Raw genomic sequence first — 115,343 nt, forward strand, 5'->3', positions numbered from 1 at the left:
GCTCAAGGCCCAGTTCGAAGGTGTGGTGCGCAGTTTCGTGCCGATGCATTCGATTGTGCGCATCGATGAAGTCGAACGCATGGGCACGCCGAAGATCAGCGAAGCGCGCGGCAGCAGCAATGTGATGCCGTTCCCCATGCCGATGCCGGAAAAGTAAGCGTTGCAGGTGTGAATCGCGATTGCCCTGAAGGATTCCTGATCAGGGCAACGGAGAAAAAGGACTGCGACCTTCGGCGGTCTGCAGTTCAAGCAGGTATTTGCGGAAAATCTGCCCGAGTACCTGAGTGGCGACTTCGAGCTCGTCACGCTGCATCTTCGCCGAGACTTCGTCGGCAGCGTCCAGCGCGTCTTCCGAACCGTTGACCGCGGCCATCTTCAGCACGATGTAGGCCTGAATGTTGTTGGCCTGCACACCTTCACCACGGCTGAACATCAAGCCCAGTTGATACTGCGCCTTGGCATGGCCCTGCAGCGAAGCCTGCTCGAAATAATTCAGCGCCTGCGACAAATCGCGAGGTGCATTTCTGCCCTCGTAATAGAACTCACCCAACTCGTACTGCGCCTGCGCGTCCCCACCCTTGGCGGCCTGCTGGCAGGCTTCGAGCGCTGCAGGCAGGTTCTCTGGCTGGGTATTGAGGGTGCAACGACCCATCGCCGGGACTAACAACGAGTTGCCGCCGGCAGTTGCCAGCAGAGGATAGACAAGCAACAGGCAGCCCAATACAAGGGTGCGGCCGGTGCGGTTCATGGGAGTCGACTTACCTCTGAAAAAGGTGCGGGCATGCCCGACCAGCTAAACGTGCTGGCTGCGCATTATGAAATAAGCAGAGCCAACCTTACAAAGTCTTTACGGATTTTCTGCTGCACGGCCTGAAAACATCCTTTTTTACGGGCGGATTACCTGAAAGAGGGTTGTTGTCAGCGTGTCTGTGCAGCGTTCGCATTGCATTGTAGAAGCAAAATACGTACTTAACGTTCAGTTTCATTCGCAGTCATCACTCGCGCCGGTTCACTGACACCCTGCGCGAGTGATGCCTGACGAGCTTATTTCAGCGCAGCGAATGCCTTTTCTGCGGCATCCAGTGTCAGTTTCAGCTCGGCATCACCATGGGCGATGGAAGTGAAACCCGCTTCGAAAGCGCTCGGCGCGAGGTAAACACCGCCTTCCAGCATCAGGTGGAAGAAGCGCTTGAAGCGCTCGGAGTTACTGGTCATCACGTCTTCGAACGTCACGATTTGGTCGGCTTCGCTGAAATACAGGCCGAACATGCCGCCGGCCTGGGTCGTCACGAACGGGATACCTGCGGCATCGGCGCGCTGTTGCAGGCCTTCGAGCAGGCGGCGGGTGTAGTCGCTCAGTTCATCGTGAAAGCCCGGACGGCTGATCAGACGCAGGGTGGTCAGGCCGGCCGCCATCGCCAGCGGGTTGCCCGACAGGGTGCCGGCCTGATAGACCGGGCCGAGCGGTGCGATGTGCGACATGATTTCGCGTTTGCCGCCAAAGCAGCCGACCGGCATGCCGCCGCCGATGATTTTGCCAAAAGTGCTCAGGTCGGGCGTCACGCCGTAGTAAGCCTGTGCGCCACCGAGGGCAACGCGGAAACCGGTCATCACTTCATCGAAAATCAGCACCACGCCGTGCTCGTCGCACAGGTCGCGCAGCCCTTGCAGGTAGCCAGGCGCAGGCGGCACACAGTTCATGTTGCCAGCCACGGGTTCGACGATGATGCACGCCACTTCCTGACCCACTTCGGCCAGCAGGTCACGCACGGCGTCGAGGTTGTTGAAGGGCACGGTCAGGGTGTGTTTGGCGAAAGCGGCAGGTACGCCAGGCGAGCTGGGCACGCCGAGGGTCAGCGCACCGGAGCCGGCCTTGACCAGCAGGCTGTCGGAGTGACCGTGGTAGCAACCTTCGAACTTGAGGATGCTGTCGCGGCCGGTGAAGCCACGGGCCAGACGGATTGCACTCATGGTCGCTTCAGTGCCCGAACTGACCATGCGAACCATTTCCATGGATGGCACCAGTTCGCAGACCAGGTCGGCCATTTCGGTTTCCATGGCCGTCGGTGCGCCGTAGGACAGGCCGTGTTCCAGCTGGCTGCGCACGGCGTCGAGCACGTCGGGGTGGCTATGGCCAAGAATCATCGGGCCCCAGGAGCCGACGTAATCCACATAACGCTTGTCGTCTTCGTCAGTCACGTAGGCGCCCGCAGCGTGCTTGAAGAACAGTGGCGTGCCACCCACGCTCTTGAAGGCGCGAACCGGCGAATTGACGCCGCCGGGGATGTGTTTTTGGGCGTTGGCGAACAGTGTTTCGGAACGGGACATGATCGGGTCTCTGCTTTGAAACGGGGGAATTCGTGTCTACGCTGGGATCAGCCGAGGCGGGCAGCTTCAGGGTGGGCTGCTTTATTGGGTGGCATGAGCCAGAGAAGGCGCAGGAACACGCACTATATCAAATGAAGGAGGATCCACGTACTGGCTCGCGAAGGGGGCAGTGCAGGCCCCGAAAACAGAGCATTCTGAACCATCGCCTTCGCGAGAAAACGAAGCGTCGCCCGGTTCTGGCCCACGACCATTCCGCTCTACAACAACGCCGTGAAAGCTTTTGCCCGGCGCGTCACTTCCTGAGTGTTTTCAGCGCCGAACAAGCCGTGCACCACGGCGAGCAGGTCGGCCCCGTGTTCAACCAGTTGCGGTGCGTTCTCCAGGGTAATGCCGCCAATCACCGCGATCGGCAGGTGGACCCTGGCACGCACCTGAGCGATCAGGTCCAGCGGTACAGCGGGGGCGCCAGGCTTGGTCAGGGAATTGAAGAACCTGCCAAATGCCACGTACGTCGCGCCGTCAGCCTTGGCTTGCTCGGCCAGCTCCACGCGGCCATGACAGGTGGCACCGACAATCGCCTTGTGTCCGAGCAGGGCGCGGGCATCGGGCAGCGAGCCGTCGGACTGTCCCAGATGCACGCCCACCCCCAGCCGCGCAGCCAGCTCAGCGTCATCGTTGATGATCAGTCGGGTCTTGTAGCGCTCGCAGAGCTTGAGCAGTTCGGTCGCTTCACGCAGACGGCGGGACTCGTCACTGTTCTTGTCGCGGTATTGCAGCAGCGTCACGCCGCCGTCCAGCGCAGCTTCGACATACGACAGAAATTTTCCGGACAGCAACTGGCTGTCGGTAATGGCATACAGGCCACGCAGTTTCATGAATCGACCCTCATGGCGATGTGTTACGAGCAAAAATCCAGCGGCAGCCGACGTGGCACGAATTGCCCCCGGCCCAACTGTTCGGCATCCCTCAGGGTCCGCCAGGTGTAGTCGAGTGCCGACTTCACCGCGCTGACCAGCTCTTCACCCTGGGCGATGCGCCCGGCCAGTGCGCTGGCCAGGGTACAGCCAGAGCCGTGGTAGCTGCCGGGCAAACGCTCGCAGACGAAAGTGTGGGTCCGGCCATCATGCAGGTACAGACGGTTATGGATCTGCTGCTCATCACCATGTCCGCCTGTGATCAACAGATATTCACAAAACGGCAGTAGTCTGTCGGCGCACTCGTCCGCAGTCCCTTCGGGAAGCTCGGCAAGGATGCGGGCTTCCGGAAGGTTCGGGGTGGCGATGGTCGACAGGGGCAACAGGCGTTCACGCATGGCGTAGCCGACCTCGTCCTTGCCCAGTCTGCCGCCGCCGCCAGCGCGTAGTACCGGATCACAGACCATGGGCAAATTCGGGTGGGCCAGAAGCAGTTCGACTACCGTATCGACCATTTCCAGTGACCCCAGCATGCCCAGCTTGACGGCTGCTACGCTCGAATCGTTGAGGACTGCATTGGCTTGCGCCATCACCCATTCGCGATCCAGCACGCGGAAATCACTGACGTTCACCGTGTCTTGCACGGTGAGCGCGGTAATCACCGGAGCGGCATGGCAGCCTTGGGCGAGCAGGGCTTCTATATCGGCCTGCATACCGGCGCCGCCACTAGGGTCGTGACCGGACAGGCAAAGGACTACGGGGCGGGAGCTATAGATATTCATGGTGCGCGAGCTTATCACTAAACCTTTCGCGGGCCGCTCGGGGTGCCGGTTTTTTCTTGCGGATTGAGCCCGATCGGTGACAACGGCAGGCTCGACAAAACCTTAAAAAGTACTCATGTTTGCCTTGCGGTCACCGATATAGAGCTATTGCCTTGATTTTGATCGCGATACTGTCTTTAAGCTATTAGCGGCTATGCTTGAGTGGCAAGGCTGACAAGTGACGGTTCGGGTCTTTACTGATGTCTGCCGGTACATGTGCACGTTCAACGGTCTGTTTGAATCATTAGCCTGTTTCAAGGATAGAAATTTGCGGGACGTCGTAATCAATGGATGGATTGAACGCGACGACCTACCTTGGGGCTTCAATGCGCTATCTGTTGATCATTCTGGCTCTTTGGCTGCCGTTGCAGAGTCATGCAGTCGAGTTTGATGAAAACACTCGTTTTCTGCCGTTGGGCCGTGCCATTCAGGTATTCGAAGACCCGACCGGCGAGGCGACCATCGAAAGCGTCAGCGCCGCCGCTCACGCCGGTGCCTTTCAGCCCGTGCCTGCCGGGACCTTCAACGCCGGTTATTCGCGTTCCGCCTTCTGGCTGAAGGTCGAGCTGACCTATCGCCCGACGGACGCCAGCATCCATAACGACTGGTTGCTGGAGCTGGCCTATCCGCCAATGGACCACGTTGATTTCTATGTCCCGGATGCCGACGGTAATCCCGGGCGGGTCTGGCAGACCGGAGACATGCTGCCGTTCTCCAGCCGCCAGTTCGCCCAGAACAACTACCTCTTCCAGCTGGACCTGCCGCCGGGCCAGGCGCGAACCCTGTACATGCGTATTCGCAGCGAAGGCTCTGTTCAGGCACCGCTCAACCTCTGGTCTACCCACGCGTATCTGGACGCTCAGCCCACCAAGGTTTACGTCTTCGGTCTGATCTACGGCGTGCTCCTGGGCATGCTGGTCTACAACCTGTTCATCTACCTCAGCGTTCGTGAGGTGGATTACCTGTATTACCTGCTGTATGTCGCCTCGTTCGGGCTTTATCAGATGTCGATCAACGGCGTCGCCATCGAATACCTGTGGCCTGACAGCCCCTGGTGGGCGAATGCGTCGACCCCCTTCCTGATGTCGCTGGCGACGTTATTCGCATGCCAGTTTTCGCGCAGCTTTCTGGGCACCGCGCAGTTGAGCCGCTGGCTGGACCGGCTGCTGCTGGCGGTTATCGGCGCTGCCGTACTGGTCATGTTCATGGCCTTGTTCCTCAGCTACGGGCCGGCTCTGCGCGGTGCCACTCAGCTGGTCATGGCGGGCTCTCTGACGATCTACCTGGCGGGTATCGTTGCGGTCATCAAAGGCGAACGGGTCGGGCGCTACTTCGTACTTGCCTGGTCGGTATTCATGGTCAGCGGACTGATCTTCGGCTTGATGCTGCTTGGCTATCTGCCCAATACCTTCCTGACCATGTACGCCTCGCACATCGGCACGGTGCTGGAAATGGCCTTCCTGTCGATGGCGCTGGCCGACCGTATCAACCACGCCCGCAGGCAGCAGGCGCAAACCTTGCTGGCCGCCGGTCAGGATCTGGAGCGCCTCAACCAGCAACTGGCCAACAGCAACCGGCTGAAGGACGAGTTCCTTGCCACGCTCACCCATGAGCTGCGAACGCCGATGAACGGGGTGATCGGATCGCTGGAGGTCATGCAGACGCTGGACATGGACGACGAAGTCGAGATGTATCAGCAAACCGCCGCCAGTTCGGCACGCGACATGATGAGCATGATCAACGGTATCCTGACCCTCACCGAGCTGCAGGCCGGTGTGCTGTACGCCGACTGCGAGGCGTTTTCCCCCGAGGATCTGGCTGACAGGTTAGAGGAGCGTTTCAGCGGCGCGGCTCAGTCCAAGGGCCTGATATTGACGCTCGATCTGGACGATAAACTGCCGCCGAGCCTTCGTGGTGACGCGAGCAAGCTTTACCAGTGCATCGAGTGTCTGGTGGACAACGCGATCAAATTCACCCGGAAGGGCGCGGTGCAGGTGCGTTTCAGTGGCCATCCACAAGACCTGGAGCGCCTGTACCTGCGGGTCGAAGTGATGGACAGCGGTATCGGCTTCAGCCGCCTGGACGAAGCCCGGCTGTATCAGCATTTCTTTCAGGTCGATGGCTCCATGACCCGCGAATACGGCGGGCTGGGCATCGGACTGGCGATCTGCCGGAAACTGGTCGAGTTGCAGGGCGGCGAACTGAGTCATCGTTCCGAGCCCGGCAAGGGCAGCTGTTTCACGCTGAGCGTGCCGATGCTGATGGTCGTGCCGGGCGCGGTGCGCAGGGCGCCTGAACTCAAGGCTCAATGGGGTATATAAGCGGCCTTATAGCGTCATCAGCTGAAAGCGCCGACGGTTAGGCGGCTACGGCACTTTTGCGAGGGCCGGGTGCGTGATTCACTGTGTGCATGTTGTGTGTGTACTCAGGCAGGAGATGACTCATGAACCTGAATCAATTCGCCGAAACCCACGAAGTCACCAATCAACCGCCGCCGCTGGACGGGGCAAACCTTTACCGTATCGACGTGCCACTTCAGGAATGGAGCAGGCGATTCGGGGCGGGCTGGGCGCAGTCGCGTATCGATGCCTACGGTGCGCTGGCAGGTGGCCCGCTGATGGCGGCGGGCTTTCTGGCCAACCAGCACAAGCCTGAGTTTGCCAGCCATGACCGTTACGGGCACCGCATCGACCTGGTCGAGTTCCACCCGGCGTATCACCAGTTGATGAGCACGGCCATCGAGCATGGCATCCCGTCGTTGCCATGGACCGATCCGCAGCCCGGCGCTCACGTGGCGCGTGCGGCCATGAGTTATTTGCATACCCAGGCAGACCCTGGCAGCGGCTGTCCGCTGACCATGACCTTCGCCAGCGTTCCTGCGCTCAGGCTGCAACCGGATCTGGCTGAAATCTGGCTGCCCAAGGTGCAGTCGACTGAGTACGATCCACGCAACGTGGGCATTGCGCACAAGCGTGGCGCGACCATCGGCATGGCCATGACCGAGAAGCAGGGCGGCACCGACGTGCGCGCCAACACCACGCGTGCGTTCCCGGTGGGAGCAGGCGGCCCCGGCCAGGCCTACGAGCTGGTCGGGCACAAATGGTTCTGCTCGGCACCGATGTGCGATGCATTCCTGACCCTGGCGCAGACCGACAAGGGCCTCAGCTGTTTTCTGCTGCCGCGCCATAGGCCGGACGACACGCGTAACGAGTTTTACATTCAGCGCCTGAAAAACAAGCTCGGCAACTGGTCCAACGCCTCCAGCGAAGTCGAGTTTCGTGGCGCGCTGGCATGGATGATCGGCGAAGAAGGGCGCGGCGTCCCGACCATCATCGAAATGGTCGCCATGACCCGTTTCGACTGCATGATTGGCTCCAGTGCCCTGATGCGTCAGGCGCTGACTCAGGCGACTCACCATTGCGCGCACCGTACGGTCAGTGGCCGGTTGCTCGCCGAGCAGCCGTTGATGCAGAACGTGCTGGCTGATCTGGCACTGGAAAGCGAGGCCGCGCTGGCCCTGACCCTACGGATGGGGCGCGCGCTTGATCACCTGGATGATGACCACGAAAAGCGTTTTGTGCGTCTGGTCACGGCAGTGGGCAAATACTGGATCTGCAAGCGCGCCCCGGCCATGATCAACGAAGCCGCCGAGTGCCTGGGCGGCGCCGGTTATGTCGAGGACAGCATTCTGCCCCGCTTGTACCGCGAAGCGCCGGTCAACTCGACATGGGAAGGCTCCGGCAACGTGCAATGCCTGGACGTGCTGCGAACCCTGTCCAAGGAGCCCGGCGCACTCGATGCGCTGTTCGACGAACTGGGCGACGGACATGGCGACCGGCAGCTGGCGGCACATATCGGCAAGCTCAAGGCGGCGTTTCAGGACACTGGCGACATTCAGTACCGCGCCCGCCAACTGACCGAAGACATCGCCATCGCCTTGCAGGGCAAGTTGTTGCTGGAAGCGGGTAACGCGGCGGTCAGTGACGGCTTCATTGCCGGTCGACTGGTGTCTGGCGGGCGGGTGTATGGCGCTTTGCCCAAGGGTGTTGACGTAGAAACATTGCTGCAAAGGGCCTCGCCGCAGGTGGCATGAGCACGCGAACCCGTTACGATGCACGTCTGCAAGATCAGACAGGACATGAATCGTGACCCAAGCCTTTGTTGTTGTCGACACCGCCGAGCAGGCTGTAGAACGGCTCGCCGAGCTGCATGAACGCGCCACCAGTGCGCTGAGTCAGGCGCTCAAGCGCTACCTGAAAGACCGCATTGAACCCACTGCCGAAGAGCGAGCGCAATTCAGCTACCCGGAACTGCGTCTGGTCTACAAATGCCAGGGCGAAGTGCCGGTCACCACGCGCGCCTACGCCAAGGTGCAACTGCCGGGCACTTACAGCGTCACCGTCACGCAGCCCAAGGCCTTCAAAAAGTACCTGCTCGAACAACTTGTCCCGCTGATGAACGATTTCACCGTGACGGTCGAAGTGGGTATGAGCGAGCAGAGCATTCCTTATCCTTACGTGGTCGAGCAGGGCGATGAGCTGGCCGGCACGGGCGTCACCGCGGCGGCGCTGGCACGAGTGTTCCCGAGCACCGACCTGTCGGCTGCCACCGACGGCATTGCCGACGGCCTCTACGACTGGGCCAACGTCGATCCGCTGCCACTGGCGCTGTTCGACGCTGCGCGGGTGGATTTTTCGCTACGCCGTCTGGTGCATTACACCGGCAGCGACTGGCGCCATGTGCAGCCGTGGATTCTGCTGACCAACTACCATCGCTATGTCGACCAGTTCATTCTGCACGGCCTGGAAAAGCTCCGCGAAGACCCGCGTTTCGTGCGCATGGTCCTGCCGGGTAACGTGGTGGTCGACAAGAGCATGGGCCAGGAAGAAGCCCAGGCCATCGTCGCCAGCGTGGTCTGGCACCGCTATCAGATGCCGGCCTACCACCTGATCGCCGAAGACGGTCATGGCGTGACGCTGGTCAACATCGGCGTCGGCCCGTCCAACGCCAAGAACATCACCGATCACCTTGCGGTGCTGCGTCCGCATTGCTGGCTGATGATCGGTCACTGCGGCGGCCTGCGTCAGTCGCAGACCATCGGCGATTACGTGTTGGCTCACGCCTACATGCGTCGCGATGGGATTCTCGACCGCGTACTGCCGCCCCATATCCCGATTCCGGCGCTTGCCGAAGTGCAACTGGCCTTGCAGGAGTCGGCGGCGCAGATTACCGGCGAGCGCGGCGAAGAGCTCAAGAAGCGCCTGCGCACCGGCACGGTGTTGACCTATGACGACCGTAACTGGGAACTGCGCTGGGCTCAGGAACGTCCGCTGATCAACCTGTCGCGCGCAGTGGCGGTCGACATGGAAAGCGGCACCATTGCTGCTCAGGGATATCGCCTGCGTGTGCCTTACGGCACGTTGCTGTGTGTATCCGACAAGCCGCTGCACAGCGAAATCAAGCTGCCGGGTTCGGCGAATGCGTTCTATGAGCGTGCTGTCAGTCAGCACCTCAAAATCGGCATCGCTGCGCTGGACCTGCTGCGTACCGAGGTGAACTCGCTGCACTCACGCAAACTACGCAGCTTCGACGAGCCGCCATTCCGTTGATGGCTTGCCGTTAATAGATTGGTATTTGCACCAAGGGCCACTAAAGTGGCCCTTTCTGTTTTCCGATTGCCGAATTCTCATGTCCCGCACCCAACGCCCCGTTTCCCGCCGTCCTGCCTCCACACCGACAGGCACTGCCCGGCGTGTCGCCAAAGCGCCACCGGCCGAGCCCAGGCTGATCCTGTTCAACAAGCCTTTCGACGTGCTGACCCAGTTCAGCGATGAGGAGGGGCGCGCCACGCTCAAGGACTTTATCAAGATCCCCGGCATCTATCCGGCCGGGCGTCTGGATCGCGACAGCGAAGGTTTGCTGCTATTGACCAACGACGGCCAATTGCAGGCGCGCATTGCCGATCCCAAGCACAAGCTGGCCAAGACCTACTGGGTACAGGTCGAAGGCGAGCCGAGCGATGAGCAGTTGCAGCAGTTACGCGACGGTGTCCAGCTCAATGACGGGCCGACCTTGCCCGCCGAAGCGCGGCGGCTCGATGAACCGCAACTCTGGCCGCGCAACCCGCCCGTGCGCTTTCGCAAGAGTGTGCCGACAAGCTGGCTGGAGCTGGTGATCAAGGAAGGGCGCAATCGGCAGGTGCGGCGTATGACCGCTGCCGTCGGCTTGCCGACCCTGCGGCTGGTGCGGGTCAGGATTGGCGACTGGACGCTGGAGGGCCTGGATCAGGGCCAGTACAGGGAAGTCGCCGCAAAACTGTGATACCGGTGCTGGCTCAGTTGCGCAGGTGAGTCAGCGGCATTTCGGTGCTGGCCAGCACTTGATTGAGGACAAAACTCGACTTGACGCTGGTCACGCCTTCGATGCGGGTCAGATGGCCCAACAGCAGCTTCTGATAGTGATCCATGTCCGGCACCACCACCTTCAGTTGATAGTCCGCGTCCATGCCGGTCACCAGGCTGCATTCCAGTACCTGAGGCAGGTTGCGGATCTGCTGCTCGAAGTTCTCGAAGCGCTCGGGTGTGTGCCGGTCCATGCCGATCAGCACGTAGGCGGTCAGGTTCAGGCCCAGTTTCTTGCGGTCCAGCAGGGCAACCTGGCGCACGATGTAACCGTCGTCTTCCAGTTGCTTGACCCGGCGCGAGCAGGGCGACGGCGACAGACCAATGCGTTCGGCCAATTCCTGGTTGGATATCCGTGCGTCCCGTTGCAATTCAGCCAAAATGCTCAGGTCGTATCTGTCGAGCTTGCTCACGATGCACCCCATTATCAATTCAATTGCGCTGGATTATTCATCTGAAGTCAAAAATTGCGCAAGTAATGTTTCAATCCGCAATATTAGCAATCTTCTGCCTCAGCCTCAGGCCTATTCTTTTAAACAGAATCACTGCCCGGACACAGCGTCCAGCGCGACCCGCCGAATCAGGCCAGTCGCGGCCTCCCACCCAACAGGGTGTGTCAGGCCCCCGGGCTACATACTGTCCAGAAGACGGCATGAGGTGAGCCAGCGTCAAAAGCGCTGCGCCAGGACGAAGTATCTCAAGGGGGCCATTTGGTCCCCTTTTCTTTGTCTGCTGATAAAGTGCGCAGAACGGCGCTACGCTTAAACAGTCTTAATGACGTCAACCCGCGCTCTAGTGAGGAAAGCATGAAATCTGGCATCTGGCAGTTTGCGGGTGTAAGTCTGTTGTGTCTGAGCATCAGTGCTCACGCGCTGGCCGACGAACGTGATGAACCGCCGCGCAATCCGCTTTACGGCAGCCCTGGTGAAAACGCGCAGCAGCGTCAGCAGCAGCAACAGCGTGCTCAAGAGCAGAGCAATCAGCAGCGGCAGATCCAACAGCAGCAAAACCAGCAGCGCCAGCTCGAGCGTCAGCAGCAACAACTGATCAACCAGCAGCAGACCAATCAGCAACGCCAGATTCAGGAACAGCAGAACCAGCAGCGTCAGGTCGAGCGTCAGCAACAGCAGCAGATCCAGCAACAGCAGCTTCAGCAGCGCAACGTCGAGCGCCAGCAGCAACAGCAGATCGAGCAGCAACAGCGCGATCAGCAGCGCCAGATTCAGCAGCAGCAAAACCAGCAGCGTCAGCAGTTGCGCCAGGCTCAGGACAACCTGCCGATTCAGAGCGGTCCGAAAGAGGCGTGGCAAACCCAGCCGCCGCGTCAGGGCTATTACCAGGACATTCCACGCGGCAACAACCGCAACTGGCAGGCCGGTAACGGTCGCCCTAATGATCACTGGGAAGGACGCCCCGATGGGCGTGGCAACGGCTGGGGCCCCGGCCCGCAATACCGGCCTGGCTATGCGATAGATCGCGTACCGGGTGGCTACTCGCGTATTCCCTATCGTGGGCAGGACTATTACTACTCGGGTGGCTACTGGTATCGTCCGCAAGGCCCGCGTTATGTCGTGGTGACACCGCCCTACGGCGTGCGTGTCAGCAGACTACCGTCCTACTCTCAGGAAGTATGGATCGGCAGCAGCCTGCTGTTTCTGGCTGCCGGCACCTATTACGCCTACCAGCCGGACAGTCAGGACTATGTGGTGGTCAATCCGCCGCAGAACGAAGCCGTGTATCAGGCTCCGCCGGCCGAACAACAGGGCAATGGCTATGATCCGGTGGCCTACCCTGCCAACGGGCAGAGCCCGCAGCAGGTCGAGCTGGATAAATACCAGTGCTACCGCTGGGCTGCGGAGCAAAGCGGTTTCGACCCGGCCAATGTCACCGGTCAGCCATCGCCTGACATGGTCGATCTGTATCGTCGCTCGATGGGCGCGTGCCTGGCGGGGCGAGGTTACAGCGTCAACTGATGCCGGTCAGGCACTGGCCTGCTTGACGACTTCCTGAGGGTCGGCGTGCACCAGCACTTCGGCCTTCGGGAATTGCTTGTGAATGGCGTCGGCCACCTGATCACAAATGGCGTGGGCGACCGACAGCGTCAGGGTGCCCGGTAGCTCAAGGTGCAATTGCACAAACCAGTGATTACCGGAGATTCGTGTACGCAGATCATGCGCCCCGAGCACGCCCGGCACATCGCACGCCAGTGCCAGCATTTGAGTGCTGACATCGGCCGGCAACTCCGCATCCATCAACACCGATATCGTTTCGCGGGCGATTTGAAAGGCGCTCCACAAGATATACAGCGCGATGCCCAGCCCAAAATACGCGTCCAGCTGTTGCCAGCCGAAATACGCGAGCGTCAGCGCCACCAGAATGCTGGCGTTAAGCAGCAAGTCTGAACGGTAGTGCAGCGAGTCCGCGCGGATCGCTGCCGAGCCGGTCGCCTTGATCACCCGGTATTGCAGGGTGAGCAGTGCGATCGTCAGCGCGATGGAAACCACCATCACGACCATGCCCAGCAGCGGCGCGCCCAGCGGTTCGGGATTCTGAATGCGCTCGACCGCCTGAACGGCAATCAGCACACCACTGACAGTGATGAACAACGCCTGCGCCATGCCCGACAGCGCTTCCGCCTTGCCGTGGCCATAGCGATGATCGTCATCTGCAGGCCTAAGTGCGTAATGCACCGCCAGCAGGTTGAGGAACGAGGCGGCGCCATCGAGCAGCGAGTCGGTAAGACCGGCCAGCAGACTCACCGAACCGCTCAGCCACCAGGCAACGCCCTTGGCCAGGATCAGCGTCGTGGCAACTGCCAGCGAGGCCCGTGTCGCGAGACGCAGCAGTCGGGAATGTTCGGCAGTGGTGCTCATGACGCTTCCTTGAACGGAATTGATATCAGGCAGCCGGGACCAGACCCAGTGCTGCCAGTTGTTCGACACTGCCTTTGTGCTGGATCAGGCGTGGATCGTTCAACGGCAGGGGACGGCCCAGCTCGGTTTCAATGATGGCTTGCAGCTTGGTGTTGTCGACACTGCCGTCAGCCTTGAGCGCTTTTTGCAGCTTTTGCGGATCGATCTGCGCATGCTCGCCAGGCCCGTAATAGATCGCACCAGTGGCGAAGTCCACCGCAAACGCAATCACCCCTGGAATGATATAGAACAGCAGCGCGAAAGCATCCAGCGCCGCAATGGCCGGGTCAACCTTGCCATCGATCTGACCACGACGATCAGGATAGAAAATACTGCCGCAGGCCGAAATCTGAGTCAGCAACGTGGCGACCAGAGCGCCACCGATCAAGCGAGAAGGAATGCGCATGGAAAGCTCCTGAGATGAAGAGGGCAACTATACAAGGCAATGACTGCAAGGCTAAGACTATTGAGTGATGGGGTGGTTCTGCGGCCGTTAAGTTAAACCACATGGGATGCGGAGCCATCGCAGTGGTGGGAGTGAGCTTGCTCACGAAGGGGCCTGAGCAGGCGCTGAAGATTTGTCGAATATGAGATTGACCAGAGAAACAGCTCCCGCGCCGATGCCCCTTACCGACCACGATTAACATCTGGTTTACTGTGCCGCACGATAACTACAAAAACTCAGGAGTCATGTATGCAACCGATTCGTCTCGGTCTGGTGGGCTACGGCAAGATTGCGCAGGATCAACACGTCCCGGCGATCCACGCCAACCCCGCGTTTGAGCTGGTGGCCGTGGCCACGCAAGGCCAGCCGTGCGCCGGGGTAGAGAATTTCAAATCCCTGGGCGAACTGCTTGCGAGCGGGCTGCAGGTTGACGCGATTGCGTTCTGTACGCCCCCGCAAGGTCGCTTTGCCCTGGTGCAGGAAGCGTTGGCGGCCGGCAAACATGTGTTGGTCGAGAAACCGCCGTGCGCGACCCTGGGTGAGGCGATGGCGTTGGTGGCCCAGGTGCAAGAGCAGGGCGTCAGCGGTCTGTTTGCCTGGCATTCGCGTTACGCGCAGGGTATCGAAGCGGCGCGTGAGTGGTTGTCCACCCGCACCCTGCACAGCGTGCAGATCGACTGGAAAGAAGACGTGCGCAAATGGCACCCCGGTCAGGCGTGGATCTGGCAGCCCGGTGGCCTTGGCGTGTTCGATCCGGGCATCAATGCCCTGTCGATCGTGACCCACCTGCTGCCACTGCCATTGTTCGTCGAGTCTGCCGAACTGCGCGTGCCGAGCAATTGCCAGTCGCCTATCGCTGCGTCCATCAAAATGTCCGACACGCGCCATCTCGATATCCGCGCCGAGTTCGATTTCGATCATGGTCACGACGAGCTTTGGAGCATCGAGATTCGCTGCGCTGAGGGGACGTTGCGCCTGGACAACGGCGGTGCAGTGTTGAGTATCGATGGCGTGCGTCAGGCTGTTTCGGAAGAGGGCGAGTACGCAGCGGTGTATCGCTACTTCCAACAGTTGATCGGCGATAAAGCCAGTGACTTGGACCTGCAACCGTTGCGGCTGGTCGCGGACAGTTTTTTCGTGGGCGGTCGGGCATCCGTTGAACCGTTCTACGACTAAAAGCCTCTCAGGTACAGGTGGGGGCAAATCGCGTTGCGCGCCCCTGCATACGTCAGCCTGACAAGAGAGCAGAAAGTGGACACAAAACAGCCTTGGCCTTCCAGTGAGCAGGAATTGGTAGAAGTACGACGGTTTAATAAAACCCTCGCGCGGATGCCGCGTTTCCAGATTCGCAATCGCGTCACGCCCCGGCTGATTCAGGCGCTGTTGCGTGCAGCTCAGATCGGCAGCGCCCTGAAACCGGGAGGCCATGACCTGCGCATCGAGAAAAGAACGGTCAGTTCGGATAACGTACCGGTGCCCGTGCGCATCATCCGCCCCAAAGGTAAACCCAAGGGCGTGGTGTTCGACATCCACGGCGGCGGATGGGTGATCGGTAATGCCCAGATGAACGATGATCTCAACGTCGGCATGGTCAACGCCTGCGACGTGGCCATTGTTTCGGTTGATTACCGACTTGCTGTAACAACCCCCATCGAGGGCCTGATGGAGGATTGTTTTTCTGCCGCCTGCTGGCTGTTGGGCAAAGACTGCGAGGAGTTTGCCGGCCTGCCGGTTATCGTGGTCGGCGAATCCGCTGGCGGACATCTTGCCGCAGCCACGCTTCTGAAATTGAAAAGCCGACCTGATCTGCTCGAGCGGATAGTGGGGACGGTGCTGTACTACGGCGTTTACGACCTGACGGGCACCAAGAGCGTGCGTACCGCAGGGCCGGAGACGCTGGTGCTGGACGGTCCGGGGATGGTCGGCGCCATGCGCGCGCTTACCCCCGACCGAAGCGACGATAAACGCCGCGAGCCGCCACTGTCACCGCTGTATGGCGATTTGACCGGCCTTCCGCCCGCACTGATGTTCGTCGGAGAGATCGACCCGCTGCTGGATGACACACTGCAAATGGCCGAGCGCTGGGCCAACTCGGCAGAGGTCGAAATGCACCTCATGCCCGAGTCGCCGCACGGCTTCATCCATTTCCCGACCACGTTGGCGCGCAAGGCGCTGGCGCGCAGCCGTGAATGGATCAATGAGCGGATCGGTGCGCTGGGTTGAGCCCGCCGCTCAACCCAATTCTGCGACCCACTTCGACACGGGATCGCCACTGCTCAAGCCCGGCTGCACAAGACCGTCGATCATGAAGGTCGGCGAAACATGTATGCCGTTCTGGCGAGCGTATTTGGCGTGCCATTTCACGGCCTGTTCAAGCTCGGGATTGGCGAATGCCTCCGCCAGCGCCAGGCCGCTGTAACGCTCGATGCGCGCGATGATGTCATTGGGCGTCGCGTCCATGTTCGGGCCGGTGGCGTGGTGTTCGAACTCGAATTCTTCACGGTGCGACGCAACCGCCGTCATAACCGCCTTGGCGCTTTGCTTGCCGCCTTCAAGGGTCGCAGCCGCCAGAATGCAGCGCACGATGACACCCGAAAACATGTGCCAGGGCTGCGATTGCAGGCGGATTTTGACCGTGATCCTGTCTTCTCCGGCCTGAGCCAGCAGCTCATCGAGCTTGAAGAAAGCCTTCACTGAAAAAGGGCAGGTTGGCTCAAGAAAGACTTCGAACAGACGAGGTCCGTGGCCCCAGGAAAGTACGTCTGAATACATGGTCGTGTTGCTCCCGTCGATGGTTGTACAGAAAACGCGCCGGGCTGGTTGCCCGCGCCGGGCATGGTCACGAGAAGCATTCTCCCGGACACCTCTCGTTCCTCACGCAGAGCATTGGCGCGAGACAAACAGGCGCGCCGGGCTGATTGCCCTGCGCCGCGCATGGTCACGAGAAGTAATCTCCCGCACACCTCTCGTTCCTCACGCTCCGCGTGGGAATGCAGTTCGTGACGCTCCGCGTCACACATTGCAACTTTGACACCACCAGCTTGAGGCGCCATAAAAGCCTGAACTGCGGATCATGCGGGTTTGAGAGCAGGTTCGGGCATGAGTTCGATTTTCAGGCCAGCAATGCGCTAATCCAGCGAATCTGCTGCGCAACCTCCTGCCCTTTTTCTTCGCTCACGCATTTCTGTGCTCTTTCGAAGTTGTTCAGCGTTTTCTGTTTTTTGCCCAATAAACGCTGCCACTTGAGCAGAAACGCCGGGCTGCGCGCCTGCATCTGCAGCGGGCCGAAATACAGTTCCTCAGCCGTGTACTTAACGGGGCCTGTGCGTTCGGCGACGATGATTTCGTAGTCGAAACGGTTTTCCCGCAGCACCTCTTCGCTGACGATGCGGTAGTCATGCTCCATCAGCCAGACACGCAACGGTTGCTCGCCGCCGTTGGGTTGCAGGATCAAGCGTTCCTGACCGCTCAGGCGCGCCTTGCCCGCTTCAAGGATGTCGCGAATCGTCTCGCCGCCCATGCCGCAGAGACTGATCGCCGTGATCGCGTCCTGCGCTTCGATCGCCGCCAGACCATCGGCCAGGCGCACGCTGACCTGATCCTCCAGATCGTTCTCACGCACGGTGCGCTCGGCTGCGCAGAACGGCGTCAATGCCACCTCGCCAGCCACCGCCGCCGAGATGGCGCCACGGTTCAGCAGCGCGACCGGCAGATAACCGTGATCCGAGCCGATATCAGCCAGCCGTGCACCGGCGGGTACGTGCGTCGCCACACGCTCAAGGCGCATGGACAATCTCTGTTCGTTCAACGGCAACCCCTTTCACCCCAAACGTCCGACAGCATGGCCGGGTCCGGGCGCGATTCTGTAGAGCAACGCGGCGCATTTCAACTTTCCGCGACAAAGCCCACGGCTCGACCCCCACCTGTCGCTCGCGTAGGCTTGGCGTTTTCCATCCTTTGCAAAGCAGAGATCCCATGGCAAACACAGACATCACCTTCACCCCCGATCCAGATCCGGAGTCCATCTCGTCGGACGTCGCCGACTTCAACGGCGTGCTGGTCAGCACCCAGATCCCTACTCATCCCGACGGTAGCCTGGAACTGGGCGGCATCACCGAGCAAAGCGAATGCACCCTGCGTGCCCTGAAAGACGCCCTCGAACGCGCCGGCAGCTCGATGGACCGGGTCATGCACCTGACCATCTACCTGACCGACATGGCCGATCGCGCCGCCTTCAACGAAGTGTACAAACGCTTCTTCAAAAAACCGTGGCCCGTGCGCGCGGCAGTGGGTGTGGCTGCGTTGGCGGTTGAGGGCATGCGGGTTGAAGTGACGGCGATGGCGGCCAAAGCGGGCTGACCGTAACGCACACACCTGACTGATGCTCGCGTCAGTGTTCTGCGCCTGTGCAGAGTTGGACATCCCGTGGAACCGGATCTCGTTGCTTGCCACCAAGGCGGTATGAGTTTCCGGAGAAGCCGATGATCAACCTCACCAGCATTGCATCTTCGTTGGCGCGTGTAGCGCTCAGCGATTCGACAAAGCCAACGATAGACCGCGCGATGAACGTCGTTAGCCATATCGCTGGCAAAGTGGCGTTGCAGGTCAACAACTCATTGTTGGAGCAGACAGGTCGGCTCAACGAGCGTCAGCAGAAAGGCCTCGCGGTGATCCTCGACGCATTGCGCGGCAAGGAACCGGTGACCCATATCGAGACCCACGAAGGGGGAGGCCGATTCAATCTGGCGCGAGCTGCCTTCGACGTGGCCAGCGTTGTCTGGGAGCGCGACAAGTCGATGCGCAACGTGATGAGCTTTTTGGGCGTCAGCGATAGCAAGGGCAACCTGCTGTTCTCTCTGGGCAAGACGCTGGCCGAGGCGATGGTCAAGCCCGAACCTGAGTATGGCAAGCACAACAGTGAGGCGAACTATGCGTTCTTCTCCAGCAACCTGAAGCTGAACAAACTGATGAACGACATCGCTGATCAACTGATCAACGAGATTCGTCAGTCGAACACCGATCGCGTGCGACGACCCACGCCGGGCCCGTCCTGGAGACCTGAAAGCACTCAACAGCAAGCACGCCCACAAACGCCTCCACGCACTCGCCCCCAGGCTGCCAACAGCGCGCCGCCGCCACCGCCGAAAGCCGAGCCCCATGCAGGCGCTCAGCGGCCGTCAGCAGATCGGCCCCACGACACGCCCGCTGCTGGCGCGTCCGCGAAGGTGGACGATTCCGGCCCCGCCAAGCCACCCGTCAAGCCGCTGTACGCGCATCTGGGCCTCTCGGACATGACGGCGGACCTCTCCGCAGTCAAAACGGCCTACAAGAAAGCCTCGCTGAAGAATCACCCTGATAAGAACGTCGGTAACGAGGCTGAGGCGACTGAGCGTTTCAAAGTGATTTCAAATGCGTTCAAGATTTTGTCCGATCCAGAATTGCGCAAGAAATACGACAATGGCCTTATTGATGAGAAAGGTGACCAGGTCCAGGTCTGATTTTTCGACGCGAGGCATGCTTGCGGCAGTCTTTCTGGCGACTGCCGTTCAGCTAAAATACGCCGCCTGATTCCCCAACCCCACCCCGGTATGCTCCCTGCATCTCTCCGGGAGCCCCCATGATTTCGTTACCCATCGATGCCGTCCTGCCAGCCCTGCGCCAGGCCCTGACCACGCGCTTGCCGCTTGCGCTGCTTGAGGAAACCTGGCTGGCCGGGCAGACCATTCTGATGCTGGAGCCTCGGCGCCTGGCCGCGAGATCGGCTGCCGAGCGGTTGGCCAGTGAACTGGGCGAGAAGGTCGGCGAAACGGTGGGGTAGGCGCCTATGCGCTGAACCTTCTGTTGGTGAACGAACTCAATCAGTCTAGTTAGTCAGAGGATGATTCCGTTTGCTTCCGAAGCAGTTGTCCAAAAAGGTAAGGCTATGATCGCTCGATGGCGTTGGATGCTGGTGCAACTTACAAAGAAGCTTTGGCTCAGAGCTACCTTGTTTTCACTGCTGGGCGTAGCGACCGCCTTGATATCAATCTTGCTCAAGGACTCGATTCCATTTTCTCTGTCGGCCCGTATAGGTGCAGATGCCGTTGACAAGATTCTGAGCATCATTGCCTCCAGCATGCTTGCAGTGACCACCTTTTCGCTAAGCACTATGGTGACAGCGTACGGCGCGGCCAGCAGTGGCGTAACACCGCGTGCGACGACGTTGGTAATGGAGGACACGACAACACAAAACGCGCTCGCGACGTTCATCGGCTCATTTCTATTTAGCCTGGTAGGCATCATCGCCTTGAGCACTGGAGTCTATGGCGCCCAAGGACGCGTACTCCTGTTCGCAGCGACCATAGTGGTGGTCATCCTCATCGTTTACACGCTTCTGCGCTGGATTGATCACCTTTCAAAGTTGGGGCGAATGGGCGAGACGATTGATCTGGTGGAGAAAGCGGCCATTGATGCAATCGATCATAGAGTTCGGTGGCCATACCTGGGCGGAGTCGCTTTCCCAAAGGGGTGGACTGTGCCTATCGGCTCTCAGATCGTTACCAGTGAATCGACTGGATATGTACAGCATATCGATGTTCAGGCACTGAGCGAGGTAGCGGAGGCCGGAAACCTCAAAATATTCGTGGATATTCTCCCCGGTAGTTTCGTCCACCTGGGGAGGCCGCTGGCCTATCTCGTACCGCTGGCCAAAGAGTCTGTCGAGATCACTGGCGAGCCGTCGGAGAAGGTGCTCGCTACGCTGACAATAGGCACCCGGAGAACCTTCGAACACGATCCCCGCTTTGGACTTTCAGTGCTGTCGGAAATAGCATCCCGCGCGCTGTCTCCCGCAGTGAATGACCCCGGCACGGCCATTGACGTCATCGGGCGAGGCGTACGTAGCTTGACTACGTGGTGTAAGCCACAGCCAGTTGCCCCTGAGCATGAAAAAAGCTGCGGCCAGGTTTTTCTGCATGGTTTGAATGTGGACGACTTGTTCGATGACTTCTTTGCGCCGATAGCCAGAGATGGCGCAGCAATCATCGAAGTGGATCTGCGCCTGATGAAAGCCCTGATCAGCCTGGCTCAGATCGATCCCGCTTTGTTCAAAGCCGTTTGCGTGAGGCACGCGAATATCCTTTTGAGAAGATCAGACAGCGCCTTGGCTTTGAACGAGGAAAAGTGCCAACTAAGGGCACTGGCAGACAAGTTGCTGTTTAACTAGCCAGCCTCACTACTAAGGTACGAAAGCTGCATAGAGCGCTCAAAAGCCAATTTGATGACGCCCTCTATGAAGCCTTTTTACCTTACCTCCACCAGACTCGCGCCTTCCATGCTCACCAAAGCACTGCTTGGCTTCATTGCTCTAGTGTGTCTCTCGTTGATTTTGGCTACAGCCTGGCAGATGAATCAATCCAAGCGTGAGCGCGTAGCTACAGCCAAAATTGCGGTTTCAAACATCGTTCTTGCCGCCGAGCAGCAAGCTCGGGATACGGTGCGACAAGCTGATAATACGCTGCGTGATCTCGTGGAGCGCGTGGAGCGCGACGGTTTAGAGGGGGCTCAGCAAGCTCGACTGGCGAAACTGATGGCCCAGGATGTGGTGAATGTGGACGGCATCCAGGGGCTTTTCATCTACGATGCCCAAGGCAACTGGGTCGCCAACTCCTTTTCCCAAGGTATACAGGTGAAAAACAACAGCGACCGCGCGTACTTCGCGTATCACCGCGATAACGCCGATGAGTCCATCCACGTCGGTTCCATTGTCGAGAGTCGCATTACGGGGGAGATGGTTATCCCTATCAGTCGACGCATCAATGCTGCCGACGGTACGTTTGCAGGTGTGGCATTAGCGACTGTGCCCGTTGCCTATTTCCAATCATTCTTCAAGCGCATGGATGTGGACGACAAGGGCGTTATTTTTCTCGCGCTGAACAATGGCGACTTGCTGGCTCGGCGACCGACAATGACGGCACTTATGACAACCAATGTGGCCAAAGGGGATCTTTTCACCAGTTACCTGCCATACAGTGATAGCGGTACCGCTATGATCAAGTCTGTAGTGGATGGCGTGGAAAGGATTTATGCCTATCGGCGGGTTTCCGGGTTGCCCATCGTCGCTGCTGCTGGCGTTTCCTGCCAGCATGTATTCGCCCCCTGGTGGGCCTATGCGTATCGATCCATGGCTCTGGTGGCTATGATCACTTTATCTTTGGCTTCGCTAGGTCTCTTGTTGTACAGGCAAATTCAGCACTTGATCACTGCGGAAAGTGAGCTGAGCAGCGCCCGAACCGAGCTTGAGGTCATCGCTCAGACCGACAGTCTGACGCATTTGGCCAATCGACGTTGCTTCGACGCTACGTTGCAAAAAGAGTGGGGACGAGCGTCTCGAAATAACTCGGTCATCGCGATCATTTTGTTGGATATCGACTGGTTCAAACAATACAACGACTGCTACGGCCATCTGCGGGGGGACGACTGCCTGCGCCAGGTAGCCGGGATCATCGGAAGCTGCATCAACCGGGCTGGCGATCTAGCGGCACGGTATGGCGGTGAGGAGTTCGTGATCCTGCTAGCTGAAACAGATTTAGCGGGTGCTTTGAGCGTTGCCGAAAAAGTCAGGTTATCCATTGAAAACTCATTTATAGAGCACTCCGGCAGTCCAGTGGGGAATGTAACAATCAGTTCAGGTGTGGTGGCGATCAACGCACCGGAGAAGGAGGGCTATATAGCCGCCCTGAGGGAAGCAGATCTACTTCTTTACTCTGCTAAAACCAAAGGTCGCAACTGCGTCGAGGGACGAGCAATGGCCGACACCACCAGAAAGCAGTTCATATGCCAGCCCGTTCTAGGCACAGGCCAATACTGATTATGGCCGACTTGCTGCCCGTCTCGCCTTCTGAACCCCATTGCCATGCACCCCAATTGCGATGGGTGTAGGCCTTTGGTGCCGCTGGCCTGATCATTCAACCTGCTTCGTTGCCTTTGAATATGCATGCCAGGTTTTGACAGCCGTCCAGCAGCCACATCGCCTCTTGACGAAAAGCTTAAAGTTTCCAATTTTGGGTCGATAGCTTGTTGAATATGTCAACCATCATTGGAGAGCAGGAATCTAACATGCGCCTTAGAAATCTCAATTTGGCTCCACGAGCGGCCCTGTTTTTCACTTCAATCATCATTCTAGTTTTTGTGCTGGGTATATTCGCAGTCCTCCAAATGGGCAAGCTACGGGATGCCGAAAAAGACGTCGAACTCAATTGGATGGCCAGCATCCGACAAACTGCGTTGATGGACAAAGCGACACTTCGCCTGAGGCTCGAGACCCAGCGAGGCCTCGCTGACCCTCAATCCATTCAAAAGAACATTGAAAACTTCGCTGGCTATCGCAAGGCTTTCACCGATGCGGTGGCGGGCTATGAGCCACTGATAGCGAGCGATAAAGAGCGCTCGTTTTACACGCCAGTAAAAAACAGCGCCGATGCCTATTCCAAACAACTGGATATTCTCGAACCGTTGATGAGACAAGGTGACATAGCCTCAGCGGTCAACCTGGTGAGTACAGGTATCCGCCCGCTCACGAATGCGATGGAGCAGCAGATTAAAGACTTGACCAATTTTAACAACGAGGGTGCAGCTCGGGCTGGGCAAACCGCAACCGATCTCTATAACAACGGCCTGTGGCTTGTCGTTGGCCTTATAACGGGCGTAGTCATTTTGACGATTGGCTTGGCATTACTGCTGACGAAAAGTATTACCTCTCCGATTAACGATGCGTTGTCCGTCGCGGAGCGTATCGCGGCCAGTGACCTCTCCAAGGAGGTATTGGTTAGCGGGACTGATGAAGCAGGGCGATTGTTGAAAGCACTTGCGCAGATGCAGACAAACCTGCGCAACACGATTCTGCAGATATCCGACTCGTCCACCCAACTGGCCTCTGCGTCAGAAGAGATGACAGCGGTCACTGAGGAGTCGAGTCGTGGTCTTGTCGCCCAAAATGACGAGGTCAATCAAGCAGCCACAGCGGTCACAGAAATGAGCGCGGCAGTTGATGAGGTCGCACGTAATGCGGAGTCAGCTTCTGAAGAGTCGAAGCGTACCCAAGGGTATACAGAGGTCGGTTTGGCGCGGGTGGCTCAGACGTTAAAGTCAATTCAAACGCTGAACGGTAACGTTGAAAACACCAGCGAGCAGATTCAAGGGTTGTCAGATCGTGCCCAGAGCATCACTAAAGTGGTCGAGGTGATTCGGGCAATTGCAGAACAAACCAACCTGTTGGCTTTGAACGCAGCCATTGAGGCAGCACGCGCAGGCGAGCAAGGTCGTGGGTTTGCGGTGGTTGCGGACGAAGTAAGAGCTTTGGCCCATCGCACTCAAGTGTCGACCCAGGAAATCGAGCAGATGATCGCTGCCATCCAGAACGATTCTGATCTGGCCGTGAAGGCAATGAACACGAGCCGAGACCTTGCGACCGAATCGCTTGGCGTCGCCCAGGAAGCCAGTACCTCGCTGGATCAGATAGCCACGGCCATTGTTCAGATCAATGAACGTAACCTCATGATCGCGACGGCCTCTGAAGAACAATCGCATGTAGCCCGCGAGGTTGATCGCAATCTGGTCAGTATCCGCGAGTTAGCAGCGCAAAACGCTGCGGGTGCCAGCCAGACAGCAAGTGCATGCGGTGAAATGTCAAAACTGGCTGTTAACCTGAATCAGTTGGTTAACCGATTTGTGGTATGACAAAGGCTTCAGGGAAGCTGAGGGCTAACCTCGGACTAGCCAGGCACTGAAAGCAACGTGCCCGAAATGCTCAGGTTTTCTGATTACGCGGCAATTCCGATAAATCGGGATTGCCTCAAGCGTAATGGTTGTTCCCGGCATTAAACGTCCCAAATGACTGAATTGGCAAAGCGCACACGATTAGTCTCAATATTCAGCCTGACTCAGTGTGTTCAGAAAAGGGGGGGATGCCCGTACGCTTACAGCTCGAACACATCCTCAAGGGCACAATCCATCGTATGCCAACTTATCGATGGACCCTCCTGTAGGTTCCACTTGGAATTACTTGGCCAACCACCGATAACCCGTTCACGAGGCTCGGCGTTGGAGCGAACGGCAAACTGAGCCTTGAAGGTGGCAGGGGTGTGCCAGACACAAAACTTTTCCTTCCTTTGAGCCCCAGGCATCTTCTATTCGCTTGTGTTGGCTATCGACTCCCTCAACGAGGCACCACGCTGAGTCTTACCGAAGCAGCATTTATTTGGACGATGATCCTCAATGGTGCCAACCGCTACGTATTTGCAACGGATATACAGGATATCGATGAGATCAAGTCTCGCACTGTCTCTCGTGACCTATTTGATGCAGATGCGAAGCTTTGGGCGGGGCGGACTCTGTGCGAACATCTCACGGGGTTTTCATGGCACCGACAAGTTATGCGTTAGCGCGCTTGGAGTGAAAGGCGTCAGGCGAAGTTGGGATGGTTACCCGTTACAATAGCCAGCTTACCTGGGAGCCCCCATGACCTCGTTACCCATCGATGCCGTCCTGCCAGCCCTGCGCCAGGCCCTGATCACGCGCCATGAAGCCGTACTCGAAGCCCCTCCCGGTGCGGGTAAGACCACGCGCGTGCCGCTCGCGCTGCTTGAGGAAACCTGGCTGGCCGGGCAGACCATTCTGATGCTGGAGCCTCGGCGCCTGGCTGCGAGAGCGGCTGCCGAGCGGTTGGCCAGTGAGCTGGGCGAGAAGGTCGGCGAGACGGTGGGCTATCGGATTCGTCTGGAAAGCCGGGTCGGCCCGAAGACGCGTATCGAAGTGGTCACCGAGGGGGTCCTCACGCGTCGTTTGCAGGACGATCCGGCGCTGGAAGGTGTGGGGCTGCTGATTTTCGATGAGTTTCACGAACGCAGTCTGGATGCCGATCTGGCCTTGGCCCTGAGCCTCAATGGTCGGGAACTGTTTCGGGACGATCAACCGCTGAAGATTCTGCTCATGTCGGCCACGCTGGAAGGCGAGCGGTTGGCGGCGTTGCTCGACGACGCGCCGGTGGTGCGCAGCGATGGGCGCATGTTTCCGGTGAGCCTGCAGTGGGGGCGTCCTTTTCAGCCCGGTGAGTTTGTCGAGCCGCGTGTCGTGCAGACGGTGCTGGATGCGCTGGGCAGCGAGTCCGGCAGCCTGCTTGTGTTTCTGCCGGGGCAGGCCGAGATTCGTCGGGTCAACCAGCAACTGGCGGAAGCACTGGGTGAGCGCGCCGACATTCTGCTGTGCCCTTTGCATGGCGAGCTTGATCTGAATGCGCAACGCGCGGCTATCGAACCGGCTCCCAAGGGCACGCGCAAGGTGGTGCTGGCGACCAACATTGCGGAAACCAGTCTGACCATCGACGGCGTGCGCGTGGTGATCGATGCCGGCTTGGCGCGGGTGCCGCGTTTCGATCCGGGCAGCGGTATGACGCGTCTGGAAACACAGCGTATCTCCCGTGCCAGCGCCACCCAGCGCGCTGGCCGGGCAGGGCGGCTGGAGCCGGGCGTGTGTTATCGGCTGTGGTCCGAAGCGCAGCACGATCAACTGGCCGCCTACGGGGCGGCAGAAATTCTTCAGGCGGACCTCGCCGGGCTCGCGCTGCAACTGGCTCGCTGGGGCGTCACGCCTGCGCAACTGGTCTGGCTGGATATACCGCCAGCCGCGGCTTATGCACAGGCGCAGGATTTGTTGGTGCGTCTGGAGGCGTTGAACAATCAGCCGGGTCAGCCGCCAGCCCTGACGCCACACGGTCAGGCGATGGCTGAGCTGCCTGCTCATCCGCGCATCGCCCATCTGCTGTTGCGCGGCCATGCGCTAGGGCTGGGCGAACTGGCGTGCGACGTGGCGGCCTTGCTGGGCGAGCGCGATATCTTGCGCGGCGCTGGCGCGGACCTGCACAGCCGCCTGACCCTGCTGGCCGGCACCGAACGCGCGGCGCGCGGCGCACAAGGCGGGGTACAACGGGCCAGACAACTGTCGCGGCAATATCGCGGGTATCTGCGCGGCGCGGCGAGCAGCCCGGTCAGCGATCCGGACCACTCCCGCTGGCTGGGCGCCTTGCTGGCGCTGGCTTACCCGGATCGCGTCGCACAGCAACGCCGAGCGGGCGGAGCGGAATACCGATTGGCCAACGGCCGCGCGGCACTGTTCGCCGAGGCAGATGCGCTGATGAAACAGCCATGGCTGGTCATCGCGGATTTGGGCAGCCGCCAGGGCCAGCGCGAAGAACGCATTTACCTCGCCGCCGAGTTCGATCCGGCACTGTTCGACTCGGTGTTGGCCGAGCAGGTCATCAGCGTGGACCAGATCGACTGGGACGAACGCGAAGGTGTATTCCGCGCCGAACGACAGCGCAAAGTCGGTGAACTGATCATCAGTCGCGAACCACTGACCGGCCTCGACGACGCAACCCGCAGCCATGCGTTGCTGGCGCTGGTGCGTCGCAAAGGCCTGGAACTGCTGCCCTGGACGCCGGAACTGCGTCAGTGGCAGGCGCGTGTTGCGCTGTTGCGCAGCCTGGATATCGAGAAAAGCTCAGCGAGCGAGTGGCCTGATCTGAGCGACGCACAACTGCTGGCGACACTCGAAAACTGGCTGATGCCCTACCTGGGCAAAGTCACCCGGCTCAGCCATTTCAGCCAGCTCGACCTGTCCTCCATCCTGCGCAACCTCCTGCCATGGCCAATGCCGCAACAACTGGAAGCGCAGGCCCCGCAGACCATCCAAGTGCCGTCTGGCTCGAATATCCGTATCGACTACAGCGAACATCCGCCGATTCTGTCGGTGCGGCTGCAAGAGCTGTTTGGCTTGTCCGATACGCCGCGTATCGCCAATGGGCGGCAGGTGCTGAAACTGCACTTGCTGTCCCCGGCACGCCGCCCGGTGCAGGTGACGCAGGACCTGGCTAACTTTTGGCGGTCGACCTATATAGATGTGAAGAAGGACTTGAAGGGGCGTTATCCCAAGCATTACTGGCCGGATGATCCATTGGTGGCGGAGGCTACGGCTCGGGTCAAGCCTAGGGGGACGTAGGAGGGCCAAACGCTGGCTACGCCTTAGTAGGCCGGACGCTCTCTGGAGTCTTCCTTGACGCATCAGGCGTAAGGGCAATAGCGATAGTTTGAGGACAGGCCTTTCCAAACCGCCCGCCGAAGCGCGAGCAAGAAAATCGCAGGGGGCTATCTACCCGTTCAAGCTCAGGCCCCTGCGTGGATAACCGGCTCAACCTGTCACCTCAAAACTCTGCCGTCCCGCCCAATCAACCCATCAAAAATCCGTCTTCCATACAACCCAACGCTCAGTCCCGTAACAATCAAAAGCACCGCCAGTACCTTGCCCGTCGACATATGCTCGTTGAATATCACGACCGAGCCCAGCATCCCGAAAATCGGCACCAACAGCGACAGCGGAGCCACAGTTGAAATGGGATAGGTCTTTAGCAACGAGTTCCATATCCAGTAGGCGAACAGGGTGTTGGGATAGACCTGAAACAGAATCGACAGTACTGCGGTGGCGCCGATATGGTTCACAAACATGATGTAGCCGACGCTGCCGTTAATGGCGTAATCAAGGGCGAACAGGGGAATAGGCGAGAAGGCGCTGGACCATACCAGAAAAGCAAAGACATCCCTGGTATTGGCCTTTTTGTTAATGATGTTGGCGACACTCATGGACAACGCGCCCACCAGCACCAGCAGCATGCCGAGAAGGCTGACCGAGCCGTCGCTGATCACTATGACGCTGAGCAGACCGCTGAGCGCAATGAGCATGCCCAATATCTGGAACCGGTTCAGTGCTTCCCTGAATACCCAACTGCCTAGCAGGATGCTGAAGAACGCGCTGAACTGCAGTACTAGCGAAGCGATCCCGGCCGAGAGCCCGGCTTTGATTCCCAGATTGACTATTCCCCATAGCCCGATGCCGAAGACCAGCCCATAACCGATGAGATATCGCCAGGGCACATCGGGCCTACGGACAAAAAAGATCGCTGGCAGGGCGCAAAGACTAAAGCGCAGGCCTGCCAGAATGAGTGGATCGACGTTTGTCAGCCCCAGTTTGATCACTGAGAAGTTGATTCCCCAGATGGCCATGACCAGCACAGCCAGCGCTATGTGCAATGGTTTCATTGATGATTTGCCTTGTCATGAATCACTGAGGGAATTTGTAGCTACGCCCAGTACAGCAGCGCAATACCGCTGATGGCTGCAGCCGGCAGACATGCAGCGACCCAGCAAGACTTCGCATAAGTGTAAGTGGCCGCCAAGGGCGCCGACGCCGACGCCGCTGCCGCTGCCCAACGAGTAGAAGCATCATCATTCGTCCTTGATATAGTTTCTAATTGAAACCAGGTGTTGATTTTTAGCAGCGCTGGTTTTAATTTGCAACTACTGTTGTGGGTTCGCATTTACTCGACACAATGTCTTCTGCACACTATTTGGCGCCTGACGTCGGAGATACATGGCCAGACAGAAGTTGATGGCGCAAAGCGAATGTCCGGTGGCTCGCGCGCTCGAGGCTATTGGAGATCGCTGGGTATTGATGATCCTCCGAGAGGCCTTTGACGACGTTCGCCGTTTCAGCGAGTTCCAGAAAAACCTCGGGCTGGCCAGGAACATACTTGCTGCAAGGCTCAAGCTGCTGGTCGAGCTAGGAGTGTTTGATGTGCAGCCAGCGTCGGATGGCAGTGCTTACAAGGAGTACGTGCTTACCGAGATGGGGCACGCCGTATTTCCTGTTGTAGTAAGCATGCGCCAGTGGGGCGAACGCTTTCTGTTCAGCAAGGGCGATACTCATTCGGTACTGCTGGATAACGAATCGTCGCAGCCTGTGGACACTCTCCTGGTTCGCTCGAAAACCGGTAAGGTGTTGACTTCAGCAGACTGTCATCGGCTTCGGATCAAGCGTGAGTCCTGAAAACTGCATGTTTGTTCGTCAATTGCTCAAGTGAGCATACCGCGTCATGAGGTTGGTTCTATGTACGTCGAAGACATCGAAACCCTCGCCCTGTCACCTGACGGCCGCTATCGGGTCGAGGCAACACCGTGGGAAGCGGGCAATTCACACTGGGTTTTTCCGCCCGTCATCATCGATACACAGCAAAACTGTTGTGTCTTTTCTTTTAAAAGCAGCCTCTGGACAGCGGATCGAGCAATCTGGCTGGATGCGACAAGAGTCGAGCTGAAACTACGCAAATACCCCGGAGGGCTCACCGGGACCGGAATAGCCGTCGCTATCGACTGCGCGCGCGGCACAGCTGTTTACGGAGCTGGGCTAGAAATAGAGCTATCGAAGTTCGAGGAGGCTCTCGATACGATGGTGGGTGATGTGAAGGCTTGAATGCCAATCTGGTCGGTGCTTTAGCATCGAACTCTTGCTATTCAAAGTGCCGGGTGTTGAACACCTGATCAAATGTTGGATATTCAGATACCCAGAGAACGCCAGGGCGCAAAGCCCTGGCAGGTAGCAGATGTCACTTTTTCTTTTTAGCCGGCTTTTCAGCCTTTTCTGATTTCTTGGCCTTTTCTGGCTTGCTATCAGCTTTTTTGGCAGCTTTCTTTGGCTCGGCGTCTTTTTTCTTGTCTTTCTTTTCGGAAGACTTGGAAAGCGTCGAGGCCGCTTCAGATTTCTTTGCCGGTGATGCTTTCTTGTCTTTCAGGTCCTTGCTGGCTTTTGAGGCTTCGCCTTTGCTTTTCTTGTCGTCTTTAGCCACGTTGATCACCCTTTGGTGTATGCCGGTATTGGCACGTCGCCCATGGAAGTATGCACAGGCTAATCATTAGGCGAACGCGCTCAGAAACGGTTCAAACTGTTTTGACACTGTCGGCTGTGAGGGCGCTATGCGAAAGTTTGGTGGCCAGCCAGAGTATTGAAACCCGAATGCTGCTCGCTCCCTCAAGGCAAAACCGGCAACAAAAACCGCCCGATCACCGGCAAGTGATCAGAGATCAACAACGTGTCATCCCTGCGCACCCTCGCACTCACTCGCTTCAAACTCGGGCTGTAGAACAGATAATCCACCGTCCGGTCCGGCCCGTTGATGCGGCTGTCGTTGGGGAAGTGCGTCAGCCATTTGCTGCGGTCGATACCGCTGGATTCGGCGTTGTCGGGGATCATCGGGTATTTTTCCCACAGCTCGTGCAGTTCGCTGTCGGCGGCGTAGCCGAGGCGTTGCTGCTCGGGGAGGCGCTGGTATTGGCCCAGCGGCAGCAGGTTGAAGTCGCCGCCGATCAGCCAGGGCGTGCCGCCGCTTTCCAGCTTGTCCAGCTGCGTTTCAGTGGCCGCGACCTGTTTTTGTGCGGTGTCGCCGGCGTGTCTGGCGGTGGTCAGGCTGGTGTTGATGACGGCCAGTTTGCCGCCGTCACGCAAGGGCAGGTAGCTGACCAGCAAGGCATCTTTTGGCTGGAACTGACGGCTGATGATGTTGGCGTCGGGCACCGGCAGTTGTATACGTTCGGCGCTGTCGATGTGGAAGCGGCTGAGGGTCGCGAGTTTTCTGCCGACGCTGCCCCAGATATGCGGGTTGGGTACGAACTCTGCCTTCCAGTAGAACGCCTGCGTGCTGCACGGGTAGAGGTCCGCCACACGTTCCTTGATCAGCGCCAGCTGATCCTGATAGTCGGAGTTCTTGGCGCCATCGTCGACGCCTTGCAGCAGCACGATGTCGGGCTGTTCATCACGGATGACCCGCGCCACTTCATCCAGGTTGTAGGCAAGGTCTTCATGGGTCGGGCGCTCGTCCGGGCCGCTGCCGTCGGCCATGTCGTACCAGAACACATAGCGTTTACCCGCCAGGTACTGGATGTTCCAGGTCATGACTTTCAGCGCTTGCCCCGGCACCAGTTTCGGTGCTTCGACCGCTGGGTTGCAGCTCGCCGTGAGTAATTCACGGGCTGGAGGGCGCCAGGTCAGTTGGAAAACCAGTAACAGCAATACGGCGACCAGCAGCAAGCCGTACAGGGTCAGACGTAGCAGTAAACGGGGCATCGGCTCGACTTGGAGCGCCTGGCGCTCAGTGAGGGATTCGGCATTGAGCATACCGAATCGACGCACCTGACGTCAGCCTTTGCTTCAGGCGCGGTGTGCGGGTTCGCTGATCAGCATGAACAGGCGGAACGTCACGATGGTGGTGAACAGTTGCAGGAAGCTGCCGATGCTGTCGGTGATCACGGAAACCGCTGCGCTTTGCGGTTCCGGAAACAGGTACAGGCTGGCGCCCTCGAGCAGCCACAGGGGAATGTAGACGCTCAGTACGCACACCAGAATGCGCGTGAAGTGTCCGGTGGTCATCTGCATGCTTTCGCGCATGGCCATGAACGGCGTGAGTTTGCGCAGAACCAGCAGGTATTCGCTGAACGCCAGTTTGATCATTACCCAGATGCCGGGTACCACAAACAGTGAGAGGCCGAACATGATCAGCAGGGTGCTCATGGCCGACAGCACGGCGAAGGTCGGCCACAGGCGCACGGCCATGGCCAGTACATCGCGGGTGTGTACGTCCTCGCCACGGCTGCGTGCGTCGAGAAACAGGATCAGCGCGGCTGTATAGACAGGGTAGAAGAACAGTCCGATCACCAATGCATAGGCAGGCGAAGTGTCGGCGGACATGGCGCTGCCCAGCGCTTGTTTGGCCAGCACTTCAAGGATCACGACAGGCAGGCACAGCAGCGCGATGCTGCCCAGATTACGCCGAAAGAAATAAAGCGAATCCTGGATGATGTTCAACGGGTTCATGGAGATAGATCGCAGGCTAAAAGCAGGCGCACACTTTAGCCCATGCCCCCTGTCTAACCAAGCGCAGTGGTTTTCGGCGCACGGCTTGTTATCTTTTTCTTCATGTCATTGAAGCGCGTCGATGAGGCCCCATTTTCTGCACATGGTCCTGCCATTGCGGCAGGGAAGAATTCCAGTGGCAACTCAGTGAGGTGGTCATGAACAGCGAAGAGCAAACCCTGATTGACGGTCTTTTCTCGAAACTGAAAGACGCTGAAACGGCATCCTCCCCGCGAGATGCTGCGGCCGAGGCGCGTATCAAGGAGCATCTGACCCGCCAGCCCGCTGCGCCGTACTACATGACGCAGGCGATTCTGGTGCAGGAAGCAGCCGTCAATCAGCTCAATCAGCAGGTAAAACAGCGTGATGAGCAGATTCAGCAGTTGCAGGCCGAGCTTCAGCAGGCCAGGGGGCAGTCCTCGTCCGCGCCAGCGAGTGGCGGGTTTTTGTCGAGTATCTTTGGCAGCAGCGCACCGCGCGCCTCGCAGCCGCAACCGAGCCAGCCTTCCAGTGGCGGCTGGCGTGATGGTGGTGGTTTCAATCCTGCACCTGCGCCCGCAGCGCCACAGGGCGGTTATGCCGCGCCTGCTCCGGCTGCCGGCAGCGGCTTTCTTGGCGGGGCGCTGAAGACCGCGGCCGGTGTAGCGGGCGGTGTGCTGCTGGCAGAGGGCATCAGCAGCATGTTCAGCCACCACAGCCAGCCGCAGGAGATCGTCGAGGTCATTCACGACGCGCCACAGGCTCAGGACACCGGCTCGTTCAATGATCAGGGCGGTTGGGGACAGCCGGATCAGCAGTACACGGCTGACGACAGTTTCGACGATGGTGGTGACATGTTCTCGGACGATGATTCGTTCGTTTGAGGACGTGACGGTCGTTCGTCACGTTCCAGCGCGCATCGTTATGCACAAATCTCCAAGAGCCCGAAAAGCGTGACTTTCGGGCTTCTGCCCGCAGGTCGGGGGCGGCGATCCGCGTTGCTCACGAATACGATGATACAGATGCTCCATTTTCAGGGGTTACCGGCCTCTTCGCGAGCAAGCTCGCTCCCACGGCCTGCGGCCAGAATCAAGAGCAGACTTGTGTATAACGATCAGCGCTGGAGCGTGGGAACGATAATCTGTGCCATGCCGCGCGGGCCTCGCAGCGGCCGATACCGATCCATCCCTCAATTCCTTCCTCAAACTGGCATACTGGGCGCCGATTCACGTTCCGGATCGCTGTAACCCGTGGGCATGTTGCCCGCCATGAGGAATTGCGGTGAAGAAGATCGCGGTGTTCGCCGACGTGCAGAACCTGTATTACACCGTGCGCCAGGCGCATGGCTGTCATTTCAATTACGCCGCCTTGTGGGCGGATATCAGCAAGCGCGGCGAGATCGTTCACGCGTTTGCGTATGCCATTGATCGTGGCGACAGCAAGCAACAGCAGTTCCAGCAGATCCTGCGCAATCTGGGGTTCACCGTCAGGCTCAAGCCGTACATCCAGCGCAGCGACGGTTCGGCCAAAGGGGACTGGGATGTCGGCATCACCATCGATATTATGGATTTCGCGCCGCAAGTGGACGAAATCGTGCTGGCGTCGGGTGATGGCGATTTCGACATGTTGCTCGAACGCGTGATCAGCAAGCATGGGGTCGAGGCGGTCGCCTACGGCGTACCGGGGCTGACCGCGAATTCGTTGATCCGCGCCGCCAGCCGTTACGTGCCGATCGAAGGCGCGTTGTTGTTGAAATGAATTTACAGGGCCAGGCCAGTGTTGGAACGTATTGCAGTCATCGACTTTGAAACCACCGGTATCTCCCCAGGCCATAGCTGCCGGGCGACCGAGATTGCGGTGGTGATCATGGAGCAGGGACGTATCGTCGAGCGTTTTCAGAGCTTGATGAATGCCGGCGTGCGTATTCCTGCGTTCATCGAAGGGTTGACCGGCATCAGCAACAACATGATTCGTACCGCCCCCAGCGCCGAGCGGGTGATGGGCGATGTGGCGGATTTCGTCGGCTCGACACCGCTGGTGGCGCACAACGCCTCGTTCGACCAGAAGTTCTGGGATTACGAGCTGTCACGTATCCAGCGCACGCGCGAACAGAGCTTTGCCTGTTCACTGCTGCTGGCCCGCCGTCTGATGCCTGGCGCACCGAACCACAAGCTCGGCACGTTGACCCGCTACGCGCGCCTGCCCGACACCGGCAAGGCTCACCGGGCGATGGCCGATGCGGAAATGGCGGCCAACCTGACCGTGCACCTGACCAACGAATTGCGCCAGACCCACGGTATCTCAGCCATCTCCCACCAGATGCTGTGTTCCCTGCAGAAAGTCCCGGCCGCGAAGATCAGCGAAACGCTGAAGCGTCAGCGCGGCGTCTGACCGGTCAGTGCTCTTGCTTGCCGTTGTTGATCAAGTAATCAGCCGGCAGGCTGCGTTCCACTGCCGTTGACAGCACGATTGACGTCTTGCTGAAGCCAAACTTGGCGATCCGGTTGATCAGGTCTTCCAGGTGCGGCATCGAATCGACCGCCGCGCGCATGATCACACATGGGTCGCCCGTCACCCGGTAGCACTGGATCAGTTCGGGGACTTTCCACAGTTCCTTATACGCCTGCTGATTGCCGTGACTGCCCATGCGCAACTCGATCAGGCACTGAATCGGCAAGCCGACTTTCGACAGGTCAACCTTCGCTTCGTAGCCGGTAATCACACCACTGGCCTCCAGCTTGGCGACCCGCTCGGCCACGGCGGGCGCGGACAGATTGACCAGCTTCGCCAGCTGCGCAAAAGACGCCCGGCCATTTTTCAGCAGCTCATCGAGCAGAATCCGATCGTATTTATCCAGGGTCATGGCGTGCCTCGTACCGTGCGGTGGGCAATTTTAAAATAAAAGGAAAACAGGACTTACAAGCATTGAATCGTAAGTTTCAGCGCGGTTTAAACAGGTTTGTCTGCTTAATATCCGCCTTGGGCCTTCATACAATAGGTCAACCATAACAATGATCCCAAGGCCTTGCCATGCCTCAGTCCGTTCGTGTTTCACCTTTGCTCATCGGTGCCTTTCTGGCCTTGTACCTGATCTGGGGTTCTACCTATCTGGTGATCCGCATTGGTGTGGAGTCATGGCCACCGTTGATGATGGCGGGTGTGCGCTTTCTGATTGCCGGCTGCCTGATGTATGGCTTTCTGCGGTTTCGCGGCGTGCCTGCGCCGACCTGGCGCGAGTGGAAAGCCGCGTTCGTGATCGGCTTCCTGCTGCTGGCCTGCGGTAACGGCGGTGTGACCCTGGCTGAACACGCAGGCGTTGCATCTGGCGTTGCAGCACTGGCGGTGGCGACCATGCCGCTGTTTACCCTGCTGTTCGGCCTGTTCTGGGGCAATCGCACCACTAACCTTGAATGGGCGGGCATCGTGCTGGGCCTGATCGGCATCGGCCTGCTGAACCTCGGCTCCAATTTGCAGGCCAGCCCTTATGGCGCCGCCGTGGTGATCTTTGCCGCCGCAGCCTGGGCGTTCGGTTCGGTGCTGAGCAAGCACCTGCCGTTGCCGAAAGGCCCGATGGCCAGTGCGGCGGAAATGATCACGGCGGGAGCGACGCTGCTGATCGGCAGTGCCTTGAGTGGCGAGCGTCTGGCGCATATGCCGACGGCGGCGGGCTGGGGTGCGCTGCTGTATCTGGTGGTGTTCGGCTCTATCGTCGCGTTCAGCGCTTATATGTACTTGCTCAAGAACGTGCGCCCGGCTGCGGCGACCAGCTACGCCTACGTCAACCCGGCCGTGGCAGTTATGCTCGGCGTGGTGTTCGCTGGCGAAACGATCGGTGTCGAAGAGTGCATGGCCATGGTGGTGATCATCAGCGCCGTCGTGCTGATTGGCCTGCCGCAATGGCGCAGGTCGCCGCCGCAAGAGGTCGTATCGACACGCACAAGCTAACCGAGGCGCGCCGGACAGGTTAAACTGCGCGCCTTGCGTTGAATCTTTCCTACGGTATTACCATGACATTCGCCTCTCTCGGCCTGATCGAACCCTTGCTGCGCGCCCTCGAAGCGCTCGGTTACCAGACTCCGACGCCTGTACAGACCCAGGCAATTCCTCCGGTACTGGCGGGCCGCGATCTGATGGCAGCTGCGCAGACCGGCACCGGCAAGACCGCAGGTTTTGCTCTGCCGCTGCTGCAACGGCTGACCATGGAAGGCCCGAAAGTCGCTCCCAACTCAATTCGCGCGCTGGTGCTGGCGCCGACCCGTGAGCTGGCCGATCAGGTTCACGAAAGTATTCGTCAGTACGCCGAGCACCTGCCGCTGACCACCTACGCGGCTTACGGCGGCGTGAGCATCAACCCGCAGATGATGAAGCTGCGCAGGGGCGTGGACGTGCTGGTCGCGACCCCCGGTCGCTTGCTCGATCTGCATCGTCAGAACGCGGTCAAGTTCTCCCAGTTGCAGACGCTGATCCTCGATGAAGCTGACCGTATGCTCGACCTGGGCTTTGCCGAGGAGCTGCGCGGTATCTATGCCGTGCTGCCCAAGCAGCGCCAGACCTTGCTGTTCTCTGCGACGTTCTCCGACGAGATTCGTCTGCTGGCCGCGCAGATGCTCAATGACCCGCTGACCATCGAAGTCAGCCCGCGCAACGTCGCGGCGTCTTCGGTCAAGCAATGGGTCGTGACCGTCGACAAGAAACGCAAGGCGGATCTGTTCATCCATCTGATGAAGAAACATCGCTGGGGTCAGGTGCTGGTGTTCGCCAAGACCCGGGTTGGCGTCGATCAACTGGTGGATCGCTTGCAGGCGCTGGGCATGAACGCCGACGGTATTCACGGCGACAAGCCGCAGGCCACCCGCCAGCGTGCGCTGGACCGCTTCAAGAGCAACGAAGTGAAGATTCTGGTGGCCACCGACGTGGCGGCGCGCGGTCTGGACATCGATGACCTGCCGACTGTGGTCAACCTGGACCTGCCGATCGTGGCCGAGGATTACATTCACCGTATTGGCCGCACCGGCCGTGCGGGGCTGACGGGCGAGGCGATTTCGCTGGTGTGTGCCGATGAGGTCGAGTTGCTGTCAGCCATCGAAGTGCTGACCCGCCAGACCCTGGAGCGCAAGGAAGAGCAGGACTTCGAACCGGAGCATCGCGTGCCGAGTACGGATGCCAGCGGCCAGATCCTGAAAAAGCCCAAGAAACCGAAAAAACCCAAAGTGTCGGGCAGCAAGCGCAACCTGGGCAAATGGGTCGACAGCGGCGAGTCCGAGCCTGCGCCGGTGGTCAAACCGGTACGCAAGGTCCCGGTTTTCAACACCGGCCCGCGCAAGAAGAAGCCTTGATATACACATGTGAGAGCGAGCCGGGCGACGCTTCGCTTGCTCCCTAAGAGGCCATGACAGACTTTGGAAGTAGGGCGGCAGGACCATCGTCTTCGTGAGCAAGCTCACTCCCACAGAAGGATTTATGTATAACGCTGAGCGCAGAGCATACGCACAGGAATCACTGTTAGTTCAGCCACTCCACCATCCCCAACCCCGCAGCGCGGCCGCTGGCGAAGCAGGCGCTCAGCAGGTAGCCGCCGGTTGGCGCTTCCCAGTCGAGCATTTCACCGGCGCAGAATACGCCTGGTAATTGCCTGAGCATCAGACGTTCGTCCATGGCCTCGAAGGTGACGCCCCCTGCGGTGCTGATGGCCTCATCGATGGGGCGTGGTTTGATCAGGGGCAGTGGCAACGCCTTGATCGCCTCGCTCAACAACAGCGGATCGGCAAACGCTTCACGAGGCGCAAGCTCGCGCAGCAGCGCTGCCTTCGCGCCGTCCAGCCCCAATTGGCTGTGCAAATGCTTGGACATCGAGCGCGAGCCGCGCGGTTTGTTCAGGGCTTTGTGAATGTCCGACAGCGTTTTGCCGGGCAGCAGATCGATATCCACAACCGCTGAGCCGTGCAGGTTGATTTGTTCACGAATCTGCGCCGACAGCGCATACACCAGGCTGCCTTCGACACCCGTCGCAGTCAGCACGCATTCGCCCAGGCGCAGAGCCTGGCCATGCAGGCCCATCGCAATATTCTTCAGCGGCGCACCGGCAAACTTGTCGCGCAGCAGGTCGCTCCAGGCGTTCACCTCGAAACCACAGTTGGCGGCCTGCAAAGGCGCAACCTCGACCTGCTGTGCTTGCAGCCATGGCAGCCAGGCCCCGTCAGACCCCAGCCGCGCCCAACTGGCACCGCCCAGCGCCAGCAACGTGGCTGCAGGTTTGATTGCCAGTTCATCGTCAGCATGAGTGATGCGCAGGCTGCCATCAGCCTTCCAGCCTAACCAGCGATGCCGCGTGTGAATCGTGACGCCCGCATCACGCAGCCGCTTGAGCCAGGCGCGTAGCAGGGGGGCGGCTTTCATGTCTGTGGGAAACACGCGCCCCGAGCTGCCGACAAAGGTCTCGATACCCAGCGCATGAATCCACTGGCACAGGGCATCAGCGTCAAAGCCGCGCAACAGAGGTGCGATCATCGGCGAACGTTCGGCATAGCGCGCCAGAAATGCCGGGTAGGGCTCGGAGTGGGTGATATTCATGCCGCCCACCCCGGCGAGCAGAAACTTGCGCCCAACCGACGGCATGGCGTCGTACAGATCGACCTTCAGCCCGGCCTGGCTCAATACTTCTGCTGCCATCAACCCGGCAGGGCCGCCTCCGATGATGGCGACGGTTCGGGCAGCGGAGGGGGCGAGGTCGGTCATGGTCAGCGAAATATCGATAGCAGAGGGGTGGGGCATTCTACCCGAGCGCTCTTTCAAGGTGTGGCGCACGTCATGGCCTGCGACTCAAGCGAAGTACCGAGCGGGGTCACAAGCCCATGTCGTTCCAGACCCGTTGTGCACTGTGGTGGAGAATCCCGTGGCGTCTTGCCAGTGCCCGGCGGTCCTTGCTGTAGCCACCGCCAATCACGCCCATGACCGGAATGTCGCGGCCCAGACAATGACGCAGCACCGCTTCGTCGCGATTGGCCAGCCCCTGGTCGGTGAGCTGCAGATAACCCAGCGCATCATCCTTGTGGACATCGACCCCTGCGTCATACAGCACCAGGTCCGGCTTGTAGAACGGCAGCAGGTAGTTGAGCAGGTCGTCGACCACGTTGAGGTAATCGGCGTCGCCCATGCCCATCGGCAGCGGGATGTCCCAGTCGCTCTGCGCCTTGCGTGCCGGAAAGTTCTTTTCGCAGTGCAGCGAGACGGTAATGGCGTCCTCGGTATCAGCCAGAATGCGCGCCGTGCCGTCACCCTGATGCACATCGCAGTCGAAGATCAGCACCTTGTCCACGCTGCCGCTTTGCAGCAGGAACTGACTGATCACCGCCAGGTCATTGAAAATGCAGAAACCCGCCGGGTAGTCATAGTGCGCATGGTGGGTGCCGCCCGCCAGATGGCAGGCCAGACCATGCTTGAGAGCCTGCTCGGCAGTCAGCAGTGAGCCGCCCACCGCACGGATGGTTCGGCGTGCCAGAGCCTCGCTCCATGGCAGCCCGAGACGTCGCTGGTCTTCGCGCGACAGATCGCCGTCAAGGTAGCGGTTAATGTAGGAAGGATCGTGAGCCAGCGCCAGAATGTCCGCCGGGCACAACTCGGGACGCATTAATTGAACGTCACTGGTCAGGCCGCTGTCGATCAAGTAATCGCGCAACAAACGAAACTTGTCCATCGGGAAGCGATGATCCGCCGGGAAATCCGGGCTGTAGTCTTCGTGGTAGATAAGCGGTAGGGACATTTTGCGTCCGTTGAAGGGCCGAAGCCCGATAGTGCCAGTAAAGTATCCGCACGCCCAGTTGTGTGGCGCAGTGGATACCCGCACTGACGCCCACTCATGTCTCGTTACACGGGGGAATCGATGGAACCGATACTCAAGCTTGATAGCGCCCGACTGCTGATGCGGCAGTGGCGTGACGATGACTTGCCAGCGTTCGCCGACATGTGTGCGGACCTTCGTGTCATGCGCTATTTTCCTCAACCCCTGAGCCGTCTTGAAAGTGCTGCCATGATCGGACGGTTGCGTGGTCATTTTGCCGAGCTGGGCTTCGGGTTCTGGGCGCTGGAGCGCAAGGATACCGGCGAATTCATCGGTTTTACCGGGCTGCATGTCGTGGGTTTCAAGGCACCTTTTACGCCCGCTGTGGAAATCGGTTGGCGGCTGGCTTATGACCACTGGGGCCTGGGCTTTGCCAGCGAGGCGGCCTGGACCGCGCTGGGCTGTGGTTTCGAACGCCTGGAGCTGAAGGAGATCGTGTCGTTTACCGCGGTCAATAATCAGCCGTCGCAAAAGGTCATGCAGGCAATCGGTATGCAGCAGGATGAGTCCGGCAACTTCGATCACCCCAATCTGGAGGACGGCCACCCGCTCAAGCCGCACGTGCTGTACCGGATCAGTCATGAGCAGTGGCTCAAGACGCTGAAGCCTTGATCAGGGTGTAGATTGAATTAAGCCAACCATTTTAAATCTGTATCATTCCATTCCAGTGGGATGGGCTTGAGGCCTGTCGGAAAATGCAGCGACTGCCGTTGCCGTACCAGTGCAAAGTCGATGTATGAGAGGAATGAGAATGAGCCAAGTGCTGGATGATCTGGTTGAGCTGCTGACGCTGGAAGCCATTGAAGAAAACCTGTTCCGCGGGCATAGCCAGGATCTGGGCTTTCGCCAGTTGTTTGGTGGTCAGGTGCTGGGTCAGTCGCTGTCTGCCGCCAGTCAGACGGTTGAAGAGGACCGTCATGTTCACTCGCTGCACGGCTACTTTCTGCGTCCCGGCGATGCCGGTTTGCCGGTGGTCTATCAGGTGGATCGCGTACGTGACGGCGGCAGTTTCAGCACGCGCCGCGTCACTGCCATCCAGAAGGGCAAGCCGATCTTCACTTGCAGCGCGTCGTTTCAGTACGATGAAGAGGGCTTCGAGCATCAGGCACCGATGCCGCAGATTGTCGGTCCGGAAAACCTGCCGTCCGAGCTCGAGTTGCTGACCCGCCGCGCACACCTGATCCCTGAAGCGATGCACGACAAGTTTCTGCGTCCCAAACCGATCCAGTTCCGTCCGGTGACCTCCGAGGATCCGTACGATCCCAAGCCCGGCGAGCCCGTGAAGTACGTGTGGTTCCGCGCCGATGGCAGCCTCCCGGACGTGCAGGCACTGCATCGTTACATGCTCGCCTATGCCTCCGACTTCAACTTGCTGACCACGTCGCTGTTGCCACATGGCAAGACGGTCTGGCAGCGCGATATGCAGGTTGCCAGCCTTGACCATTCGCTGTGGTTTCACAACGACCTGCGCACCGATGACTGGCTGCTCTACGCGATGGACAGCCCCTGGGCAGGCAACTCGCGCGGCTTCTCGCGCGGCAGTATCTTCAACCGCGCCGGGCAACTGGTCGCATCGGTCAGTCAGGAAGGGCTGATCCGCCATCGTAAGGATTGGGCATGACACTCGAAGGTATACGGCACTGGGTGTTCGACATGGACGGTACCTTGACCGTCCCTATCCACGACTTCCCGGCCATCAAACGTGAATTGGGCATCCCTCAGGACGATGACATTCTCGGGCATCTTGCTGCGTTGCCTGCTGAGGAATCGGCGGCCAAGCACGCCTGGCTGCTGGAGCATGAACGCGAGCTGGCGCTGGCTTCGCAGCCTGCCGAGGGCGCGGTCGAGCTGGTTCGCGAGTTATCGGCGCGCGGTTATCGACTGGGCATACTCACCCGTAACGCCCAGGAGCTGGCGTATATCACCTTGAAGGCTATCGGCCTGGATGACTGCTTTGCCGTCGAGGATGTCCTGGGCCGCGACGAGGCGACCCCCAAACCGGACCCTGCAGGTTTGCTGAAACTGGCCACTCGCTGGAGTGTCGAGCCGAAGCAGATGGTCATGATCGGCGACTACATGCATGACCTGAACTGCGGCCGTGCGGCGGGCGCCAAGACTGTTCTGGTCAACCTGAAGGACAACCCCTGGCCGGAGCTGACTGACTGGCATGCGGAGGATTGCACAGTGCTGCGCGGGATGCTGAGGTGATCTGGGCTGCCTACCGTGCCAATGCGGAGCGCTCACCGTTATCCACAAGTCTTTGTGGGAGCGACCGGGGCGGCGATCCGCATTGCTCGCGAAGACGGTATTTCAGTCGATGCATTTTCGACGACTATGTTGACCCTTTCGCGAACAAGTTCGCTCCCACGGCCTCCGGCCAGAATCAAAAGCGGACTTGTATGTGGCGTTGCACGCGGAGCGTGGGGACGATAGTTATATCCCTATCACTCAAAACGGCTTGAACAGCACCGCCTGACCTTCCGGTGAAGTGAAGATCCCGTCGCCGTTGTGGCCGACTTTCGGCACGATCACCAGACGCTGGTTCAGCCCTTCCGGGTGACGCTTCTGCAGATAGTTGAAGTAGTTCTGTCCGCGAATCAGGCGGTAGGGACCTTGCGCTTCGGCGGCACAGGTCTTGTCCAGCGCCGGGTGGTTGCGGTCGGTGTCCAGCTCGCCCATCAGGTAAGTGATGTCGCGCTTCACGTAATTCTTCTCGATGTCAGCCGGCTTTTCCTTGCCCGAGTAGAACGGCATCTTGTTGAGACCGTATTTCCAGTCGTTGAAGTTCGGGCAGCTCTGCGCGGTTACCGGCTCAGGTCGTTCCGCGTCGAAATAAGCGTAGGACGACGGATTGGCGATCACGTAGCGCAGCTTCACGCCTTCGCGTTGCAGCAAGGCGTCTTCCTTGCCGCCGATCATCGCGTAGCGCTGCACCACCTGGGCACCACCGGAGTGCCCGGCAATGACGATTTCCTTCAGGTTGGGAAACAGCTTGCTGTCGCTCAGGCGCTTGAGGATGTGGTCCAGCACCAGAAACGAGCTGACCGGCTTGGGATCGGTGGAGGTTGCACCTTCCATCCAGCTGTTCTGGCGCCAGCGCAGGATAGAGTCCGGCAGGTGGTGCGCGACGATATCCTTTTCATCCAGAAATTGCGGGGCGATCAGCAGGGTCTTGCTGCGCTCTCTGGACTGGTTGGCCGCACGTTCGATGCTGCGCAGGTAGGTTTGCGCATTGCGCAGGCGACCGTGCAGGACGATCACTACGCGCTCGATCTTCGGTTTGGGGTGTACCCACTCCTGGCTCAACCCCAGAGTCGCCTCAGCGCCATTGATGGCGAGGCGATCCGGGCTGATGGAATTGACCGCTTGATCCTCGGCATGCGCCCCGAGGCTCACGAAGGCAGTGCTCAACAACAGGACCAGAAGCGGTTTAATCATGTGCTCAGAGACTCTTGGCGGCGAACGTATCGCATTGATTGATTTGACCTTGGGCAAAGCCTGCCTTGAACCAGCGTACACGCTGTGCAGACGTGCCGTGAGTGAAGGAGTCCGGAGCGACTCGACCACTGCTTTGCTGTTGCAAGCGATCATCGCCGATAGCGTTGGCCGCGTTCAATGCTTCTTCAATATCACCCGGCTCGAGCCAGTTCAAACGATTTTGTGCGTTGTACGCCCAAACACCGGCAAAGCAGTCCGCCTGCAGCTCTTGGCGGACCAGTAAACCGTTGGCACCTTCCATTTTCTGCCCGGCCTTGCGAGCCTTGTCGACCTTGGCGGAAATGCCCAGCAGCGTCTGCACATGGTGCCCGACTTCGTGAGCGATCACGTAAGCCTGAGCGAAGTCGCCAGCGGCGGAAAAGCGCTGGGCCATTTCACGGAAGAAGTCCATGTCCAGATAGACCTGCTGGTCTGCCGGGCAATAGAACGGACCGGTTGCCGAGGTCGCGCGACCGCAGGCCGAGTTCACCTGGCCGCTGAACAGCACCAGCGTAGGGTCCTTGTATTCGCGACCATTCTGGGCGAACACGGCACGCCAGGTGTCCTCGGTATCGCCAAGGATGCTGCGCACGAATTCGGCCTGCTGGTCGTTGGCCGGCGGCGCTTCACGCGTCTGCGCGCTGGGTGGAGCGCTTTGCTCGGTTACTTGCCCGGTCAGTTGCCCGAGAATCTGCATCGGGTCCTGACCAGTGAGCAGGCCGATGGCGACGATGATGACGATGCCGCCCAGACCCAGGCCCTTGCCGCCGATGCGCATGCCACCGCCGCCACCACTGCTGCCGCCATCGCGCGCATCGACTACGTTGTCGCTGCGTCGGCCTTTTTTCCAGAGCATGTCGGATCCCTCTTCTTTTCGTGCAATGAGTGTCGCTGCTGATACGCGAATACGCCAGTCCGGCGTGTTCCGGCCAGCATCGTGTGCAGAATGCGAGGGTATAGAGGTGCGCCGGGGCTGATTGGTTCGCGCAAGCTGTACCGTGGCTGTGTTTTGCTGAAATCCGCCGCTGTCAGGCCTGTTTGACGGTCTGCGCGTTGAGCACGTCCGGCGGCGATGCGTCGGCAAAACGGTCGACCTGGCGCAACGATTTGAAGCCCGTCATCCAGGCACCGACCACGCCCAGCGTGCAGACGCCACCCATGATTGCGGCAGGGATGGCGCCGACCAGCGAGGCACTGGTGCCTGCGCGGAACTCGCCCAGCTCGTTGGAGGAGCCAATAAACAGCATGTTCACGGCATTGACCCGGCCGCGCATGTTGTCCGGCGTCGAGAACTGCACCAGCGCCGAACGAATGAACACGCTGACCATGTCCGCCGCGCCCGCGATCAGCAGGGCCAGGCATGACAGCCAGAACAGTGTCGACAGTGCAAACACCAGATTCGCTACGCCGAACAGGCCGACGGCGAGAAACATGGTCATGCCGACGTTGCGCTGCAGCGGGCGCATGCTCAGGTAAATGCCCACGCCCAGTTCTCCCAGGCTCATCGACGCCCGCAGCATGCCCAGCCCTTGCGGTCCGAGGTGCAGCACTTCATGGGCGTAGATCGGCAGCAGCGCCACCACGCCGCCGAGCAGCACGGCGAACAGGTCCAGCGAAATGGTGCCAAGGATGATTGGCCGCGAGCGAATGAAGGCAATACCTGCGGTGAACCGGCCCCAGGCGCTGGAGCCCAGTTCCACCGGTTTACCGGCAAAGGGCGTTGTCACGGGGGACAGAAACAGGATGCCGGCAATGAAGGCTGCGACGCAGACCGAATAGGTCAGCTCTGCGCCGCCCAGCCAGTACAGATAGCCACCGATCAGCGGGCCACCGACGGTCGAGCAGCGCATGATCACGCTGTTGGTGGCGATGGCCGAGGGCAGCTGGTCGCGCGGGACAATCTGCGGCAACAGGCTTTGCAGCGCCGGACCGGTAAAGGCGCGGGCGCAGCCATACAGCATCAGCGCGCCGTAGATCAGCCGCAGGTCTTGCAGCTTCAGCGCCGAGAACACCAGCAGAATGACGCCACAAATCGCCTGCACCCCCCAACTGAGCATCAGGATGATCTTGCGGTTGTAGCGGTCGATCAGATCCCCGGCAGGCATCAACAGCAGCAACATGGGAATGAACTGAGCAAGGCCCACATACGCCAGCGCCATCGGCTCGCGGGTCATGTCATACACCTGCCAGGCAACGACCACCGCTTGAATCTGCATGGCAAACACCGCCATCAGACGCGAGAGGATAAAACTGACGAAACCGGGCTGGCTGGACAACTTGACCGGGGCAGAAGGCGCGGAAGACTCGGAGCTCAAGAAAAAGGATCCCATCGAAGCAGCTGATTCAGGTTTTTGGTTTATACCCCAGCGTATCGATAGGAAGCTAATAAATATTCTGACAGTTTCGCCGTGACGGGTATGAAAGAATCTGCGCCGCGTCGCATGTACAGGATAGGACGCGGAGCGTTCGGAACGGCATGCGACGCAGAGCGCCGCACGATAGTCGAGATTATCGTTCCTCACGCTCCAGCGTGGGAATGCCGTGGGTGACGCTCTGCGTCACAGATCTACGCCGCGCCGCCTGTTCAGGATAGGACGCGGAGCGTCCAGAACGGCATGCGACGCGGAGCGTCGCACGATAGTGGCGTCCGGGGAGCTTCAACGGCGAACCAGCAGCACTCCCGATTCCATGTGGTGGGTGTACGGAAACTGATCGAACAGCGCGCAACGCTCGACCCGGTGGGTGTCGTGCAGTTGGGCGATGTTGGCGGCCAGGGTTTCCGGGTTGCAGGAAATGTACAGAATGCGTTCGAAGCGCCGGGTCAGTTCGCAGGTGTCCGGGTCCATGCCGGCGCGGGGCGGGTCGACGAACACGCTGCCGAAATCGTAGCTCTTCAAGTCCACGCCGTGCAGACGACGGAACGGGCGCACTTCATTCAGGGCTTCGGTCAGTTCTTCGGCTGACAGGCGCACCAGCGTGACGTTGTCCACGCCGTTGTCATCCAGGTTGCTCAGCGCCGCGTTGACCGAGGTCTTGCTGATTTCGGTCGCCAGCACCTTGCGCACGCGGGTGGCCAGCGGCAGGGTGAAGTTGCCATTGCCGCAATACAGCTCCAGCAGGTCGTCCTGCCGCTCGCCCAGCGCGTCGAAGGCCCAGTTGAGCATCTTGCCGTTCACCGTGCCGTTGGGCTGGGTGAAAGCGCCTTCCGGTTGCCGGTAGCTGAACGTGCGGCCAGCCACGTCGAGCTTCTCGGTCACGTAATCATGACCGATGACCAGCTTCTGACCCTTGGAGCGGCCAATCAGGCTGACGTCCAGTTCGGCAGCCAATTGTTCGGCTGCGGCCTGCCATTCGGCGTCCAGCGGGCGGTGATAACACAGGGTAATCATCGCGTCGCCTGCCAGCGTGGTCAGAAAGTCCACCTGAAACAGCTTGTGGTTCAACGTCGGGCTGGCTTCCCAGCGTTCGCGCAGCACCGGCATCAGCGCGTTGATGCGGTCGCTGGCGATCGGCAAGCCTTCGAGCAGGATCGGCGTCCTGTTGTCGCCCGGCGCGAACATCGCGTAGTAGCGCTTCTGGTCTTCGCGCCACAGGCGGAACTCGGCGCGCAGCCGATAGTGTTCGCGTGGCGAGTCGAACACCTGCGGCTCGGGTGCATCGAACGGCGCCAGTAACTCGCGCAGGCGGACGGTTTTTTCTTCGAGCTGACGGTCGTAGCTCGCAGGGTCGAAGGGAACACTCATGCGTTGAACCACCCCAGCTTGATCACGAACAGGATCGACAGGATCACCAGCGCGGAATTCAGCTCGCGCCAGCGTCCCGACAGCAGTTTGATCGCGGTCCAGGAAATGAAGCCAAAGGCGATGCCGTTGGCAATGGAGTAGGTGAATGGCATGGCCAGGGCAGTGATGACTACTGGCGCTGCGACTGTGATGTCATCCCAGTCGATTTCCGCCATGCCGGACGCCATCAATACGGCGACGAACAGCAGCGCGGGTGCGGTCGCGAAGGCCGGCACGCTGCCGGCCAGCGGGGCGAAGAACAGCGCCAGCAGGAACAGCACGGCGACCACTACGGCGGTCAGACCTGTGCGGCCACCCGCACTCACGCCTGCAGCCGACTCGATGTAGCTGGTGGTGGTCGAGGTGCCCAGCAGGGAACCGGCCATTGCGGCAGTACTGTCGGCGATCAGCGCACGGCCCATCTTCGGCATGTGCCCGTCCTTGCCCATCAGCCCGGCGCGTTTGGCCACGCCGATGAGGGTGCCGGAGTTGTCGAAGATATCGACGAACAGGAAGGCAAAGATGATGCTGACCAGACCGACGTCCAGCGCACCCATGATGTCCAGTTGCATGAACGTGGGTGCCAGCGAAGGCGGCATCGACACCACACCGCCAAACGGCGAAAAGCCCAGGGCGATGGACACCAGGGTGACCGCGAGGATGCCGATCAGCACGGCGCCGCGCACTTTGAGGTAATCCAGGGCCACGATCAAAAAGAATCCCAGCGTCGCCAGTACCGGGGCTGGCTGTTTGAGATCGCCCATGCCGACCATGGTCGCCGGGTTGCTGACCACGATACCGGCGTTACGCAGGGCGATCAGCGCCAGAAACAGGCCGATACCGGCTGCAATCGCCGAGCGCAGGGGCAGGGGAATGCTGTTGATGATCCATTCACGGATCCGGAAGATCGACAGGATGAAGAACATCACCGCTGAAATGAACACCGCGCCCAGCGCCACCTGCCAGCTGTGACCCATGTGCAGGACCACGGTGTAGGTAAAGAAGGCGTTCAAACCCATGCCCGGTGCCAGGGCGATCGGGTAGTTGGCGATCAGGCCCATGACCGTCGAGCCGATGGCCGCTGCCAGGCAGGTGGCGACGAACACGGCGCCCTTGTCCATGCCGGTTTCGCCGAGGATGCTCGGGTTGACGAACAGGATGTAAGCCATCGCCAGGAAAGTCGTGACGCCCGCAAGAATCTCGGTCCGCACGTTGGTGTTGTGTGCCTTGAGTTGAAACAGCCTTTCCAGCATGTCTGGCTCTCCGTGACGCGGCGCGCGTCGTGAATGATCGACTCCAGCAGCAAAGCACAGACTGCAGGGCAGCCCGTTTGATTTTTGCGGCTCGGAAAAAGCCGCGCATCATACCAGCAGCTTGGCGGGATGGCTGCCTGTGGATGACGGCCTTTCGATGACAAGTACGCTCATCAAGAAAGCCTGAACGTTGCAAACCTCGCGAAGTCCCACCCCTTAAGACGCATAAAAAGTGCGCTAAGCGACCGCCTACCGTGAGGTTTCCATGAGTGCAACGACCCCGAACCCCCAGGACTTCGCCACCCACGCGATTTCTCTGACCCTGAACGGACAGCTCCGCCAACTGGATGTGCTGCCCTGGACCACCTTGCTTGACCTGCTGCGCGATCAGCTCGATCTGGTCGGCACCAAGAAAGGCTGCGACCACGGCCAGTGCGGTGCATGTACCGTACTGCGCGACGGCACGCGCATCAATGCCTGCCTGACGCTGGCGATCATGTGTGACGGCGCCGAGCTGACCACCATTGAAGGCCTGGCCGATGGCGACCAGTTGCACCCCATGCAGCAGGCGTTCATCAAGAACGATGCGTTCCAGTGCGGCTACTGCACGCCCGGGCAGATCTGCTCGGCTGTCGGGCTTGCCAATGAAGGTCGCGCCAGCACGCGTGCCGAGATTCAGGAACTGATGAGCGGTAACCTGTGCCGCTGCGGTGCCTACAGCAATATTCTCGCCGCCGTCGAAGAGGCGTTGCCACAGTTCCACAATGCGGCGCCGAAGCCGGAGGTGAACGCATGAATCCGTTTACCTACAGCAAGCCGACCGACATCACCGCAGCGGTCAACCTGAGCGGCCCGGCCACGCGCTTCATTGCGGGCGGCACCAACCTGCTCGACCTGATGAAAGAAAACGTCGCCACGCCCGAGCACCTGATCGACATCACCGGCCTGCCTTTAAGGGATGTCACTGAAACCGCCTCGAGCGGTCTGATGATCGGTGCGTTGGTCAGCAACGCCGACCTGGCCTATCACCCGTTGATCGAAGCGCGTTACCCGCTGCTGAGCAAAGCGGTGCTGGCCGGTGCGTCGCCGCAGTTGCGCAACATGGCCAGCACTGGCGGCAACCTGCTGCAACGCACCCGCTGCTATTACTTCTATGACACCGGCGTGCCGTGCAACAAGCGCGAACCGGGCAGCGGCTGCCCGGCGCGCACCGGCGTGAATCGCATTCACGCGATTCTCGGTGCCAGCGAAGATTGCGTCGCGACTCACCCTTCCGACATGTGCGTGGCCCTGGCTGCGCTGGAAGCGGTGGTGCATGTCCAGGGACGTGCCGGTCGTCGCACCATCGAGTTCGCGGATTTCCACCGCCTGCCGGGTGATGCGCCGCAGCGTGACAATCAGTTGGCCGACGATGAGTTGATCATTGCCGTCGAGCTGCCTGCAAACGGCTTTGTCAGCCACAACGCTTATCTGAAAATCCGCGACCGTGCGTCCTACGCGTTTGCCCTGATATCGGTGGCTGCCGCCATCGATCTGGACGGCGAGGTGATTCGCGACGTGCGTCTGGCATTGGGCGGTGTCGCGCACAAGCCATGGCGCGACAAGGCGGTCGAAGCGCTGCTGATCGGCAAACCGGTCACCCGCGAGAACTTCGCCGCTGCCGCAGACGCCATGCTTGAAGATGCCCAGCCTCTGGAGCACAACGGTTTCAAAGTCAGACTGGCCCGCCGCGCGATCATTCGTGCCTTGAGCGATGCCGCAACAGGAGGGAGCGCCCAATGAACCAGCCATTTTCGCCAATGGGCAAGCCTGTGGACCGCGTCGACGGCCGATTGAAAGTGACCGGTGGCGCACGTTACGCCGGTGAATACCCTGAAGAAGGGTTGCTTTACGGCAGCGTGGTCTCCAGCACCATCGCCAACGGGCGCGTCGCCAGCATCGATACGAGCGAGGCAATGAAGGTGCCGGGTGTGGTCGCGGTCATCGACCACACCAATCGTCCTTCGCTGGCCAGCTACGACGAAAACTATGAAGACGCCGATTCGGCTGACGGGTCGCCGTTTCGTCCTTTCTACAACGACAACGTGATGTACAGCGGTCAACCGCTTGCGCTGGTCGTTGCCGATACGCTGGAGCTGGCGCGGCATGCTGGCTCGCTGGTGCGTATCGAGTACGAGCAGCAGGAGCACCAGACCGATCTGCAGGCCATGCTCGACACCGCTTATGACGCGCCTGCCGAATTGCCGCCGCCGCGTGGCAACTTTGAGGGTGAACTGGCCAGCTCTGCGCTGAGTGTGGACGTGACGTACAGCACGCCCAGCGAATACCACAACCCAATGGAGCCGCACGCGTCGACCGTCCTGTATCAGGCCGATGGCAGCTTGCAGATTCACGACAAGACGCAGGGTACGCAAAACTGTCAGGACTACCTGCACAAGGTCTTTGGCCTGGAAAAGGACAAGATCCGTGTGCTGGCCGCCTTTGTCGGTGGTGCCTTCGGCTCCGGCCTGCGCCCGCAATATCAGTTGCCGCTGGTGGTGATGGCTGCATTGCACCTCAAGCGCTCCGTGCGCCTGACGCTGACCCGGCAGCAGATGTTCACCTTCGGTTATCGCCCGCGCACCATTCAGCGTCTGCGTCTGGGTGCGGCTGCCAACGGCCGTTTGCTGGCCGTCGGTCATGAGGCCATCGGGCAGACTTCGCGCTTCGAAGATTTCAGCGAACACGTGGTGGAATGGAGCGGCATGCTCTATCACTGCGACAACGTGAAGTTGACCTATAAGCTGGTGCCGCTGGATGTGTTCACGCCGCTCGACATGCGTGCGCCAGGTGCTGCCCTGGGCATGATCGGCCTGGAATGCGCCATGGACGAGCTGGCTTACGCCTTGGCCATCGACCCGGTGCGCCTGCGTCTGACCAACTACGCCGAGCGCAACGGTAACGAAGACAAGCCGTATTCGAGCAAGGAATTGCGCGAATGCTACGCCCAGGGTGCCGAACGCTTTGGCTGGTCCAGCCGTAACCCTGAGCCACGCAGCATGCGCCAAGGCCGTCAACTGGTCGGCTGGGGCATGGCCGGCGGTGTCTGGGAGGCCATGCAGATGAAGGCCAGCGCCAAGGCGCGTCTGCAAGGTGACGGCAAGCTGGTGGTCAGTAGTGCTACCACCGACATCGGCACCGGCACTTATACCGTCATGACGCAGATCGCTGCAGAATCGTCGGGTATCGAAGTGGATAACGTCAGCTTCCTGCTGGGTGATTCTTCATTGCCGACTGCGCCGTTGCAGGGTGGCTCGTTCACGGTTTCTTCAGTCGGTACTGCGGTGCAACAGGCCTGTCAGGCTTTGCAGCGTCAGGTACTGGAAGTTGCCAAGGGGCAGCATCCACAATTCGCTTCCGTGACGCCGGATCAGGTTCGCTTCGAAGCGGGCAAGCTGCACATAGGCGATCAGGCGCTATCGATGGCTGAACTGGCAGCGTCTCAGGCTCACGGTGTCATTGAGGTGCAAGTCGACGCCGAACCGGACAAGAAGCGTGAGGCCTACGCGGCAGCGACGCACTCAGCGGTGTTCGTTGAGGTGCTGGTTGACGAGGATCTGGGCACTATCAAGGTCAATCGTGTGGTCAGTGCCGTGGCGGCGGGCAGGGTCGTGAACCCGAAAATGGCGCGCAGCCAGATTCTGGGTGGCGTTGTCTGGGGCATGGGCATGGCGCTTCAGGAAGAGGCGATGCTTGACCACGACCTGGGCCGTCCGATGAACCACAGCCTGGCCGAGTACCACATCCCGGTGAACGCTGACATCGGCGACATCGACGTGCTGTTTGTCGAAGAACACGACGATATCGTCAACGCGCTGGGCTCCAAGGGCGTCGGTGAAATCGGCATCGTGGGCGTCCCGGCAGCGATCGCCAACGCGATCTATCACGCCACCGGCAAGCGGATCCGCGAGTTTCCGATCACGCTGGATAAGCTGTTGTAACAGCGACCGCAAATCCAACGGCCTATCATGCCAATGCTCTGCATTGGCATGCAGTGCGTGACGCTCTACATCCTCCTGCGCAAGCAGTGTGACGCGGAGCGTCACGAACGGCATTCCTACGCGGAGTGTGAGGAACGATAGGTGCCCGGAAGGACTCCGCATCTGCAAGCGCTGTGCAGGTGAGACAACCCGCCACGCGACAATAGACCACACGACTTTAATGGCTGAACAGGACTACTCTTTGATGGTCGATTGATCTGCATCATTGCGTTCAGGCAATGATCGGTGCATCGACCAGCGTTTCCGCCATTGGAAACGCCAGAATAAAGAAACATAAGCACTCATTACCGTGGGGGCAATCGCTGTTGGCTTGCGGCCGGCAGCAGGTTTCATCTGAGAGAGGAACATCCTATGTTCGGTTTAGAGGCTATAGATCTCGCCCGGATCCAGTTCGCATTCACGATTTCGTTTCACATCCTGTTTCCTGCCATCACTATTGGTCTGGCAAGTTACCTGGCTGTGCTCGAAGGCCTGTGGCTGAAGACCCGCGATGACGTCTACCGTGACCTGTACCACTTCTGGTCGAAGATTTTTGCTGTCAACTTCGGCATGGGCGTGGTTTCCGGGCTCGTCATGGCCTACCAGTTCGGCACCAACTGGAGCCGCTTCTCCGACTTCGCAGGTGCTGTGACCGGCCCGTTGCTGACCTACGAGGTGCTGACCGCGTTCTTCCTCGAGGCGGGCTTCCTCGGCGTCATGCTGTTCGGCTGGAATCGTGTCGGCCGCAACCTGCACTTCTTCTCTACGGTAATGGTCGCCATCGGCACGCTGATCTCCACCTTCTGGATTCTGTCGTCCAACAGCTGGATGCAGACGCCGCAAGGGTTCGAGATCATTGACGGTCGGGTCATTCCCACTGACTGGTTCGCCGTGGTCTTCAACCCGTCGTTCCCTTATCGCCTGACGCACATGGCGATTGCCGCATTCGTGGCGACGGCGTTCTTCGTCGGTTCGTCGGCTGCCTGGCACCTGTTGCGGGGCCGTGACACACCTGCGGTACGCAAGATGCTCTCGATGGCCATGTGGATGGCCCTGCTGGTGGCGCCTGTCCAGGCTGTCGTCGGTGACTTCCACGGTCTGAATACGCTCAAGCATCAGCCCGCGAAGATCGCGGCCATCGAAGGTCACTGGGAGAACGTCGGTGACGAACCGACCCCTCTGATCCTGTTCGGCATTCCCGACATGAAGGAAGAACGGACCAAGTTCGCGGTGGAAATTCCGTACCTGGGCAGCCTGATCCTGACTCACAGTCTCGACAAGCAGGTGCCGGCGCTCAAAGAGTTCAAGCCTGAGGATCGCCCTAACTCGACAATCGTGTTCTGGTCGTTCCGGGTCATGGTCGCCCTCGGCATGCTGATGATCTTCACCGGCCTGTGGAGCCTGTGGCTGCGCAAGCGCGGCACGCTGTATAACTCGCGTCCGTTCCTGTACCTGGCGTTGTGGATGGGGCCGTCTGGCCTGATCGCGATTCTCGCCGGCTGGTTCACCACCGAAATCGGTCGTCAGCCTTGGGTCGTGTACGGCCTGATGCGTACTGCGGATGCGTCGTCCGGGCACAGCGTGGCGCAGATGAGCATCACCCTGGTGCTGTTCGTGGTCGTCTACTTCGTGCTCTTCGGTACAGGTCTTGGCTACATGATGCGTCTGGTTCGCAAAGGGCCGAAAGCCTACGTCGAACATGTGCCTCACGGTGGTCCCGGCCAGCAACGCACACCGGCCCGTCCGCTCTCCGCCGCTGTTGAAGGCGAAGAAGATGGCGGCAATCTTGACCCGCTCGGCAAGGGGATTTAAGCCATGGGTATCGATCTTCCGCTGATCTGGGCCGTCATCATCGTCTTCGGCATCATGATGTACGTGGTGATGGACGGCTTCGATCTGGGTATCGGGATTCTCTTCCCGTTCATGAAGGACAGCTCCGACCGCGACGTGATGATGAACACCGTCGCGCCGGTCTGGGACGGCAACGAAACCTGGCTGGTGCTGGGCGGTGCGGCATTGTTCGGTGCTTTCCCGCTGGCCTACTCGGTGGTCCTGTCTGCGCTGTACCTGCCGCTGATGTTCATGCTCATGGGCCTGATCTTCCGTGGCGTGGCATTCGAGTTCCGCTTCAAGGCGACCGAGCTGAAGCGCCACTGGTGGGACAAAGCGTTCATTGGCGGCTCGCTGGCTGCGACCTTCTTCCAAGGCGTGGCACTGGGCGCCTACATTGAAGGCATTCCGGTGGTCGATCGCCAGTTTGCCGGAGGCTCGCTGGACTGGCTCTCGCCGTTCCCGATGTTCTGCGGGCTGGCCTTGATCGTTGCCTATGCGCTGCTGGGCTGCACCTGGCTGATCATGAAAACCGAAGGCTCGCTGCAGAAGGCGATGCATGATCTGGCACGTCCGCTGGCCCTTGCAGTGCTCGCGGTCATGGCCGTGGTCAGCCTGTGGACGCCGCTGGCTCATGCTGATATCGCGCATCGCTGGTTCAGCACGCCCAACCTGTTCTGGTTCATGCCGGTACCGATTCTGGTGCTGGTGACCATGTACGGTCTGTTCAAGGCGGTGGCCCGCAATGCTCACTACACGCCGTTTCTGCTGACCCTGTTGCTGATTTTTCTGGGCTACAGCGGTCTGGGGATCAGCCTGTGGCCGAACATCATTCCGCCTTCGGTATCGATCTGGGCAGCCGCCGCACCGCCGCAGAGCCAGGGCTTCATGCTGGTGGGCACGCTGTTCATCATTCCGTTCATTCTGGGCTACACCTTCTGGAGCTATTACGTGTTCCGCGGCAAGGTGACGGCTGCAGACGGTTATCACTAGTCCGAACCGAGGAGAATGACGATGTCTGGTAAGCATTCCATGCACGATCCTGATCCGGCGCTGAGCAAGCCGCTCTGGCAACGACTGGCCTGGCTGGTTGGAATCTGGGCGGGCAGCGTATTTGCGCTGTTCATCGTGGCCAGCCTGATGCGCATGTTCATGAGCGCAGCGGGCCTGACGACACACTGATACTGAATTCCCGTTCGTGTCCTCCGGACACGTTTTGCGACCCTCTTGCCACTCGCGTGGCAAGGGGGTCTTTTTTTTGTGCCGTGGGCCTGGGTTACTTGCGGGCTTTCAGAATCACGAATTTCGGCGTGGCGGCGACTTGCTCGACGCCGCGGAACAGGCGCGACAGCTTGGTGTGATAACCCAGGTGGCGATTGCCGACGATATACAGCGCCCCGCCGGTCACCAGAGCAGCCCGGGCCTGAAGAAACATCCGCCAGGCAAGAAAGTCGCCAACCACTTGCTGCTGGTGGAAGGGCGGGTTACACAGCACCACATCCAGCGAGTCAGGCTCCTGCATCTCCAGACCGTCGCCTGCGCGAAGCTGTACGTCGCGATCCCCCAGCGTCGCTTGCCAGTTCTCGGCTGCCGATTGCACGGCCATGAACGACTCGTCGACCAGCGTGTAGTGCGCCTGCGGGTTGTCCAGCGCGCTGGCAATGGCCAGCACGCCGTTACCGCAACCCAGGTCTGCGACCCTTGCCGTACCAAGGTTTTTCGGCAGATGCGGCAGGAAGGCGCGGGTGCCGATGTCCAGCCCGTCGCGGCAGAACACATTGGCATGGTTGAGCAGTTCGATGGCCGGATCATCCAGCCGGTAGCGCGTCGGGTAGGGCGAGGTGCGCACTTCCATGGGCTGTGGCGTGGCGAACAACAGCCTGGCTTTTTTCACTGCCAGCGAGGCTTGGACCGGTCCGACATATTCCTCCAGCAAGTCGCCCGCCGAGCGCGGCAAATGCTTGACCATTGCCGCAGCGATGACCCGAGCGCCGGGGGCCAGTTGGCCTTGCAGGCGTATCAGTTGCTCTTCGAGCAGCGCCAGGGTCTTGGGCACCCGGATCAGCACCCAGTCGAATGGCCCCTGCAACGCTTCGCTGGCCGGTATGTGCGGTACTGCGTCGTAGCTCATGCCGTTGCGTGCCAGATTTTTTTCCAGCCCCTGCGCCGCCAGAAACGAGTCGGTGCTGCTGATCACCGTGGCATGTGGCGCGAGACTTGCCGCCAACGCGCCGAAACTGTCATTGAGCACCAGAACCCGGCTTTGCAGGCTCAGCCCTGCTTCTGCAACATGATTGAGCAGGTACTCGTCAGCGGCATCGAAGGCCTGCAGGGGCTCATCCTGTTGCTCGGGTTGGCGAATGAGATCAAGTTCAGCGAAGGGACTGATGAGCAGGGGCATTGGCGGGAGAACTCTGTGCAATCGAAGGTATGTCAGTGAGCCCGATGACAGGTGGGCTCGCTGAGACAGACGATTTTACGTATTTTTTCGTTTCGATACCTGTCTGATTACGCGGTGATTGCCCGTTTTGTCAGAACATCCCGCTGAGCGCGGCTTGTACGGCGGCAGCCGTCTTGTTGCAAACGCCCATTTTTTGAATGGCGCTGGCAATGTGGAAGTGAATGGTGCGCTCCTTCAGGCAGAGGATCATTGCGATGTCGCCAGCTGTTTTGCCTTCAGCGGACCATTTGAGGACTTCGATTTCTCTCTGAGTCAGGTTTTTTGCTGGCGAGGGCTGTGAGAAATTTATGTCCATCGTGTTCATGTAGCCTCCTTGCAGTACGTGTACAGACCTTGCTGGGTGTTTATCCAGTTTAGGGACAAATACGTGGCAGTCCGTGGTGGCGCGGATCAGCCGGACGGATGGGCTGATGGCACTTGGCAGCGTGTTCTGGGGCTGTCGGCTGAAACCCCCGCGCGAGAAGGGTCGGGGTAATCGGCTCTGTGGATGTTCGACCCTGCAAGGGCTGATCCAAGAACCAAATACTCTAAGCTGCAGAGCCCGTTGCCGGGTAATCCATCACAAACAGCCGGTGTTTATCGAGCCTGCTTTGCGGGACACTGGGCGCTGCTTTCCATATTCAGGAGTTCAAAGCGCACCATGACCGTCAGTGACGACAAATTCACCCGACAGACACTGCAGCGTGTCACGCCGCTGACCGCGAACCTGTTCACCCTGCGTACCACGCGTGATCCCGGTTTTCGCTTTCGTGCCGGACAGTTTGCGCGTCTCGGGGTGACCAAGGCCGACGGCACGGTGGTATGGCGTGCCTATTCGATGGTTTCTTCTCCGCACGATGAGTTTCTGGAGTTTTTTTCCATCGTGGTGCCGGATGGCGAATTCACCAGCGAGTTGAGCCGCTTGCGTGAGGGCGACAGTCTGTTGGTGGAAAAGCAGGCGTTTGGTTATCTGACTCTGGATCGTTTCATTGACGGTCGCGATCTCTGGCTGTTATCCACAGGCACTGGGGTCGCACCGTTTCTGTCGATCCTTCAGGATTTCGAGGTCTGGGAGAAGTTCGAGCGGGTGATTCTGGTGTACAGCGTTCGTGAGTCGCGCGAGCTGGCCTATCAGCAATTGATTGCCGAACTGATGCAGCGTGAGTACCTGGCTGAATACGCGGACAAGTTTCTGTTTTTGCCTACGGTGACCCGCGAGCAGCATCCGGGTGCATTGAATGGGCGTATCACGCAGTTGATCGAAAACGGAGAGCTGGAGCGCGCTGCCGGTATTGCCCTCACGCCGGAGCATTCGCGGGTGATGTTGTGTGGCAATCCGCAGATGATCGATGACACTCGGGCGATTCTCAAGCAGCGCGAGATGCGCTTGAGCCTGTCACGCAAGCCGGGGCAAGTGGCGGTGGAAACGTATTGGTGATGGCTGGCAGCTGGCTATGGCTATCGTGCCGAGCATTGGCACGATAGTCACATAACTATCGTTCCTCACGCTCCGCGTGGGAATGCAGTTCATGACGCTCCGCGTCACACAGCGGCTTTTCTTTGTCAGGCGGATCAGCGCCAGGACGCAGCCGTCACTTACGTCGCAATTTGCGTCATTAGTGACATCGCGGTTGAAAGGCGCTGCGTGGGGGCGATGGCCTGCAGGTGCAGGCCTTACTCAATCAAGGCGTACGCGCAGGATCCACGGTAATGGGCGCTGCCGGTTTGCTCTGCTCCTTGAGCAGGTCGCGGATTTCGCTCAGCAGGATTTCCTGCTTGGTGGGCGTTGGCGGCAGGGTAGGCGCTTTGGCTTCTTCGCGTTTCAGGCGGTTGATGGCCTTGACGCCCATGAAGATCGCGAACGCGACGATAATGAAGTCGATAACGGTCTGGATGAACTTGCCGTAAGCCAGCAGTACCGCAGGTGCGGTCCCTTGCGCGGGGCGCAGGGTGACCGCCAGGTCACTGAAGTCGACGCCGCCAATCAACAGGCCCAGCGGCGGCATGATGACATCGCCGACGAACGAAGAAACGATCTTGCCGAATGCCGCGCCGATGATAATACCGACGGCCATATCAACTACGTTGCCTTTGACCGCGAATGCCTTGAATTCCTTAAGCACGCTCATGGGGTAATTCCTTGTAGCAGATAAATTTGATCCGGATGAGTGTAGCCCAGACGTACTGCTGCCGCCCGTGCCACGTTCAATCGACCGGAGTCGTCCGCGTAAGTTTTATCCGGTTTTCAAAAGCAGTCGTCGCCCTGCGACTGGCAGGTGTTGCAACCTGCGTTATCATGGGCGTTTTCTAACGACTGGGGTTGTCATGGCCAAGGCCAAACGCTTGTACGGCTGCACCGAGTGCGGCGCGACATTTCCCAAGTGGGCGGGCCAGTGCAGCGAATGCGGTGCCTGGAACACACTGGTCGAAACCATGATTGAAAGCGGTGCCGCCGCGCCGCCTACCGGGCGTACCGGCTGGACCGGTTCCCAGGCGCAGATCAGGACCCTGGCGGAGGTCAGTGTCGAAGAGATTCCGCGCTTCTCCACCAACTCCACCGAGCTGGACAGGGTGCTCGGCGGCGGTCTGGTTGATGGTTCGGTGGTGCTGATCGGCGGTGACCCCGGCATCGGCAAGTCCACGATCCTCTTGCAGACGCTGTGCAACATTGCCCAGCGCATGCCCGCGTTATACGTCACTGGTGAGGAATCCCAGCAGCAGGTCGCCATGCGTGCCCGTCGTCTGGGACTGCCGCAGGACAAGCTGCGGGTCATGACCGAAACCTGCATCGAGACCATCATTGCCACCGCCAAGGTCGAGAAGCCCAAGGTGATGGTGATCGATTCGATCCAGACGATTTTCACCGAACAGTTGCAGTCGGCCCCCGGCGGCGTGTCGCAGGTTCGCGAAAGCGCTGCCTTGCTGGTGCGTTACGCCAAGCAGAGCGGCACGGCGATCTTCCTGGTCGGTCACGTCACCAAGGAAGGCGCCTTGGCCGGTCCGCGCGTGCTTGAGCACATGGTCGACACCGTGTTGTATTTCGAGGGCGAGTCGGACGGGCGCCTGCGCCTGCTGCGGGCGGTGAAGAACCGCTTTGGCGCGGTCAACGAGCTGGGCGTGTTCGGCATGACCGACAAGGGCCTGAAAGAAGTCTCCAATCCGTCTGCGATCTTTCTTACCCGTGCGCAGGAAGAAGTGCCGGGCAGTGTGGTCATGGCGACCTGGGAAGGCACGCGGCCGATGCTGGTGGAGGTGCAGGCGCTGGTGGACGACAGTCACATGTCCAACCCGCGCCGCGTGACGCTGGGTCTGGATCAGAATCGTCTGGCCATGCTGCTGGCTGTTCTGCACCGCCACGGCGGCATTCCCACTCACGACCAGGACGTGTTTCTCAACGTGGTAGGTGGGGTGAAGGTGCTGGAAACCGCATCCGACCTGGCCTTGATGGCAGCCGTAATGTCCAGCCTGCGCAATCGTCCGCTGCCGCATGACTTGCTGGTGTTCGGTGAGGTGGGGCTGTCGGGTGAAGTCAGGCCGGTGCCCAGTGGACAGGAGCGCCTCAAGGAGGCCGCCAAGCACGGCTTCAAACGCGCCATCGTGCCCAAGGGCAATGCGCCTAAGGAGGCGCCGCCCGGTTTGCAGATCATTGCCGTTACGCGACTGGAACAGGCCCTGGATGCGCTGTTCGAGTAACCTCGCCCTGAGGATTATTCCTGCAGTTCGATCAAGGCTGCCAGTTCCCGATCCAGTTCCTCGGGGTCTCCGAGGTTCAATTCGACCAGCCGCCTCAGGTGGCTGATCGAGTCCAGCCCTATGTGCCGGCAAACGCATCCCAGTTGCCGTTTGTTGTCATGAGTGATTTCGACATCCATTTTCACATGGGCATCGTTGCTTAGAATGATGTCGACTTCAAAGGGCTGCGTCTGATCACCGTTCCACGGATCAGGCCGTTCGATCAGCAGCCCTTTGAGGGATAGGTCGACCAGTTGCACTTTCCAGCTTTTGTCGCCTTGCTTCAGATCGGTCTTGGCATCAAAGGCAATGCGTTTGAAACGACGGCGATCTGCAGGTGAGTCGGTCATCGAATGAACTCTCTTGTTGACCGCCGCCGGAGTCAGCGTGCAGGTCGTTATCTGATCGATTCTGTTGTCCATGCACGATAGACCGTAAAGCAATTGCAGAACAGTTCCGCATCACGGTTTTGTGATCGGGACGCCATCTGTCGAGGCCATTCCAGCCCTCTATGCCGGGTATCTGCCGCAATTGATCAAATTTCGACCTAGACCTTGGTTGGGGGTGGTCTTTCGCTGATCCGGCGCTAAACTCGCATGGCTTGCCTTCTAGTCAACTCTGCTGGAATAAAAAAAATGAAAAATAATAATAGTCTGATGCGCCATGTTCCCTGGCTCATCATCGCCATTGTCGGGGCATGTGCCCTTGGGGTCGTGGCCTTGCGTCGCGGAGAGGCGATCAACGCCTTGTGGATAGTGGTCGCTGCGGTAGCTATCTACCTGGTTGCCTATCGTTACTACAGTCTTTTCATCGCCACTCACGTCATGCAGCTCGATCCGCTGCGTGCGACACCGGCAGTGGTCAACAACGACGGTCTGGACTATGTGCCGACCAACAAACACATCCTCTTCGGTCACCACTTTGCAGCCATCGCCGGCGCAGGCCCGCTGGTCGGCCCGGTACTGGCAGCGCAAATGGGCTATCTGCCCGGTACGCTCTGGCTGATTGCCGGCGTGGTGCTGGCCGGTGCGGTGCAGGACTTCATGATCCTGTTCCTTTCCACGCGCCGTAACGGTCGCTCTCTGGGCGACATGGTGCGCGAGGAAATGGGCCGTATTCCCGGCACCATCGCGCTGTTCGGCTGTTTCCTGATCATGATCATCATCCTTGCGGTGCTGGCGCTGATCGTGGTCAAGGCCCTGGCCGAGAGCCCGTGGGGCATGTTCACGGTCATGGCGACGATCCCGATCGCGATGTTCATGGGCATTTATATGCGCTACATCCGTCCGGGGCGCATTGGTGAGATCTCCATTGTCGGCGTCATTCTGTTGCTCGGTTCGATCTGGGTCGGCGGCATGGTCGCGGCGGATCCGACCTGGGGTCCGATGTTCACGTTCACCGGTGTGCAGATCACCTGGATGCTGGTCGGCTACGGTTTTGTCGCGGCCATGCTGCCGGTCTGGCTGCTGCTTGCGCCACGTGACTACCTGTCGACCTTCCTGAAAATCGGCACCATTCTGGCACTGGCAATCGGCATCCTGATTCTGGCGCCCGAGCTGAAAATGCCGGCCCTGACCCAGTTCACCAACGGCACAGGCCCGGTCTGGAAGGGCGCATTGTTCCCGTTCCTGTTCATCACCATTGCCTGCGGTGCGGTATCGGGTTTCCACGCACTGATCTCGTCGGGCACGACGCCCAAGCTGCTGGATAACGAAAAGAACGCCCGCTACATCGGTTACGGCGGCATGCTGATGGAATCCTTCGTGGCCATCATGGCAATGGTTGCCGCTTCGGTGATCGAGCCGGGTGTGTACTTCGCCATGAACAGCCCTGCTGCGGTGGTCGGCAGTGACGTGGTAACAGTGGCGCAGACCGTGTCCAGCTGGGGCTTTGCCATCACGCCGGAGCAACTGACCGCTGTGGCGAAAGACATCGGTGAAAACACCGTGCTGGCCCGTGCCGGCGGTGCTCCGACGCTGGCCGTCGGTATCGCGCAGATCCTCCATCAGGTGCTGCCGGGTGAAAACACCATGGCGTTCTGGTACCACTTTGCGATTCTGTTCGAGGCGCTGTTCATTCTGACCGCAGTCGACGCCGGTACACGTGCCGGACGCTTCATGCTGCAGGACCTGCTGGGCAGCTTCGTCCCGGCGTTGAAGCGCACCGAGTCGTGGACGGCCAACGCCATCGGCACCGGCGGTTGCGTGGCGCTGTGGGGCTATCTGCTGTATCAGGGTGTAATCGATCCGCTGGGTGGCATCAATACCTTGTGGCCACTGTTCGGTATCTCCAACCAGATGCTCGCCGGTATCGCCCTGATGCTCGCCAGCGTGGTGCTGATCAAGATGAAGCGCCAGCGCTATGTCTGGGTGACCATGCTGCCTGCCACCTGGCTGCTGATCTGCACCGTGACGGCTGGCTTGATCAAGCTGTTCGATGCCAACCCTGCGGTAGGTTTCCTGGCCCTGGCCAAGAAATACAGCGCGGCGGCCGATGCCGGTCAGATTCTGGCCCCGGCCAAGACCATGGACCAGATGCAGCATGTGATCTTCAACGCTTACACCAACGCCGGGCTGACCGTGCTGTTCCTGTTCGTGGTGTTCAGCATCCTGTTCTACGCCATTAAAGTCGGCCGAGCGGCCTGGAGCACCAAGGAGCGCACCGACAAGGAAGCTCCGTTCCAGGCCATGCCGCCAGCGTCGCAGGTGTGACCATGCTTACACATAGAGGATTTGCCCATGTTCAATGACCTGAGTCGCCTCGGCAAATACCTCGGTCAGGCCGCGCGCCTGATGGTGGGCATGCCGGACTACGACACATACGTAGAGCACATGCAGAACACCCACCCGGACAAGCCGGTGATGACCTATGAGCAGTTCTTTCGGGAGCGGCAAGAGGCCCGTTACGGCGGCAAGGCCGGTCCGAAATGCTGTTGATCCGCTGATCTGCGTTATTGTTTGATCCGACGCGCCGCAGGCCATCACCTGTGGCGCGTTTTCATTTCAGCTGAATGCCTCACGCCAGGAGCCTTATGACTGAGTTGCAACCCATCCCCGTGACCGTGCTGACCGGCTTTCTGGGCGCCGGCAAGACCACCTTGCTGCGCCACCTGCTCAAGGCCGAACACGGCCTGAAAATCGCTGTGATCGAAAACGAATTCAGCGATGCAGGCATCGACAGCCAGTTGCTCGGCACGGACCCTGTGCAGATCATGACCCTGTCCAACGGTTGCGTGTGCTGCACCATCCACACTGACCTGACCAAGGCGCTCTACCTGCTGCTGGAGCGTCTGGACAGCGGCGAGATCGTGTTCGACCGGCTGGTGATCGAATGCACCGGGCTGGCCGATCCCGCGCCGGTCGCGCAGACCTTTTTCATCGATGAAGAGCTGCGCGAGCGTTACATCCTCGACGGCATCATCACCTTGGTCGACGCCGCGCACGCCGATACTCACCTGGCGCAAACCATCGCCCAGGCGCAGATCGGCTTTGCCGACCGGTTGCTGGTCAGCAAGCGTGACCTGGTCGACGATGCAGCCTTCGATGCCCTGAGCGCGCGCCTGACCCGCATCAACCGCCGCGCGCCGATCCGTATCGTCGAGCACGGCAGGATCGACCTCGCCGAACTGCTCGACGTACGCGGCTTCAACCTCAACGCCGACCTCGGCGGCGGCATGATCCTGCGCCCACTGGCCCCGACCGGTAATTCCGCTGACCGCATCAGCAGCCTGGTCCTGCGCAGTGAAAAACCGCTGAACCTGGACCGCCTCAGCGAGTTCATGAACGAACTGCTCGACGACCATGGCAAGCAACTGCTGCGTTACAAGGGCGTGCTCAACATCGAAGGCGAACCGCGCAAGATGGTGTTTCAGGGCGTGCTCAAGCTGTACGGCTTTGACTGGGACACCGAGTGGGCCGAGGGCGAAAAACGCGAGAGCGTGATCGTGTTCATTGCCGATGAATTGCCGGAGGAGAAGATCCGGGCGGGGTTCGAGAGGGTATGCGGCTGAGAGGTTGGGCTGCGAGTGAGCTTCTGCCCATAGAGTGATCTGCCCAACAAAAAGCCCCGGCTCTCACGAGCCGGGGCTTTTTGGTACTGCGTTTAAACCAGGCTTATCAAGCGCCGTAAACCGGCAGCTTCGCGCAGATGGCCTTGACCTTCTCGCGAACGGCGTCGATCACGGCTTCGTTGTTCAGGTCAGCCAGGATGTCGCAGATCCAGCCCGCCAGTTCCTTGCACTCAGCTTCCTTGAAGCCGCGAGTGGTCACTGCCGGGGTGCCGAAGCGCAGGCCGGAGGTGACGAACGGCGAGCGTGGGTCGTTTGGAACGGAGTTCTTGTTGACGGTGATGAAGGCGCGACCCAGCGCGGCGTCGGCGTCTTTACCGGAGATGTCCTGTTTGATCAGCGACAGCAGGAACAGGTGGTTTTCAGTACCGCCGGAAACCACGTCGAAGCCACGCTCGATGAACACACCGGCCATCGCCTTGGCGTTCTTGACCACTTGCTGCTGGTAGGTCTTGAACTCAGGCTGCAGCGCTTCCTTGAAGCACACGGCCTTGGCTGCGATGACGTGCTCCAGCGGGCCGCCCTGGGAGCCAGGGAATACTGCGGAGTTCAGCTTCTTCTCGATTTCGGCGTTGGCGCGCGCCAGGATCAGGCCGCCACGTGGACCGCGCAGGGTCTTGTGCGTGGTGGTGGTCACGACGTCAGCGAATGGCACCGGGTTCGGGTAGACGCCTGCGGCGACCAGACCGGCTACGTGAGCCATGTCGACGAACAGGTAGGCACCGACCTTGTCAGCGATTGCACGGAAGCGCGGGAAGTCGAGGATCTGCGAGTAGGCAGAGAAGCCGGCGACGATCATTTTTGGCTTGTGCTCGACAGCCAGGCGCTCGACTTCGTCATAGTCGATCATGCCGTTGGCATCGATACCGTACTGAACGGCGTTGTACAGCTTGCCCGAGGACGAAACGCTGGCGCCGTGGGTCAGGTGACCACCGTGAGCCAGGCTCATGCCCAGAATGGTGTCGCCGCCTTGCAGCAGGGCCAGGTAGACCGCCGAGTTGGCTTGCGAACCCGCGTGTGGCTGGACGTTGGCATAATCAGCGCCGAACAGCTCCTTGGCGCGGTCGATGGCCAGTTGTTCGATAACGTCGACGTACTCGCAACCACCGTAGTAGCGCTTGCCTGGATAGCCTTCGGCGTACTTGTTGGTCAGGGCCGAGCCCTGAGCTTCCATGACGGCCGGACTGGTGTAGTTTTCCGAGGCAATCAGCTCGATGTGTTCTTCCTGACGCAGAGCTTCTTGCTCCATGGCGGCAAACAGATCGGCGTCGTACTTGGCGATAGTCAAATCACGGCTGAACATGGCAGTCCTCAAGGGGGCATGGCGGAAAAGGCGGCTATTCTACCCCATCGGGTTTTATCTGGCATATGAAAGGCAGTCATCTTGACCAGTGACGCCGTTCACGCGGGTTTCGACAAGGCCTGAAATCATGGACGTGCCGCAGGCGCAAGGCTCGTTCTGTAGGGGGCTCGCCCACATGAGAGGGTCGAGATCGATTTAGTCATCGGCGGCGTGAACCGGGCACATCCACTCGAATTTTCAGCGATCGCGCATCTATTTACCTTCAACTGCCGGAACCGTTCCGGGCCGGACGACACTCAGTCGGTCTGTTGCCCATACCCACCGACAGTAGGTAAAAACGCCATGATGCCCTCTCAGATCACGCGCTCCTCTCATTCCTCATTGCCGGAGGTTGCTCCTGCGTCCGGCGATGCAACCGGCGTTAGTGAGCAAACTCCGCAGCAGGCTCGTACCGTAGCGTTTTTTGCCTCCGGCGAGCTGGCCGTGGCATTTGGTCGCACCTCGGCTGCGCCAGCGCAGGACTCTGTGCGTCTGTTGTCTGCTCTTCAGCGTGAGCTGGATAAACAGCATCCGTCCTGGCACACCGTTGCTCAACTCTGTCAGAGCCTCGCCGAGGTCGGCACGACCGAGCAGGGCTGGCATCAACTCGCAAGCGAAGATCAGGTGCCGGCGCTGAGAGAACTGCTTGACCGTTGTACTCACCGGCTGGCCGATATGCCGGCTTCTCACGCATCTCACGACTCGCTGTCGCAGGCCTGTGAAGGGCTCAGGACGGCGCGGCTGCACCAATCCGTCGCTCGTTTGGCTGCCCGACCGTCCGCCCTGGCCCGGGCGATTCCGGATCTGCTGACGTTGACTCATCTGGATCCCGAGACGCTGGGCGCAGAGCCCCCCGTTGTTTCGTCTTACACGCTCTTCAGTCATTTCGTTCGCACGGCCAAGCAGCGTACGGCGGATTTGAATGACAGCCTCCAGCGTCAACCCGACGCGGTCGTCAGTCTGCTGCGCTCACATGCCGACACGCTCAATGATCTGGAGATGTTGCCGGGCGCATTGCAGGCATTGACCGAAAATTGCCAGGACGCGCCAGCCTGCAATGAATTGCTCGAGCTGGCGGAAGTGGCGGGGGCGCTGCTGCAGCTATTGCGCGAACACGATCTTTTGCCGAGGCTGGAAGAAATCTCCATCGAGCCAGGTGAAGCACCTGCACCTGGCAACGAGCCTGCCGAGCCCAGGCTGACCACACGCCAGGCATTGCTCAAGGCCGGCGGCAACCTGGTGCGCAAGTTTGATGCCTATGGCGCGCTCGCGCCGATGGATGACAGGGCGTTGCTGGCTTTGATGCGCACCCCGGCGCCACACCTGTCGCCCGATCAGATGCATGCCTTCCTGAACAAGCATGTGCTGCATCTCACGCAAGAACAACGCGATATCGTCAGCAATACCCCGCTGCCCTTCGCCCCTGAAGAAGACATCGAGGCCAGGTGCGGCATGGGTTTCGATGAAAAACTGCGGTTGGCGCTGGCCAACGGTTCGCTGGTGTTGAGCGAGGAACAACTGGCCCGTCTTGGTGATTTGCCAAGTGCCGCTACCACGACGTCCGACGTTGTGAAGACGCTGCTGGAAAAGCCATCGTCTGCGCTGAGCGAAGCCGAGCGTGACATGTTGGGCGCAATCGTTCAGGCCAATGCTCAGGGGCAACTCGACGCCTGGCGCGCTCACAACGAACAGTTGCCTGCAGTCTTGAGCCGCTCGGGGCTGCCCTCTGATGTGAAAGACGAGTTGCTCAGCCTCAACAAAAGCATGAATGCCGAACTGGGCACGCTCAAGAACGGCGCCTCGCTCAAGAGTCGCGTCCTTGCAAGCCCGGCGATGCTGCTCGCGCTGGCACCCTTGCCACTGGCCGTGGCGTTCGTCAGCAAGGACAACTCCTACAGCTCATCGCTGGTTGCCCACTTCACCAAGAACGCGGTGTTCATGGCTGGCCTGATGATGAACGAGCTGACCAACGCGCGGACCAATGTCGATCATGGCCTGAACCGCTACTTCGTCACCGTGCTGGCCAACGCCATCGTGGCGCAGCCCACCTTTGCCAGGAACGAACACCTGCTGGAGCAGGTCGGCTTCGGTATCGCAACGGCCGTGGCATCGGGCGCAGCCACGCTGGGCGTATTCAACCGTGAATCGATCGTCGCTGCCTTCAAGCTCGCCAAGAGCAAGCTTTCCAGGCAAGACACCGGGAACGCCCGCATCCCGGAGGAAGACCATCTGGCCGTGGTCAAGCATTTCGACGTCAGCGAGCATTTTGCCCAGCAGATGAAAGTGGCGACCGAATTGTACAAGCAAGACAAAAGCATCACCGACATCATGAACTCGAGCCTGACATACCTGGGCACCAAAAGCAGCGAGTTCCAGGCCAGGTTCGAAGTCGCCGATGCCCTGCGCGCAGGGCTGCAACTGGCCGAGGGGGAGCGCAAGGCGGACCCTGACTTCTACACGAAGCTGGGCCTGGTGGCCTTGACGGCGAGTATCGGTGCGGCGCTGGTGATGTTGATGAAAAGCATGGTCGGCAAAGCCGATTACGCGGCGGATGGCGTCTGGTGCGTATCGGAGATGCTCAAACTGGCCATGAACCCTGAAGTCGATATGCAAAAGGCGGTTCAGGTCTTCAAGGAAATCGTCGGTCTGAATCTGGTGATGACGGGGTTTCTGGGCGTCAACAAAGTCTGGAATTTTCTCGACAAGGGGATCAAAGGCTACGCCTCCGGTGCTGCGGTCCTGACCGCAGCCAACCTCACGCTTCCCGGTATGGTTGGAGAAGTGGCTGGCGCAGCAGCCGGCAAGGGGTTGAGCTACCTGACTGACAAAGGCAAGGCGGCGCATCAGGCCGGCAGGGCGGCAGCGTCCTGGGCCGGAGATTACGTCAGCACCTCGCGTTTGGGGAGCGCGGTCGGCACCCTGCAAACGGCAATTCCGGGCAGGATTGCAGGCGGGCAGGTCGTGGCGGGTCTCTACGACCGCTTCCGGTACCTGACCTGGTCGCACCCGGCGCCTGCACCGCAGGCGGCTGGCGAGCCATAAGCCTGTAGCCGGTAGACCGCCGCCAGCAACGCAGGCGGTGGTCTTGCCTGGCTTACCACCATCACCGCCAATAATCCCTTCGCATCAACCCGCGCAAGCGTTTAACGGCGGCCTGCGTGCGGCCCACGGCTGGGCGCGCTCCAGTTGCCCGGCAAGGCTCAGCAAGGTCAGTTCGTCGCCAAACCGCGCGGCAAAGTGAGAACCCAGCGGCAGCGAATCGGCTGTCCAATAGAGGGGCACGGACATGGCTGGCTGGCCAGTCGCGTTGAAGATCGCCGTGTAGGGCGAGTAGCTGTGCGAAAGCGCGATGAAGTCCTGCAGGGACCGGCTGTCGTCATCGAAGGCCAGTTCTCCCAGGCGGGGTGGCGCGCGGTTGAGCGTCGGGGTGAGAACAATATCGTACTCTTCGAAGAAACCGGCCATCGCCCGGCCCAGTGCATGCATCGACTCGACCGCGGAAATGTAGCGTGTCGCAGGCAGTTGCCCGCGTTCACGCAGAATGACTCGGGTGCGCGGCTCCAGTTCGTCCATGGCGACCGGGAAGCCGCGCATTTTGCCCAGCAGATCGAGGTAGCCCTGGGTGTGTGAACCGATGATGTCGAACGTCGCGTCGAGGAATTCAGGCAGCCGGACCGGCAACGTCGCCGGGACCACGTAATGCCCGAGCGCCTCCAGCAAGGCCGCAGTGTGTTGCAGTGCAGCCAGGGCCTCCGGTTCTGCCGGCCACGGCGATATTGCCGAGATCAGGGCGATTTTCAGACGCTTGGGATCGCGTCCTGCGGCGTGTGCAAAGGGCGTCGCTGGCATGGGCGCGGCGTAGGGAGCCCCCAGGTCACTCCCGGCAGTGGCGTCGAGCAGGGCGGCGCTGTCGCCTACCGACAGGGTAATCGCGTGAGCGGTGCTCAGGCCTGCCCAGCCCTCGCCGACCATCGGGCCTGAAGGCAGCAGGCCGCGTGATGGCTTGAAGCCGAATACGCCACAGCAGGAGGCCGGTACGCGAAGCGAGCCGCCGCCATCGTTGCCATGCGCGAAAGGGATGGCGCGTGCCGCAACCAGAGCGGCTGCGCCCCCACTGGAACCGCCTGCGCTGTGTTGCGGATTCCAGGGGTTGCGGGTCGCGCCGAAGCGTTGCGATTCGGTGCTGTAGGACACGCCGAATTCTGGAGCGGTGGTCGTGCCGAGCAGTTGGCAGCCTGCATGACGCAGCCGACTGACGATTTCGCAGTCGATGTCTGAGCGAAACTCGCCCAGCGCATGCGAGCCACTGGTCATCCGTGCCCCGGTCATCGGGGTGAACATGTCTTTCACCAGGGTCGGTACGCCTGCCATGACGCCCTGTCTGACGCTACTCCCGCTCGCCTGGCTGCGCGCCTGATCGTAAAGCCTTTCGCTGACGGCGTTCAGGCCAGGCTCGACCTGCTCGACCCGTGCGATGGCGGTTTCCAGCAGCTCGCCGGGGCTCACCTCGCCATTGCGTACCAGTGTTGCCAGGCCACGGCCGTCCAGCGTATTGAATAATTCGTGCAGGTCTTTCATCGATGGTCTCCAGGATTGAAAGCGTGTCGTCGCGTTACGCGCGCCACTTAAAAGCTGATGCCGGTACGCAGCGCCACGGTGTAGCCCTCGGCACGGTTGTGGGCGTCGAACTCCTTGTAGGCGTGCAACCAGATGGGGGGCAGCCCGGCGCCGGGTTTGAAGTAACTTACTGCAGGGCCTGCGGCGATTACCCGGGCGCGATTGCCGCGGGTCAGCCCCGGCGCGTCGTCGTCCGACAGCTGCCGGTAGTAGTAGCCGCCCACGCCGACGGTCCAGTCGCCGACATGCTGGCCCACTGCAAACTCATGTCGGTACTCAACGCCACTGCGGTAATCGGTGTCGGGGTTACGCGCATTTATATCGATCTGGAAACTCGAGGAAACCTCGAAGCCGCCGGGTGAAATGTAGGTCGCATTCAACAGCGGAGAAACCGTCCAGTGATGGGTGCCAGGGCTGACCAGACGGTTTTTATCGTAGTCCCCCGTGGGCGCCTGAATCATCAGTTGGGTATTGATGCCCAGCCCCGGCGCGAGCTTCCAGTCCAGGATGATCGGCACCACTTGCAGGTCCGCCTGACGAAACAGCGATGCACTGTCGCTGAATACCCGCTGCCCCCCGACGTTCACGCCCAGGTCGGCATCCATCTTGAAAAAGACCGGCACCACCGCGAAACCATAGCGGGCACCCAAAAACTCCTGCTCGGTCATTCGCAAGTAGGCGAGGCCGATCGCCAGGACGTTGATCTGGAAGTCGTTGGGGCTGTCATTGCCGTGGCTGTCCTTGATGACATCCGCGTGGTAGTTGCTGATGCGCAGGCCGACGGTGCCATTGGGGGTGGTGGGCGGCATGAAGCCTGCGCCAAAGTCGAAAACGCCAGCAGCTGTCGTGGGCGCAGCATTTTCGGTGGCACAGGCCGTGGACGATAACCACAGGATCGCCATGGCGAGTCCTGAAGCGCTAAGGAAGTGGTTTTTTAATGACATCGGTAAGTGCCTTGTTATTTTTATGGGCGAGCACAGCCCTCCCTTGCGGGGTGGCAGTTATTGGAAAAACCGGAAATGGGGTAGAGCGCGTTGGCGTCAGCCGTCAGTCAAATGCAGTAACTGGGCGATCTGCGCTTTACGGGTGACACCGAGCTTGTTGTAGATCTTTCTCAAGTGGTGCCGGACGGTGCAGGGGGATACACCGATGTTGCGCGCGACTTCCTTGTACGTCTGTCCGACCGCAAAGCCTCGGGCAACCTGAAGCTCGCGCGTGCTCAACAGTTCCAGACTGCTGCGTCGCCGCGCCGTCAATAGAACGAGGTCGCCCACCGGCTGCGACGTGATGTGCAGGTTATGACTCGAATAGCCCTCTTGAGGGTTGCACTGTCGGGGTAGACGATTGGACGGTCTGTCGGGCCATTCCGAGCCCAGCATCGACGAGAACGCAGGCTCCATGGAAAGCAGCACGCCGTAACGGTCGCTCACCGCCATGGCGGTCTCATCGTAGGCGCCCTGAGTTTCCCGCAGAGTCGTGAGCGTACGCAGATAACTGGCCTGTTCAGCGGCGATCAGATGCGGCATCAGCCACTCGATCAGGCGTTTGTCCAGGGGCGAGAAGGGCGTGTGGCCAGCCGAGCGAAACAGTGTCAGATGCACGCCCTGCTGGGTGTGAGGGTCGGTCAGGACAATGCCCAGCGCGAAGCAAAGATCGTATTGGCGACCGAGGTCGGCAAGCGCAGGAGGTGCATCCGCTGCCGTGCAGTGAATGACCTGACAGACGCCCTGAGTCTGATGCATTTTGCCGACGCTGGCGTCCGAGGTCTTGAGTTGCTCCCACTCGGCGGCGTAACCGTTGGGCAGGCCCAGCAAAAAGGAACTGTGCTCGACGGGCCAGTTGTCACGCCAGGTAGATCTTCCCCACCAGGCCTTGTCGAACTGCACCAGTGCGCGCACCCGTTCAAGCGCCTGTTGATGGAATGTAGAGATCGACGCGCTGCTGACCTCGGTCTGAAGCTCGAGAATCACCTTGTTCAAGGCTTCGACGACCTGACAGGAAACACTGTCCAGGGACGTTGTATCGCTGATCATGCTACCCCCTTGTGTTCTTTGTTATGGGTAGAGCGCTCGCTGTCATTGACGCTGTGCGAGGCATTGGCTCAAGTCTACTCATATTCAAGGGTTCGGCTATCGTTCAAATGGACGATGGCCGGGTCGCAAGGCTCGCCCTCAATCCAGCATGAACAGCGCATCATTGCTGAATTGCGCTTCGAACTGGGCGGGGGGCATCGGGCGGCCGAACAGGTAGCCCTGGACTTCGTCGCAGTCGTGTTCGCGAAGAAACTCCAGTTGCTCATGGGTCTCCACGCCTTCAGCGATCACCGAGAGGTTCAGGCTGTGCGCCATGGCGATGATGGCGCGGGCGATCTGGGCGTCCTGCTCGCCGGATGGCAGGCCATCGACAAAGGTGCGGTCGATCTTCAGCACGTCGATCGGGAACTGTTTGAGGTAGTTCAGCGACGAGTAGCCGGTGCCGAAGTCATCGACAGCGATGCTCAGGCCGAGGTTCTTGAGGCCGTCGAGTATCTGCATGGCCTCGTTGACCTCACGCATCAGGATGCTTTCGGTCAGTTCCAGCTCCAGGCAGGCGGGTGACAGGCCGGTCTGTTCTAGTATGTGGGCGATGCGCTTGCCGAGCTGGCCGTCCGAGAACTGCCGCGCCGAGATGTTGACCGACACCTTGGGCACGCGAACCCTTGCCTGATGCCAGTGTTTGAGTTGGCGGCAGGCTTCGGCCAGGACCCAATCGCCGACCTCTACGACCAGCCCGAGCTCTTCGAGCACCGGGATGAAGTCGTTGGGCGGCACCAGCCCGCGGCGTGGATGGCGCCAGCGCAGCAGGGCTTCCGCGCCTGTCAGGCGTTTGCCGTCGCCGCTGAACTGCGGTTGGTAGAAGAGGGTGAACTCCTTCTGCTCCAGGGCGTGGCGCAAGTCGCTTTCCAGCTCCAGACGCTCCAGCGCGGTGGCGTTCATGTCCGCCTGATAGAACTGGAAGTTGTTCTTGCCACGCTCTTTGGCGTGATACATCGCCGTGTCGGCGTTCTTCATCAACTGGCTCAGTTCCTTGCCGTCCTGCGGGCTGAGGGCGATGCCGATACTGGCGGTCACAAAGAACTCGCGGCCTTCCAGCACGAACGGTGTGATCAGGCTGGTCAGAATGCGTTCGGCAACGTGAATGGCGCGGCTCAGCGCGGCTTCACGGGTTTCATCCGGTTCCAGCAGCAGGGTGAATTCATCCCCGCCCATGCGGGCCACGGTGTCATCCACCGACACACAGGCAAGCAGCCGCGTGGCCATTTCCTGCAGCATCCGGTCGCCAGCGGCATGGCCCAGGGAATCGTTGATCGGTTTGAAACGGTCGAGGTCGAGGAACATCAGCACGACCCAGGCCTGCTGGCGCTCGGCGTGCTGCAGCGCCGAGTGCAGACGATCCTGGAACAGGGTGCGGTTGGGCAGATGAGTCAGCGCGTCGTAGTAGGCCAGGCGGTGGATACGGTCCTCGCTGGCCTTGCGCTCGCTGATATCGCTGAAGAAGCACACGTAGCTGGCCAGATCGCCTTCATCGTCGAGGACCGCGGTAATGCCGACCCAGGCCGGATAGTGTTCGCCGTTACGCCGCTTGAGCCGGATTTCACCTTCCCACGTGCCTTGTCCGTTCAGTTGCCTGAGGATATGGCGCAGACGGGTTTCCTGTTCGGCTTCCACGGTGAGCATGCCCGGCAACTGATCGAGCACCTGAGCCACTTCATAGCCGCTGACGCGGGTAAAGGCCTCGTTGGCCTGCACGATATAGCCGGCGGGGTCGGTAATCAGGATGGCGGATGTGGAATGCTCGAATACCGTGGCAGCCATGCGCAGGTCTTTCTCGGCCCGACGCTGCTGACTGATGTCGCGGCCTACCCCGAAGATGCCTTCAAAGTTGCCGTTTTCGCCCCACACCAGGACCACGCGCAGCTCCACCGGAATCTTGCGACCGTCGGCACGCAGGCAGTCGAACAGAAACATTCTGGTGGTGACTTCTTCGCGCAGCCTGGCGAGTTCCTGAGGTTTGTCGAGGACCTTGTCGATGCGGCCCATGAGCGCATCAAAACCGACTGTTTGCTGGGGGTTGGCAATGGCGGCGGACCAGCCGTTCTGCAGGATCCACTCGGCGCTGTAGCCCAACGCACGTTCTACCGAAGGGCTGACGTAGTTGACTGCCAACCGGCCGTCGGTAGAGAAAATCACATCACTGATGCTTTCGGCCAGCATGCGGTAACGCTGTTCGCTGTCACGCAGCGACTGGCTGGACGCGACCTGTTCGGTAATGTCCTTGGCAATGCCGATGATACGCGTGACCCGGTCTTCTTCGTCCCAGGCCAGTGCCTGCTCGCGAATGTCGAAGGACCGCCAGTTGCTCTCGCGGTCCCGAAAGCGCAACACGCGTTGCAGTAATTCATTGTGCCCGTGGTGACGCTGGCGCAGGCGCATGTCCTGATAGTTTCGGGCGTCGTCGGGGTGCAGCAGGACTTCCCAGAAGAACTCGCCCATGGCGTGCAGTTCTGACTTGCTGTAACCCAGCGTATAGCCAAAGTGGTGGTTGCTGTAGATCACCCGCTGGCTGAGCACATCCTGAACGTACAAATGGTCCGGTACGGTTCGTACCACGTCGGACCAGAAGCTCTCGCGGTCCAGCAACGACAGCTCGACCTGTTTGCGGCTGGTGATATCGCCAATACTGAGAATCACCGCATCGAAGTCACTGCGTGTCTCGGGCAGGCGCATGACCAGCCACAGGTGCTGGTCATGACCACCCGTACGGGTCAGGCAGATTTCCAGTTCCAGTCGTGGCTGCCCGGAAAGCACCGCCTGGATGATCGGAATGCCGACGCCCGGACGCGAGCGCGACTCGCCCTCGATCAACGGTTGCCATGCCTGTTCGCGGTGCTCGATGTCCAGCAGGCTCAGGGCGACTTCATTGAGTTCGCTGATGCGCAATTGCTGCAAAAGGCGTTTCAGAGCGGCTGGCTGGCTTTTGAGCAGGCGCTCGAAGTCCTCGCCGGTGCTGACCTCGAGTGCTTCAAGTTGCTCCTGAAGGCCGGACATGTCCATGACACAGATGGCGACGCCCGCGCCCTCGAAGATATCCCGATAGCGGCGTCGGCTCTGCAGCATCTGGCGCTGGCGCCTGCGCAGGCTCATCAGCGCGATCAGCGGCAGGATCGACAGCAGCAGGCCGATCAGGCACTTGCCGATCAGTGGCGCGAGCAGTTCGCTGCGCGCCTTGTAGGTGTCGAACAGCCCCCGCAGTTGCCAGTCACTATTGCTCAGTGGTTGAAGCAGAATGGTATCGGACAGGCCACTCTCCGCTTCGTTGGCGGGCACCGGTTCATGGAGAATGACCCGCTGCGTCTTGCGCTGTTCAAGACGCCACAGGTGCTGAAAGTCCTGCGTCGGCTGGCTGGCAAGTTCCTTCAAGGCTTCGGGGGCCACGCGCAATGCCCAGTAATCGCCGCTCACGCCGTTGCCCAGGCGAATCAGTATATAAATCTGGTTGCCGTCTTCCGAGCCGGTATAGAAGTAGGGGCGACCTCGTGCCTGTTTCATGGCTTGTTCAAGAAACTCACTGTCGTGCGAGGCCTCGGCGCTGTCACTGACAATTTCACCCTCCCGGTTCAGGCGAGCGACGCTGCGCAGCGCGGGCAGGGCAGTGCGCAGGTTCACCAGCGTGGTCGACTGCTCCAGTCGCTCCCCGGCGGATAGCGCCTCGTCCAGCAGGTTCATGGCGATCTGCGCCTTGAGCGCCATGTTCAGACTCATCCGGTCGGACAGTTGGACGCTGTACTCCAGACTGCGCTGACGCTGACGTTCCTGGGTCTGGTGGAACTGCTCGATCAGTTGCCAGAGCAACAGGGCAAGCACCACCAGAACCAGGCCCGCCAGCATGCCTTTCACTGACCCACGCAAAGGCCTGGTCGCACTGTCTGGAGCGACACTGGATGACGACAGAGGCGTTAAAGTGGGCAAATCGCTGTTCCTGACTGCTGGACTGAAGCAGTGGTGCTTTATGTAAAATAGGCGGGTCGCTCAAAGAGGGCGGCTAGCATGCCTTTAGTTGTGGCAAAGTGCCAGCCCCATTGGGCCGTATCGTTTGCCCTGCACGACGCATTCGGGTAGCTTTGCGCAACGCGTGGTATCCACCGACTCCTGCATGAGTGACTCCACTTTTTGCAATATCGATCAGGCTTTATATTTGCCAGCACTGCCCCGACAGGTTTACCACTGAGTTTATTCAAGGCTCGGAACGGTCTCGCGGCAAGTCTCAAGGACAAATAAAAGCTTTTTTCCGGCCGGAGCTTTAAGCTCGTTACCCAAATCGGTCCTCATTACAGACGCTAGGTTTTCATTTCATGGCTCAATACGTCTACACCATGCATCGGCTGAGCAAAGTTGTGCCGCCGAAGCGTGAAATCCTGAAAAACATCTCTCTGTCATTCTTTCCCGGTGCCAAGATCGGTGTGCTGGGCCTCAACGGTTCGGGTAAATCCACGCTGTTGAAAATCATGGCGGGTGTCGACACCGAGTTTGATGGCGAAGCGCGTCCGATGCCGGAGCTCAATGTGGGTTATCTGCCGCAGGAGCCACAACTTGACCCGAACAAGACGGTCCGTGAGGTCGTGGAAGAGGCGGTCAGCGTGATCAAGGACGCACAGGCGCGTCTCGATCAGGTCTACGCCGAGTACGCCGAGCCGGACGCTGATTTCGACAAGCTGGCGGCCGAGCAGGCCAAGCTCGAAGCCATCCTGCAGGCCAGCGATGGCCATAACCTGGAGCGCCAGCTGGAAGTCGCCGCCGATGCGCTGCGCCTGCCGGCCTGGGATGCGAAGGTTTCGGTCCTTTCCGGTGGTGAGAAGCGCCGTGTCGCGCTGTGCCGCCTGCTGCTCTCCGCCCCGGACATGCTGCTCCTCGACGAACCGACCAACCACCTGGATGCCGACTCTGTCGCCTGGCTGGAGCACTTCCTCCACGACTTCCCGGGAACTGTGGTTGCGATCACGCACGACCGTTACTTCCTGGACAACGTGGCTGGCTGGATTCTGGAACTCGACCGCGGCGCGGGCATTCCTTACGAAGGCAACTATTCCGGCTGGCTTGAAGCCAAGTCCGACCGTCTGGCGCAGGAATCCAAGCAGCAGACCGCTCACGAAAAGGCCATGAAAGACGAGCTGGAGTGGGTTCGCAAGGGTGCCAAGGCGCGTCAGTCCAAATCCAAGGCGCGCCTGCAACGCTTCGAAGAAATGCAGTCCCAGGAGTTCCAGAAGCGCAGCGAGACCAACGAGATCTACATCCCGGCCGGTCCGCGCCTGGGCGACAAGGTTATCGAGTTCAAGAACGTCACCAAGGGCTATGGCGACCGCGTGCTGATCGACAACTTGTCGTTCTCCATGCCCAAAGGCGCCATCGTTGGCGTGATCGGCGGTAACGGTGCCGGTAAGTCGACCCTGTTCCGCATGCTGATGGGCAAGGAACAGCCGGATTCGGGCAGCATCGAAGTCGGTGAAACCGTACAACTGGCCTGTGTGGACCAGAGCCGTGATGACCTGGACGGCAGCAAGTCGGTATTCCAGGCGGTATCCGACGGTTCCGATGTGATCCGTATCGGTAACTATGAGATTCCGTCGCGCACCTACGTCGGTCGCTTCAACTTCAAGGGCGGCGATCAGCAGAAGTTCGTCAAGGACCTGTCCGGTGGTGAGCGTGGTCGTCTGCACCTGGCGCTGACCCTGAAAGAGGGCGGCAACGTGCTGCTGCTCGACGAACCGTCCAACGACCTCGACGTGGAAACCCTGCGTTCACTGGAAGAAGCGCTGCTGGACTTCCCGGGCGCTGCCATTGTGATCTCTCACGATCGATGGTTCCTTGACCGTGTAGCCACGCACATCCTGGCGTACGAAGACGATTCGCAAGCGATCTTCTTCGAAGGTAACTACACCGAGTATGAAGCGGATCGCAAGAAGCGTCTGGGCGAAGCAGCTGCTCAGCCGCATCGTGTGCGTCACAAAAAGCTGGCCTGATCAGCGTTCAGGCACGCGCCGCTCCTTGCAAGGAGCGGCGCTGCCGTTGGCTGGCCTGGCTCACGCGTCAGGTTCGATCAGCAGCACTTCAATCGATTGATCGCCCGCCGGGCGCTGCCACAACACTTCATCGCCTTTCTGCGCGCCGATCAGGGCGCGGCCCAGTGGCGATCCCCAATTGATCAGCCCGTTGGCTGCATCGGCCTGATCCTCTCCGACCAGATGCACGCGCTGCTGGTTATCCTGTTCATCCGCGAACGTCACCCAGCTGCCGATCTGCACCTTCTCGGTCGACACAGCCGGGGCGACGACCTGCGCGCTTTGCAGGCGCTGATTGAAGTAACGCAGGTCGCGTTCCAGGTCGGCCAGTCGCTGCTTGTCCGCCGCTTCGCCCAACGCGGTTTGCGCGCTGTGCTGCGCCTGCAGGCTATTGACGTGTTTCTTCAACAAGGTCAGGCCTTCGGCCGTGACGTAGTTGATCTGTGTACTGACCAGCCGCTCGACCGGTTGCTCGGCCTCGGCGGCAGCGTTGTCTTCGTTTACGAATGCGCGGCTCATGAAGAGTCCTCCCTAATAGGCTTTAGGCCCCAGCAGGACATCATTGGTTTCGTCGGATTGCACCGATGCCTGATCAGTTGGGACGATAGGCCTTGGCCGCGCTGCGGGTTTTTTCCTGCTCCCAGGCACGGTCACGCTCATTGAAGACCTGGCCGGGGTCGAGCCGGTCGCGATTGTCCTGCGAGGTTTCGCACTGACGAAAGCCATCGGTCCAGCCCTGGGCGTAGAGCTTGTCCTTCAGATAGCGGGGCACGTTTTTGCGAAATTGGCCGGTAGTGGCGCCTGCTGCGTCCCTGCCGCTGCTGCAACCGTCCTGATAGCCGTCTGCAAAACCCGGCGGATAACCCTCGGCCAGCATCTGGTCACGGGTGGACTGACAACCCGCCAGCACGATGGCCAGCGACAACAACAGCCAATACCGCTTCATGGTGATTCCCTCTGCTTATGAGAGGAGTCTAGAAGGTAATTTGTGAGTTATTCGTAAAAGCGATGTAGGGAACGTGTAATAGCCGTGTGCCGGTTTTTTCCAGGCACACTGCCGGCATTGATACTGATCCGGTCAGTAGTGATACCACTTCACCTCGAGCATCACTTCGTTCTGCGGCGAGCTCATCTGGCTGAATTCGCGCTGGGCGCTCAGGCGCAGACCAAGGTTGCGCGACAGCTCCCATTGCTGGTTGAGGCTGACGCTGCGGCGTACTTCGCCATTGGTGAAATAGTCGCCCTTGGCTTCCAGGCTCAGGTTGCCCAGCGGGTTGCGCCACAGCACGCCGGTGTTGAAGCCTGCGGCGGGAGAGATGAATTCGGCGAAATCGTTATTGTGCTCGACTCGCACGGTGCCCAGTGCAAAGCCGAGCATGTCGTCGGCCAGCTGCCAGGTGCCGCCGCCACCACCGTTGACGTGGCTGACGAGGTTTTCGTCGCCGTGCTTGCCGAGAACCCGCTCCAGCCCCCCGGTAACTTGCCATGACCAGGGTTTCAGCAGCTCGGTACGCGGGGTCAGTGAGCGAATGGTGGCCAGGTCCAGTTGTTGCACCTGCCAGTCATTGCCTTCGTATTGACGCACTTTGAGCTGAAGAATCTCGATCTGCGCACCCAGCGGGAAACCGTAGGCATTGTCGTTCAGGTCGTGATAGGCCATGCGCAGACCATATTCAGCGAACGTCTTGTCACCGCGTGTGCCCGCACCCAACTGCCAGGTACGTGATTCATGGCCTTCTTCCGGCAGGCCGGGGCGCGGGATGTCCAGCTGTGGCGGCGGGTTCTGATTGATCGCCTGCAACAGCTCGAAGCTGCGTTGCGAGCGTTGTGTATCGCGCTCAAGACCGTTGGCGCGATAGCGCTCCAGACGATAGGCAGCGTCCTGAATCAACGCGCGGCGTTCTGTGGGCTGCGCGAGGTACTCGCTGTTGTGCAGTTGTTTCTGATCGGCGCTGACCTTCAACACCCACTGTTGCTCGTCTGCATCGAGCGGTTCGGCGCGGCTCAGCAACTCGCGTTCGCGTGACGGGCGATAGTCGATCTTCTCCACCAGCCCGGCGGCCTTGATCGCCTTGACCGTATCGGTCGGGATCGCGGTCAGGCCAAACTGATCGGTAAGCTTCAGGCCCGGTCGGGCGACCTGCAGCAATTCCAGCAGCCGGTAGGAGCAGTTTTCGTCGAAGAAGAAATAACTGAAACGGATCTGTTTCAGCTCCCAGACATGCTCGACCATGCGCCCGGTTTCTTCCGCAGTCAGGTTCAGGCGGTATTCCCACAGGTCACGGTTTTCCAGGCTGCGGTATTCCGACAGTTTTTCCTGATACGGCACCAGCGCAAACAACCCCGGGTAGCCGCCTGCCAGACCTTTCCACGCGTACAGAATGCTGTTGTCCATGCCTTCGATATAGGCACCGAAGTTGATCGCGTAGCTCAGCAAGGTGGTGTTATTGGTTTTCGCGCTGGCCGGATCGATGCGCAGCAGCGTATGGCCAAACATCGACGAGGGGCTGTTGAGGTAGGCGGCCGGGAAAATCAGCACTGTGCTGTCCGGGGCCACATCCTTGTACCAGGCCTTGAATTCCTTACAGTCCGGCGTCGGCAGGTCAGTCAGGTGCAACTGGTCACGCAGCCAGCGGGTGCGTGCCGGGTATACGCACTGGGCGTGAGTCTGTTCGTTGCTGACCGGTGCGTAAATAGCGTCGAGTGTCGCGCTCAGCTCTGCCTGCGGGTCGTGTGCACCGTTGGCGGCGAGAAAGAATTTCGGGTCTGTGACATAGCTGCGCCAGCCACCGAGCTTGCCGGCTTCGTAGTGACCCAGGGAAATCCAGAACGGCTCATTGGCCAATTGCTGCAAACGGTCAGCGCTGGCATGAGGTGCCGCAGACAAGGGGGCACAGACGAACAGCGCCAGCGATACAAGACGTTTGAGCATAGAGGGCAACTAGTCAGAAAAGGGGATCCCGCCCTTTGCGAAGAAAGGGCGGGCGAACGACTTTAAGCCTGGGTAGCGTACTTGGCCAGAGTCGGATCGTTTTTCAGAACATTGACGGTGTTGGTGTGAACGTCTTCGGCAGTGGCGTCGGCCTTGCTGAAGATTTGCGAGAAGTGCTCGTGAGTGACGGCGGCAAAGTGCTCGCGGTCTTCTGGTGCAACGCCCAGTACCACAGCGTAGGTAGTCAGTGCTTCGCCCTGACCCATGGCCATGTCTTTGGAGAGTTCATCCATCATGCCGTTCATGGCAAGCCAGGATTTACCGCCATAAGTCAGCGCGCCGTTGGTCGAGCAGCCGTTGGTGCCGGAGGTCATGCCGAAGGTGGCGTTACCCGATGTACCGTTGGTGGTCGAAGCGAGGAAGTGAGCTGGAGTACCGCGTTGGCCTTCAAACAGCATGTTGCCCCAACCGCAGTCAGGACCGCCTGGTGCTTGAGCCATAGCGTTGATCGATACAGCGGCGAAGAGCGTTCCAAGAAGAATCCGTTTCATAGCTTTTTCTCTTTTTAGTTCAGCCAAGGGTCGAGTTTCTTGAGTTGTCACATCAAGACAGATGGTTAGCCAGCAGCCACCTGTGCAGTTTGGAGTTTAGGCAGGTTCCAAGGGTTCCGTGAGGGATTACAGATTATTACTTGAAAACGGCTTTTTTCAGAACGCGGCGGGTGACGCTACACACGCAAATGCTTTTCGGCTCTTTCCTGCCTTGCAAGTCGTGCACAGCGAGCGCCAGAATGCCGACATCTGCCCCGCCTGATGTAAGGATTACTGATGCCCGATTCTGTCGCAGCCAACCTACGCCTGGCGCCCAACGCGCTGACCCGTCCGTTTTCCGCTGAGCAGTTCAGCTTTGCGACCACCCACGAGCTCGAACCCTTTCGCGGTGTCCTTGGCCAGGAGAGAGCCGTAGAGGCCCTGCAGTTCGGCGTTGCGATGCCGCGCCCCGGTTACAACGTGTTTGTCATGGGCGAGCCCGGCACCGGGCGCTTTTCGTTCGTAAAACGCTATCTCAAGGCCGAAGGCAAACGGATGCAGACGCCGTCGGACTGGGTCTACGTCAACAACTTCGACGAGCCCCGCGAGCCAAAGGCGCTGGAGCTGCCACCTGGCACTGCCCATGAGTTCACCGCCGACATCGGTGGCCTGATCGACAACCTGCTGGTGACCTTCCCGGCGGTTTTCGAGCACCCGTCGTATCAGCAGAAGAAAAGCTCGATCGACCGTGCGTTCAATCAGCGCTATGACCGCGCCCTGGACGTCATCGAGCGCCTGTCGCTGGAAAAGGACATCGCGCTGTATCGCGACAGCTCCAACATCGCGTTCACGCCGATGGCCGATGGCAAGGCGCTGGATGAGGCCGAGTTTTCCCAGTTGCCCGAAGCGGATCGCGAGCGCTTCCACGAAGATATCTCCGCGCTCGAGGAGCGTCTCAACGAAGAACTGGCCAGCCTGCCGCAGTGGAAGCGCGAGTCCAACAATCAGCTGCGTCAGTTGAATGAAGAGACCATCACCCTGACCCTGCAGCCCTTGCTGGCACCGCTTTCTGAAAAGTACGCCGAGAACGCTGCGGTCTGCGCCTACCTGCAGGCCATGCAGGTTTACCTGCTCAAGACTCTGGTCGAGCAGTTGGTCGATGACGCCAAGACCGACGCTCAGGCGCGCAAGCTGCTGGAAGAGCAATACAGCCCGAGTCTGGTGGTCGGGCATACTCGTGATGGCGGTGCGCCGGTGGTTTTCGAACAGCACCCCACCTACGACAACCTGTTCGGGCGCATCGAATACAGCACCGATCAGGGCGCGCTGTACACCACGTACCGGCAACTGCGCCCCGGCGCGCTGCATCGTGCCAACGGCGGTTTCCTGATTCTGGAAGCCGAGAAGATGCTGGGCGAGCCGTTCGTCTGGGATGCGCTCAAGCGTACCCTGCAATCGCGCAAGCTGAAGATGGAGTCGCCGCTGGGCGAGCTCGGCCGCGTTGCAACCGTAAGCCTGACGCCGCAGGTGATCCCGTGGAATGTCAAAATCATCATCATCGGTTCCCGCTCGCTGTATTACACCCTGCAAGACCTCGATCCTGACTTCCAGGAGATGTTCCGGGTGCTGGTCGACTTTGACGAAGAGATTCCGATGGTCGACGAGACGCTTGAGCAATTCGCTCAACTACTCAAGACCCGGACCTCGGAAGAGGGCATGGCGCCGCTGACCGCCGATGCGGTGGCACGACTGGCGACTTACAGCGCCCGTTTGGCCGAGCACCAAGGGCGTTTGTCGGCGCGTATCGGTGACCTGTTCCAATTGGTCAGCGAGGCCGATTTCATCCGCCAGCTGGCCAACGACGACAAGACCGACGCCGGGCATATCGAACGTGCGCTCAAGGCCAAGGCCACCCGTACCGGGCGGGTCTCGGCGCGGATTCTCGATGACATGATGGCTGGTGTGATTCTGATCGACACTGACGGCGCGGCCGTCGGCAAATGCAACGGCCTGACGGTGCTGGAGGTCGGCGACTCGGCCTTCGGCGTGCCCGCGCGCATTTCCGCCACGGTGTACCCGGGCGGCAGCGGGATTGTCGACATCGAGCGCGAGGTCAATCTTGGCCAGCCGATCCACTCCAAGGGCGTGATGATCCTCACCGGCTACCTTGGCAGCCGTTATGCCCAGGAATTTCCGCTGGCGATTTCCGCAAGTATCGCGCTCGAGCAGTCCTACGGTTACGTGGATGGCGACAGTGCGTCGCTTGGCGAGGTCTGCACGCTGATCTCGGCGCTGTCACGCACGCCACTCAAGCAGTGCTTCGCGATTACCGGTTCCATCAACCAGTTTGGTGAAGTTCAGGCGGTGGGCGGGGTCAATGAAAAGATCGAGGGCTTCTTCCGTCTCTGCGAAGCACGTGGGCTGACTGGCGAGCAGGGCGCGATCATCCCGCACGCCAACGTCACCACGCTGATGCTTGACGAGCGCGTGGTGCAGGCTGTTCGTGCCGGGCAATTCCACATCTATGCCGTACGTCAGGCCGATGAGGCGCTGAGCCTGCTGGTGGGCGAACCTGCCGGTGCGCCTGACGAGCATGGCGAATTCCCTGAGGGCAGCGTCAATGCACGCGTCGTGGAGCGTCTGCGCGATATCGCAGAGATGCTCAGTGATGAAGACCTCAAGGAAGAGCTGGAAAAGGAGCCTGCGCAGTTGCAGCCTGAACTCAAGGTCTGACAGCGCAGGAACCGGGCGGTGAGGGCCGCCCGGTGCTCCGTTCATCAGGGATAGTTTCTCGCAGAGCGGTTTTCTTCTAGTCTTGAAGTGATCGCAGTGGCCAAAGAGATTGGCGTAAATCCTGTTTCACGAGAAGGATGAATAGTGTTGCTGATCAGGAGCGCATCATGCAGCGTAGCCTTTGCCTTACCCGAGAATGCATGGGGCTGATGACACGTATCGAGTGCGTCATCCGGCCCCTCCCTCATGACAGCGGACAATGGATGGTGCTCTTCGCGGCCGGAATGGCCGAGGAACAGCCTTCCGCAATCAAGACCCAAGGGCCTTTCAAGGGCCTGCCCGCAGCGCAATCGGTGCTGACCAGCATTCTCGAAAGCCTGTCGTTGCATGGTTATCAATGTGCCGATGACGTACCTATCTGGATGCTGCACATTCAGGCCGAACTGCGTCGTATCGATAGCGGCAGGACGGTCTGTCAAAGCTCGTCGCTGTTCTAGGCTCTGTACGAAAAGTGTCTGCGCTCGGTGATGCTTCGTTAAAAACAGGCTCGCTTGGCCTTCGCTCGCCGACTTTTCGTACAGAGCCTAGCCTTCAATCCGGTTCCTCAAGTGCGCTAACTGCCGCTGTGCGATATTTTGTCGCACGGCCAGAGCGGTGCATTACCGCTGATATACTCGCCCGCTCCTTCAAAACACCTTGCGAGTATCAATGGAACGTTTTTTTGAAAATGCCATGTACGCATCGCGCTGGCTGCTGGCGCCGATCTATTTCGGCCTCTCCCTTGGCCTGTTGGCGTTGTGTCTGAAGTTTTTCCAGGAAATCTTTCATGTCATTCCCAACATCTTCTCGCTGGCCGAAGCTGACCTGATTCTGGTGCTGCTGTCGTTGATCGACATGGCGCTGGTCGGTGGCTTGCTGGTGATGGTGATGATCTCCGGCTACGAGAATTTCGTGTCGCAGCTGGACATCGACGAGGACAAGGAAAAGCTCAACTGGCTGGGCACTATGGATTCGTCTTCGTTGAAGATGAAAGTTGCAGCATCCATTGTCGCGATTTCCTCCATCCACCTGTTGCGGGTGTTCATGGATGCCACCAACATCAAGCCCGAATACCTGATGTGGTACGTGATTATCCACATGACGTTCGTGATATCGGCGTTTGCGATGGGCTATCTGGACAAGGTCACCAAGCACTAAGGCGACGCGCGATGAAAGGGGCGGGCGTTATCGTTTCTGGCATGTCGGCGCTGTGTGTTGTAAAACGTCCGTTCCGATGCATCAGGCATTTGCGCAGGAGGTTCGATCATGAATTATCAGGAATTTATCGACCACGCCCAGGCCGGGCGGGTCGATGAGCTGAACCTGATCTCCATCGAAGGCGGCATCTATCTGCTGGATGTGCGCATGAATGGCACTTCGGTGATGCTCAAGGACCCAGCGGGCAAGACCCTGCATCTTCGCTCGGTGGAGCATGCGCGGGATTTGCTCAAGGACATACCGGTGGTGCCTTTTTACCTGGTCCATTGTGTGGTCCATGACGAGCTGTGCGGCATGCCGGTCAATGACCGCTCTGAAATGCGCCTGCCGATCTCGTTTCATTCCTCCTGGTCCTGATCGCCAGCCGCGTATTGCTGCTGCGGTAGGGGCTGTAGCGGCAATTGTGCTAGGCTGCTCGGCCTTTTGGTTCGGGGCGCATCAGCGTATAGCGTGATTGCCGTTCAGGTTTTGCGCGATACCGACTGCGTGCCCCTCTACGGAGCAGTGTCATGTCCGAAGTCAATCTGTCCACCGACGAAACCCGCGTCAGCTACGGCATTGGCCGTCAGTTGGGCGATCAGTTGCGCGACAACCCGCCACCGGGTGTCGATCTGGAAGCCATCGTGGCAGGCCTGCGCGATGCGTTCGGCGGTCAGCCAAGCCGTGTTGGTCAGGAAGAAATGTCCGCCAGCTTCAAGGTCATCCGCGAAATCATGCAGGCTGAAGCAGCCGCCAAAGCCGAGCAGGCTGCGGGCGCCGGCAAGGCCTACATGGCTGAAAACGCCAAGCGCGAAGGCGTGACCACCCTGGCTTCGGGTCTGCAATTCGAAGTCGTGACCGCTGGCACTGGCCCTAAGCCAACCCGTGAAGATCAGGTACGCGTTCACTACCACGGCACGTTGATCGACGGTAACGTCTTCGACAGCTCCTACGATCGTGGCGAGCCGGCCGAATTTCCCGTCAGCGGCGTGATTGCCGGCTGGACCGAGGCGCTGCAACTGATGAACGCCGGCAGCAAATGGCGTCTGCACGTGCCGAGCGAGCTGGCTTACGGCGCTCAGGGCGTAGGCAGCATCGCACCGCACAGCGTGCTGGTGTTTGATGTGGAACTGCTGGACGTTCTGTAAGCGACCCGGTCGCTGCAGATAGTCGCTGAACGAATCGCGCCGATTCGTTCAGCGACGCAGTTGTGCTGATGCTTCATGCTCAGTGCAACTCACTCATGGGGCGCAACGCCCGCGCGTAGCAGAACAGAAACAGGTTTCTCACCAGTTCCTTGAGCACCAATGGCTCGCTGGAACTCAAACTGCACACATCCAGATCGCCCTGATCGCGTAACTCCTCCAGCGCTTCCTCTTCCAGTACGGCACACACTTCCCCCGTCTCGCGGTGGAGAATTCTCAAGTAAGGGTGGGGTCTGTCCAGCCATGCATCGATCAAATAAGTCATGTCTCATCTCCTGTGCAAGTTAGATGAGAATAATTCTTATCGGGATAATAGCAAGGCTCTATTGAGATTAATTCTCATTTTGCGCTGAATGGTTGATCCAGATCAGCGAATGCCGGTCGAGAGAGGACGCGGAGCGTCCAGAACGGCATGCCGACGCGGAGCATCGGCACGATAGGTGTTCTCTCGGACGCTTATCATTCCTCACGCTCGACGCAGAGCGTTGGCACGATAGTTAGAGAACTATCGTTCCTCACGCTCCAGCGTGGGAATGCCGTTCGTGACGCTCTGCGTCACACAGCGACACCGTCGGCCTGTCAGTGATGCTCGCGGGTAGCGCGGAATTTCACGTCGGGCCAGCGTTCTTCCATCAGCGCCAGGTTCACGCGGGTAGGGGCGAGGTAGGTCAGGTGACCGCCGCCGTCCATTGCCAGGTTTTCCACCGCCTTGTTCTCAAACTCTTCGAGCTTCTTCTTGTCGTCGCAGTCGATCCAGCGGGCAGACCACACAGTGATCGGCTCGTAGGCGCATTCGACCTTGTATTCTTCCTTCAGACGGCTGGCGACCACATCGAACTGCAGCACACCGACGGCGCCGAGGATGATGTCGTTGCTGCGCTGCGGGAAGAACACCTGCGTGGCGCCTTCTTCGGCCAGCTGTTGCAGGCCCTGACGCAATTGCTTGGACTTGAGCGGGTCCTTCAGGCGTACGCGACGGAACAGCTCGGGCGCGAAGTGCGGAATACCGGTGAAGCCCAGCGCTTCGCCTTCGGTGAAGGTGTCGCCGATCTGGATGGTGCCGTGGTTGTGCAAACCGATGATGTCACCGGCATAGGCTTCTTCCAGCTGCTCGCGTTCCGACGAGAAGAACGTCAGCGCGTCGCCGATCCGTACGTCCTTGCCCAGACGCACATGGCGCATTTTCATGCCCTTGTCGTAACGGCCCGAGCAGATCCGCATGAAGGCGATGCGGTCGCGGTGCTTGGGGTCCATGTTCGCCTGGATCTTGAACACGAAACCGCTGAATTTCTCTTCCGCCGGCTCGACGGTGCGCTCGTTGGCCACACGTGCCAGCGGCTTGGGCGCCCAGTTCACCACGGCATCGAGTACATGATCGACGCCGAAGTTGCCCAGTGCGGTGCCGAAGAACACCGGGGTCAGCTGACCGTCGATGAATTCCTGCTGGTTGAATTCGTGGCAGGCACCCTGCACCAACTCCAGTTGCTCGACGAAGCGCTCGTATTCATCGCCCAGGTGAGCGCGGGCTTCGTCCGAATCGAGCTTCTCGATGATTTTGGTTTCGGTGCGCTCGTGGCCGTGACCTGCGGTGTAGACAATGATGTAGTCGTCGGCCAGGTGGTAGACACCCTTGAAGTCCCGGTAGCAACCGATCGGCCAGGTGATCGGTGCCGCCTTGATCTTGAGGACCGCTTCGATTTCATCGAGCAGCTCGATCGGGTCGCGGATATCGCGGTCGAGCTTGTTGATGAAGCTGACGATAGGCGTGTCGCGCAGACGGCAGACATCCATCAGCGCGATGGTGCGTGGCTCGACGCCTTTACCGCCGTCGAGGACCATCAAGGCCGAGTCGACTGCCGTCAGGGTGCGATAGGTGTCTTCGGAGAAGTCTTCGTGGCCCGGGGTGTCGAGCAGGTTGATCATGTGGTCGCGATACGGAAACTGCATCACGGACGTGGTAATGGAGATACCACGCTGTTTCTCCATTTCCATCCAGTCGGAGGTGGCGTGACGGTCGGATTTACGCGACTTGACCGTACCGGCGACGGAAATGGCCTTGCCCATCAGCAGGAGTTTTTCCGTGATGGTGGTTTTACCCGCATCCGGGTGGGAAATAATGGCGAAAGTGCGGCGTTTCGCGACTTCGGCGGCCTGTTGGGTCATGGGAAATCGCCTGGGATGGGATTGAAAAAGGGCGCAGATTATAGCTCAACTCGCGGCAATAACCGAACCGTTCAGACAATAAACGATGGCCAGATAATGTCTCGTGTGGGAACCTTTCAGGTCGTGGAGACGTCCACTCCCCCGTCAAGGCTCGCAACGAAGCCAACGCAAGGGGCTGATTCATCAGCATGTTGGTTTGACGAAGCTGCGCTTATGGCTTGTGTTTTCGCCGAGGTTAAACCCTTACCGGCGACCCACCCGCTGCTCTTCGCGAACGTTATTGCCGGCGTCCTTTCCGGACGTCCAGGTCAACGCGTTCGCCGACTGAAATAAGGAGTCCGCCTGTGGCAAATCGCTATGGCAAGGGGCTATTGGGAGGTGCGGTTGCGATCGCACTCCTGGCCCTGCTGATCCACTGGATCGGCATCAGTACTATCAAGCAATACCAGGATGACCTGCTGTTCTACCTTCAGGCTCACCTGATTCTGGTTCTGGTTTCAATGTTGGCGGCCCTGGTGGTCGGCATCCCTGCAGGCATTGCCCTCAGCCGACCGAGCATGGTTGGCCGCGCTGAACGCTTCATGCAGATCTTCAACATTGGCAACACCGTTCCTCCTCTCGCCGTTCTGGCCATTGCCCTCGGAATTCTCGGGATCGGCAGCGGGCCGGCGATCTTCGCGCTGTTCCTCGCCTCTCTGTTGCCTATCGTGCGTAATACCTACGAAGGCCTGAAAAACGTCCAGGGTTCACTCAAGGAAGCTGCCGTCGGTATTGGCATGACTCCGCGTCAGGTGCTGTGGCGTGTCGAGCTGCCCAACGCCGTGCCGATCATTGTCGGCGGTGTGCGTGTCGCGCTGGCGATCAATGTCGGGACCGCGCCACTGGCGTTTCTCATCGGCGCCAACAGCCTTGGCAGCCTGATTTTCCCGGGCATTGCGTTGAACAACCAGCCGCAACTGGTGCTGGGTGCAGCGTGTACCGCTCTGCTGGCGCTGCTGCTCGATGGTCTGGTGACACTGGCCAGTCGTCTTTGGCTGGAACGCGGACTGGCTCGCTGAGCGAAGGAATTCTCATGAAAAGAATATGCTTGTTTTTAGGCTTTGCCTTGCTGTTTCCGGCACTTGCCCAGGCTGCGGAAAAGCCGCTGCTACGTATCGGCGCACGAGTGTTCACCGAACAGACCATGCTTGCCGAACTGACCGCGCAATACCTGCGGACCAAGAACTACGACGTCCAGATTACCGGCGGCCTTGGCAGCAACCTGGCGCGCAGCGCTCAGGAGAGCGGTCAGCTGGATCTGCTGTGGGAATACACCGGTGTGTCGCTGGTGGCCTACAACCACATCGACGAAAAACTCGACAGCGCCCAGACCTATGCGCGGGTCAAGGAAGTGGATGCGAAGAAAGGCCTGGTCTGGCTTTCACCGTCGAAGTTCAACAACACCTACGCGTTGGCACTGCCGCAGAAAGTGGCTGACAAGTACCCGCAGATCAACACCATGACCGACCTGACCAAAGTGCTCAAGGACGAAGCCAAAGAGGGTCATGTCGTAGCGCTGGACACCGAGTTTGCCAACCGTTCCGACGGCCTGATCGGCATGGTCAAGCACTACGACATGAACCTCGGTCGTGAAAACACCCGGCAGATGGACGCCGGGCTGGTCTACACCGCGTTGCGCAACGGTCAGGTTTTCGCCGGTCTGGTGTACACAACCGACGGTCGTCTGAATGCGTTCAAGCTGAAAGTGCTGGAAGACGACAAGCACTACTTCCCTGACTACACCGCAGCGCCGGTGATCCGTCAGGAATATCTGGACAAGCATCCGGACATCGCCACGCTGCTCAAGCCGCTGGCTGACCTGCTGGACAACCAGACCATGATCGACCTCAACGCGCGCGTCGACGTCGGCCATGAAAGCCCCTCCACGGTTGCTGCAGACTTTCTGCGCCAGCACCCATTGAATTAAGGAAGGAGACGATATGAGTTTCTTGAGCGCCTTCTCCCATCTGGACTGGGCACAGGTTCTGCAACTGACCTGGCAGCACATTACGCTGGTGGGCATCGCCGTGACCCTGGCGATTGTCGTCGGCGTGCCACTGGGCGTGCTGATGACACGTTTTCCGGCTCTGGCGGGCCCGTTGCAGGCCAGCGCCACGGTATTGCTGACCGTGCCGTCGATTGCCCTGTTCGGCCTGTTGCTGCCGTTCTACTCCAAATTCGGCCAGGGCCTTGGCCCGATGCCGGCTATTACCGCAGTGTTTCTCTATTCGCTGCTGCCGATCATGCGTAACACCTACCTGGCGCTGACTGGCGTAGAACCGGGTATCCGCGAGGCCGCCAAAGGCATCGGCATGACCTTCGGCCAGCGTCTGCGCATGGTCGAGCTGCCCATCGCCGTGCCTGTGATCCTCGCCGGTGTACGCACCGCCGTGGTGATGAATATCGGTGTCATGACCATTGCCGCGACCATCGGTGCCGGTGGTCTGGGTGTACTCATTCTTGCTTCTATCAGCCGCAGCGATATGTCGATGCTGATCGTCGGCGCGGTACTGGTCAGCATTCTGGCCATCATCGCCGACCTTCTCCTGCAATGGCTGCAACGCACGCTGACTCCAAAAGGATTACTGAAATGATCGAACTCCAGAACCTCTCCAAGACTTTCCAGAGCAACGGCAAAGAAGTGAAGGCTGTCGATTCGGTCAGCCTCACGGTCAACGAAGGCGAAATCTGCGTCTTCCTCGGCCCCTCGGGCTGCGGCAAAAGCACCACGTTGAAAATGATCAACCGCCTGATCATGCCGACCTCCGGCAAAGTGCTGATCAATGGCGAAGACACCACTGATCTGGACGAAGTGACCCTGCGTCGCAACATCGGCTACGTGATTCAGCAAATCGGTCTGTTCCCGAACATGACCATCGAAGAAAACATCGTGGTCGTGCCCAAGCTGCTCGGCTGGGACAAGCAGCGTTGCCATGACCGTGCTCGTGAATTGATGAGCATGATCAAGCTGGAGCCCAAACAGTACCTGCATCGCTACCCGCGTGAACTGTCCGGTGGTCAGCAACAGCGTATCGGTGTGATCCGTGCCCTGGCAGCCGACGCCCCCTTGCTGTTGATGGACGAACCGTTCGGTGCGGTCGACCCGATCAACCGCGAGATGATTCAGAACGAGTTCTTCGAGATGCAGCGCGCGCTGAACAAGACCGTGATCATGGTCAGCCACGACATTGATGAAGCCATCAAGCTGGGCGACAAGATCGCGATCTTCCGTGGTGGCAAACTGCTGCAGATCGATCACCCGGACACCTTGCTCGCGCATCCGGCCGACGACTTCGTCAGCAGCTTCGTCGGCCAGGACAGCACCCTCAAGCGTCTGCTGTTGGTCAAGGCCGAAGACGCCGCCGACAACGCGCCATCGGTCAGCCCGGAAACCCCGGTGGCCGATGCGCTGGAAGTGATGGACGAAAACGACCGTCGCTATATCGTGGTCACCGACAGCGAGAACAAGGCGATGGGCTATGTACGTCGTCGTGACCTGCACCGTCAGCAGGGCACGTGCGCGCAGTTCCTGCGTGAATTCAACGCCACCGCCGCTTACGACGAGCACTTGCGCATCCTGCTGTCGCGCATGTACGAGTTCAACCGCGCCTGGCTGCCGGTGCTGGACGCCGAGAACGTGTTCCTGGGTGAAGTGACGCAAGAGTCCATTGCGGCTTATCTGAGCTCCGGCCGTTCGCGTGGCATGAAGACCAGTATTGTCTCGCCAGCCGAGCAAGTGGCTTCCTGACCGGATGTATTGCCGCCAGCATCATGGCTGGCGGCAATGTTCACACTTGGAAATTCTCCATTCCACATTGAGTAACGTTGTTTTTCTGCAAGGCAGACGCAGTCATTGCGTCTGCAGCGTCGCTCTCATACAACGTTGTCACGCCCCCCTGATACTCGACGTTCACTTTACAGTGGTCATTACCCTCGAACTTCTTGCTGCTGGTCCAGACCTGGTTGGACACACTTGAATAGTAGGCTTTGCCTTGGGTGATCTCGGAGGCATAGAGGTCATTGACCAAAAGCTTGTAGTTAAGCTTTTTAAACGTGTCTCCCTCGAAATAGACCTCCAGCAGGTCATCTGTTCTGACGACCTTCGTGACTGTCAGTCGCAACAACATACTCTGGGCAATGGCCAGATAAGAACGGTAAGACGCCCGGTTTGTCACGCTGATGAGAGGGTTGCCATTGACGGTCATGTACAGGGCATCAACGCTTGCCTGATCGACACCTGCTACCAGTTGGGTCATCGTTGAGTCGGTGAAGAGCTAGCGGATGGGCAGGGCGATTTTTGCCTGTTCGACATTGCCGGAGAACAGGGTATAGGGTTTCCCTATGCCTGCAATTGCCGTGATGGTCACCTCTTGATGGCCTACGCCGCCGAGGCGTATCCAGGTGTTGTCAATAAGTCCTGAGCCGTTGGGGTAGCCCTTCTCAAGCGTTGCATAAGGAGGGGCTCCGAAGACGATCGTGTAATCATAATTCTTGAAAGCCTCACCCTCGAACGTCACTTGGACAAGTCCTGCGCTGACGATCACGCTTCTTATGGTTTTTTGCAGGAGCAACCGTTGTGCACGGTTCAATAGTCGGCCGTGCAGTTCATCGGTCTTTTCTTTCTCCAGATTGAAGAAAAGAACGTCAAGCCTTGGCTGGGTAATGCCGGGCCTCAGTTCAGCACAACGGTCATCGGTAAACATGGCCTTGATATTGAACAGCAGGATGGGTCGTGATGCGGTGCTGGCCACAGTGTATGGCTTGCCTCCAGCAAACACCTTGACTGACGCCTCATCCCCTTCGGAGAGGGGAGTGCTGGCTTCAACGTAGGCGATGCCTTCCTCGATACGGGCTTCACAACCCACGTGTTCGCCGTTGTCTGCCCACGCCACTAACGTGCCGTTGAGCGTTATTTCGTAACGGTATGGCGTGTACCATTGCTTGGCAACGGTAAACTTTATCCGGTCTTGAAAGGTAGCGTGCACGCTGGACAGGATATGGGCAAGCGGCGGGGTGTAAGTGAGCAACGGCAGATCGATTGGGATCGTCGTCTCAGCGTCATTTTCCCAAATGGCCCGCGTCAATGCGGGCAGGTCGGCGATCTGGTTGAGGGTTTCAGGGGTTGGGTACAACCCCCAGCGATCAAAGAATTCCGCCAGGTTGAGGTGGCTCAGCAGCGAGGTTTCGACGATGAAGCGCTGCGCTTTATCGTCGCTGACGGTGGGCGGGTTGTGCATGAGCCGATAGCGCTGGTGCAATTGCGGGTAGAACGAAGTACCGAAGCTAAGACGCAATTGCCAGAGCATGACAAGCTTGTGTCCGGCCTCCTTGATGTTGTCGTACGCTCGCAGGCTACTGGCCAGGTACTCTTTCACGGGGGCGTAACTGGAGTCGGCGCCTGTAGCACGGCCAAGGAAAAACTCTTGGGCGGCCATCGAGTAGAGATTGACCGTGACCTCTGTCATTCCGGTGCCGGTGCCCCATGTCATAGGGCTGAGTTGTCGTTGATGGCCGCTTTCGTGCCAAGGGCCCCAACCATCTTCAGGGGCGGTCGACAATAAACGCGCCAGCGCAGCCGATCCGTTAAACCCCATATGACCGTTTGTGGCAAACATGTAAAGCCGGTCCGCTTCCACGTAGAAATGTTTACTGGGATCAAGCGCCCATTCCATCGTGCCGTAGTCGATCAGGCCTGAAATACCATCCTGCGCGCTAATGGCACCATCGAAATTGCCCATCAGCTTTACGGGATCGGTCAGGTAGAGCTGTGCGCTCTGATAGCGCACCACGACAATAGCCCTCGGGCTGGTAAGCAGCACGACAGGCGCTTCGCTGTAGTGCGCCATTTGCTGTTCCCATTCCAGATTGGTCATATCCATTCTGAAAAACGGCACATGGTTGTACTGTCCTGTTATGTCCAGAACCACGTGGCCAAGGGGGTCCAGGTTGGTGAAGCCCAGCAGGCCTGTGTTGGTAGCGACAAGAACGTTCATGCCACGGTTCAGCGGGTACGAGGTGGGGGTATCCAGTTCTGGCACCCCGATCACTGCAGACACCAGATTCATGTACAGACTGGTTGCTGTGATTTCCAGCCGATCGCCTTTCGTTACATAAATATTAGTCGGCTGAAAGTCGGTGTGTGTCCTGGTACGGGCGTGACGTTGGCGATGACTTTCGGCAGATCCGAAGCCGAAGGCTTGCCACCGGGCTTGAACTGCACTGGGCGCAACGGAGCTTGCGGCGTGAAGGTGTCGGTCATCCATGATCGTTACCTGAAAAGGCGGTCTGAGCTGTTTATTGAGCGCGCAACCCCTGCATCCGTCTACTGACAGAACTGACAGGCTGATTTGCTTTGCGTGCCGGTGAATAAGGTGATGCCCAGCGTGCTGCGAAAAGGCATTGGCGACGGAGGTGGGGAACATCTGCCTGTCATGCAGGTCGGTTAAACAGGTCCTTGGGAAGGCAACTCAAGAGCCCTGTGCAAAAACGCGACATTTTTTGTTGATATCCGGCCCCTCAGGTCCTAAAGTTCGCGCCGAACGTCCATGCTGGAAACGATCCATCCGGCTCAAGTACTGACGACGAGACAGCAAGGCCAGGAAGGCAGCCCTTCAGGGCCTTTTTGCTTTCGGCGACATGCCTTGGGAAGTAGGCGAACCAAAGTGGGGATACGGAGGGCGTTCATTTGTACCCATTGACCAATACCGTTTGCCAATAGGAGTTCCAGCAGCATGCCGATCAATGTCGAAGACTACTACTCAGCCGAAACCTTCAAGAAAATGAAGGCGTTCGCTGACAAGCAAGAAACCCCGTTCGTGGTCATTGATACTGACATCATCAGCAAGGCATATGACGACCTGCGTGCGGGCTTCGAATTCGCCAAGGTTTATTATGCGGTCAAGGCCAACCCTGCCGTTGAAGTCATCAATCTGCTCAAGGAAAAGGGTTCGAGCTTCGACATTGCGTCGATCTACGAGCTGGACAAGGTCCTGAGCTGTGGTGTCGGTCCGGAGCGCATGAGCTACGGCAACACCATCAAGAAATCCAAGGACATTCGCTACTTCTACGAGAAGGGCGTGCGTTTGTTTGCGACCGACTCCGAAGCCGACCTGCGTAACATTGCCAAGGCTGCACCGGGCGCGAAAGTCTATGTGCGCATTCTGACCGAAGGTTCGACCACTGCCGACTGGCCTCTGTCGCGCAAATTCGGCTGCCAGACCGACATGGCCATGGACCTGCTGATTCTTGCCCGCGACCTGGGTCTGGTGCCTTACGGCATCTCCTTCCACGTCGGCTCGCAGCAGCGCGACATCAGCGTCTGGGATGCTGCCATTGCCAAGGTCAAAGTGATCTTCGAGCGTCTGAAAGAAGAAGACGGCATCGTTCTCAAGCTGATCAACATGGGTGGCGGCTTCCCGGCTAACTACATCACCCGCACCAACAGCCTCGAAACCTACGCTGAAGAGATCATCCGCTTCCTGAAGGAAGACTTCGGTGATGACCTGCCGGAAATCATTCTGGAGCCAGGCCGTTCGCTGATCTCCAACGCCGGTATTCTGGTCAGCGAAGTGGTATTGGTCGCCCGTAAGTCGCGTACTGCGGTCGAGCGTTGGGTATACACCGACGTGGGCAAGTTCTCCGGTCTGATCGAAACCATGGACGAAGCCATCAAGTTTCCGATTTGGACCGAGAAAAAAGGCGAAATGGAAGAAGTGGTTATCGCCGGCCCTACCTGCGACAGCGCCGACATCATGTACGAAAACTACAAGTACGGTCTGCCACTCAACCTGGCCATCGGTGACCGTATGTACTGGTTGTCCACCGGTGCCTACACCACCAGCTACAGCGCAGTAGAATTCAATGGCTTCCCGCCATTGAAGTCGTTCTACCTGTAAATTACCTGCGTCAGAAAAAGCCCATGAAAGTGGGCTTTTTTTTGCCCGTAAAAAAATAGTTATATAAGCCTTGAGGCGCTGATCCGTACGATGAGTGCAGCGTTTTTTTGCCGAAACCCGATACGTTCCAGGATCAGTTGGTAGGCTTGAGGGAAAAGCAGCGAACGCAGTTGACCGAACTGCAGGCAGCGGTTGACGAAAAGCGTGCAGCGCTGGACGTCGAAGTGGGCAAGCGTGACCAGCTCTCGGCCCTTGCCTCGGTCGAGTTTTGCAAGACCGATTACGTTCGCGAGATGAGCAAATTGCTCGAAGCGTTGAAACATGCAAAAGACACGTTACAGATAGACAGGCCATGGCCGTCAGTGCATTAATTGCGCCGCGAAATATGAGTGAGAGTGGCGAGCGTGCTGAAGAAAGTCCTGTTTCAGTTGCACTGGTTCTTCGGGATCACGGCAGGTCTGGTGTTGACCCTAATGGGGATGACCGGTGCGCTGTATTCGTTCGAGGACGAAATTCTCGACGCGCTGAACCCGAATGTGCTGTTGGTCGAGTCGCGTGGTGCCACGCTGCCACCCGTTGAACTGGTGCGCAGGCTGGAGGCCGCGACCGGCCTGACGGTCGCTATTCTGCGTGTCGAAACCACTGGCAACCGTGTCGCTCAGGTGTTTTTCACGCCCAAAGCAGGTGAGCGTCGAGGCCCCAAACGCAATTTTGACCCCTACACCGGCGAGCTTAAAGGCAATGCAGTAGGGGAGGGTTTTTTCGACTTTGTCCTGAAGCTGCACCGTTATCTGGCCATGGGCGAGGCGGGCAAGCAGGTTACGGCGGCGTGTACGCTGATTCTGGTGTTCTTTTGCCTGTCCGGGCTTTACCTGCGCTGGCCTCGCGCAGTGCGGAACTGGCGGGTCTGGCTGACGGTTGACTGGGCAAAGAAAGGCCGAAGTTTCAATTGGGACCTGCATTCGGTCTTCGGCACTTGGTGCCTGTTGTTCTACCTGTTGTTCGCCCTCACGGGACTCACTTGGTCGTATGACTGGGTGAGCAACGGTCTGAATAAACTGATCGGGGATTCGCCGCTCAACGAAGACGTCGCTGCGCCAGCCAAGGCTGCTGGAAGATCGCCCTTGGTGGTCGATTACGTGGCGGTCTGGGACAGTATCCAGAAGGCTGCCGGGCCGGACTTGCGCGCTTACAACCTGCGCCTGCCTGCTGCCGGCGGTCAGCCTGCCACGGTGTTTTACCTGCTCAAGGATTCACCGCACCCGCGCGCGCTGAACACCATCACCCTTGATCCGGCCAATGGTCAGGTCAGCTCGGTTGTACGCTATGCCGAGCGCAGTTTCGGTGCGCAATTGCTGGCCAGCAATTATGCGCTGCACGTCGGCAGCTACTTCGGGCTCGTCGGTCGAATCATCATGACCGGCGCATCGTTGCTGATGCCGCTGTTCTTCATTACTGGCTGGTTGCTGTACCTGGATCGACGTCGCAAGAAGCGTGATATCGAGCGTGCACGCGGCGAGGTTCAGGGTGATGACCACGACGATGACGCATCCTGGCTCGTCTGTTTCGCCAGTCAAAGCGGTTTCTCCGAGCAATTGGCCTGGCAGACCGCTGGCCAGTTGCAGGCTTCAGGATTGTCGGTGCGCGTGAAGCAACTGGGCGATCTGAGCGAAGAAGAGCTATGCCGAAGCCGCAATGCCTTGTTCGTGGTCAGTACCTTTGGTGACGGAGAGGCACCGGACAGTGCCCGACGTTTTGAGCGCAATCTGCTGGGTAGTCCGCTTTCACTGAACCAGCTCGATTACGCCGTTCTGGCGCTCGGCGACCGGCAGTATCCGCATTTTTGCGGCTTTGCCCATCGTTTGCATGACTGGTTGACCGAGCAGGGCGGGCGCAGCGTGTTTCCGCCTGTTGAAGTGGACAGCGCCGATCCTGTGGCCCTGCAACACTGGCAGCAGCAATTGGGGCAGTTGACTGGCTCCGTGCCGGCAGCGCACTGGCAGACACCGGTTTTCGAGAACTGGACGCTGGCCCGGCGCGTGCTTTTAAACGCTGGCAGCAGTGGTTCGGAGGTCTATCTGCTGGACCTGACGCCGCCAGCCCTTGCGCATTGGCAGGCGGGGGATCTGGTCGAGGTGATGCCGCGCCACACACTGCAGGTCATCGAGCCGTTTCTCGCCGGGCTGGGTGTCGATCCGGGCGCATCGGTCAGCGTGGATGGCTTGCAGGAACCGCTCGCGCAGGCGCTGGAAAGCCGCCAGTTACCGCAGAACCGTTCACATCTGGTGGGGCTGCATGCGCAAGCGTTAATCGATGCGCTGGTGCCGGTCTCCGTACGTGAATACTCGATTGCCTCGATTGCGCAGGACGGCATTCTGCAACTCATCGTGCGTCAGGAAGTGCATGCCGACGGTAGCCTGGGGCTGGGTTCGGGGTGGCTTACCGAACATTGTGCCGTGGGCGGTGCCGTCAGCCTGCGTTTGCGCCGTAACAGCAGCTTTCATCTGCCTGTCGAACCTGTCCCGCTGATCCTGTTGGGCAATGGTACGGGGCTGGCCGGTTTACGCAGCCTGCTCAAGGCGCGTATCGCTCAAGGGCAGGTGCGCAACTGGTTGTTGTTTGGCGAACGTAACCGGGCGCATGACTTTCATTGCGGCGCTGAACTGCAGGGCTGGCTGGAGGCTGGTCTTCTGACGCGCCTGGACCTGGCTTTTTCCCGCGATCAGGCAGAGAAAATCTACGTGCAGGATCGCTTGCGCGAGGCGGCCGATGAACTGCGTCTATGGCTCGACGAAGGGGCTGCGATTTACATCTGTGGCAGCTTGCGGGGTATGGCGGCGGGCGTGGATCAGGTGTTGAACGAGGTGCTGGGCGAGCAGGCGATCAGCGAATTGATCGAGGAAGGGCGTTATCGGCGGGATGTGTATTAAGCATCGCACGATAGTTGAGAGTATCGTTCCTCACGCTCCAGCGTGGGAATGCCTTCAGTGACGCTTTGCGTCACAAATCTGCGCCGCACTGCACACTCAAAACCGGACGCGGAGCGTCCAAGAGCCCTGTGGGAGTGAGCTTGCTCACGAATACGATGGCCCAGACGCCCCATTTTCAGGGGATTTACTGGCCTCTTCGCGAGCAAGCTCGCTCCCACGGCCGCTGGCCAGAATCAAAAGCGTACTTGTGTATAACGCTGAGCGCTGGAGCGTGGGCACGATAGTCTTTTGGCTTTTAGCTACGCCGCTACAAATTGCTCGGCATAGTGGCAAGCCACCTGGCGGTTATCCACCAGGCGCAGCTCTGGCACTTCGGCTGCGCAACGCTCGGTCGCATAGGGGCAGCGCTTGTGGAAGGCGCAGCCGCTTGGCGGGTTGAGCGGGTTGGGCAGCTCGCCGACGATCTTGATCTTCGGCTTGAGCGGGTCCGGATGGATGGTCGGAGTCGCCGACAGCAGCGCCTGGGTGTACGGGTGCAGCGGACGGTTGTAGATCTCTTCCTTGGGACCCATTTCCGCAGGCCGGCCCAGGTACATCACCAATACCGTATCGGCGACATGACGCACCACCGACAGGTTGTGGGAGATGAACACGTAGGCGGTGTTGAATTCCTGCTGCAGGTCCATGAACAGGTTCAGTACCTGCGCCTGAATCGACACGTCCAGCGCTGAAGTCGGCTCGTCCGCTACCAGCACCTTGGGCTGCAGCATCATCGCCCGAGCCAGCGCGATACGCTGACGCTGACCGCCGGAGAACATGTGCGGGTAGCGCTGATAGTGCTCAGGGCGCAAACCGACCTGGGCCATCATCGCCTGGACTTTCTCGCGGCGTTCGGCGGCCGACAGGCTGGTGTTGATCAGCAGCGGCTCGCCGAGCTGATCCCCGACTTTCTGCCTCGGGTTGAGCGAGGCATAAGGGCTCTGGAAGACCATCTGCACGTCCTTGCGCAACTGCTTGCGCTCGGCCTTGCTGGCCCCGGCAACTTCCTGACCGGCGATTTTCAGCGAGCCGGATGAAGGCTCTTCGATCAGCGTCAGCGCGCGCGCCAGTGTCGATTTGCCACAGCCGGACTCGCCGACCACAGCCAGGGTCTTGCCGGCTTCCAGTTCGAAGGACACGCCGTTAAGCGCACGCACCAGCGCTGTGCCCTTGAACAGGCCGCGGGAGACTTCGTAGTGACGGGTAAGGTCGCGGGCGGTAAGTACGACGCTCATTACGCCACCTCCTGATTCAAGGGATAGAAGCAGCGCGCCAGACTGTGCGCCTTGGGATCAAGGGCAGGGCGTTCGGTTCGGCAGTTGTCGCGCACGTACGGGCAGCGCGGTGACAGCAGGCAACCCTGTGGACGGTCATAGCGGCCCGGGACCATGCCCGGCAGCGTGGCGAGGCGCTCGGCGCCCATGCTGTGCTCGGGAATGGCGGCCAGCAAGGCTTCGCTGTACGGGTGGGCAGGGACATCGAACAGCCCCGGCACCTGACCGACTTCGACGGCCTGACCGGCGTACATCACGCAGACACGCTGGGCGGTTTCGGCCACGACAGCCAGGTCGTGAGTAATCAGCACCAGTGCCATGTCCTGCTCTTTCTGCAGGCTCAGCAGCAGCTCCATGATCTGCGCCTGAATGGTCACGTCCAGCGCGGTGGTCGGTTCGTCGGCGATCAGCAGTTTCGGTTCGCCGGCAATCGCCATGGCAATCGCCACACGCTGGCTCATGCCGCCGGACAATTGGTGCGGGTAGGCATTCAGGCGCGCGGCGGCGCCAGGGATCTCGACCTTTTCCAGCAGTTCCAGTGCACGCTGGCGTGCAGCCTTGCCCGACATGTTCAGGTGCTGGCGCAGCACTTCCTCGATCTGGAAGCCCACGGTGTAACTGGGGTTCAGAGCGGTCATCGGGTCCTGAAAGACCATCGCCAGGTCTTTGCCGATAATGCGTCGACGCTGCCGTGCGTTGAGCTTGAGCAGGTCGTTGCCGTCGAAATTGAGCGCGTCGGCGGTGATGATGCCGGGGGAGTCGATCAGCCCCATCAGCGCCATCATGGTCACCGATTTACCGGAACCCGATTCGCCGACGATGGCCAGTACTTCACCCTTTTCGACGCTCAGGGACAGGCCGTCCACAACAGGTACGGCCTTGGCGTCGCCGAAGCGGACGTTGAGATTCTTGATTTCAAGAAGTGACATGCGAATCTCCTCAGGCGGCGTTCTTGAGTTTCGGGTCCAGCGCATCGCGCAGACCGTCGCCCATCAGGTTGATTGCCAGCACGCTGAGCAAAATGGTCAGACCGGGCAGGCTCACGACCCACCAGGCACGTTCGATGTAGTCGCGCGCCGAGGCGAGCATGGTGCCCCACTCAGGCGTCGGTGGCTGTACGCCCAGACCCAGGAAGCCCAGCGCTGCGGCATCGAGAATCGCCGACGAGAAGCTCAGGGTGGCCTGAACGATCAGCGGTGCCATGCAGTTGGGCAGCACAGTGATGAACATCAGGCGCGGCAGGGTGGCGCCGGCCAGACGGGCGGCCGTCACGTAGTCGCGGTTCAGTTCGCCCATCACCGCAGCGCGGGTGAGACGAACATAGGAAGGCAGCGACACGATGGCGATGGCGATCACGGTGTTGATCAGGCCAGGGCCGAGGATCGCCACGATGGCCACAGCCAGCAGCAGCGAGGGCAAGGCCAGCATGATGTCCATCAGGCGCATCACCGAAGGGCCCAGAATGCGCGGGAAAAAGCCCGCCAGCAGGCCCAGCAGAATGCCTGGGATCAGCGACATGACCACCGATGCCAGACCGATCAGCAGCGACAGGCGCGAACCCTGGATCAGGCGTGACAGCAGGTCGCGGCCCAGTTCGTCGGTGCCGAGGATGAATTGCCATTGACCGCCTTCAAGCCATACCGGCGGCGTGAGCAGGAAGTCGCGGTATTGCTCGCTCGGGTCATGGGGGGCAACCCAGGGCGCGAACAGGGCGCAGAACACGATCAGGGTCATGAACAGCAGGCCGGCAACCGCGCCTTTGTTTTTCGAGAAGGCTTGCCAGAATTCTTTGTACGGGGATGGGTAAAGCAGGCTTTGATCGACTGCTACCGCAGGAGTAGGGGTGCTCATATCGATGATCTCAGCGCTGGTGACGAATGCGTGGGTTGGCAAAGCCGTAGAGGATATCCACCACGAAATTGACCAGGATCACCAGACAGGCGATCAGCAGAATGCCGTTTTGCACGACCGGGTAGTCCCGGGCGCCAATGGCTTCGATCAACCACTTGCCGATACCCGGCCAGGAGAAGATCGTTTCGGTGAGTACCGCACCGGCCAACAACGTACCGATTTGCAGGCCGAACACGGTCAGTACCGGAATCAGCGCGTTGCGCAGGCCGTGAACGAATACCACACGGGCAGGCGACAGGCCTTTGGCGCGGGCGGTTCGCACGTAGTCTTCCCGCAATACTTCGAGCATCGACGAGCGGGTCATCCGGGCGATCACCGCCAGCGGGATGGTACCCAGCACGATGGCCGGCAGAATCATGTGGTGCAGGGCATCGAGAAACGCACCCTGTTCGTCACTCAGCAGCGTGTCGATCAGCATGAAGCCGGTGACCGGCGGAATGTCGTACAGCAGGTCGATCCGCCCGGAAACAGGGGTCCATCCCAGTGTTACCGAGAAGAACATGATGAGGATCAGGCCCCACCAGAAGATCGGCATGGAATAGCCGGCGAGGGAAATCCCCATGACCCCATGGTCGAACAGGGACCCTCGTTTGAGTGCGGCGATCACCCCGGCCAGCAGGCCGAGAATACCCGCGAAAATCAGCGCCGCCAGCGACAACTCCAGGGTGGCCGGGAACAGCGAAGTGAATTCGGACCAGACACTGGTGCGTGTACGCAACGATTCACCAAGGTCGCCCTGGGCGAGCTTGCCGATGTAATCGATGTACTGGGCGTAGAGGGGTTTGTTCAGACCCAGACGTTCCATGGCCTGAGCGTGCATTTCCGGATCGACACGGCGCTCACCCATCATGACTTCGACCGGGTCGCCCGGAATCAGACGAATCAGGGCGAAGGTCAATAAGGTGATGCCGAAGAAAGTGGGTATCAGCAACCCCACTCGGCGGGCGATAAAACTAAACATCTTGGTGTGTACCTCATCAGCCGGTTAGGCATGCTCCGGCGAGTCTCGGGTTATGAGCTCGCCGGATTGTTTTTCTACTTCACCTGGGTAGTGGCGAAGTTGTTGGTTGTGAGCGGGCTGATTTGGTAGCCCTCCACATTTTTACGCATGGCGGTGAACATTCTGGTGTGAGCCATGCTGATCCATGGCTGATCCTTGTTGAATATGGCCTGGGCCTGTTCATAGAGCCCAGCGCGCTCCTCGGGGTTCACTGTTTCACGCGCCTTATCGATCAGCTTCTGGAAATCGGCGTTGCACCAGCGGGCGTAGTTCTCGCCGTTTTTCGCCGCTTCACAGCTCAGCATCGGAGTCAGGAAGTTATCAGGGTCGCCATTGTCGCCTGCCCAGCCAGCAGACACCATGTCATGTTCGCCATTCTTGGCACGTTTGAGCATTTCACCCCATTCCATGACGCGGATGTCGATCTTGATGCCGATCTTCGCCAGGTCGGATTGCATCATTTGCGCGCCGAGCATCGGGTTGGGGTTGGTTGGTCCGCCGCCGTTGCGGGTGAACAGGGTAAACGTGGTGCCTTCCGGAACGCCAGCTTCCTTCAGCAAGGCGCGTGCCTTGTCGAGGTCAATCGGTGGGTTTTTCAGGTCTTTGTTATAACCCAGCAGGGTCGGCGGATACGGGTTGACCGCTACCAGCGCGTTGCCCTTGCCGAACACCGCGTTGACATAAGCGTTCTTGTCGAACGTCATGTCAATGGCTTTGCGGACGCGCACGTCGCTCAGGTACTTGTGCGTGGTGTTGATAGCGATGTAGCCGGTGGTCATTGCCTCCAGCTCATCGATTTTCAGATTCGGGTCTTTCTTGATGCTCGGTACGTCGTCCGGCTTCGGATACAGCGCGATCTGACATTCGTTGGCCTTGAGCTTCTGCAGGCGCACGTTGTTGTCGGTGGCGATTGCCAGAATCAAGGCATCGGCAGGCGGCTTGCCGCGGAAGTAGTCCGGGTTTGCCTTGAAGCGTACCTGCGCATCCTTGGCATAGCGCTGGAAGATGAACGGGCCGGTGCCGATCGGCTTGCTGTTGAGGTCGCCGGTCTTGTTGGCTTTCAACAGTTGGTCAGCGTATTCAGCCGGATAGATCGACGCGAAGGCCATCGCGAGGTCGGCCAGGAATGGTGCTTCGCGGCGGGTCAGGGTGAACTTGACGGTGTAGTCGTCAGTTTTCTCGACGCTTTTCAGCAGCTCTTTGAAGCCCATGCTTTCAAAGTAGGGGAAGCCGACGCTCGACTTGTCATGCCACGGGTGCTTCGGGTCCAGCTGACGCTGAAAACTCCAGAGCACATCGTCGGCGTTCATGTCGCGGGTCGGTTTGAAGTAATCGGTGGTGTGGAACTTGACGCCTTTACGCAGGTGGAAGGTGTACGTCAGGCCGTCGTCGCTGATCTCCCAGGAGTCAGCCAGCGCAGGAATCACTTCCGTGGTACCGGGTTTGAAATCCGCGAGGCGGTTGAACACGGTTTCAGCCACGGCATCGGCCGTCACTGCTGTTGTGTATTGCACCATGTCGAAGCCTTCGGGGCTGGCTTCGGTGCAGACCACCAGGGGTTTTGCCGAAACACTGACGGCGACGCTGAGCAGGGCCAGGGCGATCGAGTTTCGTAGCGATAACAGTTTCATTGTGAACCCTCCATAGAGTTGACGCCGATGGTGATGATGGGACGCAAGGCCATTGCCTTGCGCCCCAACGGTTTTCAGCGAATCAAAGAATGTTGAACGGAACGGTGGTCACCAGACGGAATTCGTTGATGTTGCCATCAGCCTGATTCTCGCTGGCGCGGTGCGTGGTGTAGGTGGCGCGGATGGCAGTGGCCTTGAGCGGGCCGGACTGCACGGAGTACGACGAACCAATGCCGTATTCGTAGTGAGTCTCGCCGTCCATTGCCAGTACGTCGGTGTAGCCGGTGCCCTTGTAGTGCGTACCGTCGATGTCCCAGCCACGTGCCTGGTAGATGTTGAATTTCAGGCCCGGCACGCCATATTCGGCCATGTTCAGTACGTAAGCGACCTGCAGGGACTTCTCGTTCGGGCCGTTGAAGTCCGAGAGCAGGGAGTTGGCCAGGAAAATCGCGTTGGTGTCGTGGGCGTAGTCGAAATACTCGTTACCGTTAACTTCCTGGTACGCAACGCTGATGCTGTGCGCGTTATGTGTACCGGTGAAGGACAGGCTGTAGGTATCGTTGTCGATCGCGCCCAGCTTGCTCTGACCTGCATCCTTGGTCTTGTAGTAGTTCAGGTTGGTGCTGAGGGCGAACACCTTGCTGTCACCCAGTTCGTGGGTGAAGCCGAAGTAGTACTGGTGCCAGAAGTCTTCGAGGTTGGACGCATAGAAGCTGGCGGTCAGGCTGTCGGTCGGCTTGTAGTCACCACCAAACATGTCCAGACGGTCGGCCGTCTTGCTGCGATCACCGTACTCGGAGCGGAACTTGTCCAGGCTCTGTTCCATACGTGGCGATACGCGGTCGAAGCTGCCGCCCTGCAGGGACAGGTTGTTGAATTCGTCGCTCTGGACTGCAAAACCCTGGAAACTGGACGGCAGTGCGCGGTTGCCGATGAAGGCGATGACCGGGGTGTTCACCGATTGGCGACCCATGGTCAGGACGGTGTTGGAAACCCGCGCCTTCACGTTGCCCAGGCCCATCTTGCTCCACTGACCCACTGCATCACCGTCACTGTGTGCCAGGGTACGGTTGGAGTTGCCGGCAAAGTCGTCGGTGTCACGGTCCAGCGCAATGGCGTTGTACAGCGCCAGTTCGGTGGAGAAACCTACAACGCCCTGCGTATAGCCGGAGGTGTAGTTGACGATCGTGCCCTGCTGCCAGTTGATGCGACGCGAGGTCTGCTCGGCAACGCCGTTGTCGTTGTAGCGGAACACTTCGCCGCGACGCTTGAGTTCATTGGCGTACCAGTTACGGGTCGTGCCGGTCAGGTGTTGGTCTTCGATAAAGCCGTTGGCGTCGGCCTGTGCATTCTTTGAACTCAGCTCGGTCGGTACGAACGTCTGGCTTGCCGGTTCAGCCTGAACCAGTGCGCCAAACGACGAGAGAGACAATGCCAATAATGCAGTGCTAGTTGTTTTCACGATGTGCAGCTCCCTTTATCACTTTTTTATATGCCAGTTCTTTAAGCCTGGCTTTTGGTGGTGCAGGACTTTGGGTCCTGCGTTGTTATAGGTATCGACGCGCAAGTGCCCGCTCTCGCCGTGACACAAGACGGCGAGGGCGTGCGGAGTTTTCGATCAATCGACGATGCTGACGCCTGAAAAATTGTTGCGACCGAACGGGCTGACGTGGAAGTCCCTGACCTCGGCGCGCAATGGCTGATTGACGGTCGAGTGGGCAACCGGTGTGATCGGCACCTGCTCCTTGAGGTAGCGCTGCGCCTGTTGGTACAGGTCGGTACGCTTCGCGCGGTCAGTGGTCGCAACCGCGGCCTTGACCAGTTGGTCGTATTTTTCGTCGCACCACATCGAGTAGTTGTTGCCGCCAATCGCGGCGCAGCTGTAAAGCGTGCCCAGCCAGTTGTCCGGGTCACCGTTGTCGCCGGTCCAGCCGATCAGCGAGATATCGTGCTCGCCGTTTTTGGTGCGTTTGAGGTATTCACCCCATTCGTAACTGACGATCTTGACCTTGATGCCGACCTTGGCCCAGTCGGCCTGAAGCATTTCGGCCATCAGTTTGGCGTTAGGGTTGTAAGGGCGCTGAACCGGCATGGCCCACAGGGTCAGTTCGGTGCCTTCCTTGACGCCTGCGGCACGCAACAGGGTCCTGGCTTTTTCCGGGTCGTAGGGGGCGTCCTTGATAGTGTCGTCATAGGACCACTGGGTCGGTGGCATGGCGTTGACTGCCAGTTGCCCTGCGCCTTGGTAAACCGCGTTGATGATCGCCTTCTTGTTGACGGCCATGTCCAGCGCCTGACGCACTTCCAGCTTGCCCAACGGTTCGTGGCGCACGTTGTAGGCGATGTAGCCGAGATTGAAGCCTGGTTTCTCGATGATCTGCAGGCTTTTGTCTGCCTTGAGGCTGGCGAGGTCCGCCGGGCGCGGGTTGACCGAGACCTGGCATTCATTGGCCTTGAGCTTTTGCATGCGCGCAGAGGCGTCGGTCACGATGGCGAAGATCAACTGATCGATTTTCACCCGGCTCGGGTCCCAGAACTCCTTGTTGCCCTTGTAGCGAATCTGCGAATCCTTCTGATAACGCTGAAACACGAACGGGCCTGTGCCGATAGGCTGCTGGTTGATGTCGCGTACGTCACCCTTGGCCATCAGCTGTTCGGCGTACTCGGCGGAGAGGATGCCGGCGAAGTTCATCGCGATGTTCTGAATGAAGGCCGCGTCGACCGTATTGAGGGTGAACACGACGGTCAGCGGGTCGGTCTTCTCGACGGACTTGATCTTCTTGTTCAGGCCCATGCTGGTGAAGTAGGGGAACTCGGTCGGGTAAGCGACACGGAACGGATGATCGGGCTTGAGCATGCGATTGAAGGTGAACAGCACATCGTCGGCGTTGAAGTCACGGCTGGGTTTGAAGTTTTTGTTGCTGTGGAACTTCACGCCCTCGCGCAGATGAAACGTGTAGACCAGGCCGTCTTCCGAGATGTCCCAGGAAGTCGCCAGCGCTGGAACCACGGTGGTGTCGCCTTGCTTGAATTCGGTGAGTCGATTGTAGATCGGCTCGGATGCATCGTTATCGGTGGAGGAGGTGTATTGCGCACCGTCGAAGCCAGCCGGACTCGCTTCGGAGCAAAACACCAGATTGCTTGCCGCCTGGGCAAACGGGGCCAGTGCCAACAGTCCCAGGCACGACGTCATCGCAAGAGTTTTACGCATGATGATCCCTATCCTCGAAGGATGAGCCGAGGCTCGAATGTCTAACTGGCCCAAAGGCGTCGCCCCACGCAACTTCGCACGACATGCCCGGCGCACCTGGACACGAAGCGACGGGCTTCCTGCCATTGCCGCTGCCCTTCGACGGTAAGTCGTCAGAGGCCCGCGGTATATAGGCTCGAAGGCTGCAAAGCTCGTAGGAAATATCTTAGTGATAGTAGAAGAATGCCGTTATCGGCACTTTTTCAACCCATCGCTCGGGGCTTGCTATTCAAGTAGAGCGGTTTGCTGCGCCGGATGAGCGGCGCAGCAAGCTGTCACTTTTATTTGCCGCTCACGCTCACACCGTAAAAGGAGTTCAAGCCAAACGGGCTGATCTTGAAGTCCTGCACGCTGGTGCGCATGGGTTGATAGACCGTCGAGTGCGCAATAGGCGTCATTGGCACGGCGTCTTTCAGGAGGTGTTGCGCCTGTTTGTACAGCTCGGTGCGCTTGGCCTGATCGGACGTTTCCTTGGCCTGATGGATCAGCGTGTCGAACGGCTTGTCACACCATTTGGCAAAGTTGTTGCCATTCAGTGCGTCGCAGCCGAACAGGGTGCCGAGCCAGTTGTCCGGGTCACCATTGTCACCGCTCCAGCCAATCAGCATGGCGCCGTTCTCGCCATTCTTGGCGCGCTTGATGTACTCGCCCCATTCATAGCTGACGATCTTGGCGTTGATACCGATCTTCTTCCAGTCGGACTGGAGCATCTCGGCCATCAGTTTGGCGTTGGGGTTGTAAGGACGCTGAACCGGCATCGCCCACAGGGTGATTTCGGTGCCTTCCTTGATACCGGCTTCCTTGAGCAGCTCGCGAGCTTTCTCGGGATCATACTTGGCGTCCTTGATGGTGGTGTCATAGGACCACTGGGTCGGCGGCATGGCGTTGACCGCCAATTGACCTGCACCCTGGTAAACCGAGTCGATGATCTGCTGCTTGTTGACCGCCATGTCCAGCGCCTGACGCACTTTCAACTGAGCCAGGGGATTTGGATGGTCTTCGCCCTTGATCTCAGGCATCACGTTGTAGGCGATGTACCCCAGGTTGAAGCCTGCCTGATCGGGCATCTTCAGGTTCTTGTCGGCCTTGAGCGGTTCGAGGTCGGCAGGACGCGGGTAGGCAGTGATCTGGCATTCGTTTTTCTTGAGCTTCTGCATGCGCACCGAAGCATCGGTGGTGATGGCGAAGATCAGGTTGTCGACCTTGACGTCCTCAGGCTTCCAGTAATCCTTGTTGCCGGTGTAACGGATGTTGGAGTCTTTCTGGTAGCTCTTGAACACGAACGGGCCAGTGCCGATCGGCTGCTGGTTGATCAGCTCCGGCTTGCCTTCCTTCAGCAGCTGGGCGGCATATTCTGCGGACTGGATGGACGCGAAGCTCATCGCCATGTTCTGGATGAACGCGGCGTCGACCTTGCCCAGAACGAACTTGACGGTGTGGTCGTCGATCTTCTCGATTTTGGTGATGTTGGTGTCCATCGCCATATCGGTGAAGTACGGGAACTCGGTCGGATACGCTTTGCGGTAAGGCATGTCCTTGTCGATCATGCGATTGAACGTGAACAGCACGTCATCGGCATTGAATTCACGGGTCGGCTTGAAGTAGGGCGTGGTGTGGAACTTGACGCCTTCACGAAGGTGGAAGGTGTACGTCAGGCCATCGTCGGAGATGTCCCATTTGGTTGCCAGACCTGGCACCACGGCGGTGCCGCCGCGTTCAAACTGGCTCAAGCGATTGAAAATGGTCTCGGCTGAGGCGTCGAAGTCAGTACCTGTGGTGTATTGACCTGGATCGAAGCCCGCAGGGCTGCCCTCGGAACAGAACACCAGATTCGATGCAGCGTGAGCGAAAGGTGCGCTGGCGAGCAAGCTGGCGCCGACCAGAAACGGAATGACCGCGTGTTTGAGCATGGTTGCCTCAGTTGTTGTCATTTTTGATTAGAGGGAACGACCTCGTGAGCCGATCCGTCCGATACTTATGCAGGGGCCATACCCAAAGCAAGACAGTGAGGCGAAAGAAGCGACAAAGAGTGGCACGATCGTACAGGAATGTCGCGAAAGTGTAACTTTCTTGGTAGTTGATCGTTTGCGCGACGCTTTTTCAATTGTTTCGTGCACCAAATAAGCGCAACCGGGTGAGAAAAATGCACCCGGTTGGCGCTGTGTTGTTACTTCACTGTTCCCAGGCTGACACCATAAAAGGGTGTCAGGCCGAAGGGGCTGATCTTGAAGTCCTGCACTTCCTGGCGCATTGGCTGAAACACCTTGGAGTTGGCGATCGGGGTGATCGGCACCTGCTGCTTGAGAATGTGCTGAGCCTGCTGATAGAGCTTGATGCGCTCATCGCGGTTGCTGGTCAGCTTGGCCTTCTGCACCAGCTTGTCGTAAGCCGGGTCGCACCACTTGGCGTAGTTGCTGCCTTTGACGGCTGCGCAGCTGTAAAGCACGCCGAGCCAGTTGTCGGGGTCGCCGTTGTCACCGGTCCAGCCATAGATCATTGCGTCATGTTCGCCGGCCTTGGCGCGCTTGATGTATTCGCCCCATTCATAGCTGACGATGTTGGCCTTGATACCGATCTTCTCCCAGTCGGACTGAATCATCTGAGCCGACATGCGTGCATTGGGGTTCGACGCGCGCTGGACGGTCATGGCCCACAGATCGATTTTGGTACCCGGTGCCACACCTGCTTCCTTGAGCAGTTGTTTGGCTTTGGTCAGGTCGTGCGGGGCGTCCTTGATGGTCGGATCGAAGCTCCACTGACCCGGCGGCAGGGCATTTTCAGCCAGCTGGCCTGCACTCTGATAAACCGCCTTGATGATTGCCGGCTTGTCGATGGCCATGTCCAGCGCCTGACGCACCTTGAGCTGATCCAGTGGCGGATGCGTAACGTTGTAGGCCAGGAAGCCCAGGTTGAAGCCCGGCTGACTGAGGACCTTGAGTTTCGGGTCCTTTTTCATCTCCTCGATGTCCTGCGGACGCGGATAGCCGCTGACCTGGCATTCGTTGGCCTTGAGCTTCTGCAGGCGCACGGCGGCATCGCTGCTGATCGAGAAGATCAGGTTGTCGATCTTCACATCCTCCGGCTTCCAGTACTCGGTATTGCCGACGTAACGGATCTGTGAATCCTTCTGATAGCGCTTGAAGACGAACGGACCCGTGCCGATGGGCTTCTGGTTCAAGTCCTCGGCCTTGCCTTCCTTGAGCAGTTTGTCTGCGTACTCGGCAGACTGGATCGAAGCGAAGCTCATCGCCAGGTTCTGCACAAAGGCGGCATCAATGTTGTTCAGGGTGAACTTGACGGTCAGCGGGTCGACTTTCTCGACGCTCTTGATCGTCGTATTCAGCCCCATATCGGTGAAATAGGGCGACTCGGACGGATACGCCTTGCGGAACGGGTGGTTGGCATCAAGCAGGCGATTGAACGTGAACAGCACGTCATCGGCGTTGAACGTACGAGTCGGGGTGAAATAATCCGTGGTATGGAATTTCACGCCGTCGCGCAGGTGAAACGTGTAGGTCAGACCATCCGGCGAAACGTCCCAGCGCGTGGCCAGACCCGGCTCCACTTCCGTACCGCCACGCTTGAACTGGGTCAGACGGTTGAAAACGGTTTCGGCCGAGGCATCGAAGTCGGTGCCGCTGGTGTACTGGCTGGGGTCGAAACCGGCCGGGCTTGCTTCCGAGCAATACACCAGCGTGCTTGCCGCTTGGGCCAAAGGTGCGCAGGCCAGCAGCGCGGTGGTCAACAGCAGCGGTTTGAAAAGTGTGTGTCCCATGGATCCCTCGCGTGGTACTGCGTTCTCAAGATCGGACGCAGAGCGTCCGGAACTGCGTTCCCACGCCGAGCATGGGAACGATGGTTGTGCTGATTGGAGCTCGCTTTTCCGGGCTCGGGCTCAATGATCAACCCTGCTCAGGGTATCGCGACTTCGATCACGCCATCCGCGGCGACGCTGACCTGGCTGGTGCCAGCCTCGACATCGGGCGTCGGAGCTGCGTCTTCGCGCGAGGACTTGGCCATCATCATGACCGGCGCGCGCAGATACGGCTGCGGGTAGCCCGAGGTATTCAGATTCAGGTTGACCAGCTTGTAGCCTGTACCGCCCAGCGCCTCGGTGACCAGTTGCGCACGAGCCTTGAACGCAGTCACGGCGTCCTTGAGCAGGGCGTCTTCACTGGTCTTGCGCGTCGATGGCGAGATCGAGAAGTCCATGCCGCCCATTTTCAGGTCGGTCAGCAGCTCGCCGGTCAGCTTGGACAGCACAGCAAAGTCTGCGCTTTCCAGGCGCAGTTCGGCGCGTTCACGCCAGCCGGTAATCTTCTGGCCTTTATCGTCGTAGACCGGGTAGCTGTTGCGGCTGCCCTGGCGAATCTTCACGTCCTTGACCTGGCGCGCCTGCCCCAGCGCCTTGTTCAGCGTCTCGGTGATCTGCGCGGCCAGTTTGGCCGGATCGCTGTCCTGCGCTTCGGTGTACAGCGTGACGAGCATCAGGTCGCGCTGCACCTCCTGATTGACCTCGGCGCGCAATGAAATCTGGTTGTAACGGGCTTCTTCAGCCATGGCGGGCAGGCTGGACAAAGCCGCAGCCAGCGCGACGAGGGTGGCGGCAGGGCGAAGGTTGAACATGAGAGCTCCTTGTTATCAAACGGCCTCCGACGATGGTCGGGCGGCGCAAAGTGTTCTGACTGTAGCGCTTTGGTCCGGTTCCTGCGATGACCGAGTGCTCTGGCGTGCGGTGCGTTGACGCACTTTTTCAGTTTTGTCTCCCGCTTGGTTATACTCGCTGCGATCCGCCTGGAGCACTCATCAGGAGAGCTCATGCTCGCCCCCGTTCAAATGCTTTCAGCCACACGGCAAAACCTGTGGCGCCTGACATTCATCCGTATTCTGGTGCTGGCCGCGCAGGCCGGCTCGGTCGGTATGGCCTGGCTGTTCGACTTTCTACCGTTGCCGTGGCTGCAGCTGTCGATCACCCTGGGCTGTTCGCTGGTGCTCTGCGGGCTGACAGTCATTCGTCTGCGCACCTCGCTGCCGCTCACCGAGCTTGAATATGCGCTGCAACTGGCGCTGGACCTGCTGATTCACAGCGCGCTGCTGTATTACTCGGGCGGCTCGGCGAACCCGTTCGTTTCCTATTATCTGGTGCCGCTGACCATTGCCGCCGCCACGCTGCCATGGCGTTACTCGCTGATTCTGTCCGGCTTTGCGCTGAGCATGTACACCTTGCTGATGGTGCGCTCCTACCCGCTGGAAACCGACTCCATTGCCCGGGAAAACATGCAGATCTACGGCATGTGGCTGAGTTTTGCGTTGGCCGCTGCGGTGATTACCTTCTTTGCTGCGAAGATGGCCGAAGAGCTGCGCCGCCAGGAGCAACTGCGTGCCGAGCGTCGCGAAGAAGGCCTGCGTGATCAGCAATTGCTCGCCGTCGCGACCCAGGCTGCAGGGGCCGCCCATGAATTGGGAACGCCGCTGGCAACCATGAGCGTGCTGCTCAAGGAAATGCGCCAGGATCAC

97 protein-coding genes and 2 pseudogenes (2 of these 99 running past the window's edge) are annotated in these 115,343 nt (G+C 59.5%); 50 read left to right on the plus strand and 49 right to left on the minus strand.

What is annotated here, in order from left to right:
* Positions 1–157, plus strand: partial view of a DUF1820 family protein gene (locus LCH65_RS01180; RefSeq protein WP_003368785.1) — the end only. 170 nt of this gene lie to the left of the window's left edge; the window shows 157 of its 327 coding nt (coding positions 171–327); its start codon lies off the left edge, out of view; the stop codon is at positions 155–157.
* Between the two features lie 42 nt (positions 158–199).
* On the opposite strand, the gene LCH65_RS01185 is transcribed toward LCH65_RS01180, so the two are convergent.
* The 4 genes from LCH65_RS01185 to LCH65_RS01200 all read right to left on the minus strand — a co-directional run bounded on the left by LCH65_RS01185 (position 200) and on the right by LCH65_RS01200 (position 4,024).
* Positions 200–748 (minus strand): tetratricopeptide repeat protein, encoded by a 549-nt coding sequence (locus tag LCH65_RS01185; RefSeq protein ID WP_226439062.1) that lies wholly within the window; start codon positions 746–748, stop codon positions 200–202.
* A gap of 296 nt (positions 749–1,044) precedes the next feature.
* Complete coding sequence (gene hemL, locus LCH65_RS01190) at positions 1,045–2,328, minus strand: glutamate-1-semialdehyde 2,1-aminomutase (protein WP_226439063.1); 1,284 nt, start codon at positions 2,326–2,328, stop codon at positions 1,045–1,047.
* A 257-nt stretch (positions 2,329–2,585) separates the two neighbouring features.
* Entirely contained in the window at positions 2,586–3,203 is a 618-nt protein-coding gene (gene thiE, locus LCH65_RS01195) for a thiamine phosphate synthase (protein WP_003368782.1), read from the minus strand.
* Positions 3,204–3,226: 23 nt separating this feature from the next.
* Entirely contained in the window at positions 3,227–4,024 is a 798-nt protein-coding gene (locus LCH65_RS01200) for a hydroxymethylpyrimidine/phosphomethylpyrimidine kinase (protein WP_065350604.1), read from the minus strand.
* A 365-nt stretch (positions 4,025–4,389) separates the two neighbouring features.
* Here LCH65_RS01200 and LCH65_RS01205 point away from each other — a divergent pair, with 365 nt between their 5' ends.
* The 4 genes from LCH65_RS01205 to LCH65_RS01220 all read left to right on the plus strand — a co-directional run bounded on the left by LCH65_RS01205 (position 4,390) and on the right by LCH65_RS01220 (position 10,384).
* Positions 4,390–6,384, plus strand: coding sequence for a 7TM diverse intracellular signaling domain-containing protein (locus tag LCH65_RS01205; RefSeq protein ID WP_226439246.1), 1,995 nt, complete (start codon positions 4,390–4,392; stop codon positions 6,382–6,384).
* Positions 6,385–6,506: 122 nt separating this feature from the next.
* Positions 6,507–8,156 (plus strand): acyl-CoA dehydrogenase family protein, encoded by a 1,650-nt coding sequence (locus tag LCH65_RS01210; protein ID WP_058417071.1) that lies wholly within the window; start codon positions 6,507–6,509, stop codon positions 8,154–8,156.
* A 52-nt stretch (positions 8,157–8,208) separates the two neighbouring features.
* Positions 8,209–9,672: an AMP nucleosidase gene (gene amn / locus LCH65_RS01215; protein WP_226439064.1), complete on the plus strand. Its 1,464-nt coding sequence runs from the start codon at positions 8,209–8,211 to the stop codon at positions 9,670–9,672.
* 79 nt (positions 9,673–9,751) lie between these two features.
* On the plus strand, positions 9,752–10,384 hold the full coding sequence (locus LCH65_RS01220) for a pseudouridine synthase (RefSeq protein WP_003368776.1): 633 nt from the start codon (positions 9,752–9,754) through the stop codon (positions 10,382–10,384).
* Between the two features lie 13 nt (positions 10,385–10,397).
* Here the strand turns inward: LCH65_RS01220 and LCH65_RS01225 are convergent, their stop codons facing one another.
* Together LCH65_RS01225 and LCH65_RS26295 are read right to left on the minus strand one after the other, a co-directional pair.
* Entirely contained in the window at positions 10,398–10,889 is a 492-nt protein-coding gene (locus tag LCH65_RS01225; RefSeq protein ID WP_003419292.1) for an Lrp/AsnC family transcriptional regulator, read from the minus strand.
* 336 nt (positions 10,890–11,225) lie between these two features.
* Positions 11,226–11,726, minus strand: a complete 501-nt coding sequence (locus LCH65_RS26295) for a hypothetical protein (protein WP_345945905.1) — start codon at positions 11,724–11,726, stop codon at positions 11,226–11,228.
* On the opposite strand from LCH65_RS26295, the gene LCH65_RS26300 reads away from it, so the two are divergent.
* Positions 11,718–12,437, plus strand: a complete 720-nt coding sequence (locus LCH65_RS26300) for a DUF6515 family protein (RefSeq protein ID WP_058398091.1) — start codon at positions 11,718–11,720, stop codon at positions 12,435–12,437. The two genes, LCH65_RS26295 and LCH65_RS26300, sit on opposite strands and share 9 nt — an antisense overlap.
* Before the next feature lie 6 nt (positions 12,438–12,443).
* Here LCH65_RS26300 and LCH65_RS01235 read toward each other — a convergent pair whose 3' ends face one another.
* The gene (locus tag LCH65_RS01235; protein ID WP_054081967.1) at positions 12,444–13,337 is read right to left on the minus strand and encodes a cation diffusion facilitator family transporter; all 894 of its coding nucleotides are present in this window, start codon (positions 13,335–13,337) and stop codon (positions 12,444–12,446) included.
* A gap of 25 nt (positions 13,338–13,362) precedes the next feature.
* On the minus strand, positions 13,363–13,782 hold the full coding sequence (locus LCH65_RS01240; protein ID WP_226439065.1) for a polyribonucleotide nucleotidyltransferase: 420 nt from the start codon (positions 13,780–13,782) through the stop codon (positions 13,363–13,365).
* A 288-nt stretch (positions 13,783–14,070) separates the two neighbouring features.
* On the opposite strand from LCH65_RS01240, the gene LCH65_RS01245 reads away from it, so the two are divergent.
* Positions 14,071–14,997: a Gfo/Idh/MocA family oxidoreductase gene (locus LCH65_RS01245; RefSeq protein ID WP_226439066.1), complete on the plus strand. Its 927-nt coding sequence runs from the start codon at positions 14,071–14,073 to the stop codon at positions 14,995–14,997.
* A gap of 75 nt (positions 14,998–15,072) precedes the next feature.
* Positions 15,073–16,044 carry an alpha/beta hydrolase gene (locus tag LCH65_RS01250; protein WP_044309524.1) on the plus strand — a complete coding sequence of 324 codons (972 nt, stop codon included), beginning with the start codon at positions 15,073–15,075 and terminating at the stop codon, positions 16,042–16,044.
* A 9-nt stretch (positions 16,045–16,053) separates the two neighbouring features.
* On the opposite strand, the gene LCH65_RS01255 is transcribed toward LCH65_RS01250, so the two are convergent.
* Both LCH65_RS01255 and LCH65_RS01260 read right to left on the minus strand, forming a co-directional pair.
* Positions 16,054–16,593, minus strand: a complete 540-nt coding sequence (locus LCH65_RS01255; RefSeq protein ID WP_003368767.1) for a thioredoxin domain-containing protein — start codon at positions 16,591–16,593, stop codon at positions 16,054–16,056.
* Positions 16,594–16,933: 340 nt separating this feature from the next.
* A complete protein-coding gene (locus LCH65_RS01260; protein ID WP_282705936.1) occupies positions 16,934–17,629 on the minus strand; it encodes a tRNA (adenine(22)-N(1))-methyltransferase TrmK in 696 nt (231 codons plus the stop codon).
* Positions 17,630–17,796: 167 nt separating this feature from the next.
* Here LCH65_RS01260 and LCH65_RS01265 point away from each other — a divergent pair, with 167 nt between their 5' ends.
* The 7 genes and pseudogenes from LCH65_RS01265 (at position 17,797) to hrpB (ending at position 27,852) form a co-directional block, all read left to right on the plus strand.
* The gene (locus LCH65_RS01265; protein ID WP_096136460.1) at positions 17,797–18,180 is read left to right on the plus strand and encodes a RidA family protein; all 384 of its coding nucleotides are present in this window, start codon (positions 17,797–17,799) and stop codon (positions 18,178–18,180) included.
* A 122-nt stretch (positions 18,181–18,302) separates the two neighbouring features.
* On the plus strand, positions 18,303–19,319 hold the full coding sequence (hopI1, locus tag LCH65_RS01270) for a type III secretion system effector HopI1 (protein ID WP_058398057.1): 1,017 nt from the start codon (positions 18,303–18,305) through the stop codon (positions 19,317–19,319).
* 119 nt (positions 19,320–19,438) lie between these two features.
* Positions 19,439–19,646, plus strand: a pseudogene (locus LCH65_RS01275) (ATP-dependent helicase); the annotation flags it as partial.
* A gap of 98 nt (positions 19,647–19,744) precedes the next feature.
* Entirely contained in the window at positions 19,745–21,025 is a 1,281-nt protein-coding gene (locus LCH65_RS01280; protein WP_122241312.1) for a DUF2254 domain-containing protein, read from the plus strand.
* A gap of 66 nt (positions 21,026–21,091) precedes the next feature.
* The gene (locus LCH65_RS01285; RefSeq protein WP_058417065.1) at positions 21,092–22,669 is read left to right on the plus strand and encodes a sensor domain-containing diguanylate cyclase; all 1,578 of its coding nucleotides are present in this window, start codon (positions 21,092–21,094) and stop codon (positions 22,667–22,669) included.
* A gap of 248 nt (positions 22,670–22,917) precedes the next feature.
* On the plus strand, positions 22,918–24,537 hold the full coding sequence (locus tag LCH65_RS01290) for a methyl-accepting chemotaxis protein (RefSeq protein WP_057423610.1): 1,620 nt from the start codon (positions 22,918–22,920) through the stop codon (positions 24,535–24,537).
* A 780-nt stretch (positions 24,538–25,317) separates the two neighbouring features.
* Entirely contained in the window at positions 25,318–27,852 is a 2,535-nt protein-coding gene (gene hrpB / locus LCH65_RS01295) for an ATP-dependent helicase HrpB (RefSeq protein WP_226439067.1), read from the plus strand.
* Between the two features lie 197 nt (positions 27,853–28,049).
* Here hrpB and LCH65_RS01300 read toward each other — a convergent pair whose 3' ends face one another.
* Complete coding sequence (locus LCH65_RS01300; RefSeq protein ID WP_226439068.1) at positions 28,050–28,946, minus strand: EamA family transporter; 897 nt, start codon at positions 28,944–28,946, stop codon at positions 28,050–28,052.
* 331 nt (positions 28,947–29,277) lie between these two features.
* Between LCH65_RS01300 and LCH65_RS01305 the strand changes: the two genes are divergently transcribed.
* Positions 29,278–29,733: a helix-turn-helix domain-containing protein gene (locus LCH65_RS01305; RefSeq protein ID WP_044309413.1), complete on the plus strand. Its 456-nt coding sequence runs from the start codon at positions 29,278–29,280 to the stop codon at positions 29,731–29,733.
* A 60-nt stretch (positions 29,734–29,793) separates the two neighbouring features.
* Positions 29,794–30,156, plus strand: coding sequence for a hypothetical protein (locus LCH65_RS01310; protein ID WP_226439069.1), 363 nt, complete (start codon positions 29,794–29,796; stop codon positions 30,154–30,156).
* Positions 30,157–30,289: 133 nt separating this feature from the next.
* Here LCH65_RS01310 and LCH65_RS01315 read toward each other — a convergent pair whose 3' ends face one another.
* The 3 genes from LCH65_RS01315 to LCH65_RS01325 all read right to left on the minus strand — a co-directional run bounded on the left by LCH65_RS01315 (position 30,290) and on the right by LCH65_RS01325 (position 32,550).
* Complete coding sequence (locus LCH65_RS01315; protein ID WP_003368741.1) at positions 30,290–30,538, minus strand: hypothetical protein; 249 nt, start codon at positions 30,536–30,538, stop codon at positions 30,290–30,292.
* A 173-nt stretch (positions 30,539–30,711) separates the two neighbouring features.
* Complete coding sequence (locus tag LCH65_RS01320) at positions 30,712–31,854, minus strand: endonuclease/exonuclease/phosphatase family protein (protein WP_226439247.1); 1,143 nt, start codon at positions 31,852–31,854, stop codon at positions 30,712–30,714.
* Between the two features lie 33 nt (positions 31,855–31,887).
* Entirely contained in the window at positions 31,888–32,550 is a 663-nt protein-coding gene (locus LCH65_RS01325) for a YciC family protein (RefSeq protein WP_003368738.1), read from the minus strand.
* Between the two features lie 197 nt (positions 32,551–32,747).
* Here LCH65_RS01325 and LCH65_RS01330 point away from each other — a divergent pair, with 197 nt between their 5' ends.
* The 3 genes from LCH65_RS01330 (at position 32,748) to LCH65_RS01340 (ending at position 34,959) form a co-directional block, all read left to right on the plus strand.
* On the plus strand, positions 32,748–33,452 hold the full coding sequence (locus tag LCH65_RS01330) for a DUF2076 domain-containing protein (protein WP_003431652.1): 705 nt from the start codon (positions 32,748–32,750) through the stop codon (positions 33,450–33,452).
* 397 nt (positions 33,453–33,849) lie between these two features.
* Entirely contained in the window at positions 33,850–34,326 is a 477-nt protein-coding gene (locus tag LCH65_RS01335; protein WP_003313837.1) for an NYN domain-containing protein, read from the plus strand.
* A 21-nt stretch (positions 34,327–34,347) separates the two neighbouring features.
* Entirely contained in the window at positions 34,348–34,959 is a 612-nt protein-coding gene (locus LCH65_RS01340) for a 3'-5' exonuclease (RefSeq protein ID WP_164989731.1), read from the plus strand.
* Between the two features lie 4 nt (positions 34,960–34,963).
* Here the strand turns inward: LCH65_RS01340 and LCH65_RS01345 are convergent, their stop codons facing one another.
* Positions 34,964–35,431 carry an Lrp/AsnC family transcriptional regulator gene (locus LCH65_RS01345; protein ID WP_096106912.1) on the minus strand — a complete coding sequence of 156 codons (468 nt, stop codon included), beginning with the start codon at positions 35,429–35,431 and terminating at the stop codon, positions 34,964–34,966.
* A 167-nt stretch (positions 35,432–35,598) separates the two neighbouring features.
* Between LCH65_RS01345 and yedA the strand changes: the two genes are divergently transcribed.
* Together yedA and LCH65_RS01355 are read left to right on the plus strand one after the other, a co-directional pair.
* The gene (gene yedA, locus LCH65_RS01350; RefSeq protein ID WP_044309420.1) at positions 35,599–36,513 is read left to right on the plus strand and encodes a drug/metabolite exporter YedA; all 915 of its coding nucleotides are present in this window, start codon (positions 35,599–35,601) and stop codon (positions 36,511–36,513) included.
* A 62-nt stretch (positions 36,514–36,575) separates the two neighbouring features.
* Entirely contained in the window at positions 36,576–37,904 is a 1,329-nt protein-coding gene (locus LCH65_RS01355) for a DEAD/DEAH box helicase (RefSeq protein ID WP_003368731.1), read from the plus strand.
* Positions 37,905–38,070: 166 nt separating this feature from the next.
* Here LCH65_RS01355 and LCH65_RS01360 read toward each other — a convergent pair whose 3' ends face one another.
* Positions 38,071–39,303, minus strand: a complete 1,233-nt coding sequence (locus LCH65_RS01360) for a TIGR03862 family flavoprotein (protein ID WP_180336240.1) — start codon at positions 39,301–39,303, stop codon at positions 38,071–38,073.
* Positions 39,304–39,409: 106 nt separating this feature from the next.
* A complete protein-coding gene (locus LCH65_RS01365) occupies positions 39,410–40,327 on the minus strand; it encodes a histone deacetylase (RefSeq protein WP_122267407.1) in 918 nt (305 codons plus the stop codon).
* A gap of 120 nt (positions 40,328–40,447) precedes the next feature.
* On the opposite strand from LCH65_RS01365, the gene LCH65_RS01370 reads away from it, so the two are divergent.
* The 3 genes from LCH65_RS01370 (at position 40,448) to LCH65_RS01380 (ending at position 42,613) form a co-directional block, all read left to right on the plus strand.
* Positions 40,448–41,017, plus strand: coding sequence for a GNAT family N-acetyltransferase (locus LCH65_RS01370; RefSeq protein ID WP_003368726.1), 570 nt, complete (start codon positions 40,448–40,450; stop codon positions 41,015–41,017).
* Positions 41,018–41,156: 139 nt separating this feature from the next.
* The gene (gene tesB, locus LCH65_RS01375) at positions 41,157–42,026 is read left to right on the plus strand and encodes an acyl-CoA thioesterase II (RefSeq protein ID WP_003368725.1); all 870 of its coding nucleotides are present in this window, start codon (positions 41,157–41,159) and stop codon (positions 42,024–42,026) included.
* Entirely contained in the window at positions 42,023–42,613 is a 591-nt protein-coding gene (locus LCH65_RS01380; protein ID WP_003431646.1) for an HAD family hydrolase, read from the plus strand. Before tesB ends, LCH65_RS01380 begins: the two co-directional genes overlap by 4 nt.
* A 240-nt stretch (positions 42,614–42,853) precedes the next feature.
* Here LCH65_RS01380 and LCH65_RS01385 read toward each other — a convergent pair whose 3' ends face one another.
* From LCH65_RS01385 to LCH65_RS01405, 5 genes are all read right to left on the minus strand, one after another.
* Positions 42,854–43,843, minus strand: coding sequence for a hypothetical protein (locus LCH65_RS01385; protein ID WP_003368723.1), 990 nt, complete (start codon positions 43,841–43,843; stop codon positions 42,854–42,856).
* A gap of 4 nt (positions 43,844–43,847) precedes the next feature.
* Entirely contained in the window at positions 43,848–44,738 is an 891-nt protein-coding gene (locus tag LCH65_RS01390; RefSeq protein WP_226439070.1) for a neutral zinc metallopeptidase, read from the minus strand.
* A gap of 172 nt (positions 44,739–44,910) precedes the next feature.
* Positions 44,911–46,197, minus strand: a complete 1,287-nt coding sequence (locus LCH65_RS01395) for an MFS transporter (RefSeq protein ID WP_226439071.1) — start codon at positions 46,195–46,197, stop codon at positions 44,911–44,913.
* A gap of 342 nt (positions 46,198–46,539) precedes the next feature.
* Positions 46,540–47,625, minus strand: a complete 1,086-nt coding sequence (gene trmA / locus LCH65_RS01400) for a tRNA (uridine(54)-C5)-methyltransferase TrmA (RefSeq protein WP_054081983.1) — start codon at positions 47,623–47,625, stop codon at positions 46,540–46,542.
* Entirely contained in the window at positions 47,622–48,917 is a 1,296-nt protein-coding gene (locus LCH65_RS01405; protein ID WP_003368719.1) for an NCS2 family permease, read from the minus strand. Before LCH65_RS01405 ends, trmA begins: the two co-directional genes overlap by 4 nt.
* 265 nt (positions 48,918–49,182) lie before the next feature.
* Between LCH65_RS01405 and LCH65_RS01410 the strand changes: the two genes are divergently transcribed.
* The 6 genes from LCH65_RS01410 to LCH65_RS01435 all read left to right on the plus strand — a co-directional run bounded on the left by LCH65_RS01410 (position 49,183) and on the right by LCH65_RS01435 (position 55,948).
* A complete protein-coding gene (locus LCH65_RS01410) occupies positions 49,183–49,713 on the plus strand; it encodes a (2Fe-2S)-binding protein (RefSeq protein WP_003368718.1) in 531 nt (176 codons plus the stop codon).
* Positions 49,710–50,699, plus strand: a complete 990-nt coding sequence (locus LCH65_RS01415; protein ID WP_226439072.1) for a xanthine dehydrogenase family protein subunit M — start codon at positions 49,710–49,712, stop codon at positions 50,697–50,699. The genes LCH65_RS01410 and LCH65_RS01415 overlap by 4 nt, the downstream gene beginning before the upstream one ends.
* Entirely contained in the window at positions 50,696–52,897 is a 2,202-nt protein-coding gene (locus tag LCH65_RS01420; RefSeq protein WP_226439073.1) for a xanthine dehydrogenase family protein molybdopterin-binding subunit, read from the plus strand. Before LCH65_RS01415 ends, LCH65_RS01420 begins: the two co-directional genes overlap by 4 nt.
* A gap of 411 nt (positions 52,898–53,308) precedes the next feature.
* Entirely contained in the window at positions 53,309–54,748 is a 1,440-nt protein-coding gene (locus tag LCH65_RS01425) for a cytochrome ubiquinol oxidase subunit I (protein WP_003431639.1), read from the plus strand.
* A 3-nt stretch (positions 54,749–54,751) separates the two neighbouring features.
* Positions 54,752–55,759, plus strand: coding sequence for a cytochrome d ubiquinol oxidase subunit II (cydB, locus tag LCH65_RS01430; protein ID WP_003368713.1), 1,008 nt, complete (start codon positions 54,752–54,754; stop codon positions 55,757–55,759).
* A gap of 21 nt (positions 55,760–55,780) precedes the next feature.
* On the plus strand, positions 55,781–55,948 hold the full coding sequence (locus tag LCH65_RS01435) for a DUF2474 domain-containing protein (protein WP_003368712.1): 168 nt from the start codon (positions 55,781–55,783) through the stop codon (positions 55,946–55,948).
* A gap of 94 nt (positions 55,949–56,042) precedes the next feature.
* Here the strand turns inward: LCH65_RS01435 and LCH65_RS01440 are convergent, their stop codons facing one another.
* Both LCH65_RS01440 and LCH65_RS01445 read right to left on the minus strand, forming a co-directional pair.
* Positions 56,043–57,167: a methyltransferase gene (locus LCH65_RS01440; RefSeq protein WP_003431638.1), complete on the minus strand. Its 1,125-nt coding sequence runs from the start codon at positions 57,165–57,167 to the stop codon at positions 56,043–56,045.
* A gap of 130 nt (positions 57,168–57,297) precedes the next feature.
* Positions 57,298–57,531: a helix-turn-helix transcriptional regulator gene (locus LCH65_RS01445; protein WP_003340758.1), complete on the minus strand. Its 234-nt coding sequence runs from the start codon at positions 57,529–57,531 to the stop codon at positions 57,298–57,300.
* 336 nt (positions 57,532–57,867) lie between these two features.
* Here LCH65_RS01445 and LCH65_RS01450 point away from each other — a divergent pair, with 336 nt between their 5' ends.
* On the plus strand, positions 57,868–58,644 hold the full coding sequence (locus tag LCH65_RS01450) for a ferredoxin--NADP reductase (RefSeq protein WP_003368708.1): 777 nt from the start codon (positions 57,868–57,870) through the stop codon (positions 58,642–58,644).
* Between the two features lie 244 nt (positions 58,645–58,888).
* Here the strand turns inward: LCH65_RS01450 and mscL are convergent, their stop codons facing one another.
* Positions 58,889–59,335, minus strand: a complete 447-nt coding sequence (mscL, locus tag LCH65_RS01455; protein WP_003368707.1) for a large-conductance mechanosensitive channel protein MscL — start codon at positions 59,333–59,335, stop codon at positions 58,889–58,891.
* A gap of 196 nt (positions 59,336–59,531) precedes the next feature.
* Here mscL and radA point away from each other — a divergent pair, with 196 nt between their 5' ends.
* Positions 59,532–60,899 carry a DNA repair protein RadA gene (radA, locus tag LCH65_RS01460; protein WP_002555235.1) on the plus strand — a complete coding sequence of 456 codons (1,368 nt, stop codon included), beginning with the start codon at positions 59,532–59,534 and terminating at the stop codon, positions 60,897–60,899.
* Between the two features lie 14 nt (positions 60,900–60,913).
* Here radA and LCH65_RS01465 read toward each other — a convergent pair whose 3' ends face one another.
* Entirely contained in the window at positions 60,914–61,288 is a 375-nt protein-coding gene (locus tag LCH65_RS01465; protein WP_003368702.1) for a PilZ domain-containing protein, read from the minus strand.
* Positions 61,289–61,573: 285 nt separating this feature from the next.
* Here LCH65_RS01465 and LCH65_RS01470 point away from each other — a divergent pair, with 285 nt between their 5' ends.
* The 3 genes from LCH65_RS01470 to yjiA all read left to right on the plus strand — a co-directional run bounded on the left by LCH65_RS01470 (position 61,574) and on the right by yjiA (position 64,947).
* Complete coding sequence (locus tag LCH65_RS01470; protein ID WP_003368701.1) at positions 61,574–63,649, plus strand: carbon starvation CstA family protein; 2,076 nt, start codon at positions 61,574–61,576, stop codon at positions 63,647–63,649.
* Positions 63,650–63,676: 27 nt separating this feature from the next.
* Positions 63,677–63,874, plus strand: coding sequence for a YbdD/YjiX family protein (locus tag LCH65_RS01475; RefSeq protein ID WP_003313802.1), 198 nt, complete (start codon positions 63,677–63,679; stop codon positions 63,872–63,874).
* A gap of 95 nt (positions 63,875–63,969) precedes the next feature.
* The gene (gene yjiA / locus LCH65_RS01480; RefSeq protein ID WP_096120808.1) at positions 63,970–64,947 is read left to right on the plus strand and encodes a GTPase; all 978 of its coding nucleotides are present in this window, start codon (positions 63,970–63,972) and stop codon (positions 64,945–64,947) included.
* A 106-nt stretch (positions 64,948–65,053) separates the two neighbouring features.
* On the opposite strand, the gene glyA is transcribed toward yjiA, so the two are convergent.
* Positions 65,054–66,307: a serine hydroxymethyltransferase gene (gene glyA / locus LCH65_RS01485; RefSeq protein WP_003340745.1), complete on the minus strand. Its 1,254-nt coding sequence runs from the start codon at positions 66,305–66,307 to the stop codon at positions 65,054–65,056.
* Positions 66,308–66,649: 342 nt separating this feature from the next.
* On the opposite strand from glyA, the gene LCH65_RS01490 reads away from it, so the two are divergent.
* On the plus strand, positions 66,650–69,388 hold the full coding sequence (locus tag LCH65_RS01490) for a HopW family type III effector protein (RefSeq protein WP_226439074.1): 2,739 nt from the start codon (positions 66,650–66,652) through the stop codon (positions 69,386–69,388).
* Between the two features lie 84 nt (positions 69,389–69,472).
* Here LCH65_RS01490 and LCH65_RS01495 read toward each other — a convergent pair whose 3' ends face one another.
* The 4 genes from LCH65_RS01495 to LCH65_RS01510 form a co-directional block, all read right to left on the minus strand.
* Entirely contained in the window at positions 69,473–70,924 is a 1,452-nt protein-coding gene (locus LCH65_RS01495) for an amidase (protein WP_072366365.1), read from the minus strand.
* A gap of 47 nt (positions 70,925–70,971) precedes the next feature.
* A complete protein-coding gene (locus LCH65_RS01500) occupies positions 70,972–71,865 on the minus strand; it encodes a transporter (protein WP_003368695.1) in 894 nt (297 codons plus the stop codon).
* A 138-nt stretch (positions 71,866–72,003) separates the two neighbouring features.
* Complete coding sequence (locus LCH65_RS01505) at positions 72,004–72,996, minus strand: helix-turn-helix transcriptional regulator (RefSeq protein WP_003431621.1); 993 nt, start codon at positions 72,994–72,996, stop codon at positions 72,004–72,006.
* Positions 72,997–73,134: 138 nt separating this feature from the next.
* Positions 73,135–76,971: an EAL domain-containing protein gene (locus tag LCH65_RS01510; RefSeq protein ID WP_226439075.1), complete on the minus strand. Its 3,837-nt coding sequence runs from the start codon at positions 76,969–76,971 to the stop codon at positions 73,135–73,137.
* Positions 76,972–77,354: 383 nt separating this feature from the next.
* On the opposite strand from LCH65_RS01510, the gene ettA reads away from it, so the two are divergent.
* Entirely contained in the window at positions 77,355–79,019 is a 1,665-nt protein-coding gene (gene ettA, locus LCH65_RS01515) for an energy-dependent translational throttle protein EttA (protein ID WP_003368689.1), read from the plus strand.
* 60 nt (positions 79,020–79,079) lie between these two features.
* Here the strand turns inward: ettA and LCH65_RS01520 are convergent, their stop codons facing one another.
* From LCH65_RS01520 to LCH65_RS01535, 4 genes are all read right to left on the minus strand, one after another.
* A complete protein-coding gene (locus tag LCH65_RS01520) occupies positions 79,080–79,577 on the minus strand; it encodes a GreA/GreB family elongation factor (RefSeq protein ID WP_003368688.1) in 498 nt (165 codons plus the stop codon).
* A gap of 73 nt (positions 79,578–79,650) precedes the next feature.
* A complete protein-coding gene (locus LCH65_RS01525; protein ID WP_003368687.1) occupies positions 79,651–80,004 on the minus strand; it encodes a lipoprotein in 354 nt (117 codons plus the stop codon).
* Between the two features lie 132 nt (positions 80,005–80,136).
* On the minus strand, positions 80,137–81,990 hold the full coding sequence (locus tag LCH65_RS01530; RefSeq protein WP_226439076.1) for a DUF4105 domain-containing protein: 1,854 nt from the start codon (positions 81,988–81,990) through the stop codon (positions 80,137–80,139).
* 62 nt (positions 81,991–82,052) lie between these two features.
* Positions 82,053–82,541 carry a DUF3015 domain-containing protein gene (locus LCH65_RS01535; protein ID WP_002555221.1) on the minus strand — a complete coding sequence of 163 codons (489 nt, stop codon included), beginning with the start codon at positions 82,539–82,541 and terminating at the stop codon, positions 82,053–82,055.
* Between the two features lie 276 nt (positions 82,542–82,817).
* Here LCH65_RS01535 and LCH65_RS01540 point away from each other — a divergent pair, with 276 nt between their 5' ends.
* The 5 genes from LCH65_RS01540 (at position 82,818) to LCH65_RS01560 (ending at position 87,637) form a co-directional block, all read left to right on the plus strand.
* A complete protein-coding gene (locus LCH65_RS01540) occupies positions 82,818–85,253 on the plus strand; it encodes an ATP-binding protein (protein ID WP_003368685.1) in 2,436 nt (811 codons plus the stop codon).
* A gap of 167 nt (positions 85,254–85,420) precedes the next feature.
* The gene (locus LCH65_RS01545; protein WP_032609169.1) at positions 85,421–85,750 is read left to right on the plus strand and encodes a hypothetical protein; all 330 of its coding nucleotides are present in this window, start codon (positions 85,421–85,423) and stop codon (positions 85,748–85,750) included.
* A 211-nt stretch (positions 85,751–85,961) separates the two neighbouring features.
* Positions 85,962–86,450: a TIGR00645 family protein gene (locus LCH65_RS01550; protein WP_003313787.1), complete on the plus strand. Its 489-nt coding sequence runs from the start codon at positions 85,962–85,964 to the stop codon at positions 86,448–86,450.
* A 108-nt stretch (positions 86,451–86,558) separates the two neighbouring features.
* A complete protein-coding gene (locus tag LCH65_RS01555; protein ID WP_003368683.1) occupies positions 86,559–86,867 on the plus strand; it encodes a DUF6482 family protein in 309 nt (102 codons plus the stop codon).
* Between the two features lie 152 nt (positions 86,868–87,019).
* Entirely contained in the window at positions 87,020–87,637 is a 618-nt protein-coding gene (locus LCH65_RS01560) for an FKBP-type peptidyl-prolyl cis-trans isomerase (protein ID WP_226439077.1), read from the plus strand.
* Positions 87,638–87,716: 79 nt separating this feature from the next.
* Here the strand turns inward: LCH65_RS01560 and LCH65_RS01565 are convergent, their stop codons facing one another.
* Positions 87,717–87,959, minus strand: coding sequence for a hypothetical protein (locus LCH65_RS01565; protein WP_003368682.1), 243 nt, complete (start codon positions 87,957–87,959; stop codon positions 87,717–87,719).
* Between the two features lie 314 nt (positions 87,960–88,273).
* Positions 88,274–89,857 (minus strand): peptide chain release factor 3, encoded by a 1,584-nt coding sequence (locus tag LCH65_RS01570; protein WP_003368681.1) that lies wholly within the window; start codon positions 89,855–89,857, stop codon positions 88,274–88,276.
* Between the two features lie 344 nt (positions 89,858–90,201).
* Here LCH65_RS01570 and LCH65_RS01575 point away from each other — a divergent pair, with 344 nt between their 5' ends.
* From LCH65_RS01575 to LCH65_RS01590, 4 genes are read left to right on the plus strand one after another with little or no spacing between them, the layout of a single operon-like run.
* The gene (locus LCH65_RS01575; protein ID WP_003368680.1) at positions 90,202–90,915 is read left to right on the plus strand and encodes an ABC transporter permease; all 714 of its coding nucleotides are present in this window, start codon (positions 90,202–90,204) and stop codon (positions 90,913–90,915) included.
* A 14-nt stretch (positions 90,916–90,929) separates the two neighbouring features.
* Positions 90,930–91,823, plus strand: coding sequence for a glycine betaine ABC transporter substrate-binding protein (locus LCH65_RS01580; RefSeq protein WP_003431617.1), 894 nt, complete (start codon positions 90,930–90,932; stop codon positions 91,821–91,823).
* 13 nt (positions 91,824–91,836) lie between these two features.
* Positions 91,837–92,490, plus strand: coding sequence for an ABC transporter permease (locus LCH65_RS01585; RefSeq protein ID WP_003400010.1), 654 nt, complete (start codon positions 91,837–91,839; stop codon positions 92,488–92,490).
* Positions 92,487–93,644 carry an ABC transporter ATP-binding protein gene (locus tag LCH65_RS01590; RefSeq protein WP_003368676.1) on the plus strand — a complete coding sequence of 386 codons (1,158 nt, stop codon included), beginning with the start codon at positions 92,487–92,489 and terminating at the stop codon, positions 93,642–93,644. The genes LCH65_RS01585 and LCH65_RS01590 overlap by 4 nt, the downstream gene beginning before the upstream one ends.
* Positions 93,645–93,684: 40 nt before the next feature.
* Here LCH65_RS01590 and LCH65_RS01595 read toward each other — a convergent pair.
* Positions 93,685–96,159, minus strand: a pseudogene (locus LCH65_RS01595) (M60 family metallopeptidase).
* Positions 96,160–96,627: 468 nt separating this feature from the next.
* Between LCH65_RS01595 and LCH65_RS01600 the strand changes: the two are divergent.
* A complete protein-coding gene (locus LCH65_RS01600; RefSeq protein ID WP_003368674.1) occupies positions 96,628–97,791 on the plus strand; it encodes a type III PLP-dependent enzyme in 1,164 nt (387 codons plus the stop codon).
* Positions 97,792–97,850: 59 nt separating this feature from the next.
* Here the strand turns inward: LCH65_RS01600 and LCH65_RS01605 are convergent, their stop codons facing one another.
* Positions 97,851–98,114, minus strand: coding sequence for a hypothetical protein (locus tag LCH65_RS01605; protein WP_226439078.1), 264 nt, complete (start codon positions 98,112–98,114; stop codon positions 97,851–97,853).
* 84 nt (positions 98,115–98,198) lie between these two features.
* On the opposite strand from LCH65_RS01605, the gene LCH65_RS01610 reads away from it, so the two are divergent.
* Positions 98,199–100,721, plus strand: coding sequence for a sulfite reductase flavoprotein subunit alpha (locus LCH65_RS01610; RefSeq protein ID WP_058417091.1), 2,523 nt, complete (start codon positions 98,199–98,201; stop codon positions 100,719–100,721).
* Positions 100,722–101,020: 299 nt separating this feature from the next.
* On the opposite strand, the gene LCH65_RS01615 is transcribed toward LCH65_RS01610, so the two are convergent.
* The 10 genes from LCH65_RS01615 to LCH65_RS01660 form a co-directional block, all read right to left on the minus strand.
* Complete coding sequence (locus LCH65_RS01615) at positions 101,021–101,995, minus strand: peptide ABC transporter ATP-binding protein (RefSeq protein WP_003313770.1); 975 nt, start codon at positions 101,993–101,995, stop codon at positions 101,021–101,023.
* Complete coding sequence (locus tag LCH65_RS01620) at positions 101,995–102,963, minus strand: ABC transporter ATP-binding protein (RefSeq protein WP_003431613.1); 969 nt, start codon at positions 102,961–102,963, stop codon at positions 101,995–101,997. Before LCH65_RS01620 ends, LCH65_RS01615 begins: the two co-directional genes overlap by 1 nt.
* Positions 102,964–102,973: 10 nt before the next feature.
* A complete protein-coding gene (locus LCH65_RS01625) occupies positions 102,974–103,885 on the minus strand; it encodes an ABC transporter permease subunit (RefSeq protein ID WP_003431612.1) in 912 nt (303 codons plus the stop codon).
* 10 nt (positions 103,886–103,895) lie between these two features.
* Positions 103,896–104,906 (minus strand): ABC transporter permease subunit, encoded by a 1,011-nt coding sequence (locus LCH65_RS01630; protein ID WP_003313766.1) that lies wholly within the window; start codon positions 104,904–104,906, stop codon positions 103,896–103,898.
* 74 nt (positions 104,907–104,980) lie between these two features.
* Entirely contained in the window at positions 104,981–106,576 is a 1,596-nt protein-coding gene (locus LCH65_RS01635) for an ABC transporter substrate-binding protein (RefSeq protein ID WP_003431611.1), read from the minus strand.
* 82 nt (positions 106,577–106,658) lie between these two features.
* A complete protein-coding gene (locus LCH65_RS01640) occupies positions 106,659–108,038 on the minus strand; it encodes an OprD family outer membrane porin (RefSeq protein WP_003368668.1) in 1,380 nt (459 codons plus the stop codon).
* 156 nt (positions 108,039–108,194) lie between these two features.
* Complete coding sequence (locus tag LCH65_RS01645) at positions 108,195–109,787, minus strand: ABC transporter substrate-binding protein (RefSeq protein ID WP_054081997.1); 1,593 nt, start codon at positions 109,785–109,787, stop codon at positions 108,195–108,197.
* A 320-nt stretch (positions 109,788–110,107) separates the two neighbouring features.
* On the minus strand, positions 110,108–111,736 hold the full coding sequence (locus LCH65_RS01650) for an ABC transporter substrate-binding protein (protein ID WP_003431609.1): 1,629 nt from the start codon (positions 111,734–111,736) through the stop codon (positions 110,108–110,110).
* A 257-nt stretch (positions 111,737–111,993) separates the two neighbouring features.
* Entirely contained in the window at positions 111,994–113,601 is a 1,608-nt protein-coding gene (locus LCH65_RS01655; protein WP_003431608.1) for an ABC transporter substrate-binding protein, read from the minus strand.
* A gap of 137 nt (positions 113,602–113,738) precedes the next feature.
* Positions 113,739–114,452 carry an SIMPL domain-containing protein gene (locus LCH65_RS01660; protein WP_003419020.1) on the minus strand — a complete coding sequence of 238 codons (714 nt, stop codon included), beginning with the start codon at positions 114,450–114,452 and terminating at the stop codon, positions 113,739–113,741.
* A gap of 192 nt (positions 114,453–114,644) precedes the next feature.
* Between LCH65_RS01660 and LCH65_RS01665 the strand changes: the two genes are divergently transcribed.
* Positions 114,645–115,343 carry the 5' portion of an ATP-binding protein gene (locus tag LCH65_RS01665; protein WP_003431607.1) on the plus strand. Its footprint extends 561 nt past the window's final position, so the window shows 699 of its 1,260 coding nt (coding positions 1–699); the start codon lies at positions 114,645–114,647; its stop codon lies beyond the right edge, outside the window.

This window comes from Pseudomonas sp. MWU16-30316, assembly GCF_020515645.1.
GTDB classification, from domain to species: domain Bacteria; phylum Pseudomonadota; class Gammaproteobacteria; order Pseudomonadales; family Pseudomonadaceae; genus Aquipseudomonas; species Aquipseudomonas cerasi.

Bases quoted from the DNA above. Each gene is read 5' to 3' on its own strand.
- LCH65_RS01235 (WP_054081967.1), bottom strand. From the start codon at position 13,337: ATGAGCACCACTGCCGAACATTCCCGACTGCTGCGTCTCGCGACACGG.
- radA (WP_002555235.1), top strand. From the start codon at position 59,532: ATGGCCAAGGCCAAACGCTTGTACGGCTGCACCGAGTGCGGCGCGACA.
- LCH65_RS01300 (WP_226439068.1), bottom strand. From the start codon at position 28,946: ATGAAACCATTGCACATAGCGCTGGCTGTGCTGGTCATGGCCATCTGG.
- LCH65_RS01615 (WP_003313770.1), bottom strand. From the start codon at position 101,995: ATGAGCGTCGTACTTACCGCCCGCGACCTTACCCGTCACTACGAAGTC.
- LCH65_RS01420 (WP_226439073.1), top strand. From the start codon at position 50,696: ATGAACCAGCCATTTTCGCCAATGGGCAAGCCTGTGGACCGCGTCGAC.
- LCH65_RS01310 (WP_226439069.1), top strand. From the start codon at position 29,794: ATGTACGTCGAAGACATCGAAACCCTCGCCCTGTCACCTGACGGCCGC.
- LCH65_RS01605 (WP_226439078.1), bottom strand. From the start codon at position 98,114: ATGTTTCAACGCTTCGAGCAATTTGCTCATCTCGCGAACGTAATCGGT.
- LCH65_RS01535 (WP_002555221.1), bottom strand. From the start codon at position 82,541: ATGAAACGGATTCTTCTTGGAACGCTCTTCGCCGCTGTATCGATCAAC.
- LCH65_RS01355 (WP_003368731.1), top strand. From the start codon at position 36,576: ATGACATTCGCCTCTCTCGGCCTGATCGAACCCTTGCTGCGCGCCCTC.
- LCH65_RS01625 (WP_003431612.1), bottom strand. From the start codon at position 103,885: ATGAGCACCCCTACTCCTGCGGTAGCAGTCGATCAAAGCCTGCTTTAC.
- ettA (WP_003368689.1), top strand. From the start codon at position 77,355: ATGGCTCAATACGTCTACACCATGCATCGGCTGAGCAAAGTTGTGCCG.
- LCH65_RS01200 (WP_065350604.1), bottom strand. From the start codon at position 4,024: ATGAATATCTATAGCTCCCGCCCCGTAGTCCTTTGCCTGTCCGGTCAC.
- LCH65_RS01255 (WP_003368767.1), bottom strand. From the start codon at position 16,593: ATGTATTCAGACGTACTTTCCTGGGGCCACGGACCTCGTCTGTTCGAA.
- LCH65_RS01415 (WP_226439072.1), top strand. From the start codon at position 49,710: ATGAATCCGTTTACCTACAGCAAGCCGACCGACATCACCGCAGCGGTC.
- yjiA (WP_096120808.1), top strand. From the start codon at position 63,970: ATGACTGAGTTGCAACCCATCCCCGTGACCGTGCTGACCGGCTTTCTG.
- LCH65_RS01225 (WP_003419292.1), bottom strand. From the start codon at position 10,889: ATGGGGTGCATCGTGAGCAAGCTCGACAGATACGACCTGAGCATTTTG.
- LCH65_RS01305 (WP_044309413.1), top strand. From the start codon at position 29,278: ATGGCCAGACAGAAGTTGATGGCGCAAAGCGAATGTCCGGTGGCTCGC.
- LCH65_RS01390 (WP_226439070.1), bottom strand. From the start codon at position 44,738: ATGCTCTGGAAAAAAGGCCGACGCAGCGACAACGTAGTCGATGCGCGC.
- LCH65_RS01320 (WP_226439247.1), bottom strand. From the start codon at position 31,854: ATGCTCAATGCCGAATCCCTCACTGAGCGCCAGGCGCTCCAAGTCGAG.
- LCH65_RS01530 (WP_226439076.1), bottom strand. From the start codon at position 81,990: ATGCTCAAACGTCTTGTATCGCTGGCGCTGTTCGTCTGTGCCCCCTTG.
- LCH65_RS01475 (WP_003313802.1), top strand. From the start codon at position 63,677: ATGTTCAATGACCTGAGTCGCCTCGGCAAATACCTCGGTCAGGCCGCG.
- cydB (WP_003368713.1), top strand. From the start codon at position 54,752: ATGGGTATCGATCTTCCGCTGATCTGGGCCGTCATCATCGTCTTCGGC.
- LCH65_RS01240 (WP_226439065.1), bottom strand. From the start codon at position 13,782: ATGCGCATTCCTTCTCGCTTGATCGGTGGCGCTCTGGTCGCCACGTTG.
- LCH65_RS01360 (WP_180336240.1), bottom strand. From the start codon at position 39,303: ATGACCGACCTCGCCCCCTCCGCTGCCCGAACCGTCGCCATCATCGGA.
- LCH65_RS01620 (WP_003431613.1), bottom strand. From the start codon at position 102,963: ATGTCACTTCTTGAAATCAAGAATCTCAACGTCCGCTTCGGCGACGCC.
- LCH65_RS01345 (WP_096106912.1), bottom strand. From the start codon at position 35,431: ATGACCCTGGATAAATACGATCGGATTCTGCTCGATGAGCTGCTGAAA.
- LCH65_RS01470 (WP_003368701.1), top strand. From the start codon at position 61,574: ATGAAAAATAATAATAGTCTGATGCGCCATGTTCCCTGGCTCATCATC.
- LCH65_RS01370 (WP_003368726.1), top strand. From the start codon at position 40,448: ATGGAACCGATACTCAAGCTTGATAGCGCCCGACTGCTGATGCGGCAG.
- LCH65_RS01245 (WP_226439066.1), top strand. From the start codon at position 14,071: ATGCAACCGATTCGTCTCGGTCTGGTGGGCTACGGCAAGATTGCGCAG.
- LCH65_RS01585 (WP_003400010.1), top strand. From the start codon at position 91,837: ATGAGTTTCTTGAGCGCCTTCTCCCATCTGGACTGGGCACAGGTTCTG.
- LCH65_RS01600 (WP_003368674.1), top strand. From the start codon at position 96,628: ATGCCGATCAATGTCGAAGACTACTACTCAGCCGAAACCTTCAAGAAA.
- LCH65_RS01205 (WP_226439246.1), top strand. From the start codon at position 4,390: ATGCGCTATCTGTTGATCATTCTGGCTCTTTGGCTGCCGTTGCAGAGT.
- LCH65_RS01210 (WP_058417071.1), top strand. From the start codon at position 6,507: ATGAACCTGAATCAATTCGCCGAAACCCACGAAGTCACCAATCAACCG.
- LCH65_RS01285 (WP_058417065.1), top strand. From the start codon at position 21,092: ATGAAGCCTTTTTACCTTACCTCCACCAGACTCGCGCCTTCCATGCTC.
- LCH65_RS01280 (WP_122241312.1), top strand. From the start codon at position 19,745: ATGATCGCTCGATGGCGTTGGATGCTGGTGCAACTTACAAAGAAGCTT.
- hopI1 (WP_058398057.1), top strand. From the start codon at position 18,303: ATGATCAACCTCACCAGCATTGCATCTTCGTTGGCGCGTGTAGCGCTC.
- LCH65_RS01330 (WP_003431652.1), top strand. From the start codon at position 32,748: ATGAACAGCGAAGAGCAAACCCTGATTGACGGTCTTTTCTCGAAACTG.
- LCH65_RS01220 (WP_003368776.1), top strand. From the start codon at position 9,752: ATGTCCCGCACCCAACGCCCCGTTTCCCGCCGTCCTGCCTCCACACCG.
- LCH65_RS01410 (WP_003368718.1), top strand. From the start codon at position 49,183: ATGAGTGCAACGACCCCGAACCCCCAGGACTTCGCCACCCACGCGATT.
- LCH65_RS01540 (WP_003368685.1), top strand. From the start codon at position 82,818: ATGCCCGATTCTGTCGCAGCCAACCTACGCCTGGCGCCCAACGCGCTG.
- LCH65_RS01560 (WP_226439077.1), top strand. From the start codon at position 87,020: ATGTCCGAAGTCAATCTGTCCACCGACGAAACCCGCGTCAGCTACGGC.
- trmA (WP_054081983.1), bottom strand. From the start codon at position 47,625: ATGAGTGTTCCCTTCGACCCTGCGAGCTACGACCGTCAGCTCGAAGAA.
- LCH65_RS01635 (WP_003431611.1), bottom strand. From the start codon at position 106,576: ATGAAACTGTTATCGCTACGAAACTCGATCGCCCTGGCCCTGCTCAGC.
- LCH65_RS01630 (WP_003313766.1), bottom strand. From the start codon at position 104,906: ATGTTTAGTTTTATCGCCCGCCGAGTGGGGTTGCTGATACCCACTTTC.
- LCH65_RS01645 (WP_054081997.1), bottom strand. From the start codon at position 109,787: ATGCGTAAAACTCTTGCGATGACGTCGTGCCTGGGACTGTTGGCACTG.
- glyA (WP_003340745.1), bottom strand. From the start codon at position 66,307: ATGTTCAGCCGTGATTTGACTATCGCCAAGTACGACGCCGATCTGTTT.
- LCH65_RS01495 (WP_072366365.1), bottom strand. From the start codon at position 70,924: ATGAAAGACCTGCACGAATTATTCAATACGCTGGACGGCCGTGGCCTG.
- LCH65_RS01435 (WP_003368712.1), top strand. From the start codon at position 55,781: ATGTCTGGTAAGCATTCCATGCACGATCCTGATCCGGCGCTGAGCAAG.
- LCH65_RS01550 (WP_003313787.1), top strand. From the start codon at position 85,962: ATGGAACGTTTTTTTGAAAATGCCATGTACGCATCGCGCTGGCTGCTG.
- LCH65_RS01385 (WP_003368723.1), bottom strand. From the start codon at position 43,843: ATGATTAAACCGCTTCTGGTCCTGTTGTTGAGCACTGCCTTCGTGAGC.
- LCH65_RS01405 (WP_003368719.1), bottom strand. From the start codon at position 48,917: ATGCTGGAAAGGCTGTTTCAACTCAAGGCACACAACACCAACGTGCGG.
- thiE (WP_003368782.1), bottom strand. From the start codon at position 3,203: ATGAAACTGCGTGGCCTGTATGCCATTACCGACAGCCAGTTGCTGTCC.
- LCH65_RS01265 (WP_096136460.1), top strand. From the start codon at position 17,797: ATGGCAAACACAGACATCACCTTCACCCCCGATCCAGATCCGGAGTCC.
- LCH65_RS01490 (WP_226439074.1), top strand. From the start codon at position 66,650: ATGATGCCCTCTCAGATCACGCGCTCCTCTCATTCCTCATTGCCGGAG.
- tesB (WP_003368725.1), top strand. From the start codon at position 41,157: ATGAGCCAAGTGCTGGATGATCTGGTTGAGCTGCTGACGCTGGAAGCC.
- LCH65_RS01520 (WP_003368688.1), bottom strand. From the start codon at position 79,577: ATGAGCCGCGCATTCGTAAACGAAGACAACGCTGCCGCCGAGGCCGAG.
- LCH65_RS01580 (WP_003431617.1), top strand. From the start codon at position 90,930: ATGAAAAGAATATGCTTGTTTTTAGGCTTTGCCTTGCTGTTTCCGGCA.
- hrpB (WP_226439067.1), top strand. From the start codon at position 25,318: ATGACCTCGTTACCCATCGATGCCGTCCTGCCAGCCCTGCGCCAGGCC.
- LCH65_RS01445 (WP_003340758.1), bottom strand. From the start codon at position 57,531: ATGAACACGATGGACATAAATTTCTCACAGCCCTCGCCAGCAAAAAAC.
- LCH65_RS01185 (WP_226439062.1), bottom strand. From the start codon at position 748: ATGAACCGCACCGGCCGCACCCTTGTATTGGGCTGCCTGTTGCTTGTC.
- mscL (WP_003368707.1), bottom strand. From the start codon at position 59,335: ATGAGCGTGCTTAAGGAATTCAAGGCATTCGCGGTCAAAGGCAACGTA.
- LCH65_RS01660 (WP_003419020.1), bottom strand. From the start codon at position 114,452: ATGTTCAACCTTCGCCCTGCCGCCACCCTCGTCGCGCTGGCTGCGGCT.
- LCH65_RS01555 (WP_003368683.1), top strand. From the start codon at position 86,559: ATGAATTATCAGGAATTTATCGACCACGCCCAGGCCGGGCGGGTCGAT.
- LCH65_RS01425 (WP_003431639.1), top strand. From the start codon at position 53,309: ATGTTCGGTTTAGAGGCTATAGATCTCGCCCGGATCCAGTTCGCATTC.
- LCH65_RS01380 (WP_003431646.1), top strand. From the start codon at position 42,023: ATGACACTCGAAGGTATACGGCACTGGGTGTTCGACATGGACGGTACC.
- LCH65_RS01325 (WP_003368738.1), bottom strand. From the start codon at position 32,550: ATGAACCCGTTGAACATCATCCAGGATTCGCTTTATTTCTTTCGGCGT.
- LCH65_RS01465 (WP_003368702.1), bottom strand. From the start codon at position 61,288: ATGACCGACTCACCTGCAGATCGCCGTCGTTTCAAACGCATTGCCTTT.
- LCH65_RS01365 (WP_122267407.1), bottom strand. From the start codon at position 40,327: ATGTCCCTACCGCTTATCTACCACGAAGACTACAGCCCGGATTTCCCG.
- hemL (WP_226439063.1), bottom strand. From the start codon at position 2,328: ATGTCCCGTTCCGAAACACTGTTCGCCAACGCCCAAAAACACATCCCC.
- LCH65_RS01290 (WP_057423610.1), top strand. From the start codon at position 22,918: ATGCGCCTTAGAAATCTCAATTTGGCTCCACGAGCGGCCCTGTTTTTC.
- LCH65_RS01440 (WP_003431638.1), bottom strand. From the start codon at position 57,167: ATGCCCCTGCTCATCAGTCCCTTCGCTGAACTTGATCTCATTCGCCAA.
- yedA (WP_044309420.1), top strand. From the start codon at position 35,599: ATGCCTCAGTCCGTTCGTGTTTCACCTTTGCTCATCGGTGCCTTTCTG.
- LCH65_RS01590 (WP_003368676.1), top strand. From the start codon at position 92,487: ATGATCGAACTCCAGAACCTCTCCAAGACTTTCCAGAGCAACGGCAAA.
- LCH65_RS01500 (WP_003368695.1), bottom strand. From the start codon at position 71,865: ATGGCGATCCTGTGGTTATCGTCCACGGCCTGTGCCACCGAAAATGCT.
- LCH65_RS01545 (WP_032609169.1), top strand. From the start codon at position 85,421: ATGCAGCGTAGCCTTTGCCTTACCCGAGAATGCATGGGGCTGATGACA.
- LCH65_RS01650 (WP_003431609.1), bottom strand. From the start codon at position 111,736: ATGCTCAAACACGCGGTCATTCCGTTTCTGGTCGGCGCCAGCTTGCTC.
- LCH65_RS01570 (WP_003368681.1), bottom strand. From the start codon at position 89,857: ATGACCCAACAGGCCGCCGAAGTCGCGAAACGCCGCACTTTCGCCATT.
- LCH65_RS01450 (WP_003368708.1), top strand. From the start codon at position 57,868: ATGACCGTCAGTGACGACAAATTCACCCGACAGACACTGCAGCGTGTC.
- LCH65_RS01505 (WP_003431621.1), bottom strand. From the start codon at position 72,996: ATGATCAGCGATACAACGTCCCTGGACAGTGTTTCCTGTCAGGTCGTC.
- LCH65_RS01525 (WP_003368687.1), bottom strand. From the start codon at position 80,004: ATGAAGCGGTATTGGCTGTTGTTGTCGCTGGCCATCGTGCTGGCGGGT.
- LCH65_RS01655 (WP_003431608.1), bottom strand. From the start codon at position 113,601: ATGGGACACACACTTTTCAAACCGCTGCTGTTGACCACCGCGCTGCTG.
- LCH65_RS01565 (WP_003368682.1), bottom strand. From the start codon at position 87,959: ATGACTTATTTGATCGATGCATGGCTGGACAGACCCCACCCTTACTTG.